Origin of the sequence: Acinetobacter sp. V110_1, assembly GCF_031798975.1 — a bacterium.
In the GTDB taxonomy this organism is placed as follows: Bacteria; Pseudomonadota; Gammaproteobacteria; order Pseudomonadales; family Moraxellaceae; genus Acinetobacter; species Acinetobacter nosocomialis_A.
The window spans coordinates 1-94,887 of record NZ_JAVQNN010000021.1; the positions used below are offsets into that span (position 1 = coordinate 1).

At 39.4% G+C, this 94,887-nt stretch carries 91 protein-coding genes, 1 tRNA gene, 2 pseudogenes and 1 riboswitch; of the genes and pseudogenes, 33 read left to right on the forward strand and 61 right to left on the reverse strand.

Annotated elements, in window-relative coordinates; all coding sequences use genetic code 11:
* The first annotated feature begins 145 nt into the window (after positions 1-145).
* From RMA95_RS08420 to panD, 5 genes are all read left to right on the forward strand, one after another.
* A tRNA-Gln gene (locus tag RMA95_RS08420) sits at positions 146-220 on the forward strand.
* 36 nt (positions 221-256) lie between these two features.
* Entirely contained in the window at positions 257-1,207 is a 951-nt protein-coding gene (locus RMA95_RS08425) for a ribose-phosphate pyrophosphokinase (protein WP_002120445.1), read from the forward strand.
* Between the two features lie 98 nt (positions 1,208-1,305).
* Positions 1,306-1,602, forward strand: a complete 297-nt coding sequence (gene rplY / locus RMA95_RS08430; RefSeq protein WP_263613059.1) for a 50S ribosomal protein L25 — start codon at positions 1,306-1,308, stop codon at positions 1,600-1,602.
* Between the two features lie 20 nt (positions 1,603-1,622).
* Positions 1,623-2,204 (forward strand): aminoacyl-tRNA hydrolase, encoded by a 582-nt coding sequence (pth, locus tag RMA95_RS08435; protein WP_002050315.1) that lies wholly within the window; start codon positions 1,623-1,625, stop codon positions 2,202-2,204.
* A gap of 130 nt (positions 2,205-2,334) precedes the next feature.
* A complete protein-coding gene (gene panD, locus RMA95_RS08440; protein WP_016142035.1) occupies positions 2,335-2,715 on the forward strand; it encodes an aspartate 1-decarboxylase in 381 nt (126 codons plus the stop codon).
* A 52-nt stretch (positions 2,716-2,767) separates the two neighbouring features.
* Here panD and RMA95_RS08445 read toward each other — a convergent pair whose 3' ends face one another.
* On the reverse strand, positions 2,768-3,328 hold the full coding sequence (locus RMA95_RS08445) for a GDYXXLXY domain-containing protein (protein WP_311070141.1): 561 nt from the start codon (positions 3,326-3,328) through the stop codon (positions 2,768-2,770).
* Entirely contained in the window at positions 3,328-5,109 is a 1,782-nt protein-coding gene (locus RMA95_RS08450; protein ID WP_311070142.1) for a DUF2157 domain-containing protein, read from the reverse strand. Before RMA95_RS08450 ends, RMA95_RS08445 begins: the two co-directional genes overlap by 1 nt.
* 176 nt (positions 5,110-5,285) lie before the next feature.
* A riboswitch (FMN riboswitch) is annotated at positions 5,286-5,435 on the forward strand.
* A gap of 90 nt (positions 5,436-5,525) precedes the next feature.
* Here RMA95_RS08450 and ribB point away from each other — a divergent pair.
* The gene (gene ribB, locus RMA95_RS08455) at positions 5,526-6,185 is read left to right on the forward strand and encodes a 3,4-dihydroxy-2-butanone-4-phosphate synthase (protein ID WP_311070143.1); all 660 of its coding nucleotides are present in this window, start codon (positions 5,526-5,528) and stop codon (positions 6,183-6,185) included.
* A gap of 58 nt (positions 6,186-6,243) precedes the next feature.
* On the opposite strand, the gene RMA95_RS08460 is transcribed toward ribB, so the two are convergent.
* Positions 6,244-6,918, reverse strand: coding sequence for an HAD-IA family hydrolase (locus tag RMA95_RS08460; protein WP_311070144.1), 675 nt, complete (start codon positions 6,916-6,918; stop codon positions 6,244-6,246).
* A 97-nt stretch (positions 6,919-7,015) separates the two neighbouring features.
* On the opposite strand from RMA95_RS08460, the gene RMA95_RS08465 reads away from it, so the two are divergent.
* Positions 7,016-7,783, forward strand: coding sequence for a hydroxymethylpyrimidine/phosphomethylpyrimidine kinase (locus RMA95_RS08465; protein ID WP_311070145.1), 768 nt, complete (start codon positions 7,016-7,018; stop codon positions 7,781-7,783).
* Positions 7,784-7,828: 45 nt separating this feature from the next.
* Here the strand turns inward: RMA95_RS08465 and lysM are convergent, their stop codons facing one another.
* From lysM to RMA95_RS08495, 6 genes are all read right to left on the reverse strand, one after another.
* On the reverse strand, positions 7,829-8,302 hold the full coding sequence (gene lysM, locus RMA95_RS08470; RefSeq protein WP_263613054.1) for a peptidoglycan-binding protein LysM: 474 nt from the start codon (positions 8,300-8,302) through the stop codon (positions 7,829-7,831).
* Between the two features lie 189 nt (positions 8,303-8,491).
* The gene (gene acpP, locus RMA95_RS08475) at positions 8,492-8,728 is read right to left on the reverse strand and encodes an acyl carrier protein (protein ID WP_001279871.1); all 237 of its coding nucleotides are present in this window, start codon (positions 8,726-8,728) and stop codon (positions 8,492-8,494) included.
* An 84-nt stretch (positions 8,729-8,812) separates the two neighbouring features.
* On the reverse strand, positions 8,813-9,547 hold the full coding sequence (gene fabG / locus RMA95_RS08480; RefSeq protein WP_000191300.1) for a 3-oxoacyl-ACP reductase FabG: 735 nt from the start codon (positions 9,545-9,547) through the stop codon (positions 8,813-8,815).
* A complete protein-coding gene (fabD, locus tag RMA95_RS08485; RefSeq protein WP_311070148.1) occupies positions 9,544-10,530 on the reverse strand; it encodes an ACP S-malonyltransferase in 987 nt (328 codons plus the stop codon). Before fabD ends, fabG begins: the two co-directional genes overlap by 4 nt.
* 152 nt (positions 10,531-10,682) lie before the next feature.
* A complete protein-coding gene (rpmF, locus tag RMA95_RS08490; protein ID WP_000290730.1) occupies positions 10,683-10,868 on the reverse strand; it encodes a 50S ribosomal protein L32 in 186 nt (61 codons plus the stop codon).
* 74 nt (positions 10,869-10,942) lie between these two features.
* Positions 10,943-11,503 (reverse strand): DUF177 domain-containing protein, encoded by a 561-nt coding sequence (locus RMA95_RS08495; RefSeq protein ID WP_002050389.1) that lies wholly within the window; start codon positions 11,501-11,503, stop codon positions 10,943-10,945.
* 96 nt (positions 11,504-11,599) lie between these two features.
* Between RMA95_RS08495 and RMA95_RS08500 the strand changes: the two genes are divergently transcribed.
* From RMA95_RS08500 to rluB, 5 genes are all read left to right on the forward strand, one after another.
* Positions 11,600-12,262 (forward strand): elongation factor P hydroxylase, encoded by a 663-nt coding sequence (locus tag RMA95_RS08500; protein ID WP_311070150.1) that lies wholly within the window; start codon positions 11,600-11,602, stop codon positions 12,260-12,262.
* A gap of 89 nt (positions 12,263-12,351) precedes the next feature.
* Complete coding sequence (locus RMA95_RS08505; protein ID WP_151761909.1) at positions 12,352-12,969, forward strand: L-threonylcarbamoyladenylate synthase; 618 nt, start codon at positions 12,352-12,354, stop codon at positions 12,967-12,969.
* A gap of 225 nt (positions 12,970-13,194) precedes the next feature.
* Positions 13,195-13,986 carry a segregation/condensation protein A gene (locus RMA95_RS08510; RefSeq protein WP_311070151.1) on the forward strand — a complete coding sequence of 264 codons (792 nt, stop codon included), beginning with the start codon at positions 13,195-13,197 and terminating at the stop codon, positions 13,984-13,986.
* A complete protein-coding gene (scpB, locus tag RMA95_RS08515) occupies positions 13,983-14,576 on the forward strand; it encodes an SMC-Scp complex subunit ScpB (RefSeq protein ID WP_004703403.1) in 594 nt (197 codons plus the stop codon). The genes RMA95_RS08510 and scpB overlap by 4 nt, the downstream gene beginning before the upstream one ends.
* 41 nt (positions 14,577-14,617) lie before the next feature.
* Positions 14,618-15,541 (forward strand): 23S rRNA pseudouridine(2605) synthase RluB, encoded by a 924-nt coding sequence (rluB, locus tag RMA95_RS08520; protein ID WP_263613051.1) that lies wholly within the window; start codon positions 14,618-14,620, stop codon positions 15,539-15,541.
* A gap of 61 nt (positions 15,542-15,602) precedes the next feature.
* Here the strand turns inward: rluB and bioD are convergent, their stop codons facing one another.
* The 5 genes from bioD to RMA95_RS08545 all read right to left on the reverse strand — a co-directional run bounded on the left by bioD (position 15,603) and on the right by RMA95_RS08545 (position 20,258).
* Positions 15,603-16,247 carry a dethiobiotin synthase gene (gene bioD / locus RMA95_RS08525; protein WP_263613050.1) on the reverse strand — a complete coding sequence of 215 codons (645 nt, stop codon included), beginning with the start codon at positions 16,245-16,247 and terminating at the stop codon, positions 15,603-15,605.
* Positions 16,248-16,997 carry a malonyl-ACP O-methyltransferase BioC gene (bioC, locus tag RMA95_RS08530; RefSeq protein ID WP_263613049.1) on the reverse strand — a complete coding sequence of 250 codons (750 nt, stop codon included), beginning with the start codon at positions 16,995-16,997 and terminating at the stop codon, positions 16,248-16,250.
* Entirely contained in the window at positions 16,994-18,151 is a 1,158-nt protein-coding gene (locus RMA95_RS08535; RefSeq protein WP_311070154.1) for an 8-amino-7-oxononanoate synthase, read from the reverse strand. Before RMA95_RS08535 ends, bioC begins: the two co-directional genes overlap by 4 nt.
* A 1-nt stretch (position 18,152) precedes the next feature.
* Positions 18,153-19,433 carry an adenosylmethionine--8-amino-7-oxononanoate transaminase gene (gene bioA, locus RMA95_RS08540; RefSeq protein WP_311070155.1) on the reverse strand — a complete coding sequence of 427 codons (1,281 nt, stop codon included), beginning with the start codon at positions 19,431-19,433 and terminating at the stop codon, positions 18,153-18,155.
* Positions 19,434-19,526: 93 nt separating this feature from the next.
* Positions 19,527-20,258, reverse strand: coding sequence for a hydrolase (locus tag RMA95_RS08545; RefSeq protein WP_311070156.1), 732 nt, complete (start codon positions 20,256-20,258; stop codon positions 19,527-19,529).
* Between the two features lie 355 nt (positions 20,259-20,613).
* On the opposite strand from RMA95_RS08545, the gene otsB reads away from it, so the two are divergent.
* Together otsB and RMA95_RS08555 are read left to right on the forward strand one after the other, a co-directional pair.
* Positions 20,614-21,465, forward strand: coding sequence for a trehalose-phosphatase (otsB, locus tag RMA95_RS08550; protein ID WP_311070191.1), 852 nt, complete (start codon positions 20,614-20,616; stop codon positions 21,463-21,465).
* Positions 21,453-22,883, forward strand: coding sequence for a trehalose-6-phosphate synthase (locus RMA95_RS08555; RefSeq protein ID WP_311070157.1), 1,431 nt, complete (start codon positions 21,453-21,455; stop codon positions 22,881-22,883). The genes otsB and RMA95_RS08555 overlap by 13 nt, the downstream gene beginning before the upstream one ends.
* A 66-nt stretch (positions 22,884-22,949) precedes the next feature.
* On the opposite strand, the gene RMA95_RS08560 is transcribed toward RMA95_RS08555, so the two are convergent.
* The 7 genes from RMA95_RS08560 to RMA95_RS08590 form a co-directional block, all read right to left on the reverse strand.
* Entirely contained in the window at positions 22,950-24,143 is a 1,194-nt protein-coding gene (locus RMA95_RS08560) for an MFS transporter (RefSeq protein WP_263614952.1), read from the reverse strand.
* Positions 24,144-24,436: 293 nt separating this feature from the next.
* Complete coding sequence (bfr, locus tag RMA95_RS08565; protein ID WP_001214863.1) at positions 24,437-24,901, reverse strand: bacterioferritin; 465 nt, start codon at positions 24,899-24,901, stop codon at positions 24,437-24,439.
* 254 nt (positions 24,902-25,155) lie between these two features.
* A complete protein-coding gene (gene ligA / locus RMA95_RS08570) occupies positions 25,156-27,192 on the reverse strand; it encodes an NAD-dependent DNA ligase LigA (protein ID WP_077164602.1) in 2,037 nt (678 codons plus the stop codon).
* A 94-nt stretch (positions 27,193-27,286) separates the two neighbouring features.
* Positions 27,287-28,318 carry a cell division protein ZipA C-terminal FtsZ-binding domain-containing protein gene (locus RMA95_RS08575; RefSeq protein ID WP_311070159.1) on the reverse strand — a complete coding sequence of 344 codons (1,032 nt, stop codon included), beginning with the start codon at positions 28,316-28,318 and terminating at the stop codon, positions 27,287-27,289.
* 1 nt (position 28,319) lies between these two features.
* Positions 28,320-31,769 carry a chromosome segregation protein SMC gene (gene smc, locus RMA95_RS08580; protein ID WP_311070160.1) on the reverse strand — a complete coding sequence of 1,150 codons (3,450 nt, stop codon included), beginning with the start codon at positions 31,767-31,769 and terminating at the stop codon, positions 28,320-28,322.
* A 10-nt stretch (positions 31,770-31,779) separates the two neighbouring features.
* Positions 31,780-32,475 (reverse strand): GntR family transcriptional regulator, encoded by a 696-nt coding sequence (locus RMA95_RS08585; protein WP_049066133.1) that lies wholly within the window; start codon positions 32,473-32,475, stop codon positions 31,780-31,782.
* Positions 32,476-32,728: 253 nt separating this feature from the next.
* Positions 32,729-33,532: a sulfite exporter TauE/SafE family protein gene (locus tag RMA95_RS08590; protein ID WP_311070162.1), complete on the reverse strand. Its 804-nt coding sequence runs from the start codon at positions 33,530-33,532 to the stop codon at positions 32,729-32,731.
* 30 nt (positions 33,533-33,562) lie between these two features.
* Between RMA95_RS08590 and RMA95_RS08595 the strand changes: the two genes are divergently transcribed.
* Positions 33,563-34,315 carry a biotin--[acetyl-CoA-carboxylase] ligase gene (locus RMA95_RS08595; protein WP_004888550.1) on the forward strand — a complete coding sequence of 251 codons (753 nt, stop codon included), beginning with the start codon at positions 33,563-33,565 and terminating at the stop codon, positions 34,313-34,315.
* Between the two features lie 15 nt (positions 34,316-34,330).
* Positions 34,331-35,065 carry a pantothenate kinase gene (locus RMA95_RS08600; RefSeq protein ID WP_311070164.1) on the forward strand — a complete coding sequence of 245 codons (735 nt, stop codon included), beginning with the start codon at positions 34,331-34,333 and terminating at the stop codon, positions 35,063-35,065.
* Between the two features lie 49 nt (positions 35,066-35,114).
* On the opposite strand, the gene ffh is transcribed toward RMA95_RS08600, so the two are convergent.
* Positions 35,115-36,524, reverse strand: a complete 1,410-nt coding sequence (gene ffh, locus RMA95_RS08605; protein ID WP_000460622.1) for a signal recognition particle protein — start codon at positions 36,522-36,524, stop codon at positions 35,115-35,117.
* A 140-nt stretch (positions 36,525-36,664) separates the two neighbouring features.
* Here ffh and RMA95_RS08610 point away from each other — a divergent pair, with 140 nt between their 5' ends.
* Both RMA95_RS08610 and RMA95_RS08615 read left to right on the forward strand, forming a co-directional pair.
* Positions 36,665-37,474, forward strand: coding sequence for an inner membrane protein YpjD (locus RMA95_RS08610; RefSeq protein ID WP_000624644.1), 810 nt, complete (start codon positions 36,665-36,667; stop codon positions 37,472-37,474).
* Positions 37,475-37,558: 84 nt separating this feature from the next.
* A complete protein-coding gene (locus RMA95_RS08615) occupies positions 37,559-38,503 on the forward strand; it encodes a tRNA-dihydrouridine synthase (RefSeq protein WP_311070165.1) in 945 nt (314 codons plus the stop codon).
* A gap of 77 nt (positions 38,504-38,580) precedes the next feature.
* Here the strand turns inward: RMA95_RS08615 and RMA95_RS08620 are convergent, their stop codons facing one another.
* From RMA95_RS08620 to RMA95_RS08650, 7 genes are all read right to left on the reverse strand, one after another.
* On the reverse strand, positions 38,581-39,534 hold the full coding sequence (locus RMA95_RS08620; protein ID WP_311070166.1) for a DUF6160 family protein: 954 nt from the start codon (positions 39,532-39,534) through the stop codon (positions 38,581-38,583).
* Positions 39,535-39,694: 160 nt separating this feature from the next.
* Positions 39,695-42,106, reverse strand: coding sequence for a DUF6160 family protein (locus tag RMA95_RS08625; protein ID WP_311070167.1), 2,412 nt, complete (start codon positions 42,104-42,106; stop codon positions 39,695-39,697).
* A gap of 32 nt (positions 42,107-42,138) precedes the next feature.
* Positions 42,139-42,864 carry a DUF6160 family protein gene (locus RMA95_RS08630; protein WP_263613037.1) on the reverse strand — a complete coding sequence of 242 codons (726 nt, stop codon included), beginning with the start codon at positions 42,862-42,864 and terminating at the stop codon, positions 42,139-42,141.
* Between the two features lie 15 nt (positions 42,865-42,879).
* On the reverse strand, positions 42,880-44,922 hold the full coding sequence (locus tag RMA95_RS08635; RefSeq protein WP_311070168.1) for a hypothetical protein: 2,043 nt from the start codon (positions 44,920-44,922) through the stop codon (positions 42,880-42,882).
* A 231-nt stretch (positions 44,923-45,153) separates the two neighbouring features.
* The gene (locus tag RMA95_RS08640) at positions 45,154-46,632 is read right to left on the reverse strand and encodes a hypothetical protein (RefSeq protein WP_004710349.1); all 1,479 of its coding nucleotides are present in this window, start codon (positions 46,630-46,632) and stop codon (positions 45,154-45,156) included.
* A gap of 311 nt (positions 46,633-46,943) precedes the next feature.
* The gene (gene dcd, locus RMA95_RS08645) at positions 46,944-47,513 is read right to left on the reverse strand and encodes a dCTP deaminase (protein WP_002120290.1); all 570 of its coding nucleotides are present in this window, start codon (positions 47,511-47,513) and stop codon (positions 46,944-46,946) included.
* 115 nt (positions 47,514-47,628) lie between these two features.
* Positions 47,629-48,222: a LysE family transporter gene (locus RMA95_RS08650; protein ID WP_263613035.1), complete on the reverse strand. Its 594-nt coding sequence runs from the start codon at positions 48,220-48,222 to the stop codon at positions 47,629-47,631.
* 355 nt (positions 48,223-48,577) lie between these two features.
* Between RMA95_RS08650 and RMA95_RS08655 the strand changes: the two genes are divergently transcribed.
* Complete coding sequence (locus RMA95_RS08655) at positions 48,578-49,144, forward strand: DUF2062 domain-containing protein (RefSeq protein ID WP_263613034.1); 567 nt, start codon at positions 48,578-48,580, stop codon at positions 49,142-49,144.
* A gap of 30 nt (positions 49,145-49,174) precedes the next feature.
* Here the strand turns inward: RMA95_RS08655 and RMA95_RS08660 are convergent, their stop codons facing one another.
* The 3 genes from RMA95_RS08660 to RMA95_RS08670 form a co-directional block, all read right to left on the reverse strand.
* Positions 49,175-50,047 (reverse strand): 5'-methylthioadenosine/S-adenosylhomocysteine nucleosidase, encoded by an 873-nt coding sequence (locus tag RMA95_RS08660; RefSeq protein WP_311070170.1) that lies wholly within the window; start codon positions 50,045-50,047, stop codon positions 49,175-49,177.
* Positions 50,048-50,189: 142 nt separating this feature from the next.
* On the reverse strand, positions 50,190-51,419 hold the full coding sequence (gene apbC / locus RMA95_RS08665) for an iron-sulfur cluster carrier protein ApbC (RefSeq protein WP_311070171.1): 1,230 nt from the start codon (positions 51,417-51,419) through the stop codon (positions 50,190-50,192).
* Between the two features lie 147 nt (positions 51,420-51,566).
* Positions 51,567-52,067, reverse strand: a complete 501-nt coding sequence (locus RMA95_RS08670; protein ID WP_311070172.1) for a hypothetical protein — start codon at positions 52,065-52,067, stop codon at positions 51,567-51,569.
* Between the two features lie 286 nt (positions 52,068-52,353).
* Between RMA95_RS08670 and metG the strand changes: the two genes are divergently transcribed.
* Complete coding sequence (gene metG, locus RMA95_RS08675) at positions 52,354-54,420, forward strand: methionine--tRNA ligase (RefSeq protein WP_311070173.1); 2,067 nt, start codon at positions 52,354-52,356, stop codon at positions 54,418-54,420.
* A gap of 84 nt (positions 54,421-54,504) precedes the next feature.
* On the opposite strand, the gene RMA95_RS08680 is transcribed toward metG, so the two are convergent.
* The 3 genes from RMA95_RS08680 to RMA95_RS08690 form a co-directional block, all read right to left on the reverse strand.
* Positions 54,505-54,840 carry a calcium-binding protein gene (locus tag RMA95_RS08680; RefSeq protein WP_202733360.1) on the reverse strand — a complete coding sequence of 112 codons (336 nt, stop codon included), beginning with the start codon at positions 54,838-54,840 and terminating at the stop codon, positions 54,505-54,507.
* Positions 54,821-55,009 carry an NF038215 family lipoprotein gene (locus RMA95_RS08685; protein ID WP_068936152.1) on the reverse strand — a complete coding sequence of 63 codons (189 nt, stop codon included), beginning with the start codon at positions 55,007-55,009 and terminating at the stop codon, positions 54,821-54,823. Before RMA95_RS08685 ends, RMA95_RS08680 begins: the two co-directional genes overlap by 20 nt.
* Positions 55,010-55,171: 162 nt before the next feature.
* Positions 55,172-55,795: a LysE family translocator gene (locus RMA95_RS08690; RefSeq protein ID WP_004703462.1), complete on the reverse strand. Its 624-nt coding sequence runs from the start codon at positions 55,793-55,795 to the stop codon at positions 55,172-55,174.
* 180 nt (positions 55,796-55,975) lie between these two features.
* On the opposite strand from RMA95_RS08690, the gene RMA95_RS08695 reads away from it, so the two are divergent.
* From RMA95_RS08695 to RMA95_RS08715, 5 genes are all read left to right on the forward strand, one after another.
* On the forward strand, positions 55,976-56,545 hold the full coding sequence (locus tag RMA95_RS08695; protein WP_068936156.1) for a TetR/AcrR family transcriptional regulator: 570 nt from the start codon (positions 55,976-55,978) through the stop codon (positions 56,543-56,545).
* Positions 56,542-58,185 carry an MFS transporter gene (locus RMA95_RS08700; protein WP_311070177.1) on the forward strand — a complete coding sequence of 548 codons (1,644 nt, stop codon included), beginning with the start codon at positions 56,542-56,544 and terminating at the stop codon, positions 58,183-58,185. The genes RMA95_RS08695 and RMA95_RS08700 overlap by 4 nt, the downstream gene beginning before the upstream one ends.
* A gap of 40 nt (positions 58,186-58,225) precedes the next feature.
* Positions 58,226-59,359 (forward strand): HlyD family secretion protein, encoded by a 1,134-nt coding sequence (locus tag RMA95_RS08705; RefSeq protein WP_311070178.1) that lies wholly within the window; start codon positions 58,226-58,228, stop codon positions 59,357-59,359.
* Positions 59,360-59,424: 65 nt separating this feature from the next.
* Positions 59,425-60,306 carry a pyridoxal-phosphate dependent enzyme gene (locus RMA95_RS08710; protein WP_311070192.1) on the forward strand — a complete coding sequence of 294 codons (882 nt, stop codon included), beginning with the start codon at positions 59,425-59,427 and terminating at the stop codon, positions 60,304-60,306.
* A 115-nt stretch (positions 60,307-60,421) separates the two neighbouring features.
* Complete coding sequence (locus RMA95_RS08715) at positions 60,422-61,621, forward strand: NAD(P)/FAD-dependent oxidoreductase (RefSeq protein WP_311070180.1); 1,200 nt, start codon at positions 60,422-60,424, stop codon at positions 61,619-61,621.
* A 12-nt stretch (positions 61,622-61,633) separates the two neighbouring features.
* On the opposite strand, the gene RMA95_RS08720 is transcribed toward RMA95_RS08715, so the two are convergent.
* From RMA95_RS08720 to RMA95_RS08730, 3 genes are all read right to left on the reverse strand, one after another.
* A complete protein-coding gene (locus tag RMA95_RS08720) occupies positions 61,634-61,804 on the reverse strand; it encodes a hypothetical protein (protein ID WP_019457074.1) in 171 nt (56 codons plus the stop codon).
* Between the two features lie 128 nt (positions 61,805-61,932).
* Complete coding sequence (locus RMA95_RS08725) at positions 61,933-63,600, reverse strand: mechanosensitive ion channel (protein ID WP_311070181.1); 1,668 nt, start codon at positions 63,598-63,600, stop codon at positions 61,933-61,935.
* A gap of 228 nt (positions 63,601-63,828) precedes the next feature.
* A complete protein-coding gene (locus RMA95_RS08730) occupies positions 63,829-64,056 on the reverse strand; it encodes a hypothetical protein (RefSeq protein WP_263613023.1) in 228 nt (75 codons plus the stop codon).
* A gap of 292 nt (positions 64,057-64,348) precedes the next feature.
* Between RMA95_RS08730 and RMA95_RS08735 the strand changes: the two genes are divergently transcribed.
* Positions 64,349-64,768, forward strand: coding sequence for a hypothetical protein (locus tag RMA95_RS08735; protein WP_171249067.1), 420 nt, complete (start codon positions 64,349-64,351; stop codon positions 64,766-64,768).
* Positions 64,769-64,815: 47 nt separating this feature from the next.
* On the opposite strand, the gene RMA95_RS08740 is transcribed toward RMA95_RS08735, so the two are convergent.
* Positions 64,816-65,577, reverse strand: a complete 762-nt coding sequence (locus RMA95_RS08740) for a ferredoxin--NADP reductase (protein WP_039251647.1) — start codon at positions 65,575-65,577, stop codon at positions 64,816-64,818.
* Positions 65,578-65,663: 86 nt separating this feature from the next.
* Here RMA95_RS08740 and gigC point away from each other — a divergent pair, with 86 nt between their 5' ends.
* Positions 65,664-66,551, forward strand: coding sequence for a LysR family transcriptional regulator GigC (gene gigC / locus RMA95_RS08745; RefSeq protein WP_151739721.1), 888 nt, complete (start codon positions 65,664-65,666; stop codon positions 66,549-66,551).
* 11 nt (positions 66,552-66,562) lie between these two features.
* On the opposite strand, the gene RMA95_RS08750 is transcribed toward gigC, so the two are convergent.
* The 16 genes from RMA95_RS08750 to ndhC form a co-directional block, all read right to left on the reverse strand.
* Positions 66,563-67,018: an excalibur calcium-binding domain-containing protein gene (locus tag RMA95_RS08750; protein WP_311070183.1), complete on the reverse strand. Its 456-nt coding sequence runs from the start codon at positions 67,016-67,018 to the stop codon at positions 66,563-66,565.
* Between the two features lie 158 nt (positions 67,019-67,176).
* Positions 67,177-67,470: a cold shock domain-containing protein gene (locus RMA95_RS08755; RefSeq protein ID WP_077169979.1), complete on the reverse strand. Its 294-nt coding sequence runs from the start codon at positions 67,468-67,470 to the stop codon at positions 67,177-67,179.
* 114 nt (positions 67,471-67,584) lie between these two features.
* Positions 67,585-68,220, reverse strand: coding sequence for a uracil phosphoribosyltransferase (upp, locus tag RMA95_RS08760; protein ID WP_019457078.1), 636 nt, complete (start codon positions 68,218-68,220; stop codon positions 67,585-67,587).
* Between the two features lie 100 nt (positions 68,221-68,320).
* Positions 68,321-69,817, reverse strand: a complete 1,497-nt coding sequence (gene nuoN / locus RMA95_RS08765; protein WP_004703492.1) for an NADH-quinone oxidoreductase subunit NuoN — start codon at positions 69,815-69,817, stop codon at positions 68,321-68,323.
* A 2-nt stretch (positions 69,818-69,819) separates the two neighbouring features.
* Positions 69,820-71,418 (reverse strand): NADH-quinone oxidoreductase subunit M, encoded by a 1,599-nt coding sequence (gene nuoM / locus RMA95_RS08770; RefSeq protein ID WP_039251650.1) that lies wholly within the window; start codon positions 71,416-71,418, stop codon positions 69,820-69,822.
* Position 71,419: 1 nt separating this feature from the next.
* Positions 71,420-73,309, reverse strand: a complete 1,890-nt coding sequence (nuoL, locus tag RMA95_RS08775) for an NADH-quinone oxidoreductase subunit L (protein ID WP_200001166.1) — start codon at positions 73,307-73,309, stop codon at positions 71,420-71,422.
* Positions 73,306-73,614 (reverse strand): NADH-quinone oxidoreductase subunit NuoK, encoded by a 309-nt coding sequence (nuoK, locus tag RMA95_RS08780; protein WP_000529822.1) that lies wholly within the window; start codon positions 73,612-73,614, stop codon positions 73,306-73,308. Before nuoK ends, nuoL begins: the two co-directional genes overlap by 4 nt.
* A complete protein-coding gene (gene nuoJ / locus RMA95_RS08785; protein ID WP_014205902.1) occupies positions 73,614-74,132 on the reverse strand; it encodes an NADH-quinone oxidoreductase subunit J in 519 nt (172 codons plus the stop codon). The genes nuoK and nuoJ overlap by 1 nt, the downstream gene beginning before the upstream one ends.
* Entirely contained in the window at positions 74,132-74,674 is a 543-nt protein-coding gene (gene nuoI / locus RMA95_RS08790) for an NADH-quinone oxidoreductase subunit NuoI (RefSeq protein WP_263613019.1), read from the reverse strand. Before nuoI ends, nuoJ begins: the two co-directional genes overlap by 1 nt.
* Before the next feature lie 18 nt (positions 74,675-74,692).
* A complete protein-coding gene (gene nuoH / locus RMA95_RS08795; protein ID WP_311070184.1) occupies positions 74,693-75,709 on the reverse strand; it encodes an NADH-quinone oxidoreductase subunit NuoH in 1,017 nt (338 codons plus the stop codon).
* Positions 75,710-75,712: 3 nt separating this feature from the next.
* Positions 75,713-78,397: an NADH-quinone oxidoreductase subunit NuoG gene (gene nuoG, locus RMA95_RS08800; protein WP_311070185.1), complete on the reverse strand. Its 2,685-nt coding sequence runs from the start codon at positions 78,395-78,397 to the stop codon at positions 75,713-75,715.
* An 11-nt stretch (positions 78,398-78,408) separates the two neighbouring features.
* Positions 78,409-79,740 carry an NADH-quinone oxidoreductase subunit NuoF gene (gene nuoF / locus RMA95_RS08805; protein ID WP_263613016.1) on the reverse strand — a complete coding sequence of 444 codons (1,332 nt, stop codon included), beginning with the start codon at positions 79,738-79,740 and terminating at the stop codon, positions 78,409-78,411.
* Positions 79,737-80,246 carry an NADH-quinone oxidoreductase subunit NuoE gene (gene nuoE, locus RMA95_RS08810; protein ID WP_002050341.1) on the reverse strand — a complete coding sequence of 170 codons (510 nt, stop codon included), beginning with the start codon at positions 80,244-80,246 and terminating at the stop codon, positions 79,737-79,739. The genes nuoF and nuoE overlap by 4 nt, the downstream gene beginning before the upstream one ends.
* Positions 80,247-80,259: 13 nt before the next feature.
* Entirely contained in the window at positions 80,260-82,047 is a 1,788-nt protein-coding gene (nuoC, locus tag RMA95_RS08815; protein ID WP_151687800.1) for an NADH-quinone oxidoreductase subunit C/D, read from the reverse strand.
* Between the two features lie 84 nt (positions 82,048-82,131).
* Positions 82,132-82,809: an NADH-quinone oxidoreductase subunit B family protein gene (locus tag RMA95_RS08820; RefSeq protein ID WP_002050353.1), complete on the reverse strand. Its 678-nt coding sequence runs from the start codon at positions 82,807-82,809 to the stop codon at positions 82,132-82,134.
* A gap of 6 nt (positions 82,810-82,815) precedes the next feature.
* Positions 82,816-83,367 (reverse strand): NADH-quinone oxidoreductase subunit A, encoded by a 552-nt coding sequence (gene ndhC, locus RMA95_RS08825; RefSeq protein ID WP_263613015.1) that lies wholly within the window; start codon positions 83,365-83,367, stop codon positions 82,816-82,818.
* 425 nt (positions 83,368-83,792) lie between these two features.
* On the opposite strand from ndhC, the gene RMA95_RS08830 reads away from it, so the two are divergent.
* Positions 83,793-85,214, forward strand: a complete 1,422-nt coding sequence (locus tag RMA95_RS08830; protein ID WP_311070187.1) for a diguanylate cyclase — start codon at positions 83,793-83,795, stop codon at positions 85,212-85,214.
* 92 nt (positions 85,215-85,306) lie between these two features.
* A complete protein-coding gene (locus RMA95_RS08835) occupies positions 85,307-85,660 on the forward strand; it encodes a hypothetical protein (RefSeq protein ID WP_263613013.1) in 354 nt (117 codons plus the stop codon).
* Positions 85,661-85,681: 21 nt separating this feature from the next.
* On the opposite strand, the gene bfmS is transcribed toward RMA95_RS08835, so the two are convergent.
* From bfmS to RMA95_RS08850, 3 genes are read right to left on the reverse strand one after another with little or no spacing between them, the layout of a single operon-like run.
* Entirely contained in the window at positions 85,682-87,331 is a 1,650-nt protein-coding gene (bfmS, locus tag RMA95_RS08840; protein ID WP_004710386.1) for a sensor histidine kinase BfmS, read from the reverse strand.
* A 32-nt stretch (positions 87,332-87,363) separates the two neighbouring features.
* A complete protein-coding gene (gene bfmR, locus RMA95_RS08845; protein WP_000076440.1) occupies positions 87,364-88,080 on the reverse strand; it encodes a response regulator transcription factor BfmR in 717 nt (238 codons plus the stop codon).
* Entirely contained in the window at positions 88,077-88,283 is a 207-nt protein-coding gene (locus RMA95_RS08850; RefSeq protein WP_263613012.1) for a hypothetical protein, read from the reverse strand. The genes bfmR and RMA95_RS08850 overlap by 4 nt, the downstream gene beginning before the upstream one ends.
* Positions 88,284-88,612: 329 nt before the next feature.
* Here RMA95_RS08850 and RMA95_RS08855 point away from each other — a divergent pair, with 329 nt between their 5' ends.
* The 3 genes from RMA95_RS08855 to RMA95_RS08865 all read left to right on the forward strand — a co-directional run bounded on the left by RMA95_RS08855 (position 88,613) and on the right by RMA95_RS08865 (position 93,058).
* Positions 88,613-91,447 carry a ribonucleoside-diphosphate reductase subunit alpha gene (locus RMA95_RS08855; RefSeq protein ID WP_311070188.1) on the forward strand — a complete coding sequence of 945 codons (2,835 nt, stop codon included), beginning with the start codon at positions 88,613-88,615 and terminating at the stop codon, positions 91,445-91,447.
* Between the two features lie 55 nt (positions 91,448-91,502).
* The gene (locus RMA95_RS08860) at positions 91,503-91,637 is read left to right on the forward strand and encodes a preprotein translocase subunit YajC (RefSeq protein WP_263613010.1); all 135 of its coding nucleotides are present in this window, start codon (positions 91,503-91,505) and stop codon (positions 91,635-91,637) included.
* Positions 91,638-91,774: 137 nt separating this feature from the next.
* Complete coding sequence (locus RMA95_RS08865; protein ID WP_311070189.1) at positions 91,775-93,058, forward strand: ribonucleotide-diphosphate reductase subunit beta; 1,284 nt, start codon at positions 91,775-91,777, stop codon at positions 93,056-93,058.
* A 114-nt stretch (positions 93,059-93,172) separates the two neighbouring features.
* Here RMA95_RS08865 and RMA95_RS08870 read toward each other — a convergent pair whose 3' ends face one another.
* From RMA95_RS08870 to RMA95_RS08880, 3 genes and pseudogenes are all read right to left on the reverse strand, one after another.
* Positions 93,173-93,748, reverse strand: coding sequence for a hypothetical protein (locus RMA95_RS08870; protein WP_209834653.1), 576 nt, complete (start codon positions 93,746-93,748; stop codon positions 93,173-93,175).
* A gap of 12 nt (positions 93,749-93,760) precedes the next feature.
* Complete coding sequence (locus RMA95_RS08875) at positions 93,761-94,072, reverse strand: hypothetical protein (RefSeq protein ID WP_311070190.1); 312 nt, start codon at positions 94,070-94,072, stop codon at positions 93,761-93,763.
* A 71-nt stretch (positions 94,073-94,143) separates the two neighbouring features.
* Positions 94,144-94,599: pseudogene (locus RMA95_RS08880) on the reverse strand (TetR/AcrR family transcriptional regulator); the annotation flags it as partial.
* On the opposite strand from RMA95_RS08880, the pseudogene RMA95_RS08885 reads away from it, so the two are divergent.
* Positions 94,589-94,887: pseudogene (locus RMA95_RS08885) on the forward strand (transposase); the annotation flags it as partial. The pseudogenes RMA95_RS08880 and RMA95_RS08885 overlap by 11 nt on opposite strands.

Genomic DNA, 94,887 nt, shown 5'->3' on the forward strand with positions numbered 1-94,887 from the left:
GGCACCGGGTTTTGATCTCGGCATCCGTTGGTTCGAATCCAGCCGCCCCTGCCATTCTCTTATTTTAAAGACAGACTTAATTGCCTTGATTTTTGTTGATTATTCTTGACATTGCATTGCAAAAATATTAAAGTTCTGCCGCATTAGGGGCGTCGCCAAGTGGTAAGGCACCGGGTTTTGATCTCGGCATCCGTTGGTTCGAATCCAGCCGCCCCTGCCATCTATTTCATTACATACCAACCGCCAAGGGTGCTTCATGCCCAATCTTGTCGTTTTTAGTGGAAATGCTCATCCACAGTTCGCTCAAAAAGTCGTAAGTCACTTACATATCCCTCTAGGTGCTGCATCAGTCGGTCACTTTTCTGATGGAGAAATTTCAGTAGAAATTACTGAAAATGTTCGTGGTAAAGACGTATTTATCGTTCAGCCTACTTGTGCGCCTACCAATGATAACCTTATGGAAATCTTGGTAATGGCAGATGCATTGCGTCGTGCAAGTGCTGGTCGTATTACCGCTGTTATTCCTTATTTTGGTTATGCTCGCCAAGACCGTCGTCCACGTTCTGCACGTGTGCCGATTACAGCTAAAGTTGTTGCAGACATGCTTACCACTGTTGGTATTGACCGTGTCGTAATGATTGACTTACATGCTGACCAAATCCAAGGTTTCTTCGATATTCCAGTCGACAACATCTACGGTACTCCTGCTTTGCTTGCTGACTTACGTCAACAACAACATGATAACCTTATGGTGGTTTCTCCTGACGTTGGTGGTGTAGTACGTGCACGTGCTGTTGCCAAACAGATGGGTGACATCGATTTAGCAATCATCGACAAACGTCGTCAAAAAGCCAATGAGTCGCAAGTTATGCACTTGATTGGTGATGTAAAAGATCGTGATTGCGTTATTGTAGATGACATGGTTGATACAGCTGGTACATTGTGTAAAGCAGCTGATGCACTTAAGCAATTTGGTGCACGTCGTGTTGTTGCTTATGCAACTCACCCTGTACTTTCAGGTAAAGCAATTGAGAACTTACGCAACTCAGTCATTGATGAGTTAGTTGTAACTGACACAATTCCTCTTTCTGAAGAAGCATTGACTTTGGGCAAAATCCGTCAAGTTTCTGTTGCTAGCATGGTTGCTGAAACGATTCGTCGTATTAATAACGAAGAGTCTATCAGCGCGATGTTCGATAGTTTATAATATTGCAGCTTTTTCTTAACCCTGGCTTTGGCTGGGGTTTTCTATCACTAAACTGGTCGCAAGTTTAGTTTATTTAATCTTTAATGAGGATTTATCTCATGGCAAACTTCGTATTCAACGCTCAAGCGCGTGCTGAAGACAAACAAGGGAAAGGTGCGAGCCGCCGCCTTCGTCGCGAATCTTTAGTTCCAGCTATCATCTACGGTGGTAACGCTGAGCCTGTAACTGTTACTTTAGAACTTCGTGAGCTTGTAAAAGCTTTAGAAAACAATGCTTTCTTTGAAGAAGTTGTAGAAATCAAAGTGGGCGACAAAGTTGAAAACGTTAAAATCCAAGCGTTACAACGTCACCCATCTAAAAACACTCCTATGCACGCTGACTTCAAACGCGCATAAGTGTTTAAAGGCGTAAATTAGTGTCAAATATTTCGCTAATTGTTGGTTTGGGCAATCCTGGTTCAGAATATGCCCAAACCCGCCATAATGCAGGCTTCTGGTTCGTTGAACAGCTTGCAGATAAATATGGCATTACATTAAAAAATGATCCAAAATTTCACGGAATCAGTGGTCGTGGTAATATAGAAGGACACGATGTTCGCTTACTTCTACCAACGACTTACATGAATCGTTCTGGACAAAGTGTTGTTCCTTTCTCAAAATTCTATCAAATTGCTCCAGAAGCAATTCTGATTGCTCATGATGAACTTGATATGAACCCTGGTGTAATTCGTCTCAAAACAGGCGGTGGACACGGCGGTCATAACGGTTTACGTGATATTGTCCCACATATTGGTCCAAATTTTCATCGTTTACGAATTGGTATTGGACATCCAGGTTCAAAAGAAAGAGTTTCTGGGCATGTACTCGGAAAAGCACCAAGTAGTGAACAAAGCCTGATGGATGGAGCAATTGATCACGCTCTTTCTAAAGTAAAGCTACTTGTTCAAGGACAAGTATCACAGGCCATGAACCAAATTAATGCGTATAAACCAGCTTAAATTGTTGAACAATCAAGCTTGCTATCTTGCTTTTTTAGGAGCAAAATGCGCATCAGCCACCTTGCCCGAATGGCAAAGGCAAAAGATTTCACTATAAGATCTTCTTAGGTCTACTCAGGAGACGCTAGCCATGCTATCTCGTTTATTAAAATGCAAAATTCACCGTGCAGTTGTAACCCATGCTGAACTTCACTATGAAGGTTCTTGTGCAATTGATGGCGTATTGATGGATTTAGCTGGTATTCGTGAATACGAAGAAATCCACGTTTGGAACGTAACTAATGGCAAGCGCTTCACAACTTACGCGATTCGTGGTGAAGACAACTCTGGCATTATTTCAGTAAACGGTGGTGCTGCTCACCAAGCAGATGTAGGCGATTTAGTTATTATTGCTACATTTGGTGATTTCACAGAAGTTGAAGCAAATGCTCATAAACCACGTTTGGTATATGCAAACCCAGATAATACAGTCAACCACACAGCGAATTGCATTCCTGTACAAGTTGCTTAATTAAAGATTTAAAAATAAAAAAGCCCGTAAATACGGGCTTTTTTATTTGACTTTACAAATTCCTAGCAGTCCCCTTCCACCAGCTTCGCTGCTGCTTACAGTTTAAAGGCTGTAGTTCTTCTCCTCTTAAATCAAATAAAGTCGCCTCGCCTTTTGTATTTACCTTAAATTCAGCATACTTTGCTTTTTCATAGCATTGGGCTAGACCTTCGGCAAATAAAAAACTTCGAGAAGCTGGATATAAAGCCTGCAAACGATTTTCAGGATTTTTTAAAATTAAACTTTGCCCAGCAAATGAATTGTGAGTATCTAAAATTGTACGAACTACTCGATTTTGTGAATCCAAAATAACTTTTGCTGGAATATTGGCATGATTAAGAATCACTTGATCTAAAGCTTCACCTTCGCTTCCTGAAAGTGCTTTAAGAGATTGTAAATTTAATTCATACGCCAGCGCCATGTAGTCCCCTTGTAATATGGAGCGAGGGTCAACGGGCTTAAGCTTAATAAAAATACTTTTACTCTGATGCAGGCGCCATTCATTTTTCGCTACCAAACCTGCAAAAACTAATACAGTGACTATTGCAAGTATAAGAGAGAAATACTTTTTCATTACTTTTCTCCCTCAACAAAATTGTTCTTAGCTTCTTGTAGGAGCAATCCATATAAGGCCAACAATATAATTCCTGACACTAGGATTGATGCACTTTTAGCTAGAAAACTTAATTGTAGACTGTAATAAAGTTGCCAAAGTACAATAGCAAACACAAGAAGTGTAATACCGTAAACAACGCGATCTTTATTTTTTAAGGCCCATGTCAAAATTATAAATAGAATGAATACATCAAAATAGCCGAGTGCAATAAGTACTATGCCAAAAATTAAAAAGGCAAAAAAAGTTATAGCGTGAAGTTGCCTATAGAGATAGAAAAAACTAAAGCACAATAACCATAGACTTGGTAAAACATAGAAAAACCATGATGACTGATCAGCCGAATCAAGCAATGCTAACCCTATAAAATTATCAAAGAATGAGTTCACCAAAATCACAGCAAGTACGCATAAAAAGATACTCCGCTCATACAATATAGCTGCCTTACTCCCTATTAGTAGTACTAAGCTAAAAATTAAATAGTTAAGTAAAGTTAAATTGAAGTAAGTTTGAGTCGGATGTACTGACCACAATGAATGGTCTAGTTGCAGTATGTAGATAAATGCTATGCCATAAGTTGCGAGCATTTGAATTAAAATAAAGAACCAATGAGGCTTAAGAAAATAACTGATACATAGCATAAAAATCTGGGCAATCAACACCCATAAAATTTGATTTGTCTCAGAACCAAGATGGAATAAAAAAGCAGTCTGCCCACTCACAAATAAACAATATGCAAATTGCCGAATGAAATAGCTTTGAGATTTTGTCAGTAATGTTATAGCTATAACAACAAAAATGATTCCAATAATTAAAGAAATAGTCTTCCAAAATACGAGTGTAAATGCTGCAAGTGCTAAACCAGCAAGCCAAGCACCAATTGCTAAAGGAATAACATAAAAACGACTTTGGCGAAAAATTCTTATTAAGAAGTAACTAATGAGTGCAAACCAAATAAAAATAATGCCCGCAATCAATAAAAAAATGAACTCATTAGAATCTTTAAATAAATGATTAATACCATCTACAAGCCATATTGTTGCGGTTACACCGAGAACAGCAGCCATCAAACTGGCACATAGCTGATCATTCTTTTTAAAGAAATAATAGAAAGCAATAACGCCTAGAAAGAAAGCGGAAATTAGATACGGTAAATTTTTATTCGATAAAAATTGGATCATCCCTATTATTGAAATAACAGCAAACCAAGCAATAAAAACAAAACGTAAGGCTGTATATTTCTTTTGACAGATCCAGAACTGGACAAGACTTAATAAATTTAGAGCAAAAAGATAAAGATAAGGAAACTTTTCTGCCCAGAAAGTCTGTTTAAAAAATAAAAAAAGTGTAAGTTGGCTTGTAATACAAATTAAAGCAAAGATTCCAATATTTGGTCGATATAGCCACGGCAATAAAAACAGAGTCCAAATCAAGAAAACTAAATAACTGTCTGCACCAGTTTGATAAACTTGCCCAATTACAGCTAAACTCAAACCGATCATTAAGCCGCAAGTACCATGTAAAGTCTGCCGTATTCCCTCGCTTAAGGTACCGTTTATGCTCACCCAAGCTGTGACAAGCAATATAACAGGTGGAATAATGAGTTGAATGCTATCAGGAAGCATCAACCAGTTAGCAGCAATTAAATAAAGAATACTGAGCGCCATAAATACATAACTAAAAATATGGAGATGCTGAATAAATAAAGTATTCCTAAATGGATAATCGCCTCTAATCTGCATGAAAAACCTGTTTTATTTATAATTTTCTATAAAAAACATAGCATTCACTTTTAAAACCAACAAGTAAGCTCTTGTTAAAAAACCTATTTCGATTTATGAAAATACTTATTCATAATGAGACTTAGCATTCTACAAAAGCATCTAGCCAATTTTGCCAAGCGCGCTATAATAAAACCCATCGCTTCAGGGCGGGGTGGAATTCCCCACCGGTGGTAAAGTTAATTTTATGAATAGATTAACAAGCCCACGAGCTTAAATTGTGTAATTTGAGCAGATTTGGTGAAACTCCAAAGCCGACGGTATAGTCCGGATGAAAGAAGACGACGAACTGGGATAAATCCGTTTTATTTCAGTGCCAGCCTGTTTTTACATCAGTCCTGAAATGTTCAACCGTATTTTTACGAGAGCGTTTCATTATGTCTAGCTTAATTCAACCAGAACTTTTTTTCTCAGCCCTCTCTCCTGCTGAGCAGCGTATTCAACAAGCATTAGAAGATATCCGTCAAGGCAAACCTGTCTTGGTTATGGATGACTTTGATCGTGAAAATGAAGCAGATTTAATCGTTGCAGCAGAAACGCTAACTGTTGAGACCATGGCACGTATGATTCGTGATGGCTCAGGTATTGTATGTTTATGCCTGACAGAAGAATTAGCAGATCACCTTGAACTCCATCCCATGGTTTCTCAAAACTCAAGTCAGTTTCATACTGCTTTTACAGTAACCATTGAAGCTGCTCAAGGCGTTACCACTGGTGTTTCTGCTAAAGACCGTGTAACAACCATTAAAACTGCTATTAAAGATGGTGCTGTTGCAAGTGACTTAAATCGTCCGGGTCACGTTTTCCCATTACGTGCACGTAATGGTGGAGTCCTTACTCGTCGAGGTCATACCGAGGGAACAATTGATCTAGCAAGACTAGCCGGGCTTAAACCCGCTGGCGTATTATGTGAATTAACCAATCCAGATGGCACGATGGCGTCGGGCATTCAAGTTTTAGCATATGCTCAAACTCATCACTTAACGGTGATTACGATTGAAGAACTTGTTCAATACCGCCAGCAACACAGCATTTAAACAAAAAAGGTTTGGCTTTACGACAAAGCCAAACCTATAAATTAAAACTTATTTATATTTAAGAAACTTTCTTTTGTGCTGCCAGTTCTTCAACATAGTCCAAAAGTTCAGAGAACTGATTAATCATTGCTTTTGGCTGTGCTTGAGCAAGTTCCTCTGCTGTTCCATAACCGTAAGTCACAGCTACCGCCTCAATACCATTGTGGCGAGCACCTAAAACATCATATTGACGGTCACCTACCATTAAACACTCTTCTGGGTTTAATTGCTCATGCTCAAGAATATAACGAATGAGTTCAGCTTTATTAGTCCGCTCACCCGTTAACTCACTCCCATAGATATGTACAAAGTATTGGCTTAATTCAAAATGGTCCAAGATACGTTTTGCATAAATCGTTGGTTTAGCAGTTGCAACAAATAAACGATATCCTTCTTTTTTTAAAGCGCTAAGCGTTTTTGCAACAGATGGATATACTTCATTTTCAAATAAACCAATGACCGAGAAACGCTCACGATAAGCCATTAAAGCTTGTTCAGCTAAAGCATCATCTTGAGTAGCTAATAATTTTGCGAGTGAAGGCTTTAAAGGTGGGCCAATTGTCCAGTCAATATCTAAATCGGCAGCCAATGGATAACCTAATTTCTCCATTGCATAGCGAATTGAAGTATGGATTCCAACTTTTGGGTCTGTTAAGGTTCCATCTAAATCAATCAAAATATGTTTTATAGCCATTCAATCACTAACCCAGTAAAGTATTTAATTCAATTGGTCGAGAGTTTAATCAAACTCTCTTATACTAACGTAAATTTAAATTGAAAAGGAAATAACCGTGCGTCCAACCGTACTTTGTTTCTCGGGTTTAGACCCTTCAGGTGGTGCAGGTTTACAAGCCGATATTGAAGCGATTGGACAAAGTGGCGCCCATGCAGCAATTGCATGTACGGCTCTTACCATTCAAAACTCACAACAAGTATTTGGCTTTGAAGCAACCTCAAAAGAACTATTACTAGCTCAAGCTAATGCCGTGGTAGGTGACTTACCCATTAAATGTGTTAAGTCAGGTATGCTGGGCACCACAGATAATATTGCTGCACTCGCTGAATTTTTACGTGCTCATCCTGATTATCAATATGTACTTGACCCTGTTTTAGTTGCAAATAGCGGTGGCTCTTTAGGTGACCAAGCAACCTTAGTTAAAGCATTTGTTGAACTGATTCCCCTAGCGACTCTTATTACCCCCAATACAGTTGAATTACGAGCATTAACAGGTATTGACGACTTAGAGCAAGCAACCAAAAAACTTTTTGAAATGGGTGCTAAAGCTGTATTAGTAAAAGGTGGACACGAAGATACCCCCGACTTCATTAAAAATAGTTTATATATTGATGGTGAACTTGCAGCGAGTAGTAGCTGTCCTCGCCTTGAAGGCGAATATCATGGCTCAGGTTGTTCATTAGCGAGTTTTATTGCAGGTCGCTTAGCTTTAGGTGATTCTCTAAAAATTGCAGTACAACATGCAGAAACATGGTTATTTGGTGTTTTAAAAAATGCCGAAACACCCGTACCTAATGGACAAAAGATTCCAAAACGATTTTAACAACCAAATAAAAAGGCGCTTTAAGCGCCTTTTTATTTATTCCAATTACTGTGGAATACGTAAAACTTGTCCAGGGAAAATCTCATCTGGATCTTTCAACATTGGTTTATTTGCTTCAAAGATTTTCGGATACTGGTTTGCATCGCCATAAAATTCTTTCGCAATTTTTGAAAGATTATCACCAGATTTTACTGTATAAAATTTGCTTTCCGGTTCTGGAGTCACAACAGTCATCTGGTCATCTACATGTGCAACATGATCGATGTTACCAACAATAAGAATAATCTTTTCTTTATCCGCTTGGCTTTGCACTTGACCATTAATAGTCGCAGTATCAGTTGAACCATTATATGTTACAGATAAGCCTTCCACCCCAAGGCCTAAACTTTTAATTAATCCTAATAATTTATTCGCCACTTCTTGTGCAGAAGGTTCTGCTGGAGTTGCTGGAGCTGGTTGTGGTTCTGCTGGTGCGGTATTTTTCTTACCAATACCTTTTACAAAATCAAAAAGACCCATTTTTAGTCCTCATCTTATTGTTTATAGTAAAGTCATTAAACTGACCCTTATTGTTATACTTGAAAAAAGAGACACCTCTGCTATCAATTGAGGTTGATCTTGTAAAAATATGTATCTCTCTCAATTATTTTACTCAAATAAAAAAAAGCCACCTTACGGTGGCCTTCTTTTTAATCAGCAATATGCGAATTAACCAAGTTTTTTAGTTACATAGTCAATTGCAGATTGAACTGTAGTGATTTCGTTTGAATCTTCATCAGGGATAGTGATGTCGAAGTCATTTTCGAAAGACATAACAAGTTCAACTAAATCTAAAGAGTCAGCACCCAAGTCATCCATGAAAGATGCTTCGTTTTTAATCTCTTCAGCTTTAAGACCAAGTTGTTCTGCAACTGCTTGTTTAACGCGTTGTTCGATATCGCTCACAGGAATTCTCCTCATTGCTTGTGGCGTTTGATTTGCCACTAGTTTAATTGAATATAAAAATTTTTAAAAGTTTATACATCGGCGTTAGGCCATGTATAAACCACCATTTACATGTAATACCGTACCGGTAATGTAACCTGCTTTATCACTTGCAAGGAAACTCACCGCATTTGCGATATCTTGTGGCTCACCTAAGCGATTTAAAGCCACTTGATCACTCATTTTTTTGCGAATGTCTTCACTAAGTGCATCTGTCATTTCTGTTGCAATAAAACCTGGTGCCACACTGTTTACAGTAATTTGGCGGCTACCCATCTCTTTTGCAAGGCTACGGCTAAATGCTTCAATACCTGCTTTAGCAGCAGAGTAGTTTGCTTGGCCTGGGTTTGCAAAATGAGCAACAACAGAACTGATATTAATAATTCGACCAAAACGTGCTTTCGTCATACCTTTAAGTACGCGTTTAGATAAACGATAAACGGCTTTAAGGTGGATATTGAGAATGTCATCCCAATCATCTTCAGACATACGAAGCAACAAATTGTCTTTCGTAATACCTGCATTGTTAACAAGAACAAGTACAGGACCATAGTTCTGTTCAATATGAGACACGACTGCTTCAATCTCATCGAGATTACGCACGTCGAGCGCCAAACCTGCACCTTGTTCACCAAAGCTATCAGTTAGCTTTTGTGCACCAGATTCAGAAGTCGCAGTACCTACGACAAAATAACCGTCTTGAATAAGTTGCTGGGCAATTGCAGCGCCAATGCCCCGACTCGCGCCCGTTACTAATGCAACTTTGCGTTCTTGTGTCATGCAATTTTTCCTTCTGCCACTAAAACAGCATTTAGGGCATCTTCCATTTTGCTCTTACTATCAATAGAAAAAGCTTTTTCAATATTTGGTAAACGCTTTGCGAGATTACTCAATACTGTACCTGGACCACATTCAACAATGTACTGAATACCTTGGTCTTGTAGAGACTGCATGGTACGAGTCCATTGTACAGACTGGTACAATTGTGCCGTTAAAGCCTGACGTAATTGAGCAACATCGGTAGCAATTCCCGCGTTGACATTTTGTATTACAGGAATGGTAGGTAGCTCAATGGCAGTTTGTTCCAAAGCTTCTGCAAATTTCTCTGCAGCAGGTTTCATCAATGAACAATGCGAAGGTACAGAAACTGGTAAAGCAATTGCTTTAGCAGATTGTTCTTTTGCCAATGCCATAACTTGCTGTACAGATGCAGTACTACCCGCAATTACAACCTGACCTTGTGAATTATAATTTGCAGCTTCAACTGAACCTTGACCCGATGCAGTCACGCTCTGGCACAATTCAACTACTTTATCATCGGCCAAACCAAGAATTGCAGCCATAGCGCCTTCCCCTTGAGGAACAGCACTTTGCATGAGTTTTCCACGCAAATTAACTAATTTAACTGCATCTGCCAAACTCATTGAACCCGCTGCAACTAAAGCGCTGTATTCACCTAAAGAGTGCCCTGCAAGGTATTTAGGCGCTAAACCACCTAAATCTAACCATAGACGCCATAAAGCGATGCTGGCAGTTAATAATACAGGTTGGGTGTTTTCTGTTTGGTCTAAACCTTCACCACTTTGCGCAATGTGCCAAAGATCAAATCCTAGCGCGTCTGAAGCTTCAGCAAAAGTTTGCCCAACTCCACTAAACTGTTCTGCGAGTTCAGCGAGCATACCAACTTTTTGTGAACCTTGACCCGGAAACACAAATGCAGTTTTTGTGGCTAAAGCTACTTGTTCAAGACGTTTAGCAGACATAAGAAATCCTTTTTGGGTTTTCACTCATTTCTCTGGAGCGGAAATTTAACATTTAATTTGTATATTTATAATTGCGAAAAACAACAAAAAAAGGGAGCTTTCGCTCCCATTTTTTCTATACTTAAGCATCACGCTTAATGCATATCATGCAATTATTCAGCATCAGCTGCTTTAGCGAATAATTGGCGACCACGGTAGAAACCGTCTTTAGTCACGTGGTGACGACGATGAGTTTCACCAGTTGCTTGGTCTACTGTTAATGCATTCTCGGTTAAAGCGTCATGTGAACGGCGCATGTCACGGCGAGAGCGACTTTTACGGTTTTGCTGAACGGCCATGATGGCTCCTTACAAAGATCGAAAAAATGGATCAGAACAAATTCAGTTGTCTTATCTCATAATCATAACACAAATTATGAGTTAAGTTTACCCTTCAAACCTGCCAAAACATCAAACGGGTTATCCCGTTTCTCTTCGACAACGTTCTGAATGGTAGGTTGATGTTTATGTTCACAAGCATCATGCTTGGGAGATAAAGGCATCAACAATAACAGTTCATCTTCTAGTAATGCGAGTAAGTTGATCGAAGCAGGTGTATCAAAATCACCTTTTGTCGAAGACTCACTTTCACCTAAAACGATGAAATCAGCATCCTCATCCAAGCGCTCTATCAGTGACTCATCATCTACAAGTGCAATATGAAAGTCAGAAACAATTGGCATTTCAACAGGTTCCAAACAACGTTGGCACTCCATCGGAACTTTTGTTTCCATATGACCATCTAACCACACAATGCGATGATAGGCATCCATTGATAGCTTACAGTCTATGTTGATCAATTGGTTATCAATTGACCCAACAGCTTCACGAGCAATACGAGCAAGACGAGACAATGGCAGTTGACCTGACCATGTAAAGCCTTGTTCAGCCCATTTAAACGGCTCAATCTGTGCCGGAAAGGTATTTGCTGACATAATTAAGGCGGCAATTCTACAAATTCATCGGTACTCTGTCAAAGATTAAGATACAATTTTGTACTTCTTTAGACAGAACTCGGGGTAAATTAAGCAATGCACCTGTTGCAGCCGCAACCTGAAGTTAACACTTCATTACTCGTTTGCACCCATTCAACTCACCAAAACACTCTTTTACCTGACATGGTGCAACTCTCACCATGGCCAAGCTCAAAATTAGAGTCTGAGCAAGTTGATTGGCTTATTTTACACTTTAATCACTGGTTTTCCCACCATAATGTGACATTAGTTCGTGGAGAATTTGAACCAGAATATTTCCCAGCGAATGAACATGAACCAGCTAAAATTCAATTTGCCCATGGTTTTTTCAATAGCGCCTTGCATGAAATTAGCCATTGGACAATTGCAGGTGCAAAACGTCGCCTATTACCCGATTTAGGTTATTGGTATGCGCCAGATGGTCGAACTAAAGAACAGCAGGATTTATTTGAACAAGTAGAAATCAAGCCTCAAGCCATTGAATGGCTATTTGCCCAGTCTTTTGGCAGAAAATTTAGAGTATCTCTAGATAACCTGACAGGTGATGGCGGAGATGGTAAAAAGTTTAAAGATAATGTTTATGCCCAAGTACAACGTTACTTTTCTGGTGAAGCTAAACTACCCGTCGATGCAGCAAGATTCATTGAATGTATTTGCCAATGTACACGAGCAAGTACAGCGTTACAATTAGATGAATTTAAACGTGAACTCCTTGATTAAATGACAAAAAAACTACGTAAGTTACTTGCTTCCCAAGTTTGAAAAGTCTAATACTATTTTTAATACTGGCGTGATGGAGTCTCTAAAATATGCTGCATTTACATGTACATCCTGAAAATCCACAGCAACGCCTCATTGACCAAGCGGTTGAGCGTATTCGTGCAGGAGATGTTGTGGTCTACCCTACCGATGCTGCCTATGCAATCGGATGCCAGATTGGTAATAAAAATGCGATGGAACGTATTGCCCAAATTCGTGATTTAGGTCCTAAACATCAATATGCAATTATGTGTTGCGATTTATCAGATATTGCCACTTATGCAAAAGTTGATAATGCGACTTATAGATTATTAAAGGCAAATACACCTGCCATTACGACTTTCATTTTACCTGCAACCAGCGAAGTTCCGCGCCGGTTAATGCACCCTAAAAAGAAAACGATTGGTTTACGTATTCCGAGTAACCCAATTTGTCAGGCTTTATTAAAAGAACTTGGTGAACCTTTACTGACAAGTACATTGATTTTACCAGGGCAAGAAGACCCACTTGATGATCCTTATGATATTGAAAATCAGTTGGCTAAACGTATTGATGTCTTTATCGATGGTGGGTTCGGTACTTTAACTACCACTAGTATTGTTGACTTATCGGGTGAACATCCAGAAATTATCCGTCATGGTGCTGGAGATGTAAGTGCTTTCGAATAAGCACTTATTCTCCTTTTTACCAACAGTTAAAAAAAAAGTATTATCAAGAAAAAAAATACTCTTTATTTAGTTTGGATTTTTTTTACACTTTAGTCGTTAAGCAATTTATTAAAAGTCACAATTCCTTTAGAATGTTTTGCACTATCTGCTGTTCTTCTGCTACAGCTCTTATTGACTTGAAAACAAGTCTCATGCTTTTGAAAATTCGCGTGGCTTATAATCGTAATGAACCAATCACTTCATCAATCCATGGAAGACGTTCCACACATCCGTGTTTTAGATGAGTGGCACGACACGATTCCTGAAGATCTTTATATTCCTCCGGCTGCCTTTGAGATTTTACTCGAACAGTTTGAAGGACCACTCGACTTTTTAATTTATCTGATTCAGAAAAACGGTTTTGATTTAGTTCAGCTCGATATCGCCCCTATTGCCACTCAATATTTAGCTTATATGGATAGCATGAAATCCTTAAATATTGAGCTGACTGCCGACTATATGGTGATGGCTGCTTTATTGGCTGATTTGAAGTCTCGCTTACTTTTACCTAAGCCAACTGTTGTTAGTATTGAAAAAGATCCGAAGCAGGATCTTATTGATCGACTAGAAACTTATTTACGCATTAAGCAAGCTGCTGAGCGTTTAGGTCAAATGCCAGTTCTTGACCGTGATACATTTAGTGCCAATGTAAGCTTAGGACATATTGCACCTGTTTATGAAGGTTATGATGTTTCAGCATTACACGATGCTTTGTTTTGCGTATTTAACCGTCCAGAACCTGTAACGCACACAATTGCACAAGAGCCTGTACTATTAGAAGAACGTATTGCTTATATTGGAGAGAAATTAGAGTCAGGCGACGTGTTAAGTTTTAAAGAATTACTGAACCCCCAACAAGGCCGTATGGGAATGGTTGTAACTTTTATGGCTGTTTTAGAATTGACCCGACAACAAAAGATTAAAATTATTGCGACAGGTGTTGAAGCTCCATTGGCTATTCAAGGGTCTGCGGCATGAGTTTTGAACAAAATAATACCGATTTGTCATTAGCTGACATTCATCACGAAGTTTTATTGCAACTTGAAGCGATTATTTTTGCCAGTGAAGCACCTGTTTCAATTGCTCGTTTAAAAGAAGCTTTTAATAATCAATATAACAAACAACAGCTTCGTCAGCTTTTACAACAGCTTGCCCTCTTACAACATGGCCGCTCTATTGAGTTGATTGAAACCGCGCAAGGCTTCCGTTTTCAGGTAAGATCCAAATATCGCAATATTATTGCGCAGATTTGGCCAGAGCGACCAACAAAACTGTCGCCATCTTTACTAGAAACGTTGGCCGTCATTGCGTATCATCAACCAGTCACGCGTGCTGATATTGAACAAATTCGTGGTGTATCTAATAATAGTCAGATTCTCAGAACGCTATTTGACTGGAACTGGATTAAAGAAGCTGGTTTTAGAGATTTACCCGGAAGACCTGCGTTGCTAATTACAACGCCTCAATTTCTGAATGCTTTTGGTCTAGCCTCTTTAGGCCAATTGCCTCCCCTACAGAACGCCAAGGAAGCATTTATGGCTCTCGATGCGAATGCACCGAAATCATAAAGAGGTGGACTGTTGATCATTATGTCTAAGGTTGTGCTGTCATGAGTGAAAAATTGCAAAAAGTATTAGCGCGAATCGGATTAGGTTCCCGTCGATATATGGAAGAGGTTATTGCCGCAGGACGCGTGAGTGTAAACGGCAGCGTTGCCCAAGTGGGTGAGCGCATTGAACCAGGCGATGAATTACGCATTGATGGCCGTAAAGTTCAGTTCCAAATCGAGGACGAAATTCGTCGTCGTGTACTGATTTATTATAAACCTGAGGGTGAGATCTGTTCACGTAATGACCCAGAAAAACGCCCAACCGTATTTGATCATTTGCCACAAATTGCAAATGACCGTTGGGTAATGGTAGGTCGTCTGGATATTAACAGTACAGGTTTATTACTATTCACAAATGATGGTGAGCTTGCTAACCGCTTAATGCACCCATCTAATGAAATTGAACGTGAATACGCTGTACGTGTAATGGGTGAAGTAACCCCACAATTACGTCAAAACATGGTCAATGGTGTAGAGCTTGAAGATGGTCCAGCCAAGTTCGAATCTTTCTCTGAAATTGGTGGTGAAGGTATTAACCGCTGGTATCAAGTTGTAGTGAAAGAAGGCCGTAACCGTGAGGTTCGCCGTATTTTCGAATCACAAGGTCTTAAAGTAAGCCGCTTATTACGTACTCGCTACGGTACTGTTATTTTACCACGTGAATTGCGTACTGGCCGTTGGATGGAGTTAGACAAAACTGACATCGACAACTTGGCAAAATCTGTTGAATTAAAGCCACGTCAAGGTACAGGTTTATTTGGCATGGCAAAACGTCGTACTGACCGTATGACTGAAAAGCCAATGGCAGCACGTCGTGGTGGTTATTTACGTCAACAACGTCGTGATGATGAAAAAGAAGCGCCAGCTAACACAGGTAATCAGCGCAAATCGACGGGTTTTAACCGTGGATTTAAAAAGTTCTAAGTAAAGCTTTTAAATAAAAAAACCGCTCACATTAGAGCGGTTTTTTATTGCTGACTTACACTTAATTCATTTTTGCTAATTCAATCCACTCAGCCTCAGGGAAATGAATGGCTAAATAGTCCTTCAAATAATTTGAAGTATCTTGCGAAATTAATGGATCTTTTGATTCATCTTTTAAGTTATAAACCAAAGCTTTTAATTTCAGACCGCGTGACTTAAGTGCCTCAAGACTAAGCAAAGTATGGTTAATACTTCCTAGACGACCAGAAGTCACTAAAATAACAGGGAACTGATGCTGAGCCACATAGTCAATGGTGAGTAGACTGCTGGTTAAGGGCACCATTAAGCCCCCTGCACCTTCTAACAATACAATTTCAAAACGCTCAGCCAATGTTTGAGTCGCATTTTCAATTTTTTGAAAATCAATTTCTCTATTATCTAAGCGTGTTGCCAAATGAGGTGAAGCAGGATAACTAAAGATTTCAGGCATAGTCAGCTTATCGTGATCTTCCTGAAACCAACCTTGCCCCATAATTTCACGATGCTTCTCGATATCTTCAGAAATATCAGCATTACCTGTTTGAATGAGTTTTTGGGTAATTACTTTTTTACCCTGCTCAGTCCATAATTTTGCTAAAAAACCTGTCGCGTAGGTTTTACCAATTTCGGTATCAATCCCACTCACAAAATAGACCTGACCACTCATTTACTTCATTCTCCGGGCAATACAATAAATTGGATGATATGTTAAGGCATATCCCTCAGCATGCTTAAACCGCTCATAATCTTGATAAAACTGCTGTAAACTTTGCTTAGTCCAACGATGCTGAGCTGTAGCAGTTACACCTGTTGCTTTCAAATGTTGTAATACCGCTTTAGGTGAATCGAAATAGAGCTGAGTTTCTGACTCAGATAAATAAAGAACTTCAAACCCAGCCTGAGTTAAGGCACTGTTCCAATTTTCAAGAGACCAGTAACTTAGGCCTTGTCCAGTTAACTCTTTAATTTCAATTAAGTTCTTAGCTCCAAATGTTGAAAAGCATAACCAACCGATGTCAGTTAAAGCTTCATTACAACGCTTAAGCAAACGCGGTAAATCTTGCATCCATTGCAAAGCAGAACCTGAAACAATCATATCGAGCTGTTGAGGGAGTTCTAACGTTTCAACATCTCCAATTAACCATTTCAAATGTTCTTGATGATTAAAGTGCTGCTGCACCTCTGCATACAGATCATTCAAAATTAAATCTTCAATTTGAAAAGCTTCAACAAGCAGATGAGTTAAGTTACCAGAACCACAACCAATTTCAAAAACACGTGACATCGTACTTGGGCAAAACTGCTTTAGTAAGCCCGTTAAATTTTGGCAAATTTGTTTTTGAACAACCGCATGCTCTGAATAGCTTTGCCCTGCTTTAGCAAAACGCTCGGCAACTAAGTTTTTATTCAGACTCACAGAAAACTCACCAGTGCTTCAAGCTCGTGCTGTTCAACCATTGACGTTAAAGAAATACGCAAACGTGCACTATTTTTAGGTACTGTTGGTGGGCGTACAGGCATGGCATAAAAGCCGCTTTCTTGAACTTGTTTTGCCTTATCGATCGCAGCCTGACTTTCTCCAACAATAACTGGAACAATATGACTGGTCGACGGACTTACATAACCCTTTTGTACAACAGCTTGTTGAAGATATTGGCTAATATTTTTTAAGTGTTCACGCTGAGGTTGAGCAACTAATACTTTTTGGAATATAAAGTTTACCCAAGCTACAATAATAGGAGGTTGAGAGGTCGTAAAAATAAGCGGGCGCATTTTATTAATAAGATAATCTTTAATAATTGGATCGCAAATAATGTAACCACCGACTGCTGCCAATGCTTTACCGAAGGTACCTACCAAAAAATCAATTTCCTGAATGACATTATATTGTTCAGCACACCCCAAACCTTGCTGACCACGTACACCAATTGAGTGTGCCTCATCGACATAAAGCATGGTTTTAGCAAAACGTTTTTTAAGCTGGACTAATGCGGCTAAATCCGTTTCATCACCATCCATACTAAAAATACTTTCTGTGACCACAATAATTCGTTCAATCTTGTCATCATCATGATACTTTTGCAGAAGTTGTTCTAAGTGCTGTAAATCGTTATGACGATAACGTACATACTGCGCACCAGACAACCGAATCCCGTCAATCATGCTGGCATGGACTAATTTATCTGCCAAAATTAAAGTTTTACTATCAGAAACAGCTGGCAAAATACCAATATTCATGTGATAGCCACTATTAAATAGCAGAGCCGACCGATCACCAAATGCCTTACTTAGGCTATTTTCCAACTGTTCATATTCATTAAAATTACCCGTCAATAAACGGGCCGATGAAGAACTAAAATAGCTGCGCTCTAATGGCAAGCTATCTAAAAACTCTTGGCGAAGATTAAGATCAGCCGCCAACCCAAGATAGTCATTTGAAGCTAAGTTAAGCATTGTTTTATTTTGAATAGTAATAAAACGGCCATGCTGCACATTTTGAGTAAATTGTCTGAAATTACCTTGTTGTTTTAACTCATCTAACTCTGTAGCAAAATGATCAAGCAATGACATCTTAATGCGCTCCCTGCAATGTTTTAACAACTTCAACCAATTGTTCAAGCAAATCGCTTAGCTCTTGTTGAGTGATGACATACGGTGGCATCACATAAACCAGTTTGCCAAAAGGGCGAATCCAGATTCCACGGTCTACAAATTGTTGCTGTAAAGTTTTCATATCAACATTAAAGGTGAGTTCTACTACACCAATTGCACCCAGCACTCGTACATCAACAACATAATCAAGCTGATTTAAAGGCACTAAATGTTGGCTAAGCTGTTGCTCAATTCGCTTAATATTAGCTTGCCAATCTTGCTCAATTAATAATTGCGTACTTTTCAAGGCAACGGCGCAAGCAAGTGGATTGGCCATAAAGGTTGGGCCGTGCATAAATACTCCAGCCTCACCACGACTAATCGTTTCTGCAACATGCTTTGTTGTTAAGGTCGCAGATAACGTCATATAGCCGCCTGTTAACCCTTTACCTAGGCACATAATATCCGGCTCGACTTGAGCATGTTCCCACGCAAAAAGCTTACCCGTACGGCCAAAGCCAGTCGCGATTTCATCAAAAATTAATAACAGATGATATTTCTCGCAAAGCACTTTAGCCTGACGTAAATATTCAGGATGATAAAAACGCATGCCCCCTGCACCTTGAACAATTGGTTCAATAATGAGTGCAGCAAGGTTTTCATGATTTTGCTGAATGGCTTGTTCTAGCTCGGCAATATCTTGAGGATTCCATTCTTCGTGGAATTTGGTTTGAGGTGCAGCTACAAAAAGACGGTTGGGTAAGCTTGTACCAAAAATTTGGTGCATGCCTGTAACCGGATCACACACAGACATCGCATTCCATGTATCACCGTGGTAACCAGAACGCGTAGTAATAAAATTTGTTTTTTGTGGTTGGCCTTGTGCTGTCCAGAACTGCACAGCCATTTTCAAAGCAACTTCAACGGCAACCGACCCTGAATCTGCATAGAAAATTTTATCGAGACTTGGCGGTGTAATTTTTAAAAGAATTTTACCAAGTTCAATCGCAGGATCATGGGTTAGCCCACCAAACATGATATGTGACATGTTCTGTAATTGATTGGTCACTGCCTGATTGAGTTCAGGATGGTTATAGCCGTGAATTGCACACCACCAAGACGACATGCCATCAATTAAAGTTCTACCATCCTCGAGTTCAATCGTTGCCCCATAGGCACGCTTAACTTTAAATGTGGGTAACGGTTGGGCCATTGAAGTATATGGATGCCAAATATGTTCCAAATCAAAATTATCGGTCATCCTCTATACCCTTTTACAGCAATCAAATCTTTCATTTAACACATGTTAAACCTGTTAAGAATGAAAGAAAATTGCGATATCAATCAAAGCTTATTAACTTTGCTGATGAATTGTTAAAAACTGGCAGATTTCTTCAATTGTTCTTTCCACCTGTAAGTAGGGAAAAGCATGTGTAGTATCTTTGAGTAGTTTATAAATCATGTTTTCTGTAGCGAAATCCTTAAAATTCTCCATAATTTTGCAAGGAATGACATTGTCTTGCTCAGCAAACAGATGAAGCTGTAGACCTGGATAATTTTTCAAGTTATCTACCAGATTTAACTGTTCAAGCATTTGCAAACCTTCTATTAAAAGTTCATTTGACGGCGGATTTGCTATATTTTGTACACTCATCCAATCTTGTTTCGCTTGAGATGAGCCAAGTGTAATCAAATAATAAAAACGCTTTAAAGTGGCTTGTGGGTTCTGTAAAAAAGACGCTTTAAATTGACTAAATACATCAGTAGGCATTGCTGTTTGCCAATTATCGTTAGCAACAAAACATGGATTCGACGCGAGCGTAATTAACGTTTTAGTTTGCCCAGTTTGTTTATAAAAAAAGTCAACGAGATGAGTTGCTAACTGTCCACCTAAAGACCAGCCTATCACCACATCAATTTCAGCCACTAAATCAAGCTGTGCTTGAAAGTTACTCTCTAAAATATTAAAGATATTAATTAGTTGTGTTTCGAAACCAGCTTTTTCCAAATGCAATTTAAGTGATTGCAAAGGTTCTACCCCTACTCCCCAACCTGTAATCAATAAAATTTTATTTTGTAACTTCATATGCATGTCCACAGCCAACTTTTGCAAGATTATATATTAATATCAATTTTAAATATCCTTTAAAATCAACATAAAAATTAAATTTCGAAAAGTAAAATCAGGCATTTAGAGGCGTTTAATATTCTGAAATATATTGATAAGTAAGGCCTAAATTATTCATATGAAATATACAAAAATTTAATTATGTAAACATTGAAGCAAATCAAAAAACAACATAATCCACACTTCACCCATAAATCCATTGTGCAATGTAATTAATGTTAATACTTATGTTTTTTTATTAAAAAAAATGACTCATCAATTCATTTTAATGATAGAAGATTAATCAATGATCAAAAATATTGGGCAGGTTAATATGAACAGTCAAAGTATAATATGTGATGGGAGAGAAAAAGATACATATTTTGTTACACCCAGTGGTATTATAAATACCTTACCTTCAGATAAAAATTATTGTTTATTTCTGGATATTGATGGAACATTAGCTCCATTTCAAATTCATCCGGAACATAGTTTTATTCCTAATACGACATTAGAAGTTATAAAAAAAATTATTGAATTAAATATACCAGTGGTTGCTGTAACAGGTCGCGATGTTGAAACAGCTAATAAGTTGCTTCAGTCTATTGAGGTTCCTATAGCGGGGCTACATGGTTTAGATATTTATTTTGACTCTAGCACTTATATTCGCCCAGACTTAAGTGATATTAATTTTAATAAATTAAAAGAAGATATTATAAAATCTTGTGAAAAATATCCCGATTTATTAATTGAGGATAAAGGATATTCTATTGCTTTACATTATCGAAAAAATCCAGAATTAGAAAATAATGCAATTTATATTATGCAAAAGATTAAATATTTTTATCCTCAACTAAAATTAAATAGAGGAAAATTTGTAGTTGAATTAGTACCTAAACAGGCAGATAAAGGTAAAGCAATTCAAACTATATTAAATCATCTTAATTTACCGTTAATTCATCCAATATTTATAGGAGATGATTTAACAGATGAATCTGGTTTCATTTTTATTAATCAACAATTTGGCACTTCAATTAAAGTAGGTTCTGGTGAAACAGAAGCTCAATATAGATTAAAAGATATTAACAGCGTTTCTAATTTTCTTTTTTTCTTTCTCGAAAAAATAAAAAAGTTATACGTCAAAAATAGTCAAGATCAGAATGGAGAACAAATATGTCTAAATTAATCGTGTTATCGAATCGAATAAGTATGCCATCAGGTAAGGCTTCAGCAGGTGGCCTTGCCGTGGCTGTGCAAGATGCTTTGAATGATAGTAATGGTATTTGGTTAGGCTGGAATGGTCAGCAAATTACCGATACTGAAGCGCCTGAGTTCGATCAGGCATATTCTCATGGGATTGACTACATTACCTGCCCTCTTACACATCAGCAATATGCACAGTACTACTGTGGTTTTGCTAACAAAGTTTTATGGCCTGCCATGCATGATCGAGATGATCTGATCGAATATGATGCTGAAGAATATAAGACTTACCAAAGGGTTAATCGTTTATTTGCTGAAAAATTAAAGCAAATTGCCCAGCCGGATGATGTTATTTGGGTACATGACTACCACTTTTTTAGTGTAGCCCGTCATTGCCGCGAATTAGGAATGCAAAATAAAATCGGTTTCTTTTTGCATATTCCTTTTGCAAGCCTAAATATTTGGCGCAAAATTCCAGTTGCACTACAGTTAGTACAAGACCTTTGCCAATATGATGTAGTTGGTCTACAGACTCAAGCTGATCAAAACACCTGTATGCAAACCTGTATGGGCTTACTTGAAGCTCAAAAAATACTAAGCGACCGAATCAGTTATAAAAAACGTCAGGTGTTGATTAAGTCCTATCCTATTGGTGTACAACCAGAACTTATTCAACGACAAGCACAACAGGCATTTCATACCCCATATGTATTTAACTTTGAAGATATTCCACGTCAAAAAACTATTATCGGGGTTGATCGGATTGATTATTCAAAAGGTCTGCTTGAGCGTTTCAATGCATTTGCGACCTTCTTGGAAACTAATCCTGAATATCATGGACTGGTACGCCACCTTCAAGTTGCAACGCCTTCACGTACTGATATTCCAGCTTACCAACGTTTATACCAACGTTTTAAAACCAAACTAGAGCTGATTAATGAAGAGTTTGCCCACGAAGACTGGCGTCCAATTGATTGCTGCTACGACACTGTTCAACATGACAGCCTAATGCATATTTATCGCCGTTCTGACATTTGCTGGATTAGCTCATTACGTGATGGCATGAACTTGGTCGCAAAAGAATATATTGCGGCTCAAGACCCAGAGAACCCCGGTGTGCTGATTTTATCTAAATATGCTGGTGCTGCTGAACAAATGACTCAGGCCTTGATTGTTGACCCCTTAGATCGAGCAGCCATGATGGATACTCTAAAAACCGCTCTAGAGATGTCTAAAGCAGAACGTATTAATCGTTATGAACAGTTAATAGAAGGTTTGGCAGCCACCGACTTGAGTGATTGGCGAAATACTTTCTTGAAGGATTTAGAAAATGCTCCGACTTTCAATAAGTCTAAGCTGTCATTACAAGACAAGTATCAACCTACTTACCATGTCTTATAATGATTTAAGCTTATAGAACATCGAGAAGTTTTCTCGATATTCTTTCGGCGGGTAAGTTGGCTTAAGTTACTTTGCCTTCACAAGGGTAAAGCGATTGAGTAGAGCAATCATAGTTAATAAAACTGCTACACCTGTTAGCACTGTGGTTAGACTGGTCCACTGACCAATTAAGCCGATTAAAGCTGGACCACTTAATGAGCCAGTGTAAGCAATGGTTGAAACCAAAGAAAGCGCTGCTGCTTTAGGCATATCATTTTGACGGCCAACACGCGAAAACATAACAGGCACAATGTTAGAGCAGCCTAAACCTAAAAGTGCGTAACCTAATACCACGACCTGCCAAACAGGTGCCATCACAATAGTGACCATAGCAAGAGCTGCAACAATTGCACTATAAGTCACAATGGTTTTCTCGCCCCATTGTTTTAACAAAAGATGTCCTGCAAAACGACCACTTGTCATACTAAGTGCAAAGAATGTATAAGCCAGCCCAGCAAAAGCAGGATTAAGCTGATACTTACTCGTTAAATAAATACCACCCCAGTCCATTGCTGCACCTTCTGACAAGAAGGCAATAAAACACATCATCCCAATTAAGAGGATAGTACCATTCGGACGCGAAGATTTTTTCGGTGCGTCAGTTATTTCTGCTGCACCTTGTTCATCTTGCTCAAAGGTTGTTAAAGCAGATGGAATAGCAACAAAACTAACAGCCAATAAAATCATGACTACCGACAGCGTGCTCATGAGTGGTGAAAGACCAATTGCCAGTAGTGCAGTAACAAGCATGGCACCTATTAAACCACCAAGGCTACACATACCATGGAAACTGGACATGAGTGCACGTAAGCTGTTCTTTTCCACCACAACTGCTTGTAAATTGATAGCAACGCCAAGACTACCTGCTGCCGTACCAAAAATAAATAATGCCACCGCCATTGAAACAAGACTATGCCAGATCGTCAAACTTGGTAGTAATACTGTTAAAAGTATAGTCGCCACAGCAATTAAAGGACGACATCCCCAACGCTTAACTAAAGCCCCTGTCGCAGGCATAGCAATCATTGAGCCTATTCCCATACAGAGCAGCAATAAACCAAAATTTGCATGATTCAGGTTTAAACGTTGCTGTGCATAAGGAATAAGTGGCGCCCAAGCAGATATCGCAAAGCCCAAGCTAAAAAAGCTAAGACGAGTTGCTAATCGTTGTGTGCTTAAGAGAGTAGCTGTATCTAAAACAGCAGGTTTGGAAAATAACATATACGCGAAGCTCACCATAAAACCATTGGCGATCCATACCAACCGATTCCCCATAGAAAAACCCCTGCCTTATTAAGTTCCAGGCAAGGGTTTTTGTTGGCGAAATTATATCCAATTCCACAAAAAAAACATGGGGTCTGATACAATTTTTCTGACTTTTTTGTAACCGCCAAAGCCTTATATAGTAAGGCTTTGAATATATTCAATTTGACAATATTAACGTCTAAGCAGTAATTTCATTTTATTAAAATGAGCAAATAAAAAACCCAGCTTAAGCTGGGTTTTTCAAATTATTAAATTTGAGACTGAATATAATTTTGTAGGCCAATTAGTTCAATTAAACGCAACTGTTTTTCAAGCCAGTAAGTATGGTCTTCTTCGGTATCTGATAATTGTTGACGTAACATGTCACGACTAATGTAGTCGCCTTTTTCTTCACAAAGTTTAATACCTGTCGCTAATTTTTCACGCACGTGATATTCAAGTGCTAAATCAGCTTTTAAGCAAGATACAACGTCTGTACCCACATTGATATCTTCACGGTGCATGTTTGGTTTGGCACCTAAAAATAATACACGACGAATAATTGCATCGGCATGAGAAGCTTCTTCTTGCATCTCATGGTCAATACGCTCATAAATCTTGTTTAGGCCCCAATCTTCATACATACGAGAATGGATTAAATACTGATCACGGGCAGCCAACTCTCCGCCAATGAGCATATTTAAATAGTCTATGACTTCTGGATTGCCACGCATAATAAATCTCCTATCGTATGAGTCTATTATGGGCAATCTTAAAAATGATTGCAAAATAAAAAATAGTTAAGTTTATGATTTTTATCAAATTAAAATGAGAAACATACGCATTTGCAGTTTAAGTTATTTAAATTTCCTCTGCAAAAAGAAACGCTTGTCCGAATTATAAGCTCAAACAAGCGTTCAAATATGACATAAACCATCAATTTATAAATTTGTAACTAAAATCAATGGTTCTTATTTCGCTAAGTCTTTTAGCTCAAAGTCTGCCCATAACCCGCCATGAGTGATAAGAAATCTGTTTCATTCATGACAGGAATACCTAATTTCGCTGCTTTTTCTAGTTTTGAACCAGCCTTTTCACCCGCAACCACACATTTAGTTTTACTCGATACACTGCCACTTACACGCGCACCTAATGCTTGTAGCATTTGAGTCGCCTGATCACGCGTCATTTGCTCTAATGTACCTGTAAGTACCCAGCTTTCGCCATTTAATGGCTGACGTGTTGGCGCAGTTGGTGCATCCCAATGAATACCTGCGGCAATTAAACGATCAAGTACTTCAATGTTATGCGGTGCCAAGAAGAAATCAGCAATCCATTCAGCGGTAATATCGCCTACATCTGGGGTTTTCTTCAAGGCTTCAATATCCGCAGCTTTAAGAGCCTCTAATGTCTGGAATGTATTGGCTAACATTCTAGCTGTTGTTTCACCGACCCCACGAATACCTAAGGCATAAATAAAACGCGCAAGCGTTGTTTTCTTACTAGCTTCAATGGCATCAATGAGGTTCTGTACTGACTTTTCACCCATTTTTTCAATGCCCAACAGCGTTTCTCTGTGTTCATGTAAATGGTAAATATCAGCAACATCTTTGAGTAAATCGAGGTGTAATAAAGACTCGACCCAACGATCTCCCAAGCCTTCAATATCCAGAGCTTTACGCGATACAAAGTGACGAATAGCCTCAATACGCTGTGCAGCACAATATAAACCACCAGAACAACGTGCGAGAGCCTCACCTTCAGGCATAACTACAGGAGATGCACATACTGGACAGTTTTCTGGTAAATGAACAATCTCTGCTTCCGCAGGACGGAACTCTGGCCAAACTTTTTCTACTTTAGGAATAACGTCACCCGTACGATAAACACTTACCGTATCTCCAACGCGTACATCTAGACGATGAATTTCACCAATATTATGCAAAGTCACATTAGAAACAGTCACCCCACCCACAAAAACAGGATTTAAGCGTGCTACAGGTGTTAAAGTCCCAGTACGTCCTACTTGCCAGTCAATCTGCTCAACAGTGGTCAGTGCAGCTTGTGCAGGGAATTTATAAGCAGTTGCCCAGCGTGGTTCACGGCTTAAGAAACCAAGTTGCTGTTGCTGTTTAAGGTCATCGACTTTAACCACCATGCCATCAATTTCAACTTTGAGACTTGGACGCTCTTGCTGAATTTGTTCATAGCGCTGCTGTACTTCTTGAATTGAGTTACACAAGTATTGACGTTCAGCAATTTGGAATCCAAGCTCTGTTAGCCATTGCAAACTATCATGCATGGTCGTTAAGTTATGATTTGGCTCACACTGCGCAATACCATATGCGTAAAATGCTAAAGGTCGACTAGCAGCAATATTTGGATCTAGCTGTCTTAAACTTCCTGCTGCTGCATTTCGAGGGTTAGCAAAAGTTTTTTCACCTTTTGCCTCTTGGTCGGCATTGAGTTTTTCAAAACCAGACTTCGGCATGAGTACTTCGCCACGAACTTCGAGCAAGCGCGGAATGTCGTACTTTTCAGAGTGCAGAACTTTAGGCAAGTTACGAATAGTTTTTACATTTTGCGTAATGTCTTCGCCCGTTTCACCATCGCCACGTGTTACACCACGAACTAGGACTCCATTTTCATACCATAGAGAAATCGCAAGACCATCAAGTTTTAACTCAACTTCGTATTGTACTTTTTGGTTTGGTAGTCGCTCTTCTACACGGCGTGCAAATGCAAATAAATCTTCTTGGTTAAATACGTTACCCAGAGAAAGCATTGGCACCACATGCGTCACACTCTCAAATTTTGAAAGTGCTTGTCCACCTACTTTCGTTGTTGGTGAATCAGCTTGGATAAGTTCAGGATTTTGCTCTTCTAAAGCTTTTAGCTGATGAAATAAATGATCGTATTCACTGTCCGAGATTGTCGGCTGATCCATGACATAGTAGGCATGGTTATGCTTTGCAATCAGTTGAATAAGCTGACGCATCTGTTCGATCACGGAAGTTATTGCCATTATGTTATTCACCATAAAAAAGGGTGGAAATTTCTCCACCCTGAGCTGCGACTAGATATGTTGCAATTATCGCAACCTATACAAAAAATTTAAACTAGGCTGTTGCCTGTGCAGGACGATAATCAATCACATGATGGCGCCAATGTTCTTTTAACTGTGGCGTAAACTCAAGGTTATTTTCATCATAAACCTTACCATCAATTTCACGAGCAATAAGACCTGCAATACTGGTCATCATGTCAAAACCAGTAACTGCTTTACTGTTTGGAAGTGCAAGGAAAAATGCCAAGCCTTGAACTTGTTCCGCAGATAAAGTTTCCAAATCAAAACCAGCTGGACCGTTATCTGTCATACGAAGTACAGAGAACATGAGTGCACTTGGTTCATCGGTATTTTCATAACGGTGGAAACAAGACATTTCACCGTAACGTAGACCGTATTTTAAAAGTACTTTCAGTGCTTTATCGCCCGATAACGCACGGCGCGGATTTGGATAAACATTTAGTGCAATAATCTGCTCAGCCATTGCTAACGCACTTTCGTCGTCAAAACGCTGTTGCTCATGCAAATGCACATCCAGAATATTACTTTCACCTTCAAACTCGGCAATTTCAGCCGTTTCAATATTCGGATTTAAGCTTAATTCAGGTTCTGCTTTAGAATGTTCTTCTACCACTTTTTCTTCTGATGAGCTTGTAGCTTCTGTTGCAGCAGAAACGGTGTCAGTTAACTCAACTGAACTATTTTTACTTACAGTTGGACTAGCAGTATTTTCTTCAGCTTTAACTTCTTCTATTAGAGTATTTTCAACGGGTGCTTGTGTCTGGTCTGTTTGAGTTTGTGAAGCTTGTTCTACTTCTTTTGTTTCCTGTTCTTTTGGCTGCGCCTGCTCGCTTAAAGTCGGTTCTACACGTTCAGCAACAGCTGATGATGCTACAGCTGCTTCTGCCTGTTCAAGTTGATCTCGTACATGACGAGGAATAACCGGTTGATTACTTTCAGGATTAATATGTAAATCACTGTCTAGCGAGGGTTCAGCATGGTTCGGCTTTTTTAAAATCATTCTTAAGCCAACTAGCATGATAATAATGGCAACAACGATGCCAATAATCGTATTGATTTCCATTCTATGACTCCGAAACTAACCCGTATTCTTTTGCCTGTTCTAAATTGACAGTGACTAATTTTGATGTGCCCGGTTCAGGCATGGTTACACCCAACAAGTCAGTTGCCATGGTCATCGCCAGCTTATTATGTGTAATGTAAATGAATTGTACATGTTCAGAAAGCTCTTTTACCAAATTACAATATCTCTGTACATTCGCATCATCGAGTGGTGCGTCCACTTCATCGAGTACACAAAACGGTGCTGGGTTTAACCTGAAAATGGCAAATACTAATGCTAACGCCGTTAACGCTTTTTCTCCACCGGAAAGTAATGCTAGAGAACTATTTTTCTTTCCAGGTGGTCTCGCCATGAGCTTAACCCCAGATTGCCAGTCATCTTCCAGACTTAAACTTGCCTCACCACCATTAAAAACCTTTGGAAATAGGTTTTGCAACTCTTGATTGATCTTATCAAAAGTCGTCATAAAGAGTTTACGGGTTTCTTGGTCAATGCTTTTCATCGCATCTTTCAACTGAGTTACCGTATTTTCCAAGTCTTGAATTTGGTGGCTCAACTCATCAAAACGCTGAGAAACTTCTTCAAACTCTTGTGAGGCTGCCAAGTTAACCGCACCGATTTTTTCAAACTGCTTTTGTACCTTTTCCAGTTTTTGCTGGTGCTCAGTTAAATCTATTTTCAAGCCCGTTTGAAGCTCAGCATTTAGCTCTTTTAGCTGCTCTTGATAGTGCTCGCGGTCTGATTTAGCTGCTTGCCATGCTAAACGTTTGGCTTCAAGCTGCTCTCTGAGTTTTTCATCTTGCTGTTGGTATTGATGGCGTTGGTCTGTGAGTGTTTGTTGCTTCTCTTGCACACTATTAAGCTCAAGCTGCCATTCATTCCACGTCTTTTGCAACTTTTCAGTCTGAGCAAACTGTTGTTGAAATTCCGACTCAAGGTTTGGTAGCTCTAACTGAATAGGGTCAACAAACTTTTTCGCCTGTTCCATTTGCGCTGTAATTTGTTGATATTGACTCTGCAAGAATGAAATATCTTTTTCAAGCAACTCGATTTGTTGAATTGTCTGCGTACTGTTTCGACGTAAAATCTCGCGTTCTTGCTGCTGCTGTTGCAAGACTTGTTGCTGTTCTTCAAGCTGCTCTGTTAATTCTTCTACCCGAAATTGCAAAGTTTTATAGTCAGGTAAAATAGTTTCTAGCTTCATCGCAAGCGCATGCAAATCAATTTCAAGATCATCTTTTTGCATTGCATCTTCTTCAAGTTGCATGTCTAACTGAGCTAACTGATCTTTCAATTGCTGTTTTTGCAGTAAAAATGCTTGTGCCGCAGTTTGCTGTTTAGCAATTTGCACGTCCAGCTGCTGCAAGTCTTTTTGCTTTTGTTTAATGACTTGTTGTTTTTGCTGTAGGTCAACATGTAACTGTCCTAGCTCATCTTTTTGCTGAACTATAATTTGATCTAATGCTTGTAATTCTGGTTGCTGCTTTTGAAGAACTTGTTCAATTTCGTCTAGACGAATACGATGACTGAGCATACCTTGCGCACTTTGACTTTCGTCATCATACATAAGAGCAATTACCCAATCTTGCCCGACATGATAGCCATCTAAGGTCAAGATAGACTGGCCATGTTGCAGTTGTTTTTGCTCATTTAAACCATCAGATAAATTTTGCGCAATCGCTACATTTGAAAATATCGAAAGTTGTGGTGACGCAATCCAGTCATTTAAACAGGCCAAATTTCCTTTAAATTTGCTTGTTTGTTCTGATGGTTTTAACTGGCGAGCAACCCCTTCTTGAAAAGTTTGTTCGGTCTCAACAATATGTGCCTGCAACCATTTTGCTAAAAACTTTTCAATAATTTGTGCATGTGGCTTACCCTGCTCCGTTAACTCTAGAGCCTGCATTAAACGTAGCGTATCTTGGCTTTGCTTTGGACTTTGTTTAGCAACAAGCTGGCTTAAATTTTTCTGCTCAGATAATAAAACCTGTATTTCTGTTTTCAGTGTTTGTTGCTGATTTTTAGTTGCCTGATGCGCTTGTTGAGACTGTTCAATCTGTTGCACATACTGCTCAATATCACCCTCTAACGTTGAGATTTCACGACAAAGCTGCTGTTGTAGTTGCTCAAGCTCGCCTTGTTCATCTTCGTGTACTTGCGATTGAATCTGACTTGCCTGATGTTGCAGCGTTTCTTTTTGCTGCACAATGCGCTGAACATTTTTGCCTAGCTGCTCAATTTGAGCAGACATTTGCATTTTTTGCTGCTGCTGTTTTTCAACCTGAGCTTTTACTTGTTCAAACTGTTGCTGTGCTTGACGCTGCTGCGCTTGTAAACCAGCAAAGTTTTGTTCTGCTTCGGCTGCGGTATGTTCAACCGTTGTTAAAGCTTCAGTTTGTTCTTCTAGCTGATTATTCAGTGTTTCAAGCTGTAACTCGGAAAGTTGTAAACGCTCTTTCGTCTGAGCTTTTTGCTGTTCTAATTGAACCAGTGTCGTACTATTTTGCTGAAATAAACTCTGTTTTTGTTCTAGAGTCATTTTCAGTTCAGATAGTTTTTTCTCAGCTTGTTGCCACTCTTGTTGTAGTGGTGAAGATTGCTGAATGAGGCGCTGAAATAAAGCACTGGTCGATTCTAAATCATGTTCAATTGTACTTAACTCAGAGCGAACTAACTTAAAAGTTTCGCCCAATTCATTCATTTGAACTGTATATTCTTCTTGTAGGCGTACACTTTTATCTGCCTGAAAAGACAAAATTTCAATTTTTAGTGTACGGATCTGACTTTCTAAGATTTTATATTGAACCGCAGCTTCTGACTGGCGTTTTAACGTTTTAAGCTGTGATTTTAACTCAAGCGCAATGTCTTCTAAACGTGAAAGGTTTTGTTCAGTATGTTCAAGATGCTGCAGAGTTTCACGGCGACGCGCCTGATAACGAGACACACCCGCTGCTTCTTCAATGAAAATACGCATTTCTTCAGGCTTGGCATCAACCAAACGGTTAATCATGCCCTGTTCAATCACAGCGTAAGAGCGTGGTCCTAAACCCGTTCCCAAGAAAATGTCGGTAATATCACGGCGGCGGCAACGTGTACCATTTAAGAAATATTCAGACTTACCTTCACGGGTCACCTGACGACGAACAGCGAGCTCGTTATAAGCGTTATAAGCTCCACCCAATTTGCCGTAGGTATTGTCAAAACGCAGTTCCACACTGGCAACACCCACTGGCTTACGCTTGGATGTTCCGGTAAAAATAACATCTTGCATGCTACCACCACGAAGCTGACGAGCATTTGACTCACCCATCACCCAGCGGATCGCATCAATAACATTGGATTTGCCACAACCATTTGGACCAACCACTGCTGTGCGGTTCGCCTTAAAATTTAAAGTTGTACTATCTGCAAAAGATTTAAAGCCGGAAAGTTTTAAACTGCTTAAACGCATAATGCCCTAACTAACGACGTGAGCGTCTCGCCCAAGCCAATTCAATCTGTTTCATTCGTGTCAGCGATTCCAACACAAGGTTACGTAAGTGTCGACAAAAATCTTCCATAAATAAAGCGGCTTGTTGTGATTTTCGGATTAAAATTGCATCAGTCACGAGTTTAAATAATGCAAACGCTTCTTGTAGTTCCCGCTTAGAGGTATTTAAGGTCAAAAAATAACTGCGACGTAGTGAAGGTAGTAACTCTTTATAGAATTTCATTAGGTAAGGATTACCGACCATATCTTGTTGTTCAGCCAGATATTGGAAAATGGCATCATAGAATTTTTCGATATCGCCTGCTTTTACATGCTCAAGTAATTGTTCTTGTAACAACTGTAATTGATCAGCCTCATGTGCACGCCATGTTTCACTGATGCGTTGCACAATATGTCCTAGTAGCATTACGTTTGTATCAAACAGTGCTTTCACTTGTTGTGCAGACATTTCTGAGACGATTGCACCCCGACGCGGAAAAATTTCAATTAAATGTGTACGTTCGAGTAATAATAATGCTTCACGAACTGACCCCCTGCTTACATCGAGCTCTTTCGCAATACGAAGCTCTTGTATGCGTTCACCTTCGACCAATTCGCCGCTAATAATCTGTTCGCTAATATATTTGACAATTTGCTCAGAAAGACTTTCTGTCTCTTCGAGATTCATAAATCACCCGCTACTTTTTATATGCATTAATCCATGCTTTTCTTTCGCATTCTTGTTTTTAACTGATCCCATCTATTAAAAACTATGTCATTGTCTGACAATTTTATTGCATTTTAAGCCAACCCGCCCAAAATCCATACAGAAATCGGATGAAAAAACTTACCTTTAGTCTGTTTAAATCTTCAAATAAAAAAAGCTTAAACCATGTGAGTCTAAGCTTCTTTTTCTATATTTTTCTAAATGAATACGCTTTTTAACTCATAAAACCTTTATAAATAAAGTAACTGCCAACTACCACGAGCAAACAAGCAAAGCATTTTTTTAGCATTTGTGGTGATAAAGCATGCGCAACCTTAGCCCCAAGTTTAGCCGTCACAAAACTCATGACACTAATGCCAATAAACGCATAGATGTGCACATAACCAATCGTGTTAGGTACAGAGATGTGCTCTTTAGCACCAAACCACATAAAGCCAATAGCGCCCGCTACAGCAATAGGTAAACCACAAGCGGCAGAAGTCGCGACTGCTTTTTGCATGACCACACCATGACGGTTTAAATACGGAACAGTTAAGCTACCGCCTCCAATACCAAAAATTGCAGAGGCAATACCAATGCCACCACCTGCCATAAATTGCATAGGTGTTGAAGGAAGCTGACGCGTTGGGTCAACAACCACATTTGCGCCTTTAAACATGCGATAGGCCATCACAACGGCAAAGACACCAATAAGAAGCTGTAAATGCTGACCAGACATCAAATCAGCAATACCCGCCCCTAAGAATGAACCAATCACCAGCCCAGGTGCTAAATTACGAAAAACAGGCCAGAGGACTGCACCTTTTTTATGATGGGCAGAAACTGAACTAAACGACGTCACAATAATGGTTGCAAGCGATGTTCCGACTGCAATATGCATGATTACCGCAGGGTCATAGTGCAACTGGGTAAAAACGACATAGAGGATTGGTACAATAATTAGTCCACCACCAACCCCAAACAATCCGGCAGTAAAACCAGCAATTGCGCCAATGAGTAAATATATGATTAACTCCATAAATGTTTTACCACTCTGCTCATATTCAACATGGATTTAGAGACTCGCCAACTACAACAACTTTTAAGCGCAAAAAACCAGCTTCCAGAAGTGGTTTTATTAAAAGCAACCACAACTTCGACCAATGATGATATTCGTGAAATTGCCCAAAAAGGCATTACAACAGGCTTGGTTTGCAGTGCTCAACAAACTCAAGGGCGAGGTCAACATCAACGGCAGTGGATTTCACCTGAAGGAAACATTTATTTAAGCACATTGGTGCAAACTCGAACACCCTTAGATGGTCGCTTAGCACTTGAAGTTGCTCTAAATATTTTGCAAATCCCGCAGTTGCAAGCTTTGAGCTTGCAAGTGAAATGGCCAAATGATTTGTATAGTGCGCATGGGAAATGGGGGGGAATTTTGGTCGAACCACTTTCTCAGCATCAGGCTATTGTAGGCGTAGGGATTAATTTAAAAACACCACCAGTGACTGATAGTGACCAGCCAATCACCTCTTTAGAAGATTTAGGTCTAGAACAAATGAGTCGTCTTGAACTCATCTCAGAACTCTACGTTGCAATTCAAAATGCAGCTCGCTGGTTTGATCATGGTTGTTATAACTTAGCAGGTCGTTTTAACCATCATGCAGCTTGGTTGAATCAGTTAGTTCAATTCGAACATAGTCAGGGACTGGTTCATGGGCGTTTTGTTGGAATATCTAATGAAGGTGCAGTAATTCTTGAAACTCCAGAACCACAGCAGTTTTATCAAGGTCGTTTAAGACCACAATCAACTCAGTAATCAGGTATTTTCCCCATGAAAAGTTTATGGCTTGATATCGGAAACACCCGTTTAAAATACTGGATTACTGAAAATCAGCAAATTATTGAACATGCAGCTGAGTTACATTTGCAGTCACCTGCCGATTTATTACTTGGATTAATCCAACACTTTAAACATCAAGGTCTGCATCGCATTGGGATTTCTTCAGTACTCGATACTGAAAACAACCAACGTATTCAGCAGATTTTAAAATGGCTTGAAATCCCTGTTGTTTTTGCCAAAGTCCATTCGGAATATGCAGGCCTACAATGTGGCTATGAAGTACCGAGTCAGCTCGGGATTGACCGCTGGTTACAAGTACTTGCAGTTGCAGAGGAACAAGCAAATTATTGCATTATTGGTTGCGGAACAGCGCTCACGATTGATTTAACCAAGGGCAAACAGCATTTAGGCGGTTATATTCTGCCAAACCTTTATTTGCAGCGTGATGCGCTGATTCAAAATACTAAAGGTATTAAAATTCCAGATTCAGCTTTTGATAATCTGAACCCAGGTAATAACACAGTCGATGCAGTACACCACGGTATTTTGTTAGGCCTGATTAGTACAATTGAAAGCATCATGCAGCAATCTCCTAAAAAGCTGCTCCTCACAGGTGGAGATGCTCCTCTTTTTGCTAAATTTCTACAGAAGTACCAACCAACTGTTGAAAAAGATCTTTTGCTTAAAGGATTACAACAATATATTGCCCATTACCCTAAAGACTAAAATACAGAACAAAATAAAAGGCGCTTTAGGCGCCTTTTATTTTATGGTTTTATTTCTTTTGGTCGTTGTTACCAAATAGTGGTCCCATACCGCCGCCACCGCCAAATTGTTTTTGCATATTGCCTAATGAACGCATCATTTTGCTCATACCAGATGGATTCGCAAACTTCTTCATCATTTTAGCCATTTGCGCTTGTTGCTTAATGAGTTTATTCACTTCAGCAACATCCATACCACAACCTGCCGCAATACGTTTTTTACGACTTGGGTTCATCAGGTCTGGGTTACGGCGTTCTTTAACAGTCATTGACTGGATAATAGCTTCCATCTTTTTGACTTGTTTTTCAGGGTTCGCTTGCTCAATCGCTTGCTGAATTCCTGCACCGCTCATGCCAGGCAACTTGTCTAAGAAGCCCATCATGCCGCCCATTTTTTTCATTTGTTCAAATTGCATCAGCATATCTTCAAAGTTGAAGCTACCGCCTTTTTGCAATTTTTTCGCCATTTTCTCGGCTTTTTCTTTGTCGATTTTACGTTCAACTTCTTCGACTAAAGAAAGTACGTCACCCATACCTAAAATACGTTGAGCAACACGGTCCGGATGGAATGGCTCTAAGGCATCAAGCTTTTCGCCCATACCTAAGAACTTGATTGGCTTACCGGTAATCGCACGTACAGAAAGTGCCGCACCACCACGCGCATCACCATCAGTTTTAGTAAGAATCACACCTGTAAGTGCTAATGCATCATTAAAGGCTTTAGCAGTATTTGCAGCATCCTGACCTGTCATGGCATCAACCACGAACAGAGTTTCAGTTGGCTTAACTGCTGCATGTAACTCTTTAATTTCGTCCATCATGTCTTCATCGACATGCAAACGACCCGCTGTATCGACAATCAACACATCAGCAAACTGGATTTTTGCCTGCTCAATTGCACGATTAACAATATCAATTGGCTTTTCAGATGGATCTGATGGAATAAAGCCTGCACCAACTTCTGCTGATACAGTTTCTAACTGTTTGATCGCTGCCGGACGGTAAACGTCGGCAGAAACGGTCATTACTTTTTTCTTTTGACGTTCTTTTAAGAAACGTGCCAGCTTGGCAGCAGTTGTAGTTTTACCTGCACCTTGTAAACCAGCAAGCAATACAACAACTGGAGGCTTAGCACTTAAATCCAGTGTTTCATTTGCCTCACCCATCATCTTGGTGAGTTCGTCATAGACAATTTTTACAAATGCCTGGCCTGGAGATAACTGGGTCATCACTTCTTGGCCCAATGCCTCTTCCTTAACTTTCGCGATAAATTCACGAGTTACAGGTAACGCGACATCGGCTTCAAGAAGAGCCATACGTACTTCACGTAAGGTATCTTTAATATTGTCTTCGGTCAGCTGCCCTGAGCCAGTAACATTTCTTAAACTCTGCGTGAGTCGTTCTGTTAAGGTATCAAACATTGCAAAATCCGCTTAAAATGGCTAGTTGCAAAAAAATCTTTCTCGAAATAGAAAATTTATGCATAGAATGCTATAGGATACTTTAGTTCGCAGCGAATTTATATCTTATCTAGATGAATTAATCCTGAAAAAGGTTTGACATGATTAGCCTCCCCTTGGTTTACACAATTTTGGCACTCATCGCATATACCACTTCTTTCTGGTATCTGTTCATACGTTTAATGTCAAAACGTGAACCAAACCCATGGTTATTTGCTCTTGTTACGACCTTGGCACTGCTACTGCACGGCACAGTTTTATGCCATGCCATGCTGACGCCTTTAGGAATTAACTATGATGTTTTTAATTTAGTCTCTTTTACATCATGGCTTATGTTGTTGTTAAGTTTAATTTTTAGTACTTTTCGTCCAATTGTACCTTTAAACTTACTTGGTATTCCTGTAGCGGCTATTGGCCTTATTTTAGGTTTTGCATTTAGTAAACCAAATCAGTTTATTGAGCAGCATTCGTTAGGCCTAGATACTCATATTATTCTTTCACTTTCTGCCTATGCAGTTCTACTCATGGCAACCATACATGCCATCTTGATATGGTTCCAAAATCGTGAACTCAAAAAGAAACAAAAAAAACGTTTTTGGGTCAACTTACTCCCGCCTATTCAGGCCATGGAGTCATTGTTATTTGACTTAATCATTACTGGTTTTATTTTATTAACCATTGCTCTTGCATTTGGCTTCTTAACAGTTGATAGCTTCTTTGCTCAGCATCTCGCTCATAAAACCGTATTTAGTATTATTTCATGGATTATTTATGGATCATTACTGATTGGACACTACAAACTCGGATGGCGAGGACAAAAAGCAATTCGCTTTACGCTAATTGGTTTTGCACTTTTAGCAATTGGTTTTATTGGCAGTAAATTTGTACTTGAAATGATATTAGGCCGATAAAACAATTAAAATTTCAGCACTACTAGACAGCGTTATACATATCCCGTATAACGCTGTTTTTGTTTTAATCAGGTGGCACAGACTGTGAAACTCATACTCGCTCCAATGGAAGGTTTAACTGACCCGATCATGCGGGATACTCTCACATCTGTTGGTGATTTCGACTGGTGTGTAACCGAGTTTATTCGAGTTACAGACAGTATTTTACCAGACCATATCTATTATAGTTTTTGCCCTGAGTTAAAGAACGACGGTAAAACAACAGCAGGTACACCTGTTCATGTGCAGTTCTTAGGAAATAATCCAGATATGCTGGCAGCAAATGCAGCAAAAGTTGTTGAACTAGGTGCTCCTGCGATCGATCTTAATTTTGGTTGTCCTGCCAAAACCGTAAATCGACACCGAGGTGGTTCCGTACTTCTTGATGAACCAGACGTGGTACATATGCTGATTAAAGCTGTCCGCGATGCAGTACCTGCACATATTCCTGTTTCAGCAAAAATGCGTTTAGGTTATCTCGATGAAAACCACACCATGGAAAATGCCCATGCGGTTGAAGATGCTGGCGCAAGCTGGCTAACAGTACATGCGCGAACTAAAGCAGATGGTTATACACCACCAGCTTATTGGGAAAAAATTCTACCAATCAAAGAAGCTTTAAAAATTAATGTCATTGCTAACGGCGAAATCTGGAACAATGCAGATGCAAAGGCCTGCCGACAGCAATCTGGTTGTGAAGATTTAATGATTGGTCGCGGTGCTGTAACGACTCCTGATTTAACACAATGCATTCGCCAAAACATGGATGAAGCGTTATTTAGTTGGGAGCAACTGGTTGACTTACAAATCCGTTTTTTAAATGGTCAGGCAAAAACAGAAATTGGTATGGTGGGTCGTTATAAGCAATGGTTAGGAATGATGACTAAAGCCTATCCACAAGCGAAAGATCTATGGGATCAAGTAAAACGTATTAAAGCTTTGGATGAAATTGTTCATCAATTAGAACAAACTAGCTCATCACATAGCTAATTACTTTAAATTTATAAAAGAGGGTGACTGTTGATATAGCCACCCTCTTTTGGTATTTCAGGTTAAGTAATTATTTTTTAAAAACCGCTTACTTTCATTTTAAAGTCAGTCACTGAAGCGCCTGTAACTCCAAAACTCCCCATAGACCCGTTAGGTAAATTATTAAAAGTTGTTGTACTTTGTGTTGCTAAATTTCCTAAAGTGACATTGTTAAGCGATGCATCAAATTTACTAGATGCACCTGTATTACCAAAAGTTAATCCTGTTGGATCGACCCCGGCATAAAACCCATCAAGAAGAAAACCTGTAGCTGCATTTGTTCCTGCAAATTTAAATCCAAATGAAGCACCTGTAGTATCAGACACTAACGTAATTGGACAACCCGCAGCGGCAGAACAAATAGATTGAAGTGCTCCACCAAATTTGACCATCACAGACTGGGCAGCATGTCCCAATTGAATGTTTAAGCGAGGTTTATTGGTCTGTACAAAGTTAATATCCAAATTTCCAGTAGAGCGAATCAGCTCTTTCACTCCTGTATTTACTGTTGTTCCCGAACTGAAAATTGATTTTGGTGCATAACTAGTCACCGCATAATCAGAAGGGCTGGAGACTGAAGTATTAGGTGCCAAATAAACTGAAAACGGTGTAAGTCGAATCCCATTTACATCACTACCCATCGTGACAGCTAAATTCACAAAAGGCTTACCCGCACCTGCATCGGTATCAATAGCAATATTAAAAGAAGGATTGGTCGATACAGTTGCTTTAATAAATTCTATGCTTGGAACAGGATTAGTAGAGTTCCCCGCAATGACGAGACCTGCTTTACTATTGTAAGAGGTAGAGGCAATACCATTGGTATCAATCAAGGCGACTTGATTAAATTTAACTTTATCGGCCTGAATGCCTAGCGTTAAACCATTTTGACCCGTCGTTGCTGAAAGACTTTGATCATCTAATGGTTGCATCGCAAAAACACTTGAACTACTGGCAAATAATAACCAGCAGACTATATTTTTATTTTTCATGTTGCTCTAATCCTTAAGAGACAAACGTTTATTATTTGTTCAGATTATCAGAATAATAGATGAGTACAAAATAATTATCCCTATAACCCGACGAATGCAAATCCAATCACATTCAAAATAAATTTTTTATCAAAAGTGGCGATATCGCCACTTTTCTTTATTAGTTAAAAGCACCATTTCTCGGCACAATACTGAAGCTACTATTTAAACGTCCACCAGTAATTGCAAGTTCACCTAAACGTGCGCCTGCCCCTGTTGAAGGTGGATAGAAATTAATATCTTTAACTCGTAAGGCACCATCAATATTCTTATCAGGGTTAAAATACACTGCGGTATTTACACCAACCTTACCTAATCCACTCGCGCTGTCTTTTCCAACAACTAATGCCGTGTTAAACGCAAGCTTACCAGTCATATTCTCAAAACCAATTGCAGAGCCATCAATCGGATCACTAATTTGGACTGAGTTTCCAGTTGCTGTAGCAGGCATTGTAAAATCACCCAAAACAGTGAGCGCACTACCATCAGCAATTGAACTATTAGGTACAATCGATAAATTTAAATCACCGCCTAAGCGTAGTTTAAGACCAAATAAAACGTCATTATTTCTGGCAAAGTTATCAATTGGTGAAGTACAAGATCCTGTTGCCGGACAAGTTTTATATTTAGCGCCAGGTAAATAACCCGCTGCAATTTCAGTTGATAAGGCAAGTAACATATCTTTTAAACCGATATTTAAACTGCCATTTTCTAAACCGATAGTGCCATTACCTTTGAGGAACATATCGATATTACGTAAGCCCATGTAATAGTCGGTAGGATTACCCGCATTATTGGCATTTGGAGAACCATCAATTAATAAAATTGAAGTTGTTTTTGTACCGCCTGCATCACGCCCTGTTGTGCCAACAGCGACACCAAATCCTAAACGCGAAGTCGTTCCTGAGGTACCTACAGCATTCTGAACGGGTCTACCATTAGCATCTTTTGTATAGTAAAAAGCGCTATTCGCAGGTGCATCTACCCCATAAACTGCAGCATTGGCATTTAAATTATAAAAAGGTAACGCCAAACCCCACTGGTTACTCAAACCATTATCTGCAAATTGATTAGCAGCAGCGACATTCGCACTTGTGGTAAAACGGCCTCGTCTTGAAAATGCTTGAAACTCTGCTCCACGCATCGCAAGAATTAGACTAAATGGATTAGTCACCGTATCACGGTGAATATTATGTTGATAATCGGCAGCGGTTGTTAAAGTACCAGATCCTAAACGAATACTATTTAATGTCGCGTTATTTGGCATTAATAAGGTTTTTGTATCGGCAAGATTTAAATAAATATTTCCGCTATCAAAATAACCACGCGTAGCTGAGTTCAACCCAGTTAAATTACCAAACTCGAAACCATAGGCGTTCAGCCCTGCCCCACCAATTTCTAAAGTCGTGGCTTTGCCATCGGCGCCTAGCATAGAATCGTTATCTTTAGTGAACTCACCTTTCATACGAAAGGCAATTCCCGTATTACCCAAAATACTATTACTTGAGGTGGTGCCTGAGGCAGTATTTGCTGTACCTAAGGTTGTCGTGTCCGAAGAGCCATCCATACCACGGACTTGTAAATAACTATTTACCATACGTCCGCTTGCACCAAGTCGGATTAAACCTTTTGAATTTTGCGGTGTATTGGTCGCATCCAACCCATAAGGATTGGTTTTATCTACATTGGAACTAAGCATTACTTCAATGTTTAGACCCGAATTAGTCACTTTACCATTGCTATCAACATAAGTACCCGCTGTTAAACCAGAAGCTGAATCAGCGACCCGATTAAAATCGACATAGCCATAAGTACTATTTGGGGTTTGCCCAACCGCAGCCACATTTGTTCCAGTATTCGTTTGTAAAACCACACCACGGATAGGGTCAATAAACATGACCCCTTTACCCACAAAATTAAAGTTAAAATTCTTTAAAATTAGTTGGTTGAGCTGACTACGAGCATCTAACTGTCCTAAATAAATATTTGCGTTATTTATACCCAATGTCATATTTGACTGGCTATTTGGGCTAAATAAACCGTCTTGAGTAGTCAATGCTAAATTTAAAGGTGAAGTTGTTTGGATAGCCAACTGCCCTAATGTAGGTGAGCATGTAGCGGAACTATTACAAACCTTAACGCTATTTACCGTAATGAGAGATGGACTGCTTTGCATAGAAAAATCGACCCCAGCTTTACCTGTAGTCGTATTACTTCCCACATCTAAACGGTAGTTCGTTCCTAAAGCTTGTGTAGATGCATTACTTTTTTGTATTTTTACACCACTCGCTTGAGCTCTTAAAACTTGATCAGCACTTGTTGGCGTGCCTGCATGGTCATCCCAGTAAGCATTATCAACATTGATCTCATTGAAAGTCGTTTGAATCGAGATCCCATCTTGACCATTGACTGCACTCAAATCGGCATCGGTTAAAGCTTCTAAAGCAAAAACTTGTCCACTCACTAACAACATGCTGGCTGTTAATGTATTTAAAATAAACTTTGAGCCGTGACTTTCTTTATTTTTGTTCATCACTTCAGTTCCTTTGAAATCTACATTAACCATTAACAACGGGGATGGCTACCATCACAGCTAAACACCATGACTTTTCCTTGAATAGCCAAGTTGCCGTTCATCATTAAACCCATAAAACCTGTTTCACGCCCATAGTCGTAGGCTGAAGGTGTCGCCGTAGCCACTTGCTGAGTTGCACTGTTTGCGGTCGCCGCATACGTTGGTTTTTTGAAATATGCATAATCATACATATTCGTACTTGAGCCTTGGGTCGTTGTTGAACTTGTAAAGTTATCTTGCTCAATGGATAAAGCATTAAAACCAAAGTTACGAATTAAAATCGGTTGTGCTGCACTAAAACTAAGTTGAATAGCAGGTTTTATAATTTCGGTATTAGATTTATCAAGATACTTCAAATCAGCACCATCCAAACCCATTTTTTGAATGTTTAAAGTTCCTTGTACACCTTTAAACACCAACCAAAGCTTATTACCACTATCACTATTTTCAGCCCAACCACTTGGCTTAGTTGCATCTGCTTGCACAAAACGTTTATTAATCGCTAAACCAATATGACAGAACTCTACGTTTTCACAGACACCACCACTACCATTATCAAATATGCTGTTACTGGTTTGGTTTAAATTGAGCATTAAAGACAAGTCAGCACCTGCTTGGCCATTAATGGCTTGTAAAGCGTCATTGTCCAAAGTTTGTAATTCTGCATGAGTCGCAGTTGCACAAAGAGTAAGGAGTAAAGCAGTTATTTTTTTCATCGCATTATCCTCCTCTTATAGACCTTTTGTGGTGAGTTTTAAATGTTGGATTAAAACACCATCAATGACTGCTGAACCCATATTATTACTAATTGAAGAGCTAATTTGTGCTCCTGATAATTTATAAGTGTTCACATCTGCATTTGGTGTAGTCGTATACCAACGCCCATTATTGTAAAGTGCATCAGGTAAAGGTGTACCATTTGGTACTACAAACTGAGCCCCATTCCCTGCATCGGTAGTGGTATAACCTGTTGTGTTAGTCGTCGGATTATAATAAGAGGTACTATCAATATTCGCCCAGTTTGCTCCTTGAGAGTCAAATCTTAAGCCTGAGCCAGCATTTCCCGTCCAACCTGATGCTGTACGGTATTGCCATGTGTCATAACAAGTTCCTAAGTTTAAAAATCCACAACTATAGCTGCCTCCACGTCGTTCCTGATTTTGTAATTGATAGAAATTTTTAACTTGTGTTACAGCAGCAACCGTTCCTGTTGGTAATTTCCCAAATGAAATACCTACTGCATCTTGAGTATTGTTCCCTTTAAAGGCTTCTAATGTATTATTTGTCGAGTTATAAACAGTTGAACCGATTGAGATACTACTATGCGTTGCACTAGAACCTTGATAAGTTTTACCTCCTAAGGTTACATTGGTACCGCATTGATAAACATTACAGGTAGAACCAAGATAAGTACTATCTGTTCCAGTGTAGTCAGTATAGATTTTCTTATAAATTTCTGGCTTATTCGGAATACGTGCAAGCTCTAAACTAAAGTTTTTACCATCTGAGCTTAAAACGAGTGGTTGGTATAAAGAACCTAACACAAGATTAATATTCGGATTATAAAGATATAAACCTTCGTTTGCATCGAAGGTTGGTGCAAGCCCACCATTAATAGCAGGAGTAATGAGATTACCTTGCCCAGTGCCAGATTCACGAGTACTCAACCGCAGTACATTATCCATTGCACTATCTGTTGGAGCAGTCCATGATCCAGTTGAAGTAACCGTAGTAGTCTGGCTGCGAATACGATATAACCAATCTGAACTTGGTGAACTATTGCTAGGCGCACCAGTATATTGAGTACTATAACGATTTACCCATGGACCTACTGTCGTTGTTGGAGTATTTGAAGTAATTGTTGCTCTCAAATTAGAGGCATCACCACTATTTAAACGCACAACACCTGCGAAGCCTAGAGTATTATTATAAAATGGACTCAATCCATTTGCGGATGTCGCACCTCCCAAAGTTTGGAAGAGCTGTAGACGGCTACCATTTAAACTAAAATTATTCCAGATACCTTGTAAACGTAACCGATTCGCACGACTTGCATCAGTACTTGTACCAATCAAACCATTTGAGTCGCCATAATTAAACTGATCTGTCGCACCATTAATTTTATTTGGATTGCGAACAAAGATATCTGACCATAAACCTAATTTAAGTTTATATGCATCAAGCCCTGCCGTATCTCTTGTCCCTACCTCATATAAAGGTGCTTCTAAGGCTAAATACGTTACTTGGCAAGAAGGATCACTCGCGCCACTACATGTAGCAGCACTAAAATTAGGTACAAGGTTCTGAGTAGCTACTTTGAATATCCATGGATTAACAGCAGTACCCCAACTCGAAATCGCGGCCGCAGTATCGGTAGATGCAAGACGGCTATTAGTATCGTTATCAGATTTAGAAAGAGCTAAGCCATAAAGAAAAATATCAGCTTTACCTACTGCACGGTCACCAGAATCAATCGTACCATTTTTATTGGTATCTGCCGCCGTCATACTTAACGGCCCAACAGGTACATAATTGATATAACCTGTATCTTTAGTACGGTCAGTTAAAATTTGACTTGCGGTTTCGTTCGCACCTGCCCCACGAAATACCATATAAGTATTTTGAGGTAAAATAGCGATACCTTCACCAGTAGTTTCACTTAAACCGGCATCAGAAAGTTCTTCAAGAGCGAAACTCGATTGGCTTATGAAAAGACCAATTAAACTTGCCAAAACGGTTTTTTGAAACCTTACCGTATAATTAAGTGTAGTCATCTTGACCTTCCTGTTTTATACGATGCCGTGCACCATATTTATTTTTCTTTAACAATCCTTGATGCTAGGTGAATATATCCTTTTCACCTTAGACCAGAAGGCAAATCTAAATAGATATTGCCAACTTTTCCACATTTCTATTATGCGGAATATTTGCACAAATGCAAAAGAAAGCGCATAAAAAGCTAATTTTCCGATGAATGAAAATCAGCTCAAGCTAATTGCTTACAATTAACAAAAGGTTAAATTCGTACCATGACAGTTTGGTTTAAAGTTTTGATTCGTTAACTGTAAATTACTTAAATTTAGTGTAAGTGGGCTATTTTTTAAATCAATCGTACCAATATTTACATCCAGATCCCCTAGTTTTAACAAACCTCCCAAGTCAGAAGTTTGAGCAGGATTAGCTTGTAAATATGCAGAAACAGCAGTTGAAATTTGCGGGAATAATGGTGAAATATCAATTGCATCTTGTGGAATGATGTTACCTACATTAACTGGATTTGCAAAAGACATCCACCAGCCCTTTTGGGCTACGTCATCTGCTTTTGCTCCAGGCCACTGCAACATTTGATTTTGCAGTGCCAGATACATTGGCGAGTTAATTGGTAAATTATGAATAAGACCCAATGACTGGGTTAAATTTAAATTTGCAGTAATATTTGAAATGGTACCATTCATATATACATTCGGGAATTTAGCACCTTTACCCGCAATGACACATGCTAATAAGCTACAGTCTGTTACTGTAGCTTCTACTCTACCGCCTTGAGTGTAAATGCCTGTTGGTTCAGGATAAGCTGGATCATGTGGGCCTGCTGCATTATATTGCACAGTACCATCCACTGGATAAGAACTGCTATGTCCTACATAAATATTAGGGACTTTTACTGGAGCAGATAAAACTTTTGAGGTAACCCGATTACCATTAACTTGAATGGGCGCAATTTCAAAATAGTTATTTTGAATACCCGGAATATTAAATCCACCATCAGAAGTAATAAAACTTACCTCAGCAGCACCACCCAACCCCAAAGCCTGCAATCGGCCTGTTACTGCATTTGCTCCATATAAATTATCTCGAGTAGCCGAAGTTGTAGCATAACCTTTAATCAAACCACTACTGTCAGACTGAACCTTCATATAACCAGAAATGGAGTTGATCCCATTCGGGGTCGTTGTATTTTCAGTACCTGCCGTTAATAAACCAATAAATTTTTCAGCACTTAGCCTTAAACCAACTACTTCACGTGTTGAAGCTGAGGTTGGGTTCTTAACAGCAAATTCAATGAATGGATTCGTTAATACTGCAGAAGATGAGGCACGATCTTCATTAGACATGGGCAATGGGTTCCCATTGGTATCAAAATTTTGTCCACTTAAACTTAAATTATCAATATCGATATCACAACCACCAGCCCCATTTACACCACCACAGCCCAACTGAAGTTTTCTAATATTAGTATTGATTTCTAACTGGGCTTCCATTCCTAATTTATAAAAACCAATATTACTGCTGTTATCGCGTAGTTTCTCCAAGTTTGCCGAATCAGTAGGTGCAATATAAGACATACTCATTAACGCTTGGCCACGAGTTGCAGATAGTTCAGCATCAGACATTGGAACTAAGGTAGACGTAGCATAAGCTGAAGAAAAGCATAAACTTCCAAGTGCTAGAATAGCTAAATGAAGAGACTTAAACTGTCGCATGACCGACCTCCGTATCCTTGGGGGCATAATCTAATTTAATTTCTTTTTATTTGGCTTTCCTTTCTTTAATCTAATCTTAAATTGAATAAAACAAAGAAATGCCGATATCTGATTTTTATGATTTAAGTCCATTTAAATTGTGTGATACAACTCAAAGAAACAAATCAATTATTGATCATTTTATATCATTTTTTACAAAAGAAAACGTTCAATTATAAATATTCCGATGAATGCCACTTTCTTTATTTTTCAACAAAAATGGGCCACTTCAAGTGACCCATTTTTTAGAATTTAATCTAATTTAAAACAACTTAGGTCTTAGGAAGCGTAACGCCAGTTTGTCCTTGGTATTTACCACCACGATCTTTATAAGACGTTTCACAAACTTCATCACTTTCAAAGAAAAGCATTTGTGCTACACCTTCACCAGCATAAATACGTGCAGGTAAGTTCGTCGTATTTGAAAACTCTAAAGTAACGTGACCTTCCCATTCTGGTTCTAAAGGAGTCACATTTACAATAATACCGCAGCGCGCATAAGTTGATTTACCCAAGCATACAGTCAAAACATTACGCGGAATACGGAAATATTCAATGGTACGCGCTAGAGCAAATGAGTTTGGCGGAATAATACAAACATCAGACTCAATGTCGATAAAACTTTTATCATCAAAATTTTTCGGATCAACAATTGCAGAATGTACGTTAGTGAAAACTTTAAATTCGCGGGCACAGCGTACGTCATAACCATAGCTAGAGACCCCGTAGGAAATCAATTTTTCGCCATTCTTATCAAAACGGACTTGATTCTCTGCATAAGGTTCAATCATGCCGTGTTTTTCGCTCATTTCGCGAATCCAACGATCAGACTTAATAGCCATGTATTTTCTATCCAAAAGGTAATTTCATTGATTGCGACGTACTTTAACGTAAAAAAGCAATTATGAAAACAACGCTTGAGCTACTCTTCTCGATAAGAATAGCTCAGCAGGACTTTTAAAGGTTTAATAACGCAGAATAGCTAATCGGAATTGAGAAACTAACTAAAACTAGTGAGGCTGTTTTTTGTAAATTCGATTGATTTAACCAACGTACTTTATTGCCTGCCAAAATTGAACCCAAGAAAATCCAGAACAACGCAATCGGTGTAATCAACGCTAAATAAGCCAGCATATGAATGAGATAAATATGAAAATCAGTCCATGCTGCAACAGGGAAAATAGCTGAAGCAAAAAGTAATGCTTTAGGGTTAAGTAAAGTTGCACAGAACAACTCACGCGGGCGAATCGTTGGCTGATCTAACTCAAGTTGCTGATTGGCTGTGTGCCATAACTTAATTGCTAAAAAAATAATGTAACAAGCGCTTAGCAATTTAAGCATAGGAGGTAAGAAAGGAAGCGTTGCAGAAACTTTCCCTATTAACATGCCCCAAGCTGAAATAGAAATTACATATCCAAGAACTTCTGCCGGAATTAATTTCGCAGACTTCTTAAGACCTACCTGTACTCCTGACGATGCGAGTAAAGTATTGGTTGGGCCTGGGGTAAGTAAAATTGTGGCAACTAAGCCAATAAATAGCCATGAAATCATTGAATGACCTCACAATGTAGTCATCTCAGATTAATAGATATCTTTTGGGAAGGCAAAATCTAATTGTAAGACAATTTTTTAAAATATTAATCAGTAAAATTAAAAAATAACAAATAAACAAATAGATACGTAATTTTTAAAAAATTTAAGCTAAAAAACTTTAGAGTCAGTTGTCGCGCTTTTCGTGCCAAATTGTATTAAGTAATATAAGTATTTTTATTTTAAATCTATTTTTAGGTCGAAAAGATCTATAATGAATTATTACAGCAGTAAGTTTAATTTTTAAGCTTTTAATAAGTTTCAATTAATATATTGTTTTTTTGTGTTTATATGAGTCACCAGACTCTACTATCCTATGATTATGGCAAAGCAATTTTTTCAGTCTTGGCTTCCTTCTCCAGAGAAAGTTTCAAATATGAAATTTTTAAGGATTTTTGGGAAAAAAACCCTTAATCCAGTGCTTTGGTATGTCAACCGTAAATCGATTACAAGAGCGGTTTTTGTAGGAACGTTTTTTGGTTTACTGCCTATTCCCTTTCATAGTGTTTTTATTGTGATGGCGGTATTGCTGTTTGAAGTAAATTTACCTATTAGCCTAATGCTCGCTTGGCTCAGCAACCCACTCACATTAGTTCCCATTTTATATACTGGTTTCTGGTTTGGTTCGCACATTTATCATGTACATATGATCAATAAAAAGATGCTCTTAGGCGTACTTCATCAGATTTCTAGGTGGATTACCCATTTTGGCCATGGGCATATAGATTTTAGTCTCGCTAAAATTTTAATGTCTGGGCTTATAGTTGAAGCATTTGTATTTGCAATCATACTGTATGTAGTGACCGAAGTTTTCTGGCGTTGGATGGTTATTCGAAATTGGAAAAGTAGAGCTGGTTATAAAAAACAAGAAGACGCTCTATAAGAATTCATCTTCTTGCCTATAGTTAAACTATTATTTTGATAGTTTAGATTTCATATATTCTTCAGCGACATTAAGCACATAGTCTTGGCAAGCCTCTCCAGTACCTGGGTCATACGCTCCATTATTGGTAATATTATTAGATAAAATTCGAATTCCTAAAAAAGGAACATTAAACTGACTTGCGATTTGTGCAACCGATGCTGCTTCCATTTCCTCAACAGAGGTACCGTAACGTTGATGGAAAAATTGAATACGATCAAGCTCATTATTCCAAACATCTGCCGATCCAATCGTCCCTTCGACCACTTCACCTTTGTCATAACGAACTTTATGTGCCGCCATTAATAATTCTTTATCGCCTTCAAATTTGCGAATTGCAATAGGTTCTGGGTCTGATTCATCTGTTGGCAATACATCAAATGCTTCAACCCAAGTGAGTGAATTTGATCCAGCTCCTAATGGTTGCTTAGGCGTTCTAAACGCACCAATATTGGTAGCATATTTTCCTAAAACAATATCGTAAACGTGTAGATCTGGGTCATGACCACCTGCCGTTCCCTGATTAATAATCGCAATCGGTTTATAACGTTCAATGGCTAGAGCTGTTGCAGCGGCAGAGTTACTCATACCCATGCGGGTTTTAGAAATAATCATTGGATAGCCATTGTGAGTTCCTTTCCAGAAAGTCCACCCACCTATTGTTTCAACAGTCACATTCTGTAATTTAGAAGCCATCTGTTTTGACTCTACAGGTAAGGCACCTTGAATAATAATCGGCTGTAATTTCTGTTTTTGCTCTTCAACTGTCGTTGTTGGGGACACTGTTGAATGGTCGTCGTTACATCCAACCAAAAATAAAGCGCTACATAAACTGATGACGCCAAAAGTATATTTAAATTGCATTTCTCACCTATTTCTTTTAAAAAGCGTAAAGTAGCAATCTACATGCCAATTTCAAGTTCAGCTTTGTTATTTAGATTCAGTGATTTAAATTTTTCTTTTAACCAAATAATAAAAAACCCGGCTTAAAGCCGGGTCGGATGAATCAAAAGATTCGTTTATCATCACGCGTGCGTTGAGGGATTTTTTCAATCTGTTGCCATACTGCTTTAGCAATATCGATGTAGCTATCAGCTGCGTCATCCATTGCTACAACACTCGGTTTACCCTGATCTGCATGTTCACGGATTTGAGCATTTAAAGGTAAACGTCCTAATAATGGAATATGGTATTGCTCGGAAAGCTTATCACCGCCACCAATACCAAAAATTTGTTCTTCATGCCCACAGTTAGAGCAAATATGAGTCGACATATTTTCAACAACACCCAATACTGGTATGCCAACTTTATTAAACAACTCAATTCCTTTGGTGGCATCTAACAAAGCAACATTTTGCGGAGTCGTCACAATGATTGAGCCAGTCACTGGAATACGCTGTGCAAGCGTAAGTTGAATATCGCCTGTACCCGGCGGCATATCAATCATGAGCACATCTAGATCAGGCCAAAGCGTTTGATTAAACAATTGCATTAAAGCACCAGTTGCTTTTGGTCCACGCCATGCAACAGGAGTATTGTTATCCCCTGTTAAATGTCCAATAGAAAGCACAGCCATACCGTATGCCTCTAAAGGTACAAAGTTTTCACTTTCAATAAGAGGCGTTTTGCCAGCATTACCTAGCATGGTTGGAATACTTGGGCCATAAATATCAGCGTCCAACACCCCTACCTTAAGTCCCATTTTTTGTAAGGCAAGTGCTAAATTGACAGTAGTAGTCGATTTACCAACCCCACCTTTACCAGATGAAACTAAAATAACGTTCTTAATTCGAGGATGAAGCGGAACATCTCTTTGCTGCGGAGCGGCTTTCTGAATCGGTGGATTGTTTGGATCTGGCTCAGATTTAGGTGAGGCATCAAGCACAGGAGGTAAGTTCGAATTTTCTTTCGGTGCTTTAGATGAACAAGCATGACCTGAACCTTCTGGTGCAGGACGCTTTTGTTGAACTACATGTAAGTTCAGTTCTTCAATACCGCACTTTTCTAATGCACCAGCTAAATCATCGTGAATTTGCTGCAAATACTCTTTTTCATCAGGAAATGTATTAATAGTAAGTTGTAATACACGCCCCTCAACTTGGAGCTGACTAATGCGCTCTTTTAAAGCATCTTTGGAATGCGGTAGTAAATAATTTTGGAGTACCGTTTGGATTTCATCTTCTTTCACTTCTTGTGCGGGTGAAAAAACAGACTTTAATGAAGAAAGCCAAGACATATTGTTTACTCCAAAAACAGATCATTACAGCTTAATGGAGATAGTGTAACAGTATTGATCCGCACTCGCTCACCTTAGGATGAAGAATTGCTAATTTTCAAGCTTCCATCTTTTAGGTAAGGAGTGCAGATTTTAGTTTAAATAAACTTATTCATCAGAATCATGGTGCTTCAATTTATTTAACTTATCTGTTGCTGTTTTCTTCAACTCATCAAATTTCGCAGTTGCTTGCGTTTTTAACTCATCAAATTTTGTTGCAGCCTCATCTTTTAACTCTACTGCTTTGGCTTTGGCATCATCAAGTTTATGACCCGCTTCTGTCCGTAAATGATCGAACTTATCTTGCAAGGTATGCTGAGCATTCTCAAGTTTACCTTTCAAATCACTGGCTTTATCTTCAACTGCTTCTTTTGCAGCAGCTTGTTTCTCTTTTACATTGTCCTTCAAATCATCCAAGGCTTTTTCGCCCTGTGCTTTTGCGTCTGCTGCTTTTGCCTTTAACTCATCTACTGTATTTTCAACTGCTTCTTTACCAGCAGCCTGTTTCTCTTTTACATTTTCTTTTAAATCGTCCAAAGCTTTTTCGCCTTGTACTTTTACATCTGCCGCTTTTGCCTTTAATTCGTCTAATTTATTTTCAGTAGTCATCGTTGTTATCCTCATCGTTAATTAAAAAAATTACCTGAATAAGTTATTAGTTATACATCGTTATGGTTTATTTTCTGACCGTAACTGCAATTTGAAACAAAGACAATACAGGAAGATTCAAATATTTTTTGATTTGTTTATCTGTTCTAAAGAGAAACAGCTTTTGACTTCACATCCATTTTTATAGATGCCTCTTATGCTTAGCTAAAGATTATTAATCTTTGCTTATCTCCCTGCATCAGTTAAAATCTTCCACCTTATAAATACGAATGAGAGAATGAGATCCGTGCGTAAAATTTTAGTCACCAATGCCCTCCCTTATGCGAATGGTCCAATTCATATGGGTCATTTACTCGGTTACATCCAGGCAGATATCTGGGTTCGTGCCATGCGAGCAATGGGTCATGATGTGACTTATGTATGTGCGGATGATGCTCACGGTACAGCGATTATGCTACGTGCCGAAGCGAATGGTATTAGCCCAGAAGAGCAAATTGCGAATGTTCAAAAAGAGCACATTCGTGATTTTGACGGTTTTGGCGTACATTTCGATCATTACGATTCAACACATAGCGATGCAAACAAAGCACGCTCAACAGATATCTACATTAAAAACCGTGAAGCTGGAAATATTGCAGTTCGCCCTGTAACTCAATTATTTGACCCAGAAAAAGGTATGTTCTTGTCTGACCGTTTCATTAAAGGCACATGCCCGAAATGTAAATCAGAAGATCAATACGGCGACTCATGTGAAGTGTGTGGTACAACTTATAATGCGACCGAGTTACTTAACCCACGTTCAACTTTAAGTGGTGCAACACCAGTTGAAAAATCATCAGATCACTATTTCTTCAAGCTTCCAAACTTCTCTGAATATTTACAGAAATGGACGCGTGATGAAGGTCGTTTACCTCTTTCAATTGCGAACAAGTTAGATGAATGGTTTGAAGCTGGTTTAGCAGACTGGGATATTTCTCGTGATGCACCATATTTTGGCTTTGAAATTCCAGATGAACCAAATAAATATTTCTACGTGTGGGTAGATGCCCCAATTGGTTATATGTCTAGTTTTGAAAACTACATCAAAACTAAACGTCCAGATTTAAACTTTGACGATTTCTGGAAAAAAGACAGCCAAAACGATGTTTATCATTTTATTGGTAAAGACATTGTTTATTTCCATGCTTTGTTCTGGCCTGCAATGCTTGAAGGTGCGAACTACCGCACCCCAACAGGTTTGTTTGTAAATGGTTTCTTGACTGTAAATGGACAAAAAATGTCTAAGTCACGCGGTACTTTCATTAAAGCAGAGACGTATTTACAGCATTTAAATCCAGAGTATTTACGTTACTACTTTGCTTCTAAGCTTTCAGATAAAGTTGAAGATTCTGACTTGAACCTTGATGACTTTGTTCAAAAAGTAAACTCAGATTTAGTCGGTAAAGTCGTGAATATTGCTAGCCGCTGTGCAAAATTCGTCAATAGCAGCTTTAACAATACTTTATCTGCTGAATGTGCAGAATCTGAGTTAGTACAAAGCTTTATTGATGCAGGAGATTCAATTGCTAAAGCATATGAAGCACGTGAATTCTCAACGGCGATCCGTGAAATTATGGCGCTTGCTGACCGTGCAAACCAATATATTGATGAGAAGAAACCTTGGGCTCTTGCTAAACAAGAAGGTCAAGAGCAACAAGTTCTTGATGTATGTTCTGTGGGTATCAACTTATTCCGTCAATTAGCGGTGTACTTGGCTCCAGTTCTGCCAACTTTAGCTCAACAAGTTCAAGATTTCTTAAAACTTGAAAGCTTCGATTTCGAGTCACGCAAACAAATTCTTGTAAGCCATGAGATTGCGCAGTTCCAGCCACTTATGCAACGTGTTGATCCAAAAGCTGTTGCAGCTATGGTTGATGCTTCTAAAGAGTCTTTAGGTGCTCCTGCTCCAGAAGCAACAAAAGCGGCAACGAAAAAAGAGAAATCTGCCGAGAAAAAAGCAGTGCCTACTCCGGCAGTGGGTGAAGCTGAAATTATCGGTATTGAAGATTTCTTAAAAGTTGACTTACGTGTTGCTCAAGTACTTGAAGCAGGTACAGTTGAAGGTTCAGATAAATTACTTCAATTGACGTTAGACGTAGGTGAAGCTGAACCACGTAACGTATTTAGTGGTATTCGTAGTCAATATGCACCAGAAGACCTAAAAGGTAAATTGGTTGTTATGGTTGCGAATCTTGCACCACGTAAAATGCGTTTTGGTATTTCAAATGGTATGGTACTTGCTGCCGGAAATGGTGAAGGTATTTTCATTATTTCACCAGATAGCGGTGCGAAACCTGGTGATAAAGTTTCTTAGTCCACCTTCATATAAAAAAGCTCCCTAAATTGGGAGCTTTTTTTAACTATAAATTTTCAAAGAACATCTATAAGAAGATTTAAATTATGACCACGGCCGCCCTTCACAAGGGTTACTAAGTAAAACGTGTATATTCCCCAACTCCTCATTGGTTAAATAGCCATTCTTATTTTTATCTAAATAATGAAATAGCTCTGTTTGCTTATTCTCTCCCTGAAAACGCTTATCAGTAGGCCAACGATAAGGATAGAAATCTTGTACCTGTTGAAACTCTTTTAAGCTGTATAAGCCATCATGATTTACATCATATTTTTCCTGAAAAAGCTTCCAATCCAAAGATGCAGGCTCACATGCACTTACTACATTTAAAATGCAGTAAGTGATGCAAGCTGTGAGTAACTTAATAGTTGGATTGCTCATGATTATTGGCTTGTAAATCAGAAATTTTGTAATCTTTTTCATGAACAGGTGTACCAACAATGCTCATAGTTCGCTCATTTGCTGGCTGTTGCTTGCTCATGGTTCTCATCTCACATCCTGTAGTTAAGATGAGAAAAACTACAGAAATGCTCACCATTAGTTTTTTCATAACGTGACCCTCATTTCTTTTTGTTTTATTTATTAAGTTACCACTTTTTAAATGTTTAAGTACTAAAAAAGATATTTCAATTTGTATATATTTTACTCAAAAATAAAGCTAGACTATAAATAGCTGGCTTTGGATTTTTTAGATATTTTAATTAAAGGCTTATCATTTGAAGAAAATTAATTTTAAACCTAATACACTCACAATGCTTCCAGCTACTCGGTCAACGCCAGTTTTTGCTTTTAAGTACATTGTTCTAGGCTTCTCTGAAGAGAGCAGCATTGCAACACATGAATACCACCCTGCATCGATCATAAAACAAATCACTGGCAATGCAACGTAGTAGTAATTTGGAATTTCTTTTGGCAATAAAGCAGTAAATACGCTCGCTAGAACGACTGCAATTTTCGGGTTGCTTAACTGGGTAATCAGGCCATAACGATATGCCTGTTTATAGGTCATTTTTGATTTGCCATCATTTTCCATGGCAATTGGTTCTTTAGCGTGTTTAATAATTTTAAAAGCCAGCCAAAGCAAATACAGCCCACCACCAATTTTTAAGATTAAATATGCTGAAGGTACTGCTAATAAAACTGCCTGCAACCCCATAACAGCTAGAAAACCAAAAAGAGCTGCGCCTGTACCTGTACCTAAAGCTGTAAATAAACCATGTTTACGTGATTTAGAAATTGAATTTTGCGCTACATAAATAAAACTCGGCCCAGGGCTTATTGCTCCAAGCATCAATGCCATCGCAATTGAAAAAAGAGGAATAAGGGACTCAAACATTGTATTGACCTAGCATCATGCAATTGCGCGGTATTCTAACAGCTTTTTATGACACATATAAAAACGGAAAACATATAAATGATGAAAATTGAATTTTCATGTTTTTTACAATTTATATCTTCACAACGGACAAAAATGTCCGTTAAATATATCGGTCTTTAGAACTCCCAAACCAATGACATGAGTAAACGTCAAAAAATTGCTGCCCATAATCGGGATGAATTACTCAATGCAGCCGAAGAATGTTTTCGTATTCATGGCATTAATGTCCCCTTACAAGTTGTGATTGACCATGCAGGTGTAGGCAGAGCAACTTTTTACCGTAACTTTTGTGACCGCAAAGCTTTAATTAGCGCGCTTTTAGAACGCGCGATTACACAGCTAGAGCAAAAAGCTGCTCATTTTCAACAATTCGAGGATGGTTTATTTCGTTTAATTGAAGGACATATTGCACAACTTCCTAAACTTGCAATTTTGCAAGATTTTTGGAGAGTGATTGATCGACAAGATCCAATTATGTTAAAAATTTATGAACGGCGAAATAATGCACTTAACCCACTGATTGAAAATGCGATAGAACAAAAACTATGCCGAGCTGATCTCACTGCCAATGATTATGCAATGATCACTGCAATGTTGGGTTCTTCATTTCAAGGACATGAGCCAGAAGAACAAACTCGCTTAGCAAAACGAGCAATTGAATTACTAATTCATGGTATTCAAGTACAAAAAATTCGAGGGATAGAATGAGTAAAACGCCTCGTTATTTAGAAACACCACCCGACTGGACACCAGAAGAGCAACCGACTCTACCTGGTTCACCGGCAGCTATTGCTCACTCTGTACCTAAGCGATTTATTTACTTTTTTATTGGTTTATTTATCGCCCTTTCGGCAAGCTTAAGTAATGGTTTTATTACGGCAAATTTACCTTTAATTCAAGGTGAATATGGACTGACGCCTTCCGAAGCTGCTTGGCTCCCTGCGGCTTATGTCATGGCAAATGTCAGCTCAAACCTGATTTTGTTTAAAGCCCGACAACAGTATGGTTTAAGAGTATTTTCGGAAATAGGGCTGGTTATTTTTATTGCCGTGCTGGTTTTACATATTTTTGTGCATACCTATGAAATGGCCCTATTCGCAAGGGTTGTGGCAGGTTTGGCAGGAGCACCTCTCAGCTCTTTAGGTATGTATTACACCATGCAGGCTTTTAAAAAAGCAGACATGGCAAAAGGTATATATATCGCCTTCGGTTTCCAACAATTAGGGGTTCCCCTCGCTTGGATTATTTCTCCATTTCTTGTCAGTACAGACAGTTGGTCTGTCCTATATACCTTTGAGCTAGGTTTAGCACTTTGTTGTTTAGCGATGGTTGTTTCATTGAAATTACCACGTAGTTTACGAATCTATGTTTTTGAGAAGCAGGATTTCTTCACCTTTGCTTTACTGGCTCCCGGTTTTGCATGCTTATGTATTGTGCTCACACAAGGCCCAATTTTATGGTGGTTTAACAGTGAATGGTTGGCATATGTATTAATTGCTGGCTTTAGCTTAGTTGTTCTTGGTTTGCTCTATGAACACTATCGTGCCAATCCATTAATTATGACACGCTGGTTAGGTGCTTCTTCGACCTTGCGTTTCATTTTTGGTGCTTTTGCTATTCGACTTCTAATGTCTGAGCAAAGCTATGCTGCTGTTAATTTCTTAAAAGCCATGGGAATGGGGCCTGATCAGTTTGTACCGCTTTATGTTGTGATCTTCATCGGGATTTTAAGTGGAACCTTATTTAGTGCACTGACTTTTTCACGTGAACGAATTATCTTCCACTTACTTTTTGCAGAGTTCTTAATTCTGGTTGCCTGTGGACTAGATTATCACTTAACCAGTGATGTTCGACCTGTGAACTTCTTTGCAAGTCAATTCCTAGTAGGTTTCGCAGGTGGTTTATTTATTGGGCCGTTACTGCTTATTGGCTTTGCCCAAACTTTGGCTAAAGGTCCTTCGTATGTGGTGACTTTTATTGTGCTGTTCTCTGCAACTCAAACCTGTGGTGGTCTGGTCGGATCTTCTTTCTTCTCGACCTATCAACAACACCGCACGCAAAACTATCAAGTCGAGATTATTAAAGATTTAGAACAATCCGATCCGTTAGTTTCTCAGAGGCTCTCCACCTATCAACGTAGTGCAGCCAGCACAACAAATGACCCAGCATTACAAACGACTCAGGCCATGCGCACACTCAATCAAGTGGTTACCCGTGAAGCACAAGTGCGTGCCTACAATGATGTTATTGCGTTAAACGGTATTTTTGCTATCGCACTGCTCTTATGGGGTGGATTTAATATTGCGCGTAGTAAATATCTACAACGCAGAGGAATTAGCCGCCCTTAAAGGCTTTTGTTATTGATGAAATAGAAATTGAGATTGATATATGTCAGATGATCAAAACAAACCGGAACAAACACCTGCTCAGGCACCTGCCAACGAGCCAACACCTGCACCTGCACCTGCACCTGCACCTGCAAGTAAACTGATTCCGACAAAACGCTCAACACTATTATGGATGTTGGGTGTGCTTATTATCGGTATTTTAGTGATTTTATGGGCATGGAGAATCGGACCTTTTGCCACGAGTGTCCAACAAACTGACAATAGTTATGTCAAAGGTAAAACCACTGTTTTATCATCACAAATTAATGGCTATGTTAAAGATGTATTGGTAAAGGACTTTGACCACGTTAAAAAGGGTCAAGTGCTCATGCATATTGATGCAACTACTTATGACCAAAAAGTAACTCAAGCGGCTTCTGGAGTTGAACAAGCTAAAAATACTTTAGCCAACCAAACCCAATCCATCGCTCAAAAACAAGCTGATATTGTTGCAGCGCAAGCCAAAGTAGATCAAGTGAAAGCTCAATACGAACTCTCTTTGGCACAGCTTAGACGTTATCAACAGTTAGGAAATAGTGGAGCAGCTTCTAAATCTGAGCAAGATAAAGCTGCGGCAGATGCTGAAAATAACCTTGCAGCACTGAAGCAAACAGAAGCAAATGTCTTAGTTGCAAAAGAGGCTTTGAAAACCGCACAGGTCGCAGAAGCTGGCTTAGAAGCACAAGTTTCAAGTGCTAAAGCACAGTTAGACCAAGCGCAAACCACCAAAGACTATAGCGTTATTGTGGCTCCAATGGATGGTCAACTTGGTGAAGTAAACCCTCGTGTTGGGCAATATGTAGCAGCAGGCTCACAGTTACTCTACTTAATTCCACAACAAACTTGGGTGATTGCTAACTTTAAAGAAACTCAAATTGCCAATATGCGAATTGGTCAAAAAGCATGGTTTACTGTCGATGCCATGAACCACAAAAAATTTACAGGCCATGTTGAGCAAATCTCACCTGCTGCAGGTTCAGAGTTCAGTGTGTTAAAGCCAGACAATGCGACAGGCAACTTTACTAAAGTTGTGCAACGCATAGCTGTACGCATCACCATAGACCCGAATCAGGAAGGAATGGAACACTTACGCCCTGGTATGTCAGTGATTACTTCTGTCGATACAAGTTCTTAATCAGCTTTTTAAAGTTCTCTTTAAAAAGCTACAATGTGATCATTCATTATTTTTCTCAATTTCTAATGTTTGATCACATTGCCCAACCGATTTCCTACCAGCACATTGAACTCCCCTCATCTGTTCATCTCGACATTAAAAGGATAGATCTAATTCATCCTCAAATTTCGGGCAATAAATTTTTCAAACTAAAATACAATCTGCTTGCCGCAAAACAACAAGGCTTATCAACTATTTTGACTTTTGGTGGGGCTTACTCAAATCATATTGCTGCAACTGCTTATGCAGCTCATCTTTTTGGCTTACACAGTATAGGAATTATTCGCGGTGAAGAGTTAGCGAGTAAGCCTCTTAACCCTACTTTGGAAAAAGCTCAAAGTTTAGGGATGCATTTATATTTTGTTTCGCGCACTGAATATCGCTTGAGGGACGATGCAAATTACATTCAACAATTAAACAACCAATTTCCTAACACTTTCATTATTCCTGAAGGTGGCACCAATAAACTGGCAGTACAAGGATGTCAGGAAATTCTCAGTCAAAGCGATTTACAAAACTATGATGTAATTTGCTGTGCGGTAGGAACTGGCGGAACAATTTCAGGTCTTATTAAAAAAAGTTCAGCACATCAAAAAGTTATGGGATTTTCAGCTTTAAAAGGCGACTTTTTACAACAAGAAATTCAACAGTGGACTAAAAAACAAAATTGGTCTCTGACAGATGCTTATTGCTGCGGAGGTTATTCGAAAACGTCACCTGAACTATTTGCATTTATTGAGAGTTTTGAAGCGAAATATGCCGTGCCTCTGGAACCAATCTATACGGGAAAAATGATGTTCGGTCTGTTTGACCTTATAAAGAATCATTACTTTCCTGAAGGAACTCGTATTCTGGCTATTCATTCTGGTGGTTTACAGGCAGATATAAGAAATAAATCGCACCAATAGTTTACTCATTTTAGTTAAGGTTTTCTCTACAGCAATAAATGTCTTTAGCACGAGTAAGAGCTGACATGGTAGTATATGCCCCTTTTTAATTTTCACGATTAATCGAGAATCTCTTATGTCTAACAGTCATGTCGATGTCATTGTCTTAGGTGCAGGCGCTTCTGGACTCATGTTGGCTGCACATGCTGCTAAACGAGGGCGCTCGGTTTTAATTTTAGAAAAAGCCAACAAAATTGGTAAAAAGATTTTAATGTCAGGTGGAGGTAAATGTAACTTTACCAACCTATATGTAGAGCCTGACAACTATATTTCTCATAATCCACACTTTGTCATTTCTGCCCTGTCACGCTATAGCAACTGGGACTTTATTGGGCTGGTATGTGATTATGGAATTGCCTATGAAGAACGTAAACACGGCCAATTATTTACGCTAAACGGCGCTAAAGAAATTTTAGAGATGTTGGTGAGTGAGTGTAATAAAACCAACAATGTTGAAATTCAAACCCATTGTGAAGTTGGACAGATCGACCTATTACAACAAGGCGGTTTTTCTGTACACACCAACCAAGGTCGATTTAGCTGTGAATCATTAGTTGTTGCTACAGGCGGTTTATCCATTCCGACTTTGGGCGGTTCTGGATTTGGCTATGAACTGGCACAAAAATTTGGACATACAGTTTTCCCAACCCGTGCTGGTTTAGTTCCATTTACTTTTTCAGATCATATTAAAGAAGTCACCACACGCTTAAGTGGTAATGCTTTAGATGTGACGTTAAGCAACTCAAAAAATAGCTTTACTGAAGCGTTGTTATTTACGCACCGTGGCTTAAGTGGACCAAGTTCCTTACAGCTTTCTAACTATTGGAATACTGGAGAAAGTTTTAAAATTGACTTTTTCCCAAGCCAAGATTTAACAACTTATTTAAAAGATAAAAAGAAAGCACAACCTAAAGTTTTATTGCGCACCCTTTTGAATGAGTTTACGGCGAAAAGTATTGTACAAGAGCTACAACAACTCATATGGCCAGAGCATAGCGAAACGGCGATTGGTAATATTAGTGATGCACAGCTAGAGCATATTGCCGAGCAGTTACATGGTTTTTCGGTTAAACCATCAGGCACTGAAGGATACCGTACTGCCGAAGTGACTTTAGGTGGGATTGATACAACTGAAGTTTCATCAAAAACACTTGAAAGCAAAAAGCAGAAAGGACTGTTCTTTATTGGTGAAGTACTAGATGTGACCGGCCATTTAGGCGGTTATAACTTCCAATGGGCTTGGTCTTCTGCTTATGCAGCAGCACAATATGTTTAAATGCTGAATAAGCTAATTTGCTGCTTTCGCTTCACTTGATGATTTTTCAGCGTCACGTGTATGCGTTGTTGCCTGTTTTGATGAATCAGATTTGCTAAACACAAATTTATAAGCACTTGCTAAAAACCCAACGGTAATCCCAGCAATTACAACAGGTGCTAAAAAACGACCAGGCTTTTTCATCGTATTTTCCTCACTTATTTGTTTTTATAGCTGTCAAAGACAGAACGACCACTCAATATAGAGTGGTCGAACTTATCACAAAAATCAAAGATTTTTTGTACTGTTTATCTGAAAATTAGTTACACCTATTAAATTTCATCATTTTCGCCAGTAGAACCAAAAGGTTTATTTACTGGTGGTTGTGATGGATTTACTTGTGCAGAATCAGCGGGTTTTGCATCAGATGAAACAGTTGATGATGAAGTTGTAGTCGTTGGCGAAGTTGAAGCCGAAGACGTACTTGCTGTTGTAGTAGAAGGTGGTTGATATAAAGGATTTGGTTGATTAGCTTCTTTTTTCGCTTTATCAAGCAAGTCAGACAATAGTCTTTCCGCTGGTTGACGACCACCTAAGCCAAATGCAAGCGCGAAAGCCACTGCAACTGCACCTAGGGTTAAGCCAAATGCAAGATTCACAATTGAATCAGCAATACCCATCGCTTTTAAACCAAGCGCAAGGACTAAGCCAATAATTAAGACACGAACCAAACTACCTAACCAACGCGAACTGTTATATTCACCGCGTTGCACCACATTTGCCACAACATTGGCAAGCCAGAAACCAATCACCAAGATTACAGCGCCCAATAGAATGTTTGCACCGAAGTGGATAAACATTGCGATTAGACCACTAATCTGTTCAAAGCCAAGACGGTCAGCAGCTTCTGAAACTGCAAACAACATGGTAAAGAACACGATTAACCAGCCAACAGCACCAGAAACTTTAGTTTGACCGAAAAAGCGTTGTACATCTAATTTTGCAGGGATTTCATCAACACCTGTTCCTGCAATGAGTTCGGCAACCAAGCGTCCAACAAAACGAGAAACAATATAAGCAACCAGTAAAATTAAACCAGCAGCAATAATGTTTGGAATCGCTTGCAAGATTTCATTGAGCATTGCTGTCGCAGGCTGAGAAATTGTCTCAATACCTAAAGCTTCAAATGCCACAATCAATGTCGTAATGATGATAATGGCAAAAACAAAAGAACCTAAGAATTTGCCTACGTTAGAGCTTTTGAAAAGACCAATTTTTTCAGCTTGAGCCTGAACACCTAAACTATTGATTAAGCCTTCAACAATACCGCGTACAATTTTTGCCAAGATATAACCAACAAAAACGATAACGCCAGCAATAAAGATATTTGGTAAGAATGCTACAGCATCATTTACCATATTTTGAACAGGAATAAGTAAACCTGTTAACCCTAAGATTGAGAGAACAATAGGGAGGAAAAGTAATAATACAAGCCAGTAAAGAATTTCACCAATATTCTGACTGATTCCCCCTACCCCTACTTCACTACTTAATTTGTCATCAAGTTGCGTTCTGGATAGCACATTGGTAATTCCCGCCCGCACCAGTCGAGCAACGATCCAACCAATGAAACCCACCACCACGGCAGCAATAATATTTGGAATATAGACGAGTACCTGATTCACCATATTGCTAAATGGTCCACTCACTCCACTAATGTTGAGCACATTTAAAGCAGCAACAACAGCAAGAATCAGAATAAACCAGAATATGACTTTGGAGACGAGGCCTTCTATATTAGGAGTACGTCCTGTAGCTGAAGATAATTTGGCATTTGTATTTAATTTTTGCAGAAGTTTTTTTACCCCTGCTGCAACTAATAAAGCGATTATCCAGCCAACCAGTAAGATGACAATTGCAGCTAAAATAGGATGAAACTGATCCCAGTAATACATCGCATCAAACTGAGCGCCGCGAGGCCCATTAAAAAATTCATTCATATTGTTATGTCCTCAATTGTTATGTTCTTTTCAGTGTTATCAGTAAATGAAAAACACCAGTTCGTTGTAAAAAAATGACGATAAATGCGGTCTATGTCACCTTATGTTTTGAATATTTTTCAATCAACATCCTTCTGCATAAATACAACAAATTGATGCAAAAGATTGCAAAAAAAGCCTTCAGGACACATCCTAAAGGCTTTCTATCGAGATATACTGTTGGGCTTACTATCCTTTGTAAGTTTTCAGATCAGAAGTACCCATCATGACATGTGGTGTAGTCTCATGTTGAAAAGCCCCTTCTTGTTTTGGCGATTGGTTATGTTCAGAAACCATATAAACAATAAGCGCAAGAAGAAAAAGCCCTACAATAATTAAAATATAAACTGGCAATCTTCTTTTTTTTGCAGTCTCTTCAGGACTCGTCACATGAGGTGGTTTTGAAAAATCATGCATCTTCTTTCCCCTCTTCTATTATCATTAACTATATATTCATCATAACAATTTGATTTGTTGCATTGTGTGAAAAAGCATTATGCGAAGGTGACTATGGTTGCAAAACTCTACTTTTAAAATAATAAATTTAGTATAAAATTTAGCCACATTAATTTTGACTATTAAAAATATAATCTCACTTTATTCATAAACTTCTTCGAAGTTCGATTTGTAATACAATATGTTTTAGCGCTTACTTTTTATAAAATAGGCTATAATAAGCCCCCTTGTTTTAAAGCTACTCAATTTTATGATGTATCGTCAGCAAAGCGTAACTCTTGATCTCGACACTGACGTCACACATCAATGTTATTTGCATCAGACAAGAGATGACCATCTCATTGGTATTATTGAATTTAATAAGCCAAGCTATGAGCTCAAATGGAGTGATCTTGAGTATTTCCGTCGCCGTACCGAAGAGTTCTCGGTTATGCCATTCCCTGAATGTGTTAATGCGATGATTGTTGATATTCGTAATATCAATGTATTTCTGGACAATGAAGTCCCTATTTTACCTTGGCGTTTACTTGAAGAAGACTGCCCTGTCCGCTTGGTTGTTCCTCAAGATCGTCTTGAATATTATGCAGGTCTGTTTGAACCGACTTGGCTTTCAACAGATGTCGACAGTGCGATTTCAGAAATTCGTGAATTTATGGATATGTTTGTCCATTAATAAACATATCCATAAAAAACTTTCTTAAAATATTTTTACTTTCAGTTTTACCAATAATTCTCTACAGCAATATTTCCCTCACCACGACGATTCATCGTCAAACCACGGCGTTTTAAAGCTTCTTTAGTATCGTCAACCATTTGTGGGTTTCCACATAACATGACGTGACTAGTTGCTGAGTTAAGTTCCAAACCTGCTGCTTTTTCTAACTCACCATTTTCGATTAATACAGGTAAGCGCTCATGCAACGGCGCTGATGAGTCTCGGGTAATAATAGGAATAAATTTAAAGCCGTTATGCCCTTCTCCAAACGTTTCAGCAATCTCTTGAATACGATCGACATATGCCAATTCATCTGCAGTACGGACGCTATAAACCAAATTAATCTTTTGATAATTAGACCAAGTCTCAAAGTCTTGTAGCATCGACAAAAATGGAGCCAAACCTGTACCTGTTGCTAATAACCATAAATCATGCGGTAAAGGTTGCTGATAACGCGCCAAAGTCAGATATCCATATGGAATTTTTTCCAAATAAAGCTCATCACCGACTTTCAAATGCTGTAGATTCGAAGTGAAAGCACCGTCTGGTACAACAATTGAGAAGAACTCTAGCGTTTCATCAAATGGAGAAGACACCACCGAATAAGCACGGACAACCAGTTCGTCACCTACCTTTAAACCTATACGCGCAAACTGACCTGCGGTAAATTTAAAATGCGAAGGACGAGTCATGGTAAAGCTGAAAAGTGTTGGGGTCCAACGATGAACTGATAAAACTTTTTCTACGCTAAATTTTTCAATTGACATGATTTCAACGTGGCATGAAATAGTGCGCTCATGTTAGCATGACAGCCGAAATAATGAATACTTTTAAACGTTAAGGCTTTTTAAACATGCGGATGACATTACGCCAGTTGGCTGTTTTTGTAGCAGTCGCCCAAGAAGGAACCGTTACTAAAGCCAGTGATGCGGTCAGACTGACGCAAAGTGCAGCAAGTATGGCTTTAGCCGATTTAGAAGACGGCTTAGGTGCTCCTTTATTTGATCGTTTAGGTAAGCGCTTACAGCTTAATGATCTTGGACGTTTTTTACTTCCACAAGCTTTAGAAATCTTGGGACGTTGTGAAGCGTTTGAACAAGCTGCAAAAGGTGAATTACAAAGTATTGACCTTCGTATTGGGGCGACCTTAACCATCAGTGACTATTTAATGCCTGATTTAATGGCCAGCTTTTTACAACGTCATCCGCAAGCACATTTACAACTTCAAGTGGGTAATACCCGCCAAATGATTGAAGCTGTAAATCAGTTCCAATTAGATTTAGCTTTAATTGAAGGTTCTTGTCACTTACCTCAACTTCAATGTATTCATTGGCGTGATGATGAGCTAGCAGTGTGCTGTTCCCCAGATCATCCTTTAACACGTTTAAATCGCCCCCTTACCCCTCAAGATTTTCACGAAGTAGAATGGATCTTACGTGAAGAAGGTTCAGGTACGCGTGAAGTTTTTGATAATGCAATTTTGCAAGATCTACCAGATGCCAACATTCGTTTAACGCTTGGTCACAATGAAGCAATCTTAAAAATAGTGGCTGGTGGTTTAGGAATGTCTTGTATTTCTAGATTAGCAATTGAACCTTTAAGTGAAAAAGGTCAGCTTGTTATTTTAGATACACCATTTTGGCAACTGACTCGTCCGCTTTATATGCTGGTACATCGCCAAAAATATCAAGGGCCGGGCCTCAAAGCATTTTTAAAATTCTGTGATGAAGATCAGGCTTAAAGCCTGATCTTCTAATGCCATCTAGAATCATTTTCGCAGGGCTCACCGTCACGGTTCCCATCCATTTTAGTGTTCGGACAATTTCTTACAAACCAACGTGCCTCTTCTAAAGAGTGCATTTGGGAACAATACTCACGCCCATCACAATGAAAAGCCGATGTTTTATCATTTACCCGTTCCGGGGCTCTTTCAGATGTAAGTGCTAAAGCCTTTTTCGTTTTTTCAGAAAGCTGAACATCCGGTAACTTAGCCAAAGCTGCGCGCTGTGCTTCAATAATCGTCTTCTGTTGTTGTATTAATAAATGCACTTTTTCATGTGATACACGCTGCTGAGCCTGCTGACGATAGTACAATACCGTGAAACTCACACATGCAACAATAACCAAGATGCCAACGATAAATATACTGATGTATTCACTTGAACTCAGCTTGAATTTGCTGCGTTTAATTTTTCCCCGTTGAATCATATTTCCCCATTTTTTAATCTTATTATTCATTCTTAAAAAATTAAGGGAAATTTATATCTCCCTTAATTCTAAATCACTTAATCTTTCTGAACGCATCAAAACACTTGTCTGATAAATTCATTACTTAAGTTTTTTAATATATTACATTTAGTTCATTATTAACGTCGGAAATTTGACAATAACTCACTTGTGATCGCTTTATTGTGATCCGCAATTTTATTCTTCTTGGTTTTCGCAGGGTTTGGATCAACACGCTCAATTTTGATCGCTTTAAACTTCCCCTGATTATCTGCCGCAAGAAATCTCACTTTTTCATTTCTTTTTGGTTCACCTTCTGATGCAGGGAAATCAGAAATATGAAAGAAAATATCTCCTTCAGTGGTTGAAATAAAACCAAAACCCTTATCGGGGTTATATTGTTTTACCCTTCCAATATAAAACTCTTGTTTCATGATCTTTCCCCTACTTTTCCAATCCAGTCATCACACTAAATAAAAAGAGACTTTCAATTCCGCCCTTAAAAGCATACGGTTTGATGAAGTCTCTTTTTATCGTTATGTCAAAAATTAATCTTTTTGAACACTACCAAAAATCTTGTCGCCAGCATCGCCTAAACCTGGAACAATATAGCCTTGCTCATTTAAGCCATCGTCAATAGATGCAGTATAAAGCTCAATATCAGGATGCGCTGCTTCTACCTTTGCAATTCCTTCAGGAGCTGCAACTAATACCATAACACGGATATCTTTACATCCACTTGCCTTTAACACATCAATTGCAGCAACCAAAGAGTTACCTGTTGCAAGCATTGGATCAATAATCATTGCAATACGGTTAGCAACATCTGGAACCAGTTTTTTATAGTAAGTACGTACTTCTAGAGTGGCTTCATCACGCTCAAGACCTAACACACTTACTTTTGCACTTGGAATCAGATTAAGTACGCCATCAAGCATACCGATACCAGCACGTAAAATCGGTACAATCGTTATTTTTTTACCAGCAATACGCTGAGTAGTAACAGTTCCAGCCCATCCATCAATTTCGCAATCCACAACTGGTAAATCTTTCGTTGCTTCATATGTCAACAACATAGTCACTTCTTGAGCAAGCTCACGGAAATTCTTAGTACTGATGTCAGCACGACGTAATAAACCTAATTTATGACGAATAAGTGGGTGACGAATTTCTTGAATGGCCACAGATGTTACCTAAAAATATAAAAACGTATTTATTATAATCTTTTTTTAACTATCAATAAAAAAAAGCCTCCATATTTGGAGGCTTTTTTGTACACAAGAATTATTGTTGTTGCGAAAGCATGAAATGTAATGGAGATAAAATTTCTGCTTTTAATGCCAAATTAATCATTGGATCTGGATATACACCCAAAATAATAACTAATGCAGCAGCAGCTAATACCATCAAACCACCTACTTTTTGTCCCCAATGTGCATCAGCATCAATACGAGGAGTTTCAGGTGGAGTCATATACATCACAACCATCACACGTAAGTAGTAATACAAACCAATACCACTACCTACAATAATCATTGCAGCTAAGAACCAGTGTTGAGTCGTTACAGCAGCCATAACAACCAAAAACTTACCAATGAAGCCTGCTGTTAATGGAATACCAGCCAAAGATAACATCATGACTGTTAATGTTGCTGTAAGTACTGGACGACGCCAGAACAAACCGCGGTAGTCTGCAAGGCTTTGAGCTTCATCTACGTTGTTATATGGACTAGACATTAACGCTACTGCACCAAAGGCACCAATAGTTGTTAATACATAAGTCACCACATACACAGTTACGCTACCTAAGCTCGCATAAGTCATGCTGATTAAAGCAATTAACAAATAACCAAAGTGAGCAATAGATGAATAACCCAAAATACGCTTTAAGTTCACTTGGCGAACAGCGAGCAAGTTACCGACTAAAATTGACAATACAGCAATGATTGTCAAAACAGTCACTAGCGAGTTCACCATAATTGCGCCAGAAGCAAGCAAATAACGTACGAACAAACCAATAGTCGCAACCTTAGCAGCAGTTGCTAAGAAAGTTGCCATTGGAGCTGGAGCGCCTGCATATACATCTGGTGTCCATTTGTGGAACGGTGCAAGCGACAATTTGAATGCAACAGCAAAGATAATAAGTGCTAAACCTAATAACACCATTGGCTGTTTGATTGCGCCAAATAAAGCTTGAACCGAATCATAGAATGAAAGCGAACCAGTGTAAGCGTAGATATACGCCATACCCATCAACAACATCGCAGAAGCTGTTGCAGAAAGTACAAGGTACTTAATACCCGCTTCAAGCGATTGGCTACGTTGATATGTATAAGCAAGTAAGCCGTATACAGGAATCGACATTAACTCAAGACTAATGAAGAAAGATGCATAGTGAGAACTTGCAACCATCAACATTGCACCTGCTACAGAAGCAAGTAACAGAAGATAGAGTTCTTCACGGTTGTCTTTATAAGTCTCGATGTAAGCATGAGACAAAGTACAACAAGCCAATGATGCAACTAAAATCATGAACTGATAGAACAAAGTAAATGGGTCAACCATAAACATGCCCATCACATTTGCCGGTACAAATTTACCGCCAAATAGTTCTAACAAGATATAAAGTGCAGCAAGGTTTAAACCGACAACAGAAGTTGTTGCGATTAAATTATGGTTACGCTTAATTGCAATGAGCAGCATAACGACGACTGTTGTCAACGCAACAATCATCACAGGCGCTAATGGCATAATCGTAGAAAATGATACTGTGAAGTTCATGATTATTGGATCTCCACATGGTCAAGTTGAGTAGCTGTTTGCTGAACAGTTTCAACGACTTCTTGTACTGGCACATAACTATTGACCAACCACTGCATACTTGAATGAGATACATCCAAGAATGTTTGCGGGAAGATACCAAGCCAAACGAGACCAATCGCACAAATCATCAAAATAACAACTTCACGAGCAGATAAGTCTTTTAATGGACTAGTGTAGTGTTGCTTTTGTTCAGGGTTTGGCTCACCAAATAAAGCACGGTGAATCAAGATCAAGCCATATAAACCTGCAAATACAAGGCTGATAGAAGCAAGAATCGTGAAGGCAGGATATTTATTAAATGAACCCATCAAAATCAGGAATTCACCAATAAAGTTACCTAAACCTGGCACACCAACAAGAGCAGCTACGAAGAACATTAAGAAGAATGGTAAGTATTGGAGTTGACCACGAAGACCACCCATCAAACGCAAATCACGTGTATGCAAGCGCTCGTAGATTTGACCAGACATAATGAACAATGCAGCAGATGACAAACCATGTGCCAACATCATGATCATTAAACCTTGGAAGGTCAAAATATTACCTGCATAGATTGCAAGTAAAATGAAGCCCATGTGTGAAATCGACGTATACGCAAGTAAACGTTTCATGTCAGTTTGCTGGTAAGCACACCAAGCGCCGTAGAAAATACCAATCAAACCGAAAATAATCGCAATATCTGCAAACTGTGCAGAAGCTGCTGGGAAGAATGGAATTACAAAACGGAGCAAACCGTATGCTGCTGTTTTAATCAAGATACCAGCCAAGTCTACAGAACCTGCTGTAGGAGCTTGAGCATGGGCATCTGGTAACCAGCCATGCAATGGGAAAACTGGTAACTTCACTGCAAAACCAATAAAGAAGCAGATCATGAAACCATACGCGAAACCAGCAGGTAAACGATTCGCTACAGCTAATAAATAGTTGTAATCAAAACCGATCATACCAGTCATCATGTAGCCATAGACCACAAGGCCAAGGATACCGATTAACATCACTAAACCAGCGATTTGCGTATATAAGAAGAACTTAGTTGCAGCGTAAACACGTGAACGGCCGTTTGAACCTTTATGACCCCATAACGCAATCAAGAAGTAGATTGGTACAAGCATCATCTCCCAGAAGAAGAAGAATAGGAACAAATCGATTGCCAAGAACACGCCAATAACGCCACCTAAACTCCATAATAAGTTTAAGTGGAAGAAACCAACGTTCTTTTGAATCTCGCCCCATGAACAACCAACAGCAAGTACACCAAGTAAAGCTGTTAACAACACCATGAGTAAAGATAAGCCATCCACTGCTAAGTGAATGCCAATACCGAGAGATTTAATCCACGGTAAATAGAACTCAGCTGACCAAGTTGGGACTTTTGAGCCCAACTCGTATGTATAAGTACCACTTTGCCAAAGTGCAAGACCTAAGCCCAAAGTAATGAGCATACCAATTAAGGCAATCCAGCGTGGCAAAGTTTTGTCGAGTTTATCGACTAACCAACAAGCAAAACCTGCAATGAACGGAACAAGGATCAGCGCGGGTAAAATTAAATTGTTTTCCATTTTATTTCCCCACTACCTGAATAACGATCAAGATCATCAATAACACCACTACACCGAGTGACATGCTTGATGCGTATTCACGCAATGAACCTGTTTGACGTGAGCTTGTAAAACTGTTTCCGCCTTTAACAAGCGCAGGAAGCACAAGCCACAAGCTATCAATTGGATCACGACCAAATAGTTTGGCGAAGAATAAATAAGGTTTAACAAAAATGATGTCATACAACGCATCGAAACCAAATGCAGTACGACAAATATGAGCTAAGCCAGCACCAAGACTTGTTTGAGCAAACGATTTCACTGCACCGTAAGCAAATGCAAACAAACCAATACCAACCGCTAAACCAGCAAGCGCAATACCTACAGCTAAATGCTCTGCTCCATGCATGCCTTCTACAAACTGTTCAGCAACGTGGAATTCAGGAATTTTTGCTGTATTTAAAATACCAGCTACAGGACCTTTTAGTGCAGCGCCCACAAAAGTAGACAATACTGCCAAGATACCTAATGGCGCCCAGTAAGTTGCACCTTTAATCTCATGGTAATGTGTATTTTCTTTACCGAAGAATACAACCCAGATTAAACGGAAGGTATAGATTGAAGTCAGGAACGCACCTGCTACACCAGCCCAATATAAGGTGTGGTATAGAGCAACTGATTGACCTTGTACCCAAACTTCACCAAGAATCGCATCTTTTGAGAAGAAGCCGATTGTTAAGAATGGAATCGCTGCTAATGCACCGCCACCAATCGCGAAACATGCAAATAGGAATTTGTTTTTGTAGAACAAACCACCCATTTTGAAAATATTTTGTTCGTGATGGTAAGCAAGAATAACCGCACCAGAAGACAAGAATAATAATGCTTTGAAGAATGCGTGAGCCAACATGTGGAACAAGCCAGCTTGATATGCTTCTGCACCGACAGCCATAAACATATAACCAAGCTGACTCATTGTTGAGTAAGCCAAAATACGTTTGATGTCTGTTTGTACAAGAGCAGCAAAGCCTGCAACTAATAAAGTTACAGCACCTGTTACCGAAATGAATTGCATCACTTCAGGTGCAAGCTCAAATACGCTAAATAGACGACAGCATAAGTACACACCAGCCGTTACCATTGTTGCTGCGTGGATTAATGCAGAAACAGGTGTTGGACCTGCCATCGCATCTGCCAACCATGTTTGCAATGGAATTTGAGCAGATTTACCAGCAGCACCCAAGAACAACATTAATGCAGTCCAGATGGTAAGTGACGAGCTCTTCGTCATTACTTCTGCTGCGTGTTCAACGATGTACTGAGTATTCAGCGTACCAAATTGTTGGTAAAGCAAGAATAAAGCGATAAGTAAGAATACGTCACCTACGCGGGTAACTGTAAATGCTTTGATCGCTGCCCAACCATTTGCAGGGTTTGCATAATAGAAACCGATAAGCAAGTAAGAGCAAAGACCTACACCTTCCCAACCTAAGAATAACAACGCTAAGTTGTCACCCAATACAAGCACAAGCATGCTTGCAACGAATAGGTTGAAATAAGAGAAGAAACGCGCATAACCTTCTTCACCGCGCATGTACCATGATGCAAAGATGTGGATTAGGAAACCAACACCAGTGATCATGCCCATCATGAGTAAAGATAAGCCATCTAAATGTAAGCTAATGCCAGGAGCGAAACCACCAACATTGAACCATGTCCAAAGGTTTTGAACAAAAACCTGCTGACCGCTATTGGTAAATGCCATACCAGCAATCAATGCAAATAATGCAGATAAACCTACAGAACCTACACCAATAATTGCTGCAACATTTTCAGAGAGCTTATCACGCCCTGCCGCCAATAAAATAAAACCAATTAGCGGAAATAATACTGTTAGATATAAATAACTCATCCGCGCATCTCACTAGCAGCATCCACATCCAAATGATGGAAGCGATGATAGAACTGAAGGACAATCGCAAGACCGATACACGCCTCTGCTGCAGCAAGAGTTAAAATCAGAATGAACATCACTTGTCCATCTGGTTGTGCCCATACGCTACCCGCAAGAACGAATGCTAACGCAGCAGCATTCATCATGATTTCAAGGCTCATTAACATAAATAGTAGGTTGCGTCGCACCATTACACCGTAAAAACCGAGTGCAAAAAGAATGGTTGCAACAATCAAACCATGTTCTAAAGGGATCTGGCCCATTATTCTTTTTCCTCTTCTGCACCTGGTTCACGTTTACCTAAGTGGTATGCTGCAACAAGGGCTGCTAGCAATAACATCGCGGCAACTTCAACCAATAATAAGTAGTGAGTAAAGAGCGCTTGACCAACAACTTTTGGTCCAATTACTTGTGCTCCAAGTGGTGCAGAGATGGTTGTATATTCGCCACCAAGCATCCAAACTAAAAGCAAGCCAAGTAAAAAGCTCATGAGTGCTGGATATGCCCAAGCATCTGAAGAAAGCCATTTACGCTCTTGTTCTACAGTGTGTTGCCCTAAGTTAAGCATCATCACAACGAATACGAACAAGACCATAATTGCACCAGCATAAACAATGATTTCGAGGGCGCCGGCAAACGGCGCACCTACGATCATGAAAATACCAGCAACAGCAAGTAATGAAACAATCAGACTAAGCAGTGCATGTACAGGGTTCGTGTTAGTCACTACACGAACCGTAGAAACGATGGCCACGAGCGCCATCAAATAAAACGGCCACATCATGGTAATAGACTCCGTACATCGATTGGTGCACTTTCTTTTTGTGCTTGACCTTTCTCTTTACCGTTAATTGCCATACCGGTTACGCGGTAGAAGTTGTAGTCTGGGTATTTACCTGGACCTGAAATGAGTAAGTTTTCTTTCTCATAAACAAGGTCTTGACGTACGTATTCGCCTAACTCGAAATCTGGAGTCATTTGAATCGCTGTGGTTGGACATGCTTCTTCACACATACCGCAGAAAATACAACGAGAGAAGTTGATACGGAAAAATTCCGGATACCAACGACCATCTTCTTTTTCAGCTTTTTGTAATGAAATACAGCCAACTGGACATGCAACCGCACAAAGGTTACATGCCACACAACGCTCTTCCCCATCTGGGTCACGCGTCAACACAATACGACCACGAAAGCGTGGTGGCACAATCTGTTCAGCCGGTACTTCTGGATATAAAATCGTGTCACGTTTACGCGTTGCATGGCTAAATACCATAAACAACGAACGTACAATCGATCCGAATCCAGCTAGAAATTTATACATTTTGTACTCCCTGCTGTCCTAGGCCTGATTCATCAGAATCACAGCACCAGTCACTAACAAGTTGACCAACGCCAATGGCAAACAAATTTTCCAACCAAAGTTCATGACTTGGTCATAACGTGGACGCATTAAAGAACCACGTGCCAATACGAACATCATTACGAAGAATGCTGTTTTAATCACGAACCAGAATACTGGTGGAACAAATGGAATTTCTAAATTGAATGGCGCTAACCAGCCACCAAAGAATAAAGTCACGATTAATGCAGAGATAAGTACAACGTTTACATATTCAGCAACGAAGAACATACCCCATTTCATACCGCCATATTCAACATGGTAACCTTCAGCCAATTCTTGTTCTGCTTCAGGTTGGTCAAATGGGTGACGGTGAGTTACCGCAACACCTGCAACAACGAAAATCAAGAAACCTAAGAACTGTGGAATGATGAACCAAACATCACGTTGTGCTTCAACAATTTCACGAAGGTTAAATGAACCAGCAATTGCAACCACGCCCATTAATGAGATACCCAAGAACACTTCATAAGAAATGGTTTGAGCAGCTGAACGTAAACCGCCGAGTAATGAATATTTGTTATTTGATGCCCAACCACCAAATAACACTGCATAAACCGCAATACCTGCCATTGCCATAAAGAACAACAGACCGATGCTCATGTCTGCAACACCCAATGCAGGGCTTACAGGAATAACCATGAACGAAAGCACCGCAGTTGCCATCGCAACTGCCGGAGCTAAACGGAAAGTTAATTTATCAGCAAATTTTGGTGTCCAGTCTTCTTTGAACATGATCTTAAGCATGTCGGCAACGATCTGGAACATACCACCAGGACCAACACGGTTTGGACCATAACGGTCTTGCCACAATGCAAGCAAACGACGCTCAATAAAAGACATCAACGCTGCAACTAAAACTACAACAAGCAAAATCACAACTGCTTGAACAACTGCGTAAGCAATTGGCCAGTTCTCAGCCCAAAGTGGCGTTTGACGTATAATTTCTTGATTCATGAATTACACTCCTAATGCCACTGAAACAGGCTCAGCTAAGGATACTGTCGGCGCTAAACCAACTGGGTAACCGATATAACCTGTAGGTAAATATTCAATTACTTGTACAGGTAAGCTCACTGTAGTTTCGCCTGCTTTAACTGTAATACGTTGGCCTTCTTGTAGATTCAAACGCGTTGCATCTTGTTCGCCCACAGCAAATACAGCTTCAGGAATACGAGTTTCCATTGCAGGTGTTTTAATCGTGAATTCACCAGAACCAAAAATGTGGTGCATTGGTACAAGACGGAAGCTTTCAGGGTTTGCAACTATCGCAGTTGGAGCAACATAGCTACGTGCTGGACGTTTTGCTAAACGATCGAATAAACGAACGCCTGAATCACCACCTTTCAAGTGACCACCCACTTCATCTTGGTATTTGTTCCAAGATTGTGGAGAGTTCCAACCTGGAGCCCACGCAAATGGTACAAGTGAAGATGCTTTTTGTGGACCTACATAACCTTCCATAGAGAATGTTAATGCTGAGTCTGGATCTGTTGGTTGTTTAGGTTCATGAACCGATAAAGGTGCACGAATTGCTGTACGACCAGAATAACGACGTGGTTCACGCGCAATTTTCAAACCATGTACACGGTAGCCTGCATCTGGTGCAACGTCTTGAATTGCTTCAAGTACCGGAACATTTTTAACGATAGTTTCAATCACGTCATCAAGCAATGTCCAATCAACTGGCTTACCTTTAAGACCAGTTTCAATGGCATGCAACCAACGCCACGATTCTTTAATCGCGTATTCAGGCTTGTAGTAGCTTGGATCGTAAACTTGATAGAAGCGTTGAGCACGGCCTTCTTGGCTTACAACGGTACCATCACCTTCGGCAAAGCTTGCTGCTGAAAGTACAATATCCGCCTGTTTCACAGTTTCTGTTTCGCTGTGATCAAGCACGATTACCGTTTCAGCTTTATCAAGTGCTGCTTTAACTTGAGCAGCCGGTAAACGACGGAACAAGTCATTTTCAACAATAACAAGTGTGTCGTAGTCTTGAGCAAATGCTTGTTCAAGGCTTAAGCCACCAAACAATGCCAAGCCCATAGAGTTCACTTCAGGAACTACAAGACTTAAACCAGCTTTTGAACCAAGGTTTTGCGTTAACTCTGCTGCCGCTTCCATAATTGAAGCATCTTGCAAGCTCGTACCCGCAATAATTAATGGTTTGTTTGCTGCTTTTAAAGTGTCTGCAATAGTTTGAGCAAATGCTTTTGCATCGTCATCTAAACCATTAACTGTTTCACCTTTAACTGCCGCAGCAACTGCAAAACCTAAACGCGCGATGTCATTTGGAGATGCAACAACTTCACCAGTCGCAACATCGGCAAGACGAGTTTGAGTTGCAGCCAAAATATAGATCGGAGATTTCGCTTCCTGACCAATACGTTGTACAGGCTCAGCCAACCAATCTGGCGTACGTGTTTTTGCAGCCATTTCGCGAGCTTTGTTTTTCGCAGCTTGACGAACTGACAAAGCCATACGTGGTGCAGTTTGAGTTAAATCTTCACCCAAAATTAATACTGCATCATAGCTTTCAATTTCACGCATGTTCGGGTTGTAAATACCCTCTGTTTGCATGATTGAAGCAGCAAGTTCAACAAGACTTTGCTCTTTTTGTGCAACACCTGTTGAGTAGTTTGCTTGGCCTACAAGTTCACGTAATGCATAGTTTGATTCTAAGCTTGCACGTGGTGAACCAATACCTAAAACTTTTTTACCTTCAAGTTTCGCAATCGCTTGATCTAAAGCTTGGTCAACAGAAACAGTTGCTACTGTTTCACCGTTACGGAACTGAGGTTGACGTGGACGATCTGCACGGTTTACATAACCTGTGCCAAAACGGCCTTTGTCACAAAGGAAGTATTGGTTAACCGAACCATTGAAACGGTTTTCTACACGACGGATTTCGCCATAACGCTCACCCGGAGAGATGTTACAACCTGAAGAACAGCCATGACACACGCTTGGTGCATATTGCATGTCCCATTTACGGTTATAGCGCTCTGAATGAGTTTTATCGGTAAATACACCTGTTGGACATACTTCAGTCAAGTTACCAGAGAATTCAGACTCTAAAGTACCTGACTCTGGACGACCAAAGTAAACACGTGATGCATTGGCAAACACACCAAAGTCTGTACCGCCCGCATAGTCTTTGTAGTAACGAACACAACGGTAACAAGCAATACAACGGTTCATTTCATGCGCAATGAATGAGCCTAGTTCTTGGTTGTAATGTGTACGCTTAGTAAAACGGTAGCGACGACGGTCATGACCAGTCATTACAGTCATATCTTGTAAATGACAGTGACCACCTTCTTCACACACTGGACAGTCGTGTGGGTGGTTGGTCATTAAGAACTCAACGATAGATTCACGAAAATCCGTTGCTTCTTTGTCTTCAATCGAGATATAGGTATTGTCAGATGCTGGTGTCATACATGACATCACAAGACGTCCGCGCGTATCTTCAGGATTTGCATACTGAGTTACGGCACATTGACGACATGAACCAACAGAACCTAAGGATGGGTGCCAACAAAAATACGGAATATCAATGCCAAGGGATAAACATGCTTGTAGCAAGTTTTCTGATCCATTGACTTCGTACGATTTTCCATCGACATGAATTGTAGCCATAGTCGAATCCCTTAAGCTTGTTCTACGTTGCTAGTTTGCACGACAGGACGATTCGTCACTTTCGCTTCAAACTCGCTACGGAAATGTTTGAGTGCGCCCATAAGCGGCTCCATCGCACCTGGTGCGTGGGCACAGAAAGTTTTACCAATCCATAATTTACGAGTAAGTTCTTGTAAATGGTCGATATCTTCTTTCTTACCTTCACCTGTCTCAAGTGCTTTAAGCGCTTTAACAGCCCATGGCAAACCATCACGGCACGGTGTACAGAAACCGCATGATTCACGCGCAAAGAATTCTTCAAGATTACGGGTCAACGACACCATACATTGGGTCTCGTCTACCACCATCAATAAACATGTTCCTAAACGAGAACCTGCTTTCATAATGGTTTCAGCATCCATTGGTAAATCAATGGTATCTGCAGGTAAAAAGTCAGTTGACGCACCACCTGGTAACCATGCTTTAAGCTTTAAGCCTTCACGCATACCACCGGCATGATCTTCAATCACTTCACGTGCAGTCGTACCAAATGGTAGTTCCCAAAGACCAGGGAATTTGACTTTACCTGACGCACCATAAATCTTAGTGCCTGGATCTTTTGATTTACCAGCTGATAAACCGATATACCACTCTGGACCACGAAGCATGATTGCTGGCAAGTTGTTATAAGTTTCAACGTTATTCACAATCGTAGGACGACCCCATGCACCAGCAACTTGCGGGAATGGTGGTTTAGTACGTGGGTTAGCACGGCGACCTTCAAGCGAGTTAATCAATGCAGTTTCTTCACCGCAGATATAACGACCTGCACCAGTATGCACGTGTAACTCGAAGTTCCAGCCAGAACCTAAAATGTTGTCACCTAAGTAACCTTTAGCGCGAATTTGCTCAAGCGCTTCATTTAGGTATTGAGCAGCCTCGATGTATTCGCCACGAATGAAGATATAACCTTGAGTTGCTTCTAGGGTATAGCCTGCAATCAACATACCTTCGATCAATTGGTGAGGAAGTTTTTCCATCAACAAACGGTCTTTAAAGGTACCTGGTTCCATCTCATCGGCGTTACAGATTAAGTAACGTGGACCACCATCATTTGGCGCCATAAGAGACCATTTGATCCCTGCTGGGAAGCCTGCACCACCACGACCTTTTACAGTTGCAGCTTTAATGACGTCTAACACTTCAGCAGGTTTCATGCCTAATGCTTTTTTAAAGCCCGCATAACCTTCGAGTGCTTCATAGTCATCAGCGCTACGTACTGCTTCTTGTTTGCTTAAACGCCAAGTCAGTGGATGAGTTTCCGGATTACCGTCGCCATAAATTGGTTTTGGTTCAGTATTCATACATACTTCTCCAATAACTGTTTCACTGATGTCACTTCAACTAAACCGTGAGTATCTTCATCAATCATTAACGTTGGGCCTTTGTCACAGTTGCCTAGGCAGCAAATTGGGAGCAGTGTAAAACGACCATCTTGTGTCGTTTGACCAAACTGAATACCTAATTCGCGCTGGAATGCTTCAGCTAGTGTTTCAGCACCCATTAAGAAGCAAGCAATTGAGTCACAAAGCAAAATTACGTGACGACCTACAGGTTGGCGATAGATACGGTTGTAGAACGTTGCTACACCCTCTAAATCGGCAACACTAATCGTCAATAATTGTGCGATGGCGTTCATTTGAGCATCATCTACCCAACCATTGCGGCGCTGTACGCACTTTAGTGCATCTAAAGAAGCTGCACGTGGGTATGGATAGTGACCAATGTGATGTTCAATTTCATGGATTTCTTCAGCAGTCAAAATCCCTTCAACATTCACACGTGGTTTTTTATCAGTCAGAATCATCATTTTGCGTTACCTCTTAGCGATCCACGTCAGCCATAACCACGTCAATGGTCGCCAGATAAATGATTAAGTCAGACACTAAACTGCCGTTAATCACTGAAGGAATTTGCTGTAAGTGAGTAAACGTCGGTGTACGGATACGAGTACGATAACTCATTGTTGCCTTATCCGAAGTCAAGTAATAAGTACTTGCACCTTTCACAACTTCAGTCATAAATGACGCTTCACCAGCAGGCATGACAGGACCCCATGACACGCTCAAGAAGTGCGTAATCAAAGTTTCAATATCTTGTAACGTCTTATCTTTTGGTGGTGGAACAGCCAATGGGTGATCCGCTTTATATGGACCAGAAGGCATGTTATCCAAACACTGTTTGATAATTTTGAGTGACTCAGTAATTTCACGGAAGTGAACAAGAACACGAGCGTACGCATCGCCTTCATACTCAACTGGCACGTCAAAATCGAAGTTTTCATAGCCACTGTATGGACGATATTTACGAACGTCGAAATCAATACCTGTTGCACGTAAACCAGTACCAGTTACACCCCATGCAAGTGCAGATTTTGCATCGTATTGAGCAACATTACGTGTACGACCAATAAACACAGAGTTTTTAAGCGCAGCTGTGTAGTATTCGTTGAGACGTTTTGGCATCCACTCTAGCAATTCTTTAACAAGTTTTTGCCAGTTGTTTGGAAGGTCATGTGCTGTACCACCTATACGGAACCATGCTGGGTGCATACGGTAACCCGTAATTGCTTCAACGATGTCGTATACTTTTTGACGGTCTGCGAACATATAGAATACTGGTGTCATACCACCGGCATCCTGAATTGCCGTACCACAGTAAAGTAAGTGGTTATTAATACGGAACAATTCGTTCAACATGACACGAATCACTTGCGCACGTTCAGGAACTTTAATTCCTGCAAGCTGTTCAACTGCCATTACATATGGCATGTTTTGCGCACAACCACCTAAGTAGTCAACACGGTCAGTATAAGGAATGAAAGAGTGCCATGTTTGACGCTCAGCCATCTTTTCCACACCACGGTGGTGATAACCGATATCAGGAACACAGTCCTTCACTTCTTCGCCATCTAACTGCAATACAATACGGAACGCACCGTGTGCAGATGGATGGTTAGGACCCAAGTTCAAGAACATGAAGTCTTCGTCAGCGTTACCACGCTTAAGACCCCAATCTTCAGGCACAAAGCGTAAGTGTTCCTGTTCGAAATCTTGCTTCGCTTTGTCTTGCATATACGGCGTATATTCTGTCGCACGTGCTGAATATTCTTTACGAAGCGGGTGACCTTCCCAATACGTTGGCAACAAGATACGACGGAGCATTGGATGCCCTTCGAAATTGATACCGAACATATCGTAAGCTTCACGTTCATACCAGTTGGCATTTGGCCAGATATTTGTCGCTGTCGGGAGGTTAAGATCATTTTCGTTCAAGGCAACCTTGATACGAATGTCACTATTACGCTCAAGCGATAATAAATGATAGAACACAGTGAAGTCAGATGCTGGTAAACCATCACGATGTTGACGTAAACGCTCATCCATCGCTGATAAGTCAAACAGCATTACATAAGGACGTTCCACTTTACGCAGGAACATGAGGACTTCTTGCACGCGTGCGCGCTCAACCCAGACTGTTGGAAACTCTTCAAAAGTCGCCTGCACATAGAAGTTCTCACCAAATTTGGTTTTGAGCTCTTCTACGATTGCAAATGCTGGGCGTGAATCAACTGGTGTTGATTCTGGCATAGCAATGTCAGTTTCAGCCATTGGCTTGGCTTCCTATTTAATACAAATTCTGTCAATTTTCTCGATGAACATATCGGTTAGATATGTCAAAACACCGTCAAAAAATTATTTAATCTCATCCATAGAGCGTAAGTTTTTAACGGCAATACGCTGCGCATTCTTACGATCACGTTCTGGCATCATCTTTGGCTTATACACTGGCTGAAGATCATCACCGATCACGGCAGAAAGCGGGCGTCGCTCTAATTGAATCTGGTCTTGCAAAAGCATTAACGCTTGGATTAATGCTTCAGGACGAGGCGGACAACCTGGGACGTACACGTCAACAGGAATAATTTTGTCTACACCTTGTACTACTGAATAGATGTCGTACATACCTCCAGAGTTTGCACAAGCACCCATCGAAATAACCCATTTAGGTTCTAACATTTGTTCATACAAACGTTGAATAACCGGAGCCATTTTTACAAAGCAGGTACCTGCAACAATCATCAAGTCAGCCTGACGAGGTGAAGCACGAATAACCTCTGCACCGAAACGGGACAAGTCATGCACGCCTGTTAAAGTCGTTGCATATTCAACGTAACAACATGAGGTACCAAAGTTAAATGGCCACAAAGAGTTTTTACGTCCCCAGTTTACTGCTGTATGCAAGACATCCTCTAAGCGAGTCATGAATACGTTTTTATTCACTTCCTCTTCTAGCGGATCAGTCACAATTTGACGTTCTTGCAATGGGTATTGATCAGCATCCGGATTCGCGCGGGTCAGAGTATATTTCATCCCGACTTACTCCTTTTCAGATGACAATGCAGGTGTAGTTTTTGACTTAACACGACCTGATGATTGGGCTGGAATCTGGCCTGTAGGGTCAGTTACGAGCTCTTCAATAGAGTTAAAGCGTGTAATTTCAGCAATGTTCATTGATGGTGAACCGACTTTAATCTTCTCACCAGCTGATTTACGACGATCTGCCGGTGACCAACTTAAGGCACCTACAGAGAAGGCATAAACAAGCGCAATTAACAGGTCAACGACAAAGATCACAACAGTGGTATATCCCAACCACCCTACTTCACGCACCGAAGTAGACCATGCATAGAGGTAAAGTGCCTCTAAGTCGAAAACAACGAAGAAAATTGCAACTAGATAGAACTTTGCAGACAGGCGAATGCGAGCGCCACCAGCACTCACGACACCTGATTCAAACTGCTCTTGCTTAGCACGTCCCCACGATTTTCCCCCGAGGAGTAAGGGAACTGTGAGCATAAAGACGCAAAGAAATGTAACGCCGATCACGAAGGCGATAATCGCCCAGTCGTATGGAGTAATGGCACTCATGCGGGGATAACTCCTGGCAGGCCTATTATTTAACAAAGAATGTATGTATTGGCCTTTGAATACACCAAACACAAAATTAATCCCGCCAATTGTACCTGATTTCTAATTTCGCATGCTAGTTGAAGCGTCTTAGTCTTTTGGATGATTTTCTAATCAAAAGTATTCATCTATGTCTTGTAGAGGGGGTTTCACCGTTCATAATCGGTTTATTTGATAGTTTTTATACTTGTGATGATTTTTTTCATTTTTTGATTTTTAATATTATTTGAACAATTACTCATTTGGTCAAATTAAACAACTTACTTTTTTATAATATTAGGCGGTTTTTTATTGTATTCATCTTCCGCTCTGAATTATGATGAATGTTTAATCATGCATAATAGTTATTACTCTTGGATAAGGGTATTTATCATTAAGGGCAGCTGATGCCATACTCACTTCGTGAACTTTCATTTTCTTCCTTCTTGAAATTTTTTCTCTTATTTACTGTTATTATTTCAATATGCTGCTTCATTGGAATTGCGTCTCGCCCGCTTAGTTTTCTTGCCTTTTTCTGGCCTGCCAATTCGGTTCTACTAGGATTACTTGTTCGTTACCCTCAAACACGTAAACTCGGTACTTTTCTTGGTGCGTATACTGGATATGTAATTGCCGATCTTATTCAAGGCACACCCTTTTTACTAACTATTATCCTAACCACTTCTAATTTTCTTTATGTGGTTACCTCTTTAACGCTATACCTTTTTTTAAATCAACATATTAAAGCTGCTCATCGTGGCTACTCTTATCTATTTTTATTTGCATTATGCGGAATTGGCAGCTTAGTAGGCGCTTATTTTGCTGCAACTTTTGTACCGATGTTTAATACCAAATTTATGCTTGGCAGCTTTTGGGCCGAATTTGGTTACTGGATGACTTCCGAATTACAAAATGCCCTACTTCTACTCCCTATACTCATAAACTTTCCTCCTTACCCTCAAATAAAGCGCTATCTGAAGGGTAATCGGCAACATATAACTACGATTGATTTATTACCATTTTTGGCAGTATTAATTTCAATTACCGTAAGTTATTACGACTCAGGACCGGGTTCTTTACTCTACCCTATAGCAGCCTTAACTTGGTGTGCTATACGCTATAAACCAATTATTGTGGCACTGATTACCTCATTTACCAGTGCTTATACTATTTATCATGTCTCTGGACATTATTTATTACTTTATCCAAATGAATACTTAAGCAATACCATCTCAATTCGTATTGGATTAATTATGATGACGCTTGCCCCTCTTACCGTTTCTAGTATTAGTGCGCTTCATTCTGATTTAATTCAAAAACTACAACATGCAATTGCCCATGATGAGCTCACATCTAGTTTAACTCGACGTCAATTTTTACAATCAGTTCGTCTACTTCAGGAAAAAGTACAAAAGGAAAATAAGACCTCTGCATTTTTTATGTTGGATGTCGATCACTTTAAAAAAGTGAATGATAGTTATGGTCATTTGATTGGTGATAGAGCCTTACAAACCTGTGTAACCACCATACAAAATATTTTGCACCCTCATGACTTACTCGGTCGTTTTGGCGGTGAGGAATTCGCAATTTTTATTCCAGACACAACTAAAGAAGCTGCTTTTGAACTTGCAGAAAGAATACGCATTAAAATTAGTCAGCAACCGATTTATGTCTATGGCAAATTACCTATTTTTGTACAAGTCAGTATTGGCATTAGTTTATATTCTCCAAACTACCACCGCCCTATTGAAAGCTTGTTTAAAGAAGCAGATGACGCACTCTATCAAGCAAAGCGCCAAGGACGTAACCGAGTTTTTATTTCTTTGTAATATTTTCAAGTCATCATCTAGTGTAATGAATTTTATACAATAACTTCTGTTTTGCCATGTATGCTAATAACAGATAATAAGGAGAAAAATGTATGAATCTAGAATATACGCATAAACCAGACTATTACTTGTTTGCACAATTACTCGTGCGACACATAGAAAGCTATATTCAAAAACATCCAGATGCAGATAATGCCATTTTTGACTTGCGTGATGTCTATGAAATTTTTAGACAAGATTTCGCGTCAACCACAACAAACCTAGAAGGCATTTTACATATTGCGGATTCATATAGAGTTGAAACATTGAATGGAGACCAACCTCTTATTCAAAAATATCAAATCGATGCTAAAAACAATTCGCTGTTAATTGACTTTAATATAGATGCGCTAAACAGTCTAAGAAGTGGAAAACCAATTTTAGAACCTGATGCCACTCAGTTATAAATAAACCAATAAAAAAGCACCTTATGCAGGTGCTTTTTTATTTGCCTTTAATGGCGGTTGTTTAAAGCGATGTGCTGGCCACGTCATAATAAAGCGTGCCCCACCCAAACTTGGACTTTCATCTACTTTAATCTCACCACCAAACCAGTAAGCAATACGACTTACAATGGAAAGCCCCAAACCATAACCACCAGATGCACGTGTACGACTGTCATCTAAACGTGCAAAAGCTTCGAATACGCGTTTGCGGTCTTGCTCAGGAATACCCGGTCCATCATCTTCAACACAAACAAAAGCCATGCCATCGCTGTGAATACCACCAGTGATACGCACTTTGTTATCACAATAGCGAACAGCATTACCTACCAAGTTTTGTACAACACGGTGAAGGTAACGACGCTCTGCATCTACTTTCACATATAAAGGTGGTGGAATGAGTTCAATTTCTTTCTGTGTTTTTAAAGCTTCGGTTTCAACAGCAACCTGATCTAACACTTCAAAAAGTACAATTTCTGCAAAATCTAACGAAGGTGTGCCCTGCTCTAGCTTTGCGTAAGTCATGATTTCATCAATTAAGGTATTGAGTGCTTCAATATCTTTATCAATCATGTCGACTTGATGCATACGGTGATTGTAGTCATCTTCTTCGGCTAACATTTCTGTACCAAAGCGAATACGTGCCACAGGCGTTCTCAGCTCATGAGATACCGCTCTCATTAACTCACGTTGAGCTTCAATCAAACGCTGAATATGATCAGACATATTGTTATAACTTGAAGCCAAGTTTGCCATTTCGTCACTTCCTTCAATCGGAACACGCAATGACAAATCACCCGATTTCATACGGTTTAGCGCATAACGCACTTGTCGAATTTTGCGCTCTAACGGCAAAATCAAACCGTAAACACCTAAACTTAATAAGAACAGGCTAAATAAGGTAATACCCGCAGAAAGCTGTAAAGGCATCCAGTTAAACATTGGAACTGGGCCCAACACCAACACTTGTGCAGGATGATTCGGGATTGGAGAGACAATCGAAATGGTTGTACCACGTACTGTTGCACTATCTTTGTACAACATGACACTTTGGTCTTGGCGTAAACGTCCAATCTGTTCAGAGTCCAGATTTACATCTTGAATATTTTGAATATTGATTGGATATGAGAAATGTTTTTGAATCTTGGCAAGGTACTCTTGTTCCTGTCCCGGATAAAACATTAAATAGTCGAGTACAAAAATAGGAAGAGCCTTCATTTGGCGTTCACTAATTTTGTCGACTTTTATAGATAGATAATGTTGTGGGTCGTCACGTAAACCAATAATCACATATGCAATGCTATTACTGGCATCGTAACGAACAACAGATTTTTGTGCTTCGATCCGCTTTTTCTCGGTTCGAGACAATTCAACCTTACTTGCATCGGTATAGTAAATTGGAAGTTCGAGCAAATCAGATGCGTCAGAAATCCAATCTATCTTTTGCTGCTTCCCAGGTTGTCGAGCGACCCCTTCACTAATGACATAAGAAATACCATCAGTTAAAGATTCTCGGTATTCTTGTGCGCGTTGGTAGTTGATAATTTGTACCAGTAAATACCCAAAAACAGCCACCAAAACAACAAGAATTACCAGCCCCGCATATATTCGCAGGAATATACTGTGTTTAAACACTCGACCAACCTTATAGGAAGTTTAATCAGATTTTACAATCCATTGGTTTCTTTAACAAACAAGTAACCTTTACTACGTACAGTTTTAATACGTTTTGGATTTTCAGGATCATCGCCAATTTTTGGACGAATACGTGAAATACGTACGTCGATTGAACGGTCTTGACCATCGTATTCGATACCACGTAGACGTTCAAAGATATCTTCACGCGATAAAATACGACCAGCGTTTGAAGCAAGCAACCATAACAAGTCATATTCAGCACTTGTAAAGTCAACAAGCTCACCATTTAACGTTACAGAGCGGCCGCCGTTGTCGATTACAAGGTCGTCAAACTCAATACGTTGAGCAACTTCATCTTCAACAGTTTTATCTGTGCGACGTAATAGTGCACGAATACGCGCTAATAATACACGTGGTTGAACTGGTTTAGCGACATAATCGTCTGCACCCATTTCTAGACCAAGTACTTGGTCCATGTCTTCAGTACGTGCAGTCAACATCAAAATAGGTTGATGGTAGTGTGGGCGAACTTCACGACAAACGGTTAAACCATCTGCACCCGGCAACATGACATCCAAGACCACAAGATCTGGTTGTTCACTAATAATACGACGAATTGCACGGTTACCATCAGTTTCTACACCAACTTCCAAACCGTTGCGGATTAAATATTCTTGAGTTAATCGCGCTAAACGCTCGTCGTCTTCAACGATCAGAATCTTTGGTAACTTTTCTTCTTGGCTCATATCATTGCCCCTATAAATCTCATTACATGCATCTTAAAAATCTTGCAGATACATTCGTTTATCATTTGCAATATACACACGTTTACATTGTAAACAAGTAGGCGTTCACCAAACTGATACATGACAACCATGTTTTGTTGCATTTTATTAACCTTTGAATTTTCAAGTGTTTTTGATATCTGTTTATTATTCTTATATGTCATAATCTATTCATATTTCCTATGTATGAATATTAAACAAATTATTTCTTTGATGAATTTAAATTCGCTCAAGTGCTTGTTTTTTGAGTTATCCACAAAGTTATCTATAAGTGTTTTTTCATAGCTTTGGTATGCTATCTCCCGACAAATCATACAGATAAAAAATTACTAAAAAGTCAAGATTGATCTAGCTTAAAAAATCCCGTATCTTGTGTTGAAAATAAACTTTAACTACTAAGTCTTGTGTTTATCCCTCAAATATCGTGGCATGTTTTTTGCTCGGTTCAAACGGTCTATGAACATAACAAAAGTGACAATGGAGCTATGCTGGCATGAGCGTAATTACTTCGACTCCTGGTCAAATTCAGGTGATTAAGCGTACTGGAGATGTTGCTGCATTTGATGCAGAGAAAATTTCTGTTGCGATTGGTAAAGCTTTTCTTGCTGTGGAAGGTCAACAGAGTTCGGATTCAAGCCGTATTCATGACCGTATTACCCAGTTGACGGAAATGGTATTAAATACTTTTAAACGCCGTTTACCATCGGGCGGTACGATCCATATTGAAGAAATTCAAGATCAAGTAGAACTTGCTTTAATGCGTACTGGGGAACAAAAAGTTGCCCGCGCTTATGTAATTTACCGCGAACAACGTGCTAGCGCTCGTCAGCAAACAAATTCAAACCACCACCCTACCTTGCAAGTTACTGATGCAAACGGTCAGCTTCAACCACTTGATTTAAGTGCGTTACAAGCAACTGTAAATAGAGCTGCTGAAGGCTTAGAAGGTATTGAGGTTCAAGCAATTATCGATGAGACCGTTAAAAACTTATATAACGGCGTAAAAGAAAGCGATATTGCTACCACCATGATGATGGCAACACGTACACGTATCGAACAAGAACCTAACTATACATACGTAACTGCGCGTTTGCTTCGTGATGAGTTGGTCAGCACTGGTTTAGCATTCTTAGGTTTACCGGCAGATACAGCTGAAAACAATGCACTTGAAGCATTCTTGAAAAAAGGTGTAGAGCTTGATTTGCTTTCACCAGACTTGCTTAAGTTCGATTTAGAAAAACTAGCTGCAGCAATTCAGCCTGAACGTTCTAACCAATTTACCTACTTAGGTTTACAGACTCTATTTGATCGTTACTTCATTCACTCAAATGGCGTTCGCTTCGAATTACCACAATTATTCTTCATGCGTGTGTCTATGGGTCTTGCGCTTAATGAGCAAGATAAAGAAGAGCGTGCAATCGAGTTCTATAACTTGTTATCTAGCTTTGACTACATGGCGTCTACGCCTACCCTGTTTAACTCAGGTACATTACGTCCACAGCTTTCAAGTTGTTACTTAACAACGATTGGTGACGACCTTTATGACATTTATGGTGCAATGCGTGACAACGCGATGCTCTCTAAATGGGCAGGTGGTTTAGGTAATGACTGGACTCCTGTACGTGCCTTGAACTCTTATATTAAAGGTACAAACGGTAAATCTCAGGGTGTTGTTCCATTCCTTAAAGTTGCGAACGATACAGCCGTTGCAGTAAACCAAGGTGGTAAGCGTAAAGGTGCGGTATGTGCGTACCTAGAAACTTGGCACTTAGACATCGAAGAATTCTTGGAACTTCGTAAAAACACAGGTGATGACCGTCGTCGTACTCACGACATGAACACTGCAAACTGGGTTCCTGACCTATTTATGCAACGTGTATTTGAAGATGGCGATTGGACACTATTTACTCCGTCTGAAACTCCGGACCTACACGATTTAACTGGTGCTGAGTTTGCTGAACGCTATGCATACTATGAGTCTGTTGCGAAAGAACAGAACATGTTGCACAAGAAAGTACGTGCTAAAGACTTATGGCGCAAAATGCTTTCTATGTTGTTCGAAACTGGTCACCCTTGGATCACGTTTAAAGATGTATGTAACTTACGTTCACCACAACAACACGTTGGCGTAGTTCACTCATCTAACCTATGTACTGAAATTACGTTAAACACAAACCAAGACGAAATTGCAGTATGTAACCTAGGTTCGATCAACCTTGTGCAACACGTTAAAGGCGGCGTATTAGACCGTGAAAAGTTAGCGCGTACGGTTAAAACAGCAGTTCGTATGCTCGATAACGTTATCGACATTAACTACTACGCTGTACCACAAGCGAAAAACTCTAACTTGAAACACCGTCCTGTTGGTATGGGTATCATGGGCTTCCAAGATGCACTTTACGAAATGGGTATGGCTTACGGTTCTGATGAAGCTGTGAACTTTGCTGACGAGTCAATGGAAGTGATTAGCTATTATGCAATCCAAACTTCAAGCGACTTGGCTGTTGAACGTGGTGCTTACTCAACATTCAAAGGTTCATTGTGGGATCAAGGTATCCTTCCAATCGACTCTATTGAAATTGTTGCTAAATCTCGTCCAGAACGTATGTTCGAAGTTGACCGTACTCAACGTTTAGACTGGGACACTTTACGTGCCAAAGTTCAAAAAGACGGTATGCGTAACTCAAACGTAATGGCGATTGCTCCAACTGCAACCATTTCGAACATTTGTGGTGTTTCTCAGTCTATTGAGCCAACATTCCAAAACTTATATGTGAAATCTAACTTGTCAGGTGAGTTCACTGTTATTAACCCTTACCTTGTTCGTGCATTGAAAGACCGTGGTCTTTGGGACACAGTAATGGTTAACGACCTTAAACACTTTGAAGGTTCAGTACAAAAAATTGCTCGTATTCCTGAAGAATTAAAAGCAATCTTTGCTACTGCGTTTGAAGTTGAGCCACGCTGGATTGTTGATGCTGCATCACGCCGTCAAAAATGGATTGATCAAGCACAGTCTCTTAACCTTTACATCTCTGGTGCAAACGGTAAGAAACTTGACATTACTTATAAGATGGCATGGTTACGTGGTCTTAAGACGACTTATTACCTCCGAGCTTTAGGTGCAACTTCTGCTGAAAAATCTACAATTAACACAGGTGCGTTAAACGCGGTTAAACCTGCAACTGTAGAAGCGGCAGCACCTGCAGCGGCTCCGGTCGTAGAAGCGAAAAAGCCTGAAACAGTTGAAGAAGACGGCTTCACTCAAGCAGCTCCTGTTCCGATGGCTTGTTCAATCGACAACCCTGATTGCGAAGCTTGCCAATAACATTTAATAAAGTTGCTCTTTAAACAAAAGAGCAACTTTAAATGAGGTAAAGATTATGTTTTTTCATCTCAGCCATAACTATATGCTTGGTGTTGGAATCTTAATCTTTGCCTTTATTTTCTTTTATACGCCTATGGTTTACGCCTTTTTTAAAATCCGTGAACAAAAGCGTAAGCAAAATAAGTTGTAGGGATGATGGACCAAAGGCCCAAAATTTGGTCATACATCGATAAAACTTAATTTTGTTTACACATTATAAGCGTATAGTAGTGACATCTTCGTTTAGAGATGTCGAACATAGATATATACAACGAAGAGAGAACAACAATGTCTATCCTTAGTTGGGACGATTTTGAAGATGATTCGCAAAAACCGGCTGCACCTGAACACAAGTCTGCGCCCATCCAACCGGAAAAAACGTCTGATTCGCAGAATGTATCTGCTGCGCAGCCATCATCGCAGAGCGTGGCAGCTCCACAATCCGCTGGAACCCATTCCGTGCGATCAACAAATCCAACCGATTCAATGGCTCGAGCATCTGCAGCCTTAGAACATTTGGATGTTGCTCCTGGCCTTGAAGAGTTAGAAATGGGCGCGCAACGCGTTCAGGTTGACGACAAAGCCATGATTAACTGTCGCGCTGACTTGAACCAGCTTGTGCCATTTAAATACGAATGGGCTTGGCAGAAATATCTTGACGGGTGTGCAAACCACTGGATGCCGCAAGAAGTTAACATGAACCATGACATCGCGCTTTGGAAGTCTGAAAATGGCTTAACCGAAGATGAGCGTACTATTATTATGCGTTCTTTAGGTTTCTTCTCGACTGCAGACTCTTTGGTTGCAAACAACTTGGTATTGGCGATTTACCGTCACATTACTAACCCTGAATGCCGTCAGTACATCTTGCGTCAAGCGTTTGAAGAAGCGATTCACACTCACGCTTACCAATACTGTATCGAATCTTTAGGTATGGACGAAGGCGAAGTCTTCAACATGTACCGCGAGATTCCATCTGTTGCACGTAAAGCATCTTGGGGTCTTAAGTACACTCAATCTTTAAGTGACCCTACTTTCCACACAGGTACTCCTGAAAACGACCAACGTTTACTTCGTAACTTGATCGCGTTCTACTGTGTACTCGAAGGGATCTTCTTCTACTGTGGCTTTACTCAAATTTTGAGTATGGGCCGTCGTAACAAGATGAACGGTGTTGCTGAGCAGTTCCAATACATCTTGCGTGATGAGTCTATGCACTTGAACTTTGGTATCGACATGATTAACCAAATCAAGATTGAGAACCCTCACCTTTGGACTGCCGAGTTCCAACAAGAAGTCATTCAAATGATTCTTGAAGGTACTATGCTTGAAATCGAATATGCACGTGACACGATGCCACGCGGTGTATTAGGTATGAACGCAAGCATGATGGAAGAATATTTGAAATTCATCTGTAACCGTCGTTTATCTCAGTTAGGTTTACCAGAGCAATTTGCTGGTGTAACTAACCCATTTGCGTGGATGTCTGAGATGATGGACTTACGTAAAGAGAAGAACTTCTTTGAAACTCGCGTAACTGACTACCAAACTGGTGGTGCGTTAAGCTGGTAAGATTAAGCATATAACAGCACAATATAGATGCTGTAAAAAAGGGTTGCTAATAGCAGCCCTTTTTCATATCTATCTCTCAACTCAAAATAAGGATAAAACTATTTTTAAATAAAATTAGGTTTCTTTCTTATGCTTAACTAATTTTAAAATTAATATTGAAATAACTACCACTAGCCAGATTAAAATTAAATACCGCATCAATAAGGTGGGGAACATAACCCAATTCCACCAAGAAGCAATTTTTTCTTCACTTGTTGAAAAATTGATTACACTCCCTTTTTCATCTTCAAAACGAATTCTAGTGACTACAATATATTTATTTTTAAAAAACAATGATGAATTAGGAAAAAAACCTCCCTCAACTTTAAGTAGTTTTCTAGGCTTATATAATTCACAAAATGAACCATTCTCATTTCTAAAATATGCGCAATTAATAATATTTTTTTTATAATTATCTTTTATTATCAACGATGTCATACGTCCATATTTGATATGAAATTCAGGTTCATAAACAACAAAACTCTCTTTTCTAGGAGTAAAAACTATACTTGGGTTAAGAGCACAAAGCAGTACAATCACACAGAAACTTAAGGAAAGGACAAGAACAAAATTTTTATAAATATAAGAATATAATGAAAAAAATGGATCAACTACTTCTCTAGAGATCCACATTTTAAGTTTATAAATCACAACTATCCCCAACTATAAAACAATAGTAAAAAAGCCAGAGGCTAATAAAACACCAACACTAAAAGCACTAATGAAATCAATAAATTTTACAACATATATATTTTTTAGATTTATATAGTTTTTAAACTGTACCCCTAATAAAAACAATAAAAAAAATAAAAAATAAACTACAAATTTATTAATCAAATATAAGTCATTAAAGTAGTTTATTCCTTTACTTCGTTTAGCAAGTAGATAAAACATAAAAATAGAATAACCCGCCAAACCTAAAAAAAGCGAAGTAAATGCGCTTACCTCTGCTTTGCTCATAATTTCATTTTTCATAATTTCCCCAATAAAAAAATATAATTATTTAATAAAATAAAAATGCTATTTTATAGCAAAATTAATAATCTTTAATATAACTCTAAATAACCAAATACAGCCTTTTCAACTCGCTGCTGTAAATGATTTAAATCACTTTCCCCTGCGATGCCTGCTGCGTTAATCATTCCTTTGCTTAAAGCAATCACATCTTGTGCAGCCGTATGTGCATGTGAAATGTCAGAACGTATAAAAAGATCAGAAATTATGGTTTCAAGTTCGTGTTGATGCTCACTTTCCTCTATGTCTTTTCCAATGAGTTCGGATGCAAACTCTAGTGTTCGTGCCAACTGTGGGCGGCTCAATTGATGTTGCACAGCAGCACGTATGATTAATTTTAATTTTTCTTTTAAGTCTGCGGCGTCATGTTGCTGTATGGCCTCAACAATATCATTTGATAATTTGGCACGCTCACGTCGAATTAACTCGACGATTAAGGCATCTTTAGATGGAAAGTATTGATATAGGCTACCAATGCTTACGCCACTAAATGGTTCAAATTGGAGTGCACCAGATTACTCAACTCTTTGCAGAAGATAAAAGCATATTAATATTGCGATTGGCTATCAAAAAAGTAGTAATGGATTACATCTAATCGTGGACTTTACTGGTTTAAAGTTTTTAGGTGAAGGTGAATGAAAAAGGAAGAAACACCAGCCCGAATATCGTCGCCAATGGCGTAAACTCCACATTGGTATAGATGCCAAAACCCAACAAATACGTTCAGTTCAGTTCAGTTCAGTTCAGTTCAGTTCAGTTCAGTTCAGTTCAGTTCA

Bases quoted from the DNA above. Each gene is read 5' to 3' on its own strand.
- RMA95_RS08425 (WP_002120445.1), top strand. From the start codon at position 257: ATGCCCAATCTTGTCGTTTTTAGTGGAAATGCTCATCCACAGTTCGCT.
- rplY (WP_263613059.1), top strand. From the start codon at position 1,306: ATGGCAAACTTCGTATTCAACGCTCAAGCGCGTGCTGAAGACAAACAA.
- panD (WP_016142035.1), top strand. From the start codon at position 2,335: ATGCTATCTCGTTTATTAAAATGCAAAATTCACCGTGCAGTTGTAACC.
- RMA95_RS08445 (WP_311070141.1), bottom strand. From the start codon at position 3,328: ATGAAAAAGTATTTCTCTCTTATACTTGCAATAGTCACTGTATTAGTT.
- RMA95_RS08450 (WP_311070142.1), bottom strand. From the start codon at position 5,109: ATGCAGATTAGAGGCGATTATCCATTTAGGAATACTTTATTTATTCAG.
- ribB (WP_311070143.1), top strand. From the start codon at position 5,526: ATGTCTAGCTTAATTCAACCAGAACTTTTTTTCTCAGCCCTCTCTCCT.
- RMA95_RS08460 (WP_311070144.1), bottom strand. From the start codon at position 6,918: ATGGCTATAAAACATATTTTGATTGATTTAGATGGAACCTTAACAGAC.
- lysM (WP_263613054.1), bottom strand. From the start codon at position 8,302: ATGGGTCTTTTTGATTTTGTAAAAGGTATTGGTAAGAAAAATACCGCA.
- fabG (WP_000191300.1), bottom strand. From the start codon at position 9,547: ATGACACAAGAACGCAAAGTTGCATTAGTAACGGGCGCGAGTCGGGGC.
- fabD (WP_311070148.1), bottom strand. From the start codon at position 10,530: ATGTCTGCTAAACGTCTTGAACAAGTAGCTTTAGCCACAAAAACTGCA.
- rpmF (WP_000290730.1), bottom strand. From the start codon at position 10,868: ATGGCCGTTCAGCAAAACCGTAAAAGTCGCTCTCGCCGTGACATGCGC.
- RMA95_RS08495 (WP_002050389.1), bottom strand. From the start codon at position 11,503: ATGTCAGCAAATACCTTTCCGGCACAGATTGAGCCGTTTAAATGGGCT.
- RMA95_RS08500 (WP_311070150.1), top strand. From the start codon at position 11,600: ATGCACCTGTTGCAGCCGCAACCTGAAGTTAACACTTCATTACTCGTT.
- RMA95_RS08505 (WP_151761909.1), top strand. From the start codon at position 12,352: ATGCTGCATTTACATGTACATCCTGAAAATCCACAGCAACGCCTCATT.
- RMA95_RS08510 (WP_311070151.1), top strand. From the start codon at position 13,195: ATGAACCAATCACTTCATCAATCCATGGAAGACGTTCCACACATCCGT.
- scpB (WP_004703403.1), top strand. From the start codon at position 13,983: ATGAGTTTTGAACAAAATAATACCGATTTGTCATTAGCTGACATTCAT.
- rluB (WP_263613051.1), top strand. From the start codon at position 14,618: ATGAGTGAAAAATTGCAAAAAGTATTAGCGCGAATCGGATTAGGTTCC.
- bioD (WP_263613050.1), bottom strand. From the start codon at position 16,247: ATGAGTGGTCAGGTCTATTTTGTGAGTGGGATTGATACCGAAATTGGT.
- RMA95_RS08535 (WP_311070154.1), bottom strand. From the start codon at position 18,151: ATGTCATTGCTTGATCATTTTGCTACAGAGTTAGATGAGTTAAAACAA.
- bioA (WP_311070155.1), bottom strand. From the start codon at position 19,433: ATGACCGATAATTTTGATTTGGAACATATTTGGCATCCATATACTTCA.
- RMA95_RS08545 (WP_311070156.1), bottom strand. From the start codon at position 20,258: ATGAAGTTACAAAATAAAATTTTATTGATTACAGGTTGGGGAGTAGGG.
- otsB (WP_311070191.1), top strand. From the start codon at position 20,614: ATGAACAGTCAAAGTATAATATGTGATGGGAGAGAAAAAGATACATAT.
- RMA95_RS08555 (WP_311070157.1), top strand. From the start codon at position 21,453: ATGTCTAAATTAATCGTGTTATCGAATCGAATAAGTATGCCATCAGGT.
- RMA95_RS08560 (WP_263614952.1), bottom strand. From the start codon at position 24,143: ATGTTATTTTCCAAACCTGCTGTTTTAGATACAGCTACTCTCTTAAGC.
- bfr (WP_001214863.1), bottom strand. From the start codon at position 24,901: ATGCGTGGCAATCCAGAAGTCATAGACTATTTAAATATGCTCATTGGC.
- ligA (WP_077164602.1), bottom strand. From the start codon at position 27,192: ATGGCAATAACTTCCGTGATCGAACAGATGCGTCAGCTTATTCAACTG.
- RMA95_RS08575 (WP_311070159.1), bottom strand. From the start codon at position 28,318: ATGGAAATCAATACGATTATTGGCATCGTTGTTGCCATTATTATCATG.
- smc (WP_311070160.1), bottom strand. From the start codon at position 31,769: ATGCGTTTAAGCAGTTTAAAACTTTCCGGCTTTAAATCTTTTGCAGAT.
- RMA95_RS08585 (WP_049066133.1), bottom strand. From the start codon at position 32,475: ATGAATCTCGAAGAGACAGAAAGTCTTTCTGAGCAAATTGTCAAATAT.
- RMA95_RS08590 (WP_311070162.1), bottom strand. From the start codon at position 33,532: ATGGAGTTAATCATATATTTACTCATTGGCGCAATTGCTGGTTTTACT.
- RMA95_RS08595 (WP_004888550.1), top strand. From the start codon at position 33,563: ATGGATTTAGAGACTCGCCAACTACAACAACTTTTAAGCGCAAAAAAC.
- RMA95_RS08600 (WP_311070164.1), top strand. From the start codon at position 34,331: ATGAAAAGTTTATGGCTTGATATCGGAAACACCCGTTTAAAATACTGG.
- ffh (WP_000460622.1), bottom strand. From the start codon at position 36,524: ATGTTTGATACCTTAACAGAACGACTCACGCAGAGTTTAAGAAATGTT.
- RMA95_RS08610 (WP_000624644.1), top strand. From the start codon at position 36,665: ATGATTAGCCTCCCCTTGGTTTACACAATTTTGGCACTCATCGCATAT.
- RMA95_RS08620 (WP_311070166.1), bottom strand. From the start codon at position 39,534: ATGAAAAATAAAAATATAGTCTGCTGGTTATTATTTGCCAGTAGTTCA.
- RMA95_RS08625 (WP_311070167.1), bottom strand. From the start codon at position 42,106: ATGAACAAAAATAAAGAAAGTCACGGCTCAAAGTTTATTTTAAATACA.
- RMA95_RS08630 (WP_263613037.1), bottom strand. From the start codon at position 42,864: ATGAAAAAAATAACTGCTTTACTCCTTACTCTTTGTGCAACTGCGACT.
- RMA95_RS08635 (WP_311070168.1), bottom strand. From the start codon at position 44,922: ATGACTACACTTAATTATACGGTAAGGTTTCAAAAAACCGTTTTGGCA.
- RMA95_RS08640 (WP_004710349.1), bottom strand. From the start codon at position 46,632: ATGCGACAGTTTAAGTCTCTTCATTTAGCTATTCTAGCACTTGGAAGT.
- dcd (WP_002120290.1), bottom strand. From the start codon at position 47,513: ATGGCTATTAAGTCTGATCGTTGGATTCGCGAAATGAGCGAAAAACAC.
- RMA95_RS08650 (WP_263613035.1), bottom strand. From the start codon at position 48,222: ATGATTTCATGGCTATTTATTGGCTTAGTTGCCACAATTTTACTTACC.
- RMA95_RS08655 (WP_263613034.1), top strand. From the start codon at position 48,578: ATGATTATGGCAAAGCAATTTTTTCAGTCTTGGCTTCCTTCTCCAGAG.
- RMA95_RS08660 (WP_311070170.1), bottom strand. From the start codon at position 50,047: ATGCAATTTAAATATACTTTTGGCGTCATCAGTTTATGTAGCGCTTTA.
- apbC (WP_311070171.1), bottom strand. From the start codon at position 51,419: ATGTCTTGGCTTTCTTCATTAAAGTCTGTTTTTTCACCCGCACAAGAA.
- RMA95_RS08670 (WP_311070172.1), bottom strand. From the start codon at position 52,067: ATGACTACTGAAAATAAATTAGACGAATTAAAGGCAAAAGCGGCAGAT.
- RMA95_RS08680 (WP_202733360.1), bottom strand. From the start codon at position 54,840: ATGAGCAATCCAACTATTAAGTTACTCACAGCTTGCATCACTTACTGC.
- RMA95_RS08685 (WP_068936152.1), bottom strand. From the start codon at position 55,009: ATGAAAAAACTAATGGTGAGCATTTCTGTAGTTTTTCTCATCTTAACT.
- RMA95_RS08690 (WP_004703462.1), bottom strand. From the start codon at position 55,795: ATGTTTGAGTCCCTTATTCCTCTTTTTTCAATTGCGATGGCATTGATG.
- RMA95_RS08695 (WP_068936156.1), top strand. From the start codon at position 55,976: ATGAGTAAACGTCAAAAAATTGCTGCCCATAATCGGGATGAATTACTC.
- RMA95_RS08700 (WP_311070177.1), top strand. From the start codon at position 56,542: ATGAGTAAAACGCCTCGTTATTTAGAAACACCACCCGACTGGACACCA.
- RMA95_RS08705 (WP_311070178.1), top strand. From the start codon at position 58,226: ATGTCAGATGATCAAAACAAACCGGAACAAACACCTGCTCAGGCACCT.
- RMA95_RS08710 (WP_311070192.1), top strand. From the start codon at position 59,425: ATGTTTGATCACATTGCCCAACCGATTTCCTACCAGCACATTGAACTC.
- RMA95_RS08715 (WP_311070180.1), top strand. From the start codon at position 60,422: ATGTCTAACAGTCATGTCGATGTCATTGTCTTAGGTGCAGGCGCTTCT.
- RMA95_RS08720 (WP_019457074.1), bottom strand. From the start codon at position 61,804: ATGAAAAAGCCTGGTCGTTTTTTAGCACCTGTTGTAATTGCTGGGATT.
- RMA95_RS08725 (WP_311070181.1), bottom strand. From the start codon at position 63,600: ATGAATGAATTTTTTAATGGGCCTCGCGGCGCTCAGTTTGATGCGATG.
- RMA95_RS08730 (WP_263613023.1), bottom strand. From the start codon at position 64,056: ATGCATGATTTTTCAAAACCACCTCATGTGACGAGTCCTGAAGAGACT.
- RMA95_RS08735 (WP_171249067.1), top strand. From the start codon at position 64,349: ATGTATCGTCAGCAAAGCGTAACTCTTGATCTCGACACTGACGTCACA.
- RMA95_RS08740 (WP_039251647.1), bottom strand. From the start codon at position 65,577: ATGTCAATTGAAAAATTTAGCGTAGAAAAAGTTTTATCAGTTCATCGT.
- gigC (WP_151739721.1), top strand. From the start codon at position 65,664: ATGCGGATGACATTACGCCAGTTGGCTGTTTTTGTAGCAGTCGCCCAA.
- RMA95_RS08750 (WP_311070183.1), bottom strand. From the start codon at position 67,018: ATGATTCAACGGGGAAAAATTAAACGCAGCAAATTCAAGCTGAGTTCA.
- RMA95_RS08755 (WP_077169979.1), bottom strand. From the start codon at position 67,470: ATGAAACAAGAGTTTTATATTGGAAGGGTAAAACAATATAACCCCGAT.
- nuoN (WP_004703492.1), bottom strand. From the start codon at position 69,817: ATGAACTTCACAGTATCATTTTCTACGATTATGCCATTAGCGCCTGTG.
- nuoM (WP_039251650.1), bottom strand. From the start codon at position 71,418: ATGGAAAACAATTTAATTTTACCCGCGCTGATCCTTGTTCCGTTCATT.
- nuoL (WP_200001166.1), bottom strand. From the start codon at position 73,309: ATGAGTTATTTATATCTAACAGTATTATTTCCGCTAATTGGTTTTATT.
- nuoK (WP_000529822.1), bottom strand. From the start codon at position 73,614: ATGGGCCAGATCCCTTTAGAACATGGTTTGATTGTTGCAACCATTCTT.
- nuoJ (WP_014205902.1), bottom strand. From the start codon at position 74,132: ATGTGGCCGTTTTATTTGATGGCGCTCGTGGCCATCGTTTCTACGGTT.
- nuoI (WP_263613019.1), bottom strand. From the start codon at position 74,674: ATGTATAAATTTCTAGCTGGATTCGGATCGATTGTACGTTCGTTGTTT.
- nuoH (WP_311070184.1), bottom strand. From the start codon at position 75,709: ATGAATCAAGAAATTATACGTCAAACGCCACTTTGGGCTGAGAACTGG.
- nuoG (WP_311070185.1), bottom strand. From the start codon at position 78,397: ATGGCTACAATTCATGTCGATGGAAAATCGTACGAAGTCAATGGATCA.
- nuoF (WP_263613016.1), bottom strand. From the start codon at position 79,740: ATGAATACTGAACCAAAACCAATTTATGGCGACGGTAATCCGGAAACT.
- nuoE (WP_002050341.1), bottom strand. From the start codon at position 80,246: ATGATGATTCTGACTGATAAAAAACCACGTGTGAATGTTGAAGGGATT.
- nuoC (WP_151687800.1), bottom strand. From the start codon at position 82,047: ATGGCTGAAACTGACATTGCTATGCCAGAATCAACACCAGTTGATTCA.
- RMA95_RS08820 (WP_002050353.1), bottom strand. From the start codon at position 82,809: ATGAAATATACTCTGACCCGCGCGAATCCGGATGCTGATCAATACCCA.
- ndhC (WP_263613015.1), bottom strand. From the start codon at position 83,367: ATGAGTGCCATTACTCCATACGACTGGGCGATTATCGCCTTCGTGATC.
- RMA95_RS08830 (WP_311070187.1), top strand. From the start codon at position 83,793: ATGCCATACTCACTTCGTGAACTTTCATTTTCTTCCTTCTTGAAATTT.
- RMA95_RS08835 (WP_263613013.1), top strand. From the start codon at position 85,307: ATGAATCTAGAATATACGCATAAACCAGACTATTACTTGTTTGCACAA.
- bfmR (WP_000076440.1), bottom strand. From the start codon at position 88,080: ATGAGCCAAGAAGAAAAGTTACCAAAGATTCTGATCGTTGAAGACGAC.
- RMA95_RS08850 (WP_263613012.1), bottom strand. From the start codon at position 88,283: ATGACATATAAGAATAATAAACAGATATCAAAAACACTTGAAAATTCA.
- RMA95_RS08855 (WP_311070188.1), top strand. From the start codon at position 88,613: ATGAGCGTAATTACTTCGACTCCTGGTCAAATTCAGGTGATTAAGCGT.
- RMA95_RS08860 (WP_263613010.1), top strand. From the start codon at position 91,503: ATGTTTTTTCATCTCAGCCATAACTATATGCTTGGTGTTGGAATCTTA.
- RMA95_RS08865 (WP_311070189.1), top strand. From the start codon at position 91,775: ATGTCTATCCTTAGTTGGGACGATTTTGAAGATGATTCGCAAAAACCG.
- RMA95_RS08875 (WP_311070190.1), bottom strand. From the start codon at position 94,072: ATGAAAAATGAAATTATGAGCAAAGCAGAGGTAAGCGCATTTACTTCG.